107 protein-coding genes, 5 tRNA genes and 2 pseudogenes (2 of these 114 only partly in view) are annotated in these 113,305 nt (G+C 71.8%); 56 read left to right on the top strand and 58 right to left on the bottom strand.

Annotated features, from left to right (window positions below; translation table 11 throughout):
* On the bottom strand, positions 1–643 hold the start of the coding sequence (locus PT931_RS30420; RefSeq protein WP_456249155.1) for a pyridoxal-phosphate dependent enzyme. 1,922 nt of this gene lie to the left of the window's left edge; the window shows 643 of its 2,565 coding nt (coding positions 1–643); its start codon is at positions 641–643; its stop codon lies beyond the left edge, outside the window.
* Positions 644–804: 161 nt separating this feature from the next.
* Here PT931_RS30420 and PT931_RS30415 point away from each other — a divergent pair, with 161 nt between their 5' ends.
* Entirely contained in the window at positions 805–2,100 is a 1,296-nt protein-coding gene (locus PT931_RS30415; protein WP_456249154.1) for a condensation domain-containing protein, read from the top strand.
* Here the strand turns inward: PT931_RS30415 and PT931_RS30410 are convergent.
* The gene (locus PT931_RS30410) at positions 2,097–3,956 is read right to left on the bottom strand and encodes a hypothetical protein (protein ID WP_456249153.1); all 1,860 of its coding nucleotides are present in this window, start codon (positions 3,954–3,956) and stop codon (positions 2,097–2,099) included. The two genes, PT931_RS30415 and PT931_RS30410, sit on opposite strands and share 4 nt — an antisense overlap.
* A gap of 137 nt (positions 3,957–4,093) precedes the next feature.
* Here PT931_RS30410 and PT931_RS30405 point away from each other — a divergent pair, with 137 nt between their 5' ends.
* Positions 4,094–4,885: a class I SAM-dependent DNA methyltransferase gene (locus tag PT931_RS30405; RefSeq protein WP_456249152.1), complete on the top strand. Its 792-nt coding sequence runs from the start codon at positions 4,094–4,096 to the stop codon at positions 4,883–4,885.
* Positions 4,886–4,973: 88 nt separating this feature from the next.
* Here PT931_RS30405 and lysX read toward each other — a convergent pair whose 3' ends face one another.
* Both lysX and PT931_RS30395 read right to left on the bottom strand, forming a co-directional pair.
* Complete coding sequence (gene lysX, locus PT931_RS30400; RefSeq protein WP_456249151.1) at positions 4,974–8,330, bottom strand: bifunctional lysylphosphatidylglycerol synthetase/lysine--tRNA ligase LysX; 3,357 nt, start codon at positions 8,328–8,330, stop codon at positions 4,974–4,976.
* A gap of 215 nt (positions 8,331–8,545) precedes the next feature.
* Positions 8,546–8,692, bottom strand: a complete 147-nt coding sequence (locus PT931_RS30395) for a hypothetical protein (RefSeq protein ID WP_456249150.1) — start codon at positions 8,690–8,692, stop codon at positions 8,546–8,548.
* On the opposite strand from PT931_RS30395, the gene PT931_RS30390 reads away from it, so the two are divergent.
* Together PT931_RS30390 and PT931_RS30385 are read left to right on the top strand one after the other, a co-directional pair.
* The gene (locus PT931_RS30390; RefSeq protein ID WP_456249149.1) at positions 8,682–9,023 is read left to right on the top strand and encodes a hypothetical protein; all 342 of its coding nucleotides are present in this window, start codon (positions 8,682–8,684) and stop codon (positions 9,021–9,023) included. The genes PT931_RS30395 and PT931_RS30390 overlap by 11 nt on opposite strands.
* 3 nt (positions 9,024–9,026) lie before the next feature.
* Positions 9,027–9,767 carry a class F sortase gene (locus tag PT931_RS30385; RefSeq protein WP_456249148.1) on the top strand — a complete coding sequence of 247 codons (741 nt, stop codon included), beginning with the start codon at positions 9,027–9,029 and terminating at the stop codon, positions 9,765–9,767.
* 39 nt (positions 9,768–9,806) lie between these two features.
* On the opposite strand, the gene PT931_RS30380 is transcribed toward PT931_RS30385, so the two are convergent.
* From PT931_RS30380 to PT931_RS30370, 3 genes are all read right to left on the bottom strand, one after another.
* The gene (locus PT931_RS30380) at positions 9,807–10,574 is read right to left on the bottom strand and encodes a TSUP family transporter (RefSeq protein WP_456249147.1); all 768 of its coding nucleotides are present in this window, start codon (positions 10,572–10,574) and stop codon (positions 9,807–9,809) included.
* 97 nt (positions 10,575–10,671) lie between these two features.
* Positions 10,672–11,238, bottom strand: coding sequence for an NAD(P)-dependent oxidoreductase (locus PT931_RS30375; RefSeq protein WP_456249146.1), 567 nt, complete (start codon positions 11,236–11,238; stop codon positions 10,672–10,674).
* Entirely contained in the window at positions 11,235–12,065 is an 831-nt protein-coding gene (locus PT931_RS30370; RefSeq protein WP_456249145.1) for an alpha/beta fold hydrolase, read from the bottom strand. Before PT931_RS30370 ends, PT931_RS30375 begins: the two co-directional genes overlap by 4 nt.
* Before the next feature lie 83 nt (positions 12,066–12,148).
* Here PT931_RS30370 and PT931_RS30365 point away from each other — a divergent pair, with 83 nt between their 5' ends.
* Both PT931_RS30365 and PT931_RS30360 read left to right on the top strand, forming a co-directional pair.
* Positions 12,149–12,706 carry a CGNR zinc finger domain-containing protein gene (locus PT931_RS30365; RefSeq protein ID WP_456249144.1) on the top strand — a complete coding sequence of 186 codons (558 nt, stop codon included), beginning with the start codon at positions 12,149–12,151 and terminating at the stop codon, positions 12,704–12,706.
* A gap of 146 nt (positions 12,707–12,852) precedes the next feature.
* Positions 12,853–14,016, top strand: a complete 1,164-nt coding sequence (locus tag PT931_RS30360; protein WP_456249143.1) for a hypothetical protein — start codon at positions 12,853–12,855, stop codon at positions 14,014–14,016.
* Here the strand turns inward: PT931_RS30360 and PT931_RS30355 are convergent.
* The 8 genes from PT931_RS30355 to grpE all read right to left on the bottom strand — a co-directional run bounded on the left by PT931_RS30355 (position 14,013) and on the right by grpE (position 25,687).
* Complete coding sequence (locus tag PT931_RS30355) at positions 14,013–15,047, bottom strand: ArsR/SmtB family transcription factor (protein ID WP_456249142.1); 1,035 nt, start codon at positions 15,045–15,047, stop codon at positions 14,013–14,015. The genes PT931_RS30360 and PT931_RS30355 overlap by 4 nt on opposite strands.
* 162 nt (positions 15,048–15,209) lie before the next feature.
* Positions 15,210–15,386, bottom strand: coding sequence for a hypothetical protein (locus tag PT931_RS30350; protein ID WP_456249141.1), 177 nt, complete (start codon positions 15,384–15,386; stop codon positions 15,210–15,212).
* Complete coding sequence (locus PT931_RS30345) at positions 15,383–17,026, bottom strand: TRAFAC clade GTPase domain-containing protein (RefSeq protein ID WP_456249140.1); 1,644 nt, start codon at positions 17,024–17,026, stop codon at positions 15,383–15,385. The genes PT931_RS30350 and PT931_RS30345 overlap by 4 nt, the downstream gene beginning before the upstream one ends.
* A gap of 3 nt (positions 17,027–17,029) precedes the next feature.
* Complete coding sequence (locus PT931_RS30340; RefSeq protein ID WP_456249139.1) at positions 17,030–19,444, bottom strand: GTPase-associated protein 1-related protein; 2,415 nt, start codon at positions 19,442–19,444, stop codon at positions 17,030–17,032.
* A complete protein-coding gene (locus PT931_RS30335; protein ID WP_456249138.1) occupies positions 19,444–20,637 on the bottom strand; it encodes a hypothetical protein in 1,194 nt (397 codons plus the stop codon). The genes PT931_RS30340 and PT931_RS30335 overlap by 1 nt, the downstream gene beginning before the upstream one ends.
* Complete coding sequence (locus PT931_RS30330) at positions 20,634–23,309, bottom strand: hypothetical protein (protein WP_456249137.1); 2,676 nt, start codon at positions 23,307–23,309, stop codon at positions 20,634–20,636. The genes PT931_RS30335 and PT931_RS30330 overlap by 4 nt, the downstream gene beginning before the upstream one ends.
* A 3-nt stretch (positions 23,310–23,312) precedes the next feature.
* Positions 23,313–24,968 carry an Hsp70 family protein gene (locus tag PT931_RS30325; protein ID WP_456249136.1) on the bottom strand — a complete coding sequence of 552 codons (1,656 nt, stop codon included), beginning with the start codon at positions 24,966–24,968 and terminating at the stop codon, positions 23,313–23,315.
* Between the two features lie 101 nt (positions 24,969–25,069).
* Positions 25,070–25,687 (bottom strand): nucleotide exchange factor GrpE, encoded by a 618-nt coding sequence (grpE, locus tag PT931_RS30320; RefSeq protein WP_456249135.1) that lies wholly within the window; start codon positions 25,685–25,687, stop codon positions 25,070–25,072.
* A 327-nt stretch (positions 25,688–26,014) separates the two neighbouring features.
* On the opposite strand from grpE, the gene PT931_RS30315 reads away from it, so the two are divergent.
* Genes PT931_RS30315 through PT931_RS30290 form a run of 6 tightly spaced genes read left to right on the top strand, consistent with a single transcriptional unit; the run spans position 26,015 to position 33,216 of the window.
* A complete protein-coding gene (locus PT931_RS30315; RefSeq protein ID WP_456249134.1) occupies positions 26,015–29,251 on the top strand; it encodes an HD domain-containing protein in 3,237 nt (1,078 codons plus the stop codon).
* The gene (locus PT931_RS30310) at positions 29,248–29,847 is read left to right on the top strand and encodes an SLATT domain-containing protein (protein ID WP_456249133.1); all 600 of its coding nucleotides are present in this window, start codon (positions 29,248–29,250) and stop codon (positions 29,845–29,847) included. Before PT931_RS30315 ends, PT931_RS30310 begins: the two co-directional genes overlap by 4 nt.
* Before the next feature lie 45 nt (positions 29,848–29,892).
* Positions 29,893–31,023 (top strand): ABC transporter ATP-binding protein, encoded by a 1,131-nt coding sequence (locus PT931_RS30305; RefSeq protein WP_456249132.1) that lies wholly within the window; start codon positions 29,893–29,895, stop codon positions 31,021–31,023.
* A complete protein-coding gene (locus tag PT931_RS30300) occupies positions 31,020–31,649 on the top strand; it encodes an ABC transporter permease (RefSeq protein ID WP_456249131.1) in 630 nt (209 codons plus the stop codon). The genes PT931_RS30305 and PT931_RS30300 overlap by 4 nt, the downstream gene beginning before the upstream one ends.
* Complete coding sequence (locus PT931_RS30295; protein ID WP_456249130.1) at positions 31,646–32,308, top strand: ABC transporter permease; 663 nt, start codon at positions 31,646–31,648, stop codon at positions 32,306–32,308. The genes PT931_RS30300 and PT931_RS30295 overlap by 4 nt, the downstream gene beginning before the upstream one ends.
* Positions 32,309–32,319: 11 nt before the next feature.
* Entirely contained in the window at positions 32,320–33,216 is an 897-nt protein-coding gene (locus tag PT931_RS30290) for an ABC transporter substrate-binding protein (RefSeq protein ID WP_456249129.1), read from the top strand.
* A gap of 67 nt (positions 33,217–33,283) precedes the next feature.
* Here PT931_RS30290 and PT931_RS30285 read toward each other — a convergent pair whose 3' ends face one another.
* Positions 33,284–34,723: a GTP-binding protein gene (locus PT931_RS30285; protein ID WP_456249128.1), complete on the bottom strand. Its 1,440-nt coding sequence runs from the start codon at positions 34,721–34,723 to the stop codon at positions 33,284–33,286.
* Positions 34,724–34,786: 63 nt separating this feature from the next.
* Positions 34,787–34,990 carry a hypothetical protein gene (locus PT931_RS30280; protein ID WP_456249127.1) on the bottom strand — a complete coding sequence of 68 codons (204 nt, stop codon included), beginning with the start codon at positions 34,988–34,990 and terminating at the stop codon, positions 34,787–34,789.
* Positions 34,991–35,266: 276 nt separating this feature from the next.
* Between PT931_RS30280 and PT931_RS30275 the strand changes: the two genes are divergently transcribed.
* Both PT931_RS30275 and PT931_RS30270 read left to right on the top strand, forming a co-directional pair.
* The gene (locus PT931_RS30275; protein WP_456249126.1) at positions 35,267–36,163 is read left to right on the top strand and encodes an ATP-grasp domain-containing protein; all 897 of its coding nucleotides are present in this window, start codon (positions 35,267–35,269) and stop codon (positions 36,161–36,163) included.
* Complete coding sequence (locus PT931_RS30270; protein ID WP_456249125.1) at positions 36,160–36,657, top strand: hypothetical protein; 498 nt, start codon at positions 36,160–36,162, stop codon at positions 36,655–36,657. The genes PT931_RS30275 and PT931_RS30270 overlap by 4 nt, the downstream gene beginning before the upstream one ends.
* Here PT931_RS30270 and PT931_RS30265 read toward each other — a convergent pair.
* Positions 36,654–37,094, bottom strand: a complete 441-nt coding sequence (locus PT931_RS30265) for a hypothetical protein (RefSeq protein WP_456249124.1) — start codon at positions 37,092–37,094, stop codon at positions 36,654–36,656. The genes PT931_RS30270 and PT931_RS30265 overlap by 4 nt on opposite strands.
* An 87-nt stretch (positions 37,095–37,181) precedes the next feature.
* Here PT931_RS30265 and PT931_RS30260 point away from each other — a divergent pair, with 87 nt between their 5' ends.
* The gene (locus PT931_RS30260; protein ID WP_456249123.1) at positions 37,182–40,184 is read left to right on the top strand and encodes a BTAD domain-containing putative transcriptional regulator; all 3,003 of its coding nucleotides are present in this window, start codon (positions 37,182–37,184) and stop codon (positions 40,182–40,184) included.
* Positions 40,185–40,220: 36 nt separating this feature from the next.
* Here PT931_RS30260 and PT931_RS30255 read toward each other — a convergent pair whose 3' ends face one another.
* Together PT931_RS30255 and PT931_RS30250 are read right to left on the bottom strand one after the other, a co-directional pair.
* Positions 40,221–41,126: a bile acid:sodium symporter family protein gene (locus PT931_RS30255; RefSeq protein WP_456249122.1), complete on the bottom strand. Its 906-nt coding sequence runs from the start codon at positions 41,124–41,126 to the stop codon at positions 40,221–40,223.
* Between the two features lie 212 nt (positions 41,127–41,338).
* Positions 41,339–41,530 (bottom strand): hypothetical protein, encoded by a 192-nt coding sequence (locus PT931_RS30250; RefSeq protein ID WP_456249121.1) that lies wholly within the window; start codon positions 41,528–41,530, stop codon positions 41,339–41,341.
* A 102-nt stretch (positions 41,531–41,632) separates the two neighbouring features.
* Between PT931_RS30250 and PT931_RS30245 the strand changes: the two genes are divergently transcribed.
* A complete protein-coding gene (locus tag PT931_RS30245) occupies positions 41,633–42,103 on the top strand; it encodes a YdeI/OmpD-associated family protein (RefSeq protein ID WP_456249120.1) in 471 nt (156 codons plus the stop codon).
* Positions 42,104–42,143: 40 nt separating this feature from the next.
* On the opposite strand, the gene aroA is transcribed toward PT931_RS30245, so the two are convergent.
* Together aroA and PT931_RS30235 are read right to left on the bottom strand one after the other, a co-directional pair.
* Positions 42,144–43,550 (bottom strand): 3-phosphoshikimate 1-carboxyvinyltransferase, encoded by a 1,407-nt coding sequence (gene aroA / locus PT931_RS30240; protein WP_456249119.1) that lies wholly within the window; start codon positions 43,548–43,550, stop codon positions 42,144–42,146.
* Positions 43,543–44,667 carry a 3-deoxy-7-phosphoheptulonate synthase gene (locus PT931_RS30235; RefSeq protein ID WP_456249118.1) on the bottom strand — a complete coding sequence of 375 codons (1,125 nt, stop codon included), beginning with the start codon at positions 44,665–44,667 and terminating at the stop codon, positions 43,543–43,545. The genes aroA and PT931_RS30235 overlap by 8 nt, the downstream gene beginning before the upstream one ends.
* Positions 44,668–45,061: 394 nt before the next feature.
* Between PT931_RS30235 and PT931_RS30230 the strand changes: the two genes are divergently transcribed.
* Both PT931_RS30230 and PT931_RS30225 read left to right on the top strand, forming a co-directional pair.
* A complete protein-coding gene (locus PT931_RS30230) occupies positions 45,062–46,159 on the top strand; it encodes an epoxide hydrolase family protein (RefSeq protein ID WP_456249117.1) in 1,098 nt (365 codons plus the stop codon).
* Between the two features lie 94 nt (positions 46,160–46,253).
* Positions 46,254–46,604, top strand: coding sequence for a hypothetical protein (locus tag PT931_RS30225; RefSeq protein ID WP_456249116.1), 351 nt, complete (start codon positions 46,254–46,256; stop codon positions 46,602–46,604).
* Positions 46,605–46,718: 114 nt separating this feature from the next.
* On the opposite strand, the gene PT931_RS30220 is transcribed toward PT931_RS30225, so the two are convergent.
* The 3 genes from PT931_RS30220 to PT931_RS30210 all read right to left on the bottom strand — a co-directional run bounded on the left by PT931_RS30220 (position 46,719) and on the right by PT931_RS30210 (position 46,964).
* A tRNA-Val gene (locus PT931_RS30220) sits at positions 46,719–46,793 on the bottom strand.
* Between the two features lie 10 nt (positions 46,794–46,803).
* Positions 46,804–46,874: transfer RNA gene (locus PT931_RS30215), tRNA-Cys, on the bottom strand.
* Positions 46,875–46,891: 17 nt separating this feature from the next.
* Positions 46,892–46,964 (bottom strand) — tRNA-Gly (locus tag PT931_RS30210).
* Between the two features lie 269 nt (positions 46,965–47,233).
* On the opposite strand from PT931_RS30210, the gene PT931_RS30205 reads away from it, so the two are divergent.
* The gene (locus tag PT931_RS30205; RefSeq protein WP_456249115.1) at positions 47,234–47,923 is read left to right on the top strand and encodes a DUF6882 domain-containing protein; all 690 of its coding nucleotides are present in this window, start codon (positions 47,234–47,236) and stop codon (positions 47,921–47,923) included.
* Between the two features lie 137 nt (positions 47,924–48,060).
* Here the strand turns inward: PT931_RS30205 and PT931_RS30200 are convergent, their stop codons facing one another.
* Positions 48,061–48,492, bottom strand: a complete 432-nt coding sequence (locus PT931_RS30200; RefSeq protein ID WP_363727413.1) for an SsgA family sporulation/cell division regulator — start codon at positions 48,490–48,492, stop codon at positions 48,061–48,063.
* 198 nt (positions 48,493–48,690) lie between these two features.
* On the opposite strand from PT931_RS30200, the gene PT931_RS30195 reads away from it, so the two are divergent.
* On the top strand, positions 48,691–49,083 hold the full coding sequence (locus PT931_RS30195; RefSeq protein WP_456249114.1) for a TIGR02611 family protein: 393 nt from the start codon (positions 48,691–48,693) through the stop codon (positions 49,081–49,083).
* Between the two features lie 51 nt (positions 49,084–49,134).
* A tRNA-Val gene (locus PT931_RS30190) sits at positions 49,135–49,206 on the top strand.
* Between the two features lie 70 nt (positions 49,207–49,276).
* Here the strand turns inward: PT931_RS30190 and PT931_RS30185 are convergent.
* A pseudogene (locus tag PT931_RS30185) lies at positions 49,277–50,291 on the bottom strand (site-specific integrase); the annotation flags it as partial.
* Between PT931_RS30185 and PT931_RS30180 the strand changes: the two are divergent.
* Both PT931_RS30180 and PT931_RS30175 read left to right on the top strand, forming a co-directional pair.
* Positions 50,292–50,504, top strand: a pseudogene (locus PT931_RS30180) (GntR family transcriptional regulator); the annotation flags it as partial.
* Positions 50,501–51,205: an HAD family hydrolase gene (locus PT931_RS30175; protein ID WP_456249113.1), complete on the top strand. Its 705-nt coding sequence runs from the start codon at positions 50,501–50,503 to the stop codon at positions 51,203–51,205. The pseudogene PT931_RS30180 and the gene PT931_RS30175, both read left to right, overlap by 4 nt.
* Positions 51,206–51,293: 88 nt before the next feature.
* Here PT931_RS30175 and PT931_RS30170 read toward each other — a convergent pair whose 3' ends face one another.
* Entirely contained in the window at positions 51,294–51,785 is a 492-nt protein-coding gene (locus tag PT931_RS30170; protein WP_456249112.1) for a TIR domain-containing protein, read from the bottom strand.
* A gap of 173 nt (positions 51,786–51,958) precedes the next feature.
* On the opposite strand from PT931_RS30170, the gene PT931_RS30165 reads away from it, so the two are divergent.
* Positions 51,959–52,438 (top strand): HIT family protein, encoded by a 480-nt coding sequence (locus PT931_RS30165; protein WP_456249111.1) that lies wholly within the window; start codon positions 51,959–51,961, stop codon positions 52,436–52,438.
* Here PT931_RS30165 and PT931_RS30160 read toward each other — a convergent pair.
* Together PT931_RS30160 and PT931_RS30155 are read right to left on the bottom strand one after the other, a co-directional pair.
* A complete protein-coding gene (locus PT931_RS30160; RefSeq protein WP_456249110.1) occupies positions 52,392–52,823 on the bottom strand; it encodes a hypothetical protein in 432 nt (143 codons plus the stop codon). The two genes, PT931_RS30165 and PT931_RS30160, sit on opposite strands and share 47 nt — an antisense overlap.
* Positions 52,824–52,908: 85 nt before the next feature.
* Positions 52,909–53,829: an HNH endonuclease gene (locus tag PT931_RS30155; protein ID WP_456249109.1), complete on the bottom strand. Its 921-nt coding sequence runs from the start codon at positions 53,827–53,829 to the stop codon at positions 52,909–52,911.
* Between the two features lie 613 nt (positions 53,830–54,442).
* Between PT931_RS30155 and PT931_RS30150 the strand changes: the two genes are divergently transcribed.
* Positions 54,443–54,655, top strand: a complete 213-nt coding sequence (locus PT931_RS30150) for a hypothetical protein (RefSeq protein WP_456249108.1) — start codon at positions 54,443–54,445, stop codon at positions 54,653–54,655.
* An 83-nt stretch (positions 54,656–54,738) separates the two neighbouring features.
* Here the strand turns inward: PT931_RS30150 and PT931_RS30145 are convergent, their stop codons facing one another.
* Positions 54,739–55,434 carry a hypothetical protein gene (locus tag PT931_RS30145; RefSeq protein WP_456249107.1) on the bottom strand — a complete coding sequence of 232 codons (696 nt, stop codon included), beginning with the start codon at positions 55,432–55,434 and terminating at the stop codon, positions 54,739–54,741.
* A 183-nt stretch (positions 55,435–55,617) separates the two neighbouring features.
* Entirely contained in the window at positions 55,618–56,586 is a 969-nt protein-coding gene (locus tag PT931_RS30140; protein ID WP_456249106.1) for an NAD(P)-dependent alcohol dehydrogenase, read from the bottom strand.
* 189 nt (positions 56,587–56,775) lie between these two features.
* Here PT931_RS30140 and PT931_RS30135 point away from each other — a divergent pair, with 189 nt between their 5' ends.
* The 3 genes from PT931_RS30135 to PT931_RS30125 all read left to right on the top strand — a co-directional run bounded on the left by PT931_RS30135 (position 56,776) and on the right by PT931_RS30125 (position 59,882).
* Positions 56,776–57,450: a TetR/AcrR family transcriptional regulator gene (locus PT931_RS30135; RefSeq protein ID WP_456249105.1), complete on the top strand. Its 675-nt coding sequence runs from the start codon at positions 56,776–56,778 to the stop codon at positions 57,448–57,450.
* 150 nt (positions 57,451–57,600) lie between these two features.
* Positions 57,601–58,221, top strand: a complete 621-nt coding sequence (locus PT931_RS30130; RefSeq protein WP_456249104.1) for a DUF6518 family protein — start codon at positions 57,601–57,603, stop codon at positions 58,219–58,221.
* Between the two features lie 341 nt (positions 58,222–58,562).
* Positions 58,563–59,882 carry a M28 family peptidase gene (locus tag PT931_RS30125; protein WP_456249103.1) on the top strand — a complete coding sequence of 440 codons (1,320 nt, stop codon included), beginning with the start codon at positions 58,563–58,565 and terminating at the stop codon, positions 59,880–59,882.
* 100 nt (positions 59,883–59,982) lie between these two features.
* Here PT931_RS30125 and PT931_RS30120 read toward each other — a convergent pair whose 3' ends face one another.
* On the bottom strand, positions 59,983–60,600 hold the full coding sequence (locus PT931_RS30120; RefSeq protein ID WP_456249102.1) for a TetR/AcrR family transcriptional regulator: 618 nt from the start codon (positions 60,598–60,600) through the stop codon (positions 59,983–59,985).
* A 36-nt stretch (positions 60,601–60,636) separates the two neighbouring features.
* Here PT931_RS30120 and PT931_RS30115 point away from each other — a divergent pair, with 36 nt between their 5' ends.
* Positions 60,637–60,957, top strand: coding sequence for a rhodanese-like domain-containing protein (locus tag PT931_RS30115; protein ID WP_456249101.1), 321 nt, complete (start codon positions 60,637–60,639; stop codon positions 60,955–60,957).
* Positions 60,958–60,964: 7 nt separating this feature from the next.
* Here the strand turns inward: PT931_RS30115 and PT931_RS30110 are convergent, their stop codons facing one another.
* On the bottom strand, positions 60,965–61,375 hold the full coding sequence (locus tag PT931_RS30110; RefSeq protein WP_456249100.1) for a hypothetical protein: 411 nt from the start codon (positions 61,373–61,375) through the stop codon (positions 60,965–60,967).
* A gap of 97 nt (positions 61,376–61,472) precedes the next feature.
* Here PT931_RS30110 and PT931_RS30105 point away from each other — a divergent pair, with 97 nt between their 5' ends.
* Entirely contained in the window at positions 61,473–62,114 is a 642-nt protein-coding gene (locus PT931_RS30105; protein ID WP_456249099.1) for a nitroreductase family protein, read from the top strand.
* A gap of 200 nt (positions 62,115–62,314) precedes the next feature.
* Positions 62,315–62,854 carry a dihydrofolate reductase family protein gene (locus PT931_RS30100; RefSeq protein ID WP_456249098.1) on the top strand — a complete coding sequence of 180 codons (540 nt, stop codon included), beginning with the start codon at positions 62,315–62,317 and terminating at the stop codon, positions 62,852–62,854.
* A gap of 157 nt (positions 62,855–63,011) precedes the next feature.
* Here PT931_RS30100 and PT931_RS30095 read toward each other — a convergent pair whose 3' ends face one another.
* Positions 63,012–63,782, bottom strand: coding sequence for a DUF7662 domain-containing protein (locus tag PT931_RS30095; protein ID WP_456249097.1), 771 nt, complete (start codon positions 63,780–63,782; stop codon positions 63,012–63,014).
* A gap of 349 nt (positions 63,783–64,131) precedes the next feature.
* Here PT931_RS30095 and PT931_RS30090 point away from each other — a divergent pair, with 349 nt between their 5' ends.
* Both PT931_RS30090 and PT931_RS30085 read left to right on the top strand, forming a co-directional pair.
* Complete coding sequence (locus PT931_RS30090) at positions 64,132–64,962, top strand: hypothetical protein (protein ID WP_456249096.1); 831 nt, start codon at positions 64,132–64,134, stop codon at positions 64,960–64,962.
* Between the two features lie 173 nt (positions 64,963–65,135).
* Positions 65,136–66,029, top strand: coding sequence for a hypothetical protein (locus tag PT931_RS30085; RefSeq protein ID WP_456249095.1), 894 nt, complete (start codon positions 65,136–65,138; stop codon positions 66,027–66,029).
* On the opposite strand, the gene PT931_RS30080 is transcribed toward PT931_RS30085, so the two are convergent.
* Positions 66,020–69,085, bottom strand: coding sequence for a BTAD domain-containing putative transcriptional regulator (locus tag PT931_RS30080; RefSeq protein WP_456249094.1), 3,066 nt, complete (start codon positions 69,083–69,085; stop codon positions 66,020–66,022). The genes PT931_RS30085 and PT931_RS30080 overlap by 10 nt on opposite strands.
* A 159-nt stretch (positions 69,086–69,244) precedes the next feature.
* On the opposite strand from PT931_RS30080, the gene PT931_RS30075 reads away from it, so the two are divergent.
* Both PT931_RS30075 and PT931_RS30070 read left to right on the top strand, forming a co-directional pair.
* On the top strand, positions 69,245–70,078 hold the full coding sequence (locus PT931_RS30075; protein ID WP_456249093.1) for a hypothetical protein: 834 nt from the start codon (positions 69,245–69,247) through the stop codon (positions 70,076–70,078).
* A gap of 143 nt (positions 70,079–70,221) precedes the next feature.
* Positions 70,222–70,968, top strand: coding sequence for a YqjF family protein (locus PT931_RS30070; protein ID WP_456249092.1), 747 nt, complete (start codon positions 70,222–70,224; stop codon positions 70,966–70,968).
* A gap of 130 nt (positions 70,969–71,098) precedes the next feature.
* Here the strand turns inward: PT931_RS30070 and PT931_RS30065 are convergent, their stop codons facing one another.
* A complete protein-coding gene (locus tag PT931_RS30065) occupies positions 71,099–71,704 on the bottom strand; it encodes a TetR/AcrR family transcriptional regulator (RefSeq protein WP_456249091.1) in 606 nt (201 codons plus the stop codon).
* 65 nt (positions 71,705–71,769) lie between these two features.
* Between PT931_RS30065 and PT931_RS30060 the strand changes: the two genes are divergently transcribed.
* Complete coding sequence (locus PT931_RS30060) at positions 71,770–72,186, top strand: VOC family protein (protein WP_456249090.1); 417 nt, start codon at positions 71,770–71,772, stop codon at positions 72,184–72,186.
* Between the two features lie 171 nt (positions 72,187–72,357).
* Here PT931_RS30060 and PT931_RS30055 read toward each other — a convergent pair whose 3' ends face one another.
* Entirely contained in the window at positions 72,358–73,089 is a 732-nt protein-coding gene (locus PT931_RS30055; RefSeq protein ID WP_456249089.1) for an ABC transporter permease, read from the bottom strand.
* Entirely contained in the window at positions 73,086–74,000 is a 915-nt protein-coding gene (locus PT931_RS30050) for an ABC transporter ATP-binding protein (RefSeq protein ID WP_456249088.1), read from the bottom strand. Before PT931_RS30050 ends, PT931_RS30055 begins: the two co-directional genes overlap by 4 nt.
* 138 nt (positions 74,001–74,138) lie before the next feature.
* Between PT931_RS30050 and PT931_RS30045 the strand changes: the two genes are divergently transcribed.
* On the top strand, positions 74,139–74,603 hold the full coding sequence (locus PT931_RS30045; protein ID WP_456249087.1) for a DUF4442 domain-containing protein: 465 nt from the start codon (positions 74,139–74,141) through the stop codon (positions 74,601–74,603).
* 38 nt (positions 74,604–74,641) lie between these two features.
* Here the strand turns inward: PT931_RS30045 and PT931_RS30040 are convergent, their stop codons facing one another.
* The gene (locus PT931_RS30040) at positions 74,642–77,884 is read right to left on the bottom strand and encodes a S41 family peptidase (protein ID WP_456249086.1); all 3,243 of its coding nucleotides are present in this window, start codon (positions 77,882–77,884) and stop codon (positions 74,642–74,644) included.
* Between the two features lie 4 nt (positions 77,885–77,888).
* Positions 77,889–78,551 (bottom strand): SanA/YdcF family protein, encoded by a 663-nt coding sequence (locus PT931_RS30035; protein ID WP_456249085.1) that lies wholly within the window; start codon positions 78,549–78,551, stop codon positions 77,889–77,891.
* Positions 78,552–78,673: 122 nt separating this feature from the next.
* Here PT931_RS30035 and PT931_RS30030 point away from each other — a divergent pair, with 122 nt between their 5' ends.
* Positions 78,674–78,895 carry a hypothetical protein gene (locus PT931_RS30030; RefSeq protein ID WP_197007996.1) on the top strand — a complete coding sequence of 74 codons (222 nt, stop codon included), beginning with the start codon at positions 78,674–78,676 and terminating at the stop codon, positions 78,893–78,895.
* A 66-nt stretch (positions 78,896–78,961) separates the two neighbouring features.
* Here the strand turns inward: PT931_RS30030 and mshC are convergent, their stop codons facing one another.
* The 5 genes from mshC to PT931_RS30005 form a co-directional block, all read right to left on the bottom strand.
* Positions 78,962–80,200 (bottom strand): cysteine--1-D-myo-inosityl 2-amino-2-deoxy-alpha-D-glucopyranoside ligase, encoded by a 1,239-nt coding sequence (gene mshC / locus PT931_RS30025; protein WP_456249084.1) that lies wholly within the window; start codon positions 80,198–80,200, stop codon positions 78,962–78,964.
* Between the two features lie 123 nt (positions 80,201–80,323).
* On the bottom strand, positions 80,324–81,094 hold the full coding sequence (locus tag PT931_RS30020) for an SCO1664 family protein (protein WP_456249083.1): 771 nt from the start codon (positions 81,092–81,094) through the stop codon (positions 80,324–80,326).
* Complete coding sequence (locus tag PT931_RS30015) at positions 81,091–81,639, bottom strand: DUF3090 domain-containing protein (protein ID WP_456249082.1); 549 nt, start codon at positions 81,637–81,639, stop codon at positions 81,091–81,093. The genes PT931_RS30020 and PT931_RS30015 overlap by 4 nt, the downstream gene beginning before the upstream one ends.
* A 31-nt stretch (positions 81,640–81,670) precedes the next feature.
* On the bottom strand, positions 81,671–82,375 hold the full coding sequence (locus tag PT931_RS30010) for an MSMEG_4193 family putative phosphomutase (protein WP_363727366.1): 705 nt from the start codon (positions 82,373–82,375) through the stop codon (positions 81,671–81,673).
* 233 nt (positions 82,376–82,608) lie between these two features.
* On the bottom strand, positions 82,609–83,433 hold the full coding sequence (locus PT931_RS30005) for an undecaprenyl-diphosphate phosphatase (protein ID WP_456249081.1): 825 nt from the start codon (positions 83,431–83,433) through the stop codon (positions 82,609–82,611).
* A 248-nt stretch (positions 83,434–83,681) separates the two neighbouring features.
* On the opposite strand from PT931_RS30005, the gene PT931_RS30000 reads away from it, so the two are divergent.
* Entirely contained in the window at positions 83,682–84,140 is a 459-nt protein-coding gene (locus tag PT931_RS30000; protein WP_456249080.1) for an RICIN domain-containing protein, read from the top strand.
* Here the strand turns inward: PT931_RS30000 and PT931_RS29995 are convergent, their stop codons facing one another.
* On the bottom strand, positions 84,141–85,124 hold the full coding sequence (locus tag PT931_RS29995; protein WP_456249079.1) for a helix-turn-helix transcriptional regulator: 984 nt from the start codon (positions 85,122–85,124) through the stop codon (positions 84,141–84,143).
* A gap of 242 nt (positions 85,125–85,366) precedes the next feature.
* Entirely contained in the window at positions 85,367–86,419 is a 1,053-nt protein-coding gene (locus PT931_RS29990) for an LLM class F420-dependent oxidoreductase (RefSeq protein ID WP_456249078.1), read from the bottom strand.
* Between the two features lie 121 nt (positions 86,420–86,540).
* On the opposite strand from PT931_RS29990, the gene PT931_RS29985 reads away from it, so the two are divergent.
* Both PT931_RS29985 and PT931_RS29980 read left to right on the top strand, forming a co-directional pair.
* Complete coding sequence (locus PT931_RS29985; protein WP_456249077.1) at positions 86,541–87,497, top strand: aldo/keto reductase; 957 nt, start codon at positions 86,541–86,543, stop codon at positions 87,495–87,497.
* Positions 87,498–87,538: 41 nt separating this feature from the next.
* Positions 87,539–87,733 (top strand): DUF5703 family protein, encoded by a 195-nt coding sequence (locus PT931_RS29980; protein ID WP_456249076.1) that lies wholly within the window; start codon positions 87,539–87,541, stop codon positions 87,731–87,733.
* Between the two features lie 13 nt (positions 87,734–87,746).
* Here the strand turns inward: PT931_RS29980 and PT931_RS29975 are convergent, their stop codons facing one another.
* The 3 genes from PT931_RS29975 to PT931_RS29965 all read right to left on the bottom strand — a co-directional run bounded on the left by PT931_RS29975 (position 87,747) and on the right by PT931_RS29965 (position 90,704).
* Entirely contained in the window at positions 87,747–88,376 is a 630-nt protein-coding gene (locus tag PT931_RS29975; RefSeq protein ID WP_456249075.1) for a hypothetical protein, read from the bottom strand.
* Between the two features lie 154 nt (positions 88,377–88,530).
* On the bottom strand, positions 88,531–89,844 hold the full coding sequence (locus tag PT931_RS29970) for a M20/M25/M40 family metallo-hydrolase (protein ID WP_456249074.1): 1,314 nt from the start codon (positions 89,842–89,844) through the stop codon (positions 88,531–88,533).
* An 8-nt stretch (positions 89,845–89,852) separates the two neighbouring features.
* On the bottom strand, positions 89,853–90,704 hold the full coding sequence (locus tag PT931_RS29965; protein WP_456249073.1) for a GDSL-type esterase/lipase family protein: 852 nt from the start codon (positions 90,702–90,704) through the stop codon (positions 89,853–89,855).
* A gap of 112 nt (positions 90,705–90,816) precedes the next feature.
* Here PT931_RS29965 and PT931_RS29960 point away from each other — a divergent pair.
* Positions 90,817–90,901 (top strand) — tRNA-Leu (locus PT931_RS29960).
* Positions 90,902–90,926: 25 nt separating this feature from the next.
* Here the strand turns inward: PT931_RS29960 and PT931_RS29955 are convergent.
* The 6 genes from PT931_RS29955 to PT931_RS29930 all read right to left on the bottom strand — a co-directional run bounded on the left by PT931_RS29955 (position 90,927) and on the right by PT931_RS29930 (position 97,723).
* The gene (locus tag PT931_RS29955) at positions 90,927–92,222 is read right to left on the bottom strand and encodes a recombinase family protein (RefSeq protein ID WP_456249072.1); all 1,296 of its coding nucleotides are present in this window, start codon (positions 92,220–92,222) and stop codon (positions 90,927–90,929) included.
* A gap of 433 nt (positions 92,223–92,655) precedes the next feature.
* The gene (locus PT931_RS29950; RefSeq protein WP_456249071.1) at positions 92,656–92,784 is read right to left on the bottom strand and encodes a hypothetical protein; all 129 of its coding nucleotides are present in this window, start codon (positions 92,782–92,784) and stop codon (positions 92,656–92,658) included.
* Between the two features lie 318 nt (positions 92,785–93,102).
* Positions 93,103–94,443, bottom strand: a complete 1,341-nt coding sequence (locus PT931_RS29945; protein ID WP_456249070.1) for an aspartate aminotransferase family protein — start codon at positions 94,441–94,443, stop codon at positions 93,103–93,105.
* On the bottom strand, positions 94,440–94,898 hold the full coding sequence (locus PT931_RS29940) for an Lrp/AsnC family transcriptional regulator (protein ID WP_456249069.1): 459 nt from the start codon (positions 94,896–94,898) through the stop codon (positions 94,440–94,442). The genes PT931_RS29945 and PT931_RS29940 overlap by 4 nt, the downstream gene beginning before the upstream one ends.
* A 133-nt stretch (positions 94,899–95,031) precedes the next feature.
* A complete protein-coding gene (gene gabT / locus PT931_RS29935) occupies positions 95,032–96,309 on the bottom strand; it encodes a 4-aminobutyrate--2-oxoglutarate transaminase (RefSeq protein WP_456249068.1) in 1,278 nt (425 codons plus the stop codon).
* Complete coding sequence (locus PT931_RS29930; protein ID WP_456249067.1) at positions 96,302–97,723, bottom strand: gamma-aminobutyraldehyde dehydrogenase; 1,422 nt, start codon at positions 97,721–97,723, stop codon at positions 96,302–96,304. Before PT931_RS29930 ends, gabT begins: the two co-directional genes overlap by 8 nt.
* A 73-nt stretch (positions 97,724–97,796) precedes the next feature.
* On the opposite strand from PT931_RS29930, the gene PT931_RS29925 reads away from it, so the two are divergent.
* Positions 97,797–99,227 (top strand): aldehyde dehydrogenase family protein, encoded by a 1,431-nt coding sequence (locus PT931_RS29925; RefSeq protein ID WP_456249066.1) that lies wholly within the window; start codon positions 97,797–97,799, stop codon positions 99,225–99,227.
* Between the two features lie 148 nt (positions 99,228–99,375).
* Here the strand turns inward: PT931_RS29925 and PT931_RS29920 are convergent, their stop codons facing one another.
* Complete coding sequence (locus PT931_RS29920) at positions 99,376–99,942, bottom strand: TetR/AcrR family transcriptional regulator (protein WP_456249065.1); 567 nt, start codon at positions 99,940–99,942, stop codon at positions 99,376–99,378.
* A 111-nt stretch (positions 99,943–100,053) separates the two neighbouring features.
* On the opposite strand from PT931_RS29920, the gene PT931_RS29915 reads away from it, so the two are divergent.
* The 13 genes from PT931_RS29915 to PT931_RS29855 all read left to right on the top strand — a co-directional run.
* Positions 100,054–101,058 (top strand): agmatine deiminase family protein, encoded by a 1,005-nt coding sequence (locus PT931_RS29915; RefSeq protein WP_456249064.1) that lies wholly within the window; start codon positions 100,054–100,056, stop codon positions 101,056–101,058.
* Positions 101,055–101,999, top strand: a complete 945-nt coding sequence (locus tag PT931_RS29910) for a nitrilase-related carbon-nitrogen hydrolase (protein WP_456249063.1) — start codon at positions 101,055–101,057, stop codon at positions 101,997–101,999. The genes PT931_RS29915 and PT931_RS29910 overlap by 4 nt, the downstream gene beginning before the upstream one ends.
* A complete protein-coding gene (locus PT931_RS29905; protein WP_456249062.1) occupies positions 101,996–103,603 on the top strand; it encodes an ABC transporter substrate-binding protein in 1,608 nt (535 codons plus the stop codon). The genes PT931_RS29910 and PT931_RS29905 overlap by 4 nt, the downstream gene beginning before the upstream one ends.
* Positions 103,600–104,553 (top strand): ABC transporter permease, encoded by a 954-nt coding sequence (locus PT931_RS29900; protein ID WP_456249061.1) that lies wholly within the window; start codon positions 103,600–103,602, stop codon positions 104,551–104,553. Before PT931_RS29905 ends, PT931_RS29900 begins: the two co-directional genes overlap by 4 nt.
* Positions 104,550–105,404 (top strand): ABC transporter permease, encoded by an 855-nt coding sequence (locus PT931_RS29895; protein ID WP_456249060.1) that lies wholly within the window; start codon positions 104,550–104,552, stop codon positions 105,402–105,404. The genes PT931_RS29900 and PT931_RS29895 overlap by 4 nt, the downstream gene beginning before the upstream one ends.
* Positions 105,401–106,375: an ABC transporter ATP-binding protein gene (locus PT931_RS29890; RefSeq protein ID WP_456249059.1), complete on the top strand. Its 975-nt coding sequence runs from the start codon at positions 105,401–105,403 to the stop codon at positions 106,373–106,375. Before PT931_RS29895 ends, PT931_RS29890 begins: the two co-directional genes overlap by 4 nt.
* Positions 106,368–107,168, top strand: a complete 801-nt coding sequence (locus PT931_RS29885; protein ID WP_456249058.1) for an ABC transporter ATP-binding protein — start codon at positions 106,368–106,370, stop codon at positions 107,166–107,168. Before PT931_RS29890 ends, PT931_RS29885 begins: the two co-directional genes overlap by 8 nt.
* A 100-nt stretch (positions 107,169–107,268) precedes the next feature.
* Positions 107,269–108,831: a sensor histidine kinase gene (locus PT931_RS29880; protein ID WP_456249057.1), complete on the top strand. Its 1,563-nt coding sequence runs from the start codon at positions 107,269–107,271 to the stop codon at positions 108,829–108,831.
* 7 nt (positions 108,832–108,838) lie between these two features.
* Positions 108,839–109,495 carry a response regulator gene (locus PT931_RS29875; protein WP_456249056.1) on the top strand — a complete coding sequence of 219 codons (657 nt, stop codon included), beginning with the start codon at positions 108,839–108,841 and terminating at the stop codon, positions 109,493–109,495.
* Between the two features lie 204 nt (positions 109,496–109,699).
* A complete protein-coding gene (locus tag PT931_RS29870; protein WP_456249055.1) occupies positions 109,700–110,881 on the top strand; it encodes an agmatine deiminase family protein in 1,182 nt (393 codons plus the stop codon).
* Positions 110,882–110,954: 73 nt separating this feature from the next.
* Positions 110,955–112,112, top strand: coding sequence for an agmatine deiminase family protein (locus PT931_RS29865; RefSeq protein ID WP_456249054.1), 1,158 nt, complete (start codon positions 110,955–110,957; stop codon positions 112,110–112,112).
* 90 nt (positions 112,113–112,202) lie between these two features.
* A complete protein-coding gene (locus PT931_RS29860; protein ID WP_456249053.1) occupies positions 112,203–113,078 on the top strand; it encodes a DUF4436 family protein in 876 nt (291 codons plus the stop codon).
* A gap of 107 nt (positions 113,079–113,185) precedes the next feature.
* Positions 113,186–113,305 carry the 5' portion of a serine/threonine-protein kinase gene (locus tag PT931_RS29855; RefSeq protein WP_456249052.1) on the top strand. It continues 1,557 nt past the right edge of the window, so only the first 120 of its 1,677 coding nucleotides appear in the window; the start codon lies at positions 113,186–113,188; its stop codon lies off the right edge, out of view.

Raw genomic sequence — 113,305 nt, 5'->3', positions numbered from 1 at the left:
GCTCCGGCTCGCATCCGAACAGGCGGACCGGGGCTCCGGCAGCGGCCGCGCCCAGGGCCAGTCCCGAGACCAGGCCCCCGCCACCCATCGGCGCGACGAGGGTGGCCAGGTCGCCCACCTCGTCGAGGAACTCCAGGGCGATGGTGGACGCACCGGCGATCACGTCGGCGTTGTTGTACGGGGAGATGAAATGCAGGTCGTGCGCCTCCGCGAGGCCCCGGGCGTGCGCCGTCGCCTCGTCCAGGGCGTTGCCGTACTCGACGAGTCCCGCTCCGGTCGCCAGGATCCGCTCGCGCTTGAGCCGGCTCGACGTCACCGGCACGCAGATGTTCACCTCCCTGCCGAGCAGCCGGGCCACCTCGGCGACCGCCAGGCCGTGGTTGCCGGCGGAGGCGGCGATCACCGGGCGCTGTGGTCCACGTAGGACGGCGAGGTAGGCGCCCCGGTACTTGAACGAACCCGTGTGCTGCTGCGACTCGAGTTTCGCCCAGACGGGGACTCCCACAATCCGCTCCAACCAGGACAGTCGGCGGACCGGCGTGCGCACCGCGTGACCGAGCAGGTCGTCGGCCGCGGCGAAGACGTCGATGCCGTGTGCCGGAAGCGTTGGATCGTGCAAGGCGGCGGCGCGGACCTGGGTCAACTGTTCCTCCGACTGACGTACTGGCGCAGCAATCGGGCATCCGGGAATGGACCCTGATGGTGGCGACTATAGTGCGCCGGGCGCGCGTCGGTGGTCCCGTTCGCGCCGCCGGACTGTGCGAGACTGTCCGTCCACATCAGATTCGACGCCGGGGGGCCGTGGTGCACGAGGAATCGGTTTCCGCACGGGGCGGGCCGCTCTCGCACGCGCAGGAGCGCCTGTTCCTGTCGCACCAGTTCGATCCGGACCTCGACGACAACACCGTGATCTCCGTATCGCTGCTGACCGGCGCGCTGCGGCCGGATGTGCTCGCGTCGGCCGTGGCGGACGTCGTGGACCGGCACGCGGTACTGCGGACCATCTACACGTTCGACGACGCGATGGCGCCGGTCCAGGTCGAGCTGTCCGCGGCCGGGGCCGGCGTCGTGACGGAGTTGTCGACCTTCGACGGCGTGACGCCCCCGGAGGGGGTGCAGGCGGTGGCCGAGGCCCTCTGCGCCGACTGGTGGGACGCCCCCTTCGACCTGGAGAACGGTCCACCGGCACGGGTCCGCCTGGTCGACCTCGGCGCGGACCGCCATCTGCTGTGCATCGCGGTGCACCACATCTCGATCGACGGCTGGTCCTCGGCACTGATCCTCAACGACCTCGGGATCGCCTACCGGGCACGACTGACCCGGACGGCTCCGGAGTGGGAGCCCGTACCGTCCTATCAGGACTACATCGCCTGGGAGCGGGACCAGCTCGACCGCTGGGTCGAACGCGACGTGCCGTTCTGGCGGGAGGCGCTCAGCGTCCAGCCGGAGCGGCTCCTGCCGGCGACCTCCGCACTCAGCCAGGTGGAGTCCGTGGAGTACTCGACGGTCGTGCCCGCCGACGTGGTGCGGGACGCGGTGGCCTACGGCCGGCGGGCCGGGGCGCTGTCGTTGCCCCTGCTGCTGTACGGCACGGCGGCGGTCCTCGGCGCGAGGTTCGGCCAGAGCCGGTTGTGCCTCGGCACCGTCGTCAGCGGCCGTTTCGACGCCGAGTTCCACCCGGTGGTCGGCTGCTTCGTCAACCAGCTGCCGGTGCCGGTCGACATCGTCCCGGGGGCCGACCGGTTGACGGAGCTGAAGAGGACCGCGCGTTCGGTGCTCGACTGCCTCCGGCACTCCCGGACCCCGACCGACGAGGTGTCCCGGATCCTCGGCTGGTCGCAGCGCCAGCGGCCCTGGTTCCAGGTCGTCGTCGTGCTCCACGAGTTCCCCGGCCTGGTCGACTTCGGCTCCGGCGTGACCCTGACGACGGTGCAGCTGCGGACGCCGCGGATCCAGTCCGACCTGATCATCGAGGCCATTCCGCAGGCCGACCACTCCTGGCTGCTGCGGGCCCGGTGGCGCCGCGACGGCGTCAATGAGGAGGCCGGACGGGGAATCGTCCGCGACCTGGCCGGATGGTTCACCGACCTGGCCGCCTAGCCGAGTCGGAGCATCACCATCGACGCCGCGTAGATCCCGTCGGCGATGGCGACGACCGGTGTCGTGTGGGTGTCCGGCTGCGGACTGTACGAGACCAGGTCCACGTCGTGCCGGAAGAGGTGGCGTCCGCCGGGCTTCAGGAGGAGCGGCTCCGACCAGCCGGGCGGCAGGCCGAGGTAGCGCCGGCTGCGGAACGCGTACCCGATCGCGCCGCGGACCACGCGGTCGGAGTCGTTGACGAGCGTGCGCTCCACGGCCACGGGCTCCTCGGGCACGGCGGTCACGTCCACCGGCCCCTCCCACCGCAGAGCCGTGTCGACCGGTCCCGTGCTCCACCAGATGTCGCCGCACCGCCGGCACTGCAGGGTACTCACCCTCAGCTCCGGCTCGATCCGGTGGCGCAGCTCGATCAGCGTCGCCCTGGCCGTACCGCAGTTCGGGCAGTCGGTCGGGGACTCCGAGTGCTGCCGCAGAGTGGCGAACGCGGAGCCGCCGAAGTTCCACCCGGTGGTGTAGATGTGCTCCGTGAGCGATGCGACCATCTGCCGCTGGAGTTCCGCCAGGTCGGTCTCGATCTCGCCGGCCCGCTCGCCCGCGCGCGGGTCGTTCGGTTCGGCACAGGTCGCGCGGAGACGCTCGCGCAGGCCGAGCAGTTCCTGTTCGGGCAGGGCGATGTCGAGCCAGCGCAGCCTCTCCAACCGGGCCATGACCTGCTCGATCGCCGCCAACCGGTCGAGGTCGCGGTGGTCCGGGGGCTCCAGGCGGGCCCGCGCACCGAGCGCGGTGATCGCCGTCCGGTCGCGCCACGGCATGGTGAGGCCGGGATCGCCCAGGAGGCCGAACCGGACCAGCGCGCCGCCGAGCGGTTGGCTGCGTACCGCCAGCTGGCGGGTGATCTCGCCGAGTGGCAGGTCCGCGTCGATCGCCGCCACGAAGTCCGAGGCGGTGCCCAGCTGCGCGACGTGCACGCCGAGCGCGCCGACCACCGCCACCGCCGTGCCCTCGAGCAGGCCCAGGGCCAGGGCGATCCGGTGCGGGTAGGCGTTCGCGCCCACCGCGATCGACGAGCAGCTGTGGGCGAGGACGAGGGTGGCCCGCAGATCCGCGGCCGGCACGAGTTCGTCCTGGGTCAGGTCGGTGCGGAAGCAGCCCCTGCCCGACATGCACGGCGTGGCCCGCTGGTCCGGGTCCGCCGGCAGGACGGGCAGGTACATCGAATCCTCGCGGCCACACACCATGCTGTCCATCAGGCCGAAGCAGCATTCCCGCCCCTGACCGCGCAGCACCAGCACCTTGACGTGCTCCCGGCGGACGGTCTCCAGCTCGGCGAGGCTGGCCGCGTCGGCGCGGTCCGCGCCCTCCATCAGCGGGTGCGAGACCGTGAACACCTGATCCGACGGGATCGCGTCGACGGTGACGGTCCGGAACACCAGACAGCTCAGCGCGGCCTCGCTGCGGCCGGTCAGGACACCCACCAGGTCGGCCCGCGCCCCCGGCCAGTCTCCGGCCGCGGTCAACGCCTCGACCGTGCCGACGACGGCGACCAAGCCGCCCCGGGCCCGGTCGAGGGCCTCGGACAACTCGCTGGGCGGAACGTGGCTGTGCGGGCGGGCGGTCGCCAGGGCCAGCAGCCGACCCGCCGCGGCGCTGACCGGGGGCCCGACGGAGAGAACCACACCCGGGCGGGGGGTGACGGCGACCCGCGGCAGTCCACCGGCCGGGAACACCGATCGATACCGGTCGAGCTGCGGTCCGTCGAGGACCGGAAACGGCGACCCGGGCCGCCAGACCCCGGCCCGCGCGATGTACTCGTCGATGTCGCGACACACGTCGACGACCGCTCCCACTTCGGACATGTCGATCCCCCGTATTGGATCCGTTCGCGGTGCGGCGTGGGCGGCCGGGTACGCGGTCGACCTTTCGGGCACCACAGAGGACGGATGTCCGGTTAGTCTACCGGCACGCGATCACCACAACCGAGAGAGCAGGGACCATGCTAACCGAGGATTCGAGGTACGCGCCCTCCGCCGACGCGGTGCACTACAGCGACGGCTTCTCGGCCTTCTACCGCCGGTACTACACCCGTTGGGTGCGGGCGCTGTCCCCGCTGCTCGCCGACTACCTGCGCGAGCTCGATCCACATGCGACCCGCCTGCTCGACCTGTGCTGCGGCACCGGGGAGTCCATCGCCGTCTTCGCGCGGGCCGGCTGGGAGGTCGCCGGGGTCGACCTGTCGACGGGGATGCTCGCCCAGGCCCGGTCGCACCTGGCGGACCCGATCGCGGCGGGCCGGGTGTCCCTCACGCACGCGGACGCGGTCGGGTTCACGCTGCCGAGTCCGACCGACGCGGCGATCTGCCTGGACGGCGCGCTCAACCACCTGCTCTCGGTCGAGCAGTTGCGGGGCGCCTTCGCCGCCGTGCACGCCGCGCTGCGTCCGGGCGCGTCCTTCGTCTTCGATCTGTACGAGCCGCCGCACTTCCGGCACTGGCACCACATCGGCGTGATGGACGAACCTGATGCGATCATCGTCAAGCGCGGCATCTGGGACGAGGACGGCGGGTTCGGCATGCTGCGGGTGAGCGGCGCGTTCGGCGCCGGGGACACGATGCGGCGGGTGGACCAGAACCTGCGCAGCCGCGTCTTCGCGCCCGAGCTGGTCGAGGCGTTGCTCGACAGCACAGGGTTCTCCCGGGCGGGTTGCGACGTCCTCGTCCCCGCCTGCCCGTGCGGGCACGGTGTCGACGGCGAGTGCCGCACGACGTACCGCGCGGTCCGGCGCTAGTGGTCGCTGCCGACGACCGGGGTGGGCGGGGGCCCAGGCCGGGCCGGGTCGCGGAGCGGGCCGGCCCGGCCGCCACCGGGGCGGGGGCTCAGCGGGGCCTGACCAGCGGGAACGGCAGCGTCTCCCGGATCGTCCCCCCGGTCAGGAGCATCACCACCCGGTCCACCCCGATCCCCAGCCCCCCGGTCGGCGGCATCGCGTACTCCAGCGCGGTCAGGAAGTCCTCGTCGAGTTCCATCGCCTCCGGGTCGCCCCCGGCCGCCAGCAGCGACTGTTCGGTCAGCCGTCGGCGCTGCTCCACGGGGTCGATCAGCTCGGAGTACGCGGTGCCCAACTCGGTGCCGAAGGCGACGAGGTCCCAGCGCTCGGCGAGGCGCGGGTCGTCGCGGTGCTGGCGGGTCAGCGGGGACACGTCGGTCGGGAAGTCCTTGTAGAAGGTGGGCGCGAGGGTGTGGTGCTCGACGAGGCGCTCGTACAGTTCGAGGATCAGCTGGCCGTGGCCCCACTTGGGGTCGTAGGGGATCTCCCGGGACTCGCACAGTTCCCGCAGCCGCTCGACGGTCGTGTCCGGGCCGACCGGCTCCCCCAGGGCCGCCGAGATGGCGTCGTTGATGGCGATCACGGGCCAGTCGCCGGCCAGGTCGTAGGCGGTGCCCTCGTGGGTGATCACGGTCGTGCCGAGCGCCGCGCGGGCCGCCGACTGGATCAGGGTGCGGGTGAGGTCGAGCATGACCATGTAGTCGGCGTACGCCTGGTAGGCCTCCAGCATCGTGAACTCGGGGTTGTGCTTGAAGGACACGCCCTCGTTGCGGAAGGTGCGGCCGAGTTCGAAGACGCGTTCCACGCCGCCGACGGCGAGCCGCTTGAGGTACAGCTCGGGGGCGATCCGCAGGTACAGCCGCATGTCGTAGGCGTTGATGTGCGTGACGAACGGGCGCGCGTTGGCCCCGCCGTGGATGGCCTGGAGCATGGGCGTCTCGACCTCGATGAAGCCGTGGTCGTCGAGGGTGTTGCGCAGGGAACGGACCACGGCGCTGCGTGCCTTCAGGGTCGCGCGCGCCTCCGGGTTGACGATCAGGTCGACGTAGCGCTGCCGGACCTTGGCCTCGTTGTCGGCGAGCCCGAGGTGCTTGTCGGGCAGCGGGTGCAGGCACTTGGCGGTCAGGGTCCACTCGTCGACGAACACGGACAGTTCGCCGCGCTTGGACATGCCGACCTCGCCGGTGACGCCGACGTGGTCGCCGAGGTCCACATCGGACTTGAAACTGGCCAGGGGTTCGCCGCGCAGGAACAGTTGCAGGTCGCCGGTCCAGTCCCGGATCGTGGCGAACCCGATCCTCCCGTGGTCGCGGACCAGGACGACCCTGCCGGCGAGGGACACCCGCTGGCCGGTCATGGTGCCGGGTTCGAGGTGGCCGTGCTCGGCGGCCACGGCCGCGCAGGAGGTCGTGACGGGGAAGCCGATCGGGTACGGGTCGCCGCCCGCCGCCCGGATCGCGTCGAGCTTGGCCAGCCGGACCCGCATCTGTTCCGACCCGACCCGGGCCCCGGGTTCGGCGCGGCTGACCAGGGGCGTGAACCGGGCGACCTCGGCGGTCAGGCCCTCGGGGCTGGTGGTGTGCAGGGTGGAGGAGTGCGCGCCGGCCACGGGCAGGAAGCCCTCGGCGATGGCGGCGGCGATCCCGATCTTCGCGAGTTCGCGGCGCTCGCCGTAGCACAGGAACCGCGGTACCCATTCGGGATGGTATTTCGCGTTGGACCGGTAGAGGGTCTCCAGCTGCCACCAGCGGGAGAAGAAGACCAGGATCCGCCGCCACAGCCGCAGGATCGGGCCGGCGCCGATCCGCGCGCCCTCCTCGAACACGGCGCGGAACACGGCGAAGTTCAGCGACACCCGGTCCACGCCGAGCCGGCCGCACTCGCGCATCAGGGTCGCGACCATGAACTCCATCAGCCCGTTGTCGGCCGTGCGGTCCCGGCGCATCAGGTCCAGGGAGATGCCGTGCGAACCCCAGGGCGAGAACGACAGCAGCGACACGGTACGACCCTCCGCGTCCACCGCCTCGACCAGCACGCAGTCCCCGTCGGCGGTGTCGCCGAGCCGGCCGAGGGCCATGGAGAAGCCCCGCTCGGCGTCGGTGTCCCGCCAGGCGACCGCGAGCTCGGCGGCCCGGGTCAGCTCGTCGGCGGGGATGTCGCGGTGCCGGCGGACCCGGCAGGTGTACCCGGCGCGCTCGATCCGGTTCACGGCCTGCCGGACGGGGCGCATGTCGCGGCCCTCCAGGGCGAACTCGCGCGGCCTCAGGATCGCCTCGTCGCCGAGCTGCATGACCTTGAGCCCGCACCGGTCGTACGCGGTGGCGCCCTCCTCCGAGGCGCCCATCACGGCCGGCACCCAGCCGAAGGAGCGCGACCGGTCCAGCCACGCCTGGATGGCCGCGTCGTGCGCCGCCGGGTCCCCGACCGGGTCGGCGCTGGCCAGCGACACGCCGAACTCGACCCGGTAGGTGACGGCGGCCCGGCCGTTGGGCGCGAACACGGCGGCCTTGTCGCGCCGGGTGGCGAAGTAGCCGAGCGAGTCGGCGTCCCCGTACTCAGCGAGCAGGCCCCGGATCCGCGCCTCGTCCTCGACGGGCAGCGCCGACCGGGCCCGCTGTGAACGGAACAGCAGCACGACGGCCACGACGAGGGAGATGGCGCCCATCAGGCCGAGGACCAGGTTGACCCAGCCGGGGGCCCGGCCCGCGCGGCGCAGGTCGAACACGCCGCCGAGCAGTACCCGTCCGACGGTGTAGCCGAGTTTGGGCACCGTGCCGACCAGGTCGCCGGGGAACGCCGAGACCAGCGAGAACCCGATCCCGATGAAGACGGCCTGCAGGGCGAGGAACGCGCCGACCGCCCGGGCCAGGCTCGCGGGCCGGGCGCGGGCGTAGAACTCGCGGCGGGCCAGCAGCAGCGCGACGATCATGATCAGGGTGAGGACGGAGCTGATGCCCAGCGTCCAGACCTCCCACGTCCGGATCGGCGCGTCGGCCTCGATCTCGGCCCGGATGTCGGCGTCGGTGAAGTACAGGAGGACGAGCAGCCCGACCAGCAGCAGGGCGAGCAGCTGCACCACGAGCAGGATCAGCAGCCCCCACCACGCGACCCGTTTGCGGCGGGCGATGGCGGCGGCGAGGATCGCGACCAGGACCGCGTAGCCGAGGTTGGCCGGGGCCGGCAGCAGCAGGTTGTCCACGAACCAGCGGACCGGGTGCACGCCCCGGCCGAGCCCCGAGCTGATCGCGGACAGCGCGGAGAGCACCGCCACCAGGGTGAGCAGGGCGGCGAACACCTTCGGCACGTACCGCCGCCAGCTCCGGGGCGGGGCGGTCCAGTGCGGGACCGGTTCCGGCGGGGCGGGCGCGGTGGCTGTGACCACGGGCTGATCGAGATCATTCGCCATAGCGAATGATGCTAGACCGGACAAAGCCCGCCGCGCAGGTCGTTAGCGGGTGCGGGCCGTCGCGGCCCCGGATCTATTGCGCAAAAGGAGCATAGGGCGTAATTAACTACTTAGGCCACGAGAGCTCACTCCCCGCCGAAGGAGCCGCGACCATGCAGCACACCGGACAGCCCACCGCCGGTGCCCGTGCCGACGCCACAGCCACCCGGCCCGCCCTAGTCGCCGCCGCCCGGATCGCCGCCACCCTCGGCCTCGGCACCGCCGCCCTGCTCCTCGCCACACCCGGCACAGCCCCTGGCCGCCACGGTGACGGTCTCCCCCGGCACGGTCCCGCCCGGCGGCACGATCACCGTGACCGTCACCGGCGGCTGCCGCGAGGGCAGCGACATCAACATCGCCGGCCCCGGCTCCACCACCCGCCCCGACGTGGTCAGCAAGCTCGGGCCGGGCGGCCGGGGCGCGGTCACCGTGCCGCGCACCGGGCGGTCGGGCACCTGGTCGGTGTGGGTGTTCTGCGAGGACGACCTGACGCCGAGGACCGCGTTCGTGGTCAGCCCGGCGGGGCGGCCGGCCACCGGGGACGGCGCGACGGCCGGCGGACCCGACCCGGGGCTGGTCACGGCCGGGGGCGGCGCGCTGGCCCTCGCGGCGGCCGGCGGCCTCCTCCTGCTCCGCCGCCGCCGGACCGCCTGACCCGTGGCGAGCCGTTGGCCGTGGCTGGTGGTCGTGGCGCTCACGGTCGCGGGCGGCGGCCTGGTCGGGGCCGGCTTCGCCGCCGCACCCGAACCACCCCCGCAACCCTCCGACGGGTACGTGCCGGAGCCGCGCCCCTTCGACCCGACCGCGCCCCGGATGACCCCGTCCGAGCCGGTCCGGGTGGACGCGGCGCCGATCGACCTGCGCGCCCCGGTGCGCCCGGTGGGGCTCCGCCCGGACGGCGAGGTGGAGACGCCGGCGCTGGACCAGGCACACCTGGCCGGCTGGTACCGCGAGGGCGTCACCCCGGGCGAACGCGGCAGCGCCGTGCTCCTCGGCCACGTGGACAGCCGGCGGACCGGACCGGCCGTGTTCCACCGGCTCGGCGCGCTCCGCCCCGGCGAGCAGGTCGAGGTGACCCGCCGGGACGGGACGGTCGCGGTGTTCGGCGTCGACGGGGTGGCCTCGTACCCGGGCGACCGGTTCCCCGCGGCGGAGGTGTACGGCCGCGACGACGGGGCGTACCTGCGCCTGGTCACGTGCGGGGGCGCGTTCGACGCGGGGCGGGGGCACTACACGGGCAACGTGGTGGTGTTCGCGAGCCTGCGCGGGTACCGCGATGTCTCGGACGCCGACCGGGTCCGTCCACTGCGGACCTGGATCCCAGACCGGGAGGATCCGGCCGCTCCGAGCCGACCACCCGGGCAGCACCTTCGGACACCGGACCAGGCGCCCCCGTAACCCTCTGATGCCCTTGATCTGGATTTGCGCGCCGTGCGGTCAGGAGAACTGGTCGTAGCCCAGTTTGAGGACGAGCGCGACCACGACGACCAGCAGCACGATCCGCACGAACCCGGCGCCCCGCTTCAGTGCCGTGCCGGCCCCGAGCCGGGCCCCGACGATGTTGCACGCGGCCATGCCCAGCCCGAGCCCCCACAGCACGTGGCCCCGGGGCACGAACACCGCGAGCGCCCCGAGGTTGGTGCCCACGTTCACGATCTTCGCCATCGCCGAGGCGTGCACGAAGTCGGAGCCGAGCACCGTCGCGAACGAGATGATCAGGAACGTGCCGGTGCCGGGGCCGATCAGGCCGTCGTAGGTGGCGATGCCGACGCCCGCGAGCGCGACGGCGGTCAGGCGGCGCGGGCGGGTGTCGCGTTCGGCGACGACGACGAGGCCGACGCTGGGCCGGAACGTGATGAACAGGGCCACGCCGACCAGGATCGCCAGGATCACCGGCTTGAGCACGTCCGAGGACAGCGAACCGGCCAGCAGCGCCCCGCCGGCCGAGCCGAGGACGGCCAGGCCGGCGGCGGGCCAGATCACCCGCCGGTCGAGCTTGGTGCGCCGGGCGTAGGTGATCGCGGCCGTGGTGGTGCCGAAGACCGAGGACAGTTTGTTGGTACCGAGCAGGGTGGCCACCGGCGTGCCCGGGGCGGCGAGCAGCAGGGCCGGGAGCTGGAGGAGTCCGCCGCCGCCGACCACCGCGTCCACCCAGCCGGCGGCCAGCGCGGCGGCGAGCAGCAGGAGGATCGCGGCGGTGTCCATATGGCCGCGATCCTTCCGGCCCCGGGTCCCCGACACCACCCTCTGTCGGGGACATCACTACCCGGGGCGCTCCGGGCGCCGGCCGGCGCCGCGACCGTCAGTAGGCGGCGGAGAAGCGCTGCTGGTGGAACGAGCCCTGCTCCACCGCGTCCACGATCGCCGAGGCCAGGTCCCCGGTCGTGATCCGGCTGTCCCCGTCCGCACCGACGAGCGGGGTGTCGGTGGCCTCGGCCCGGTACACGCCGGTCTTGTCGCCGGGGACCAGGTGCGCGGGCGGCGGGCTGACGAACGACCAGTGCACCGTGGTGTCGGCGGCGCGGAACACGTCGAGCGCCTCCGCGGCGTCGAGCGCCTCCTTCCGGTACTGCTCCGGGAAGCCCGGCAGGTCCACCAGCCGGGTGCCGTCCGGGGTGGTCAGGCTGCCGCCGCCCCCGACGAACACGAGCCGCTCCGGCGCGGCGGCGAGCAGGGCGTGGGCGGCGGCGGTCGCGTCGCCCTTGACGGCCGCGATCACGGCGTCGTGGCCGGCGAGCTGGTCGCCCGGGTCCGTGGCGTCGAACCCGCCGGACCGGGTGAGCGCGGTCAGCTGGTGGCCGCGCGCGGCGACCTCGTGGGCGATGGCCTTGCCGATGAAACCGGTGGCTCCGATGACGGCGATCCTCATGACGTGGTCCTCTCGATGAAGCGGGTGATCAGGGCGGAGATCTCGGACAGGCACTCAACGAGTGCGAAATGTCCGGTGGGCAGCAGGTGCAGTTCGGCGTCGGGGAGGTCGCGGAGGTAGGCCCGCGCGCCCGGTACCAGGAAGAAGGGGTCCCCGGTGCCCCACACGACGAGCGTGGGCGGCTGGTGGGCGCGGAGCCAGGCCTGCCAGGTGGGGTACAGCGCGACGTTGCTCGGGTAGTCCAGGGCCAGTTCGACCTGGATGTCCTTGCGGCCGGGCAGGTCGAGGTAGTGCTGGTCGAGCAGCCAGCTGTCCGGGTCGATCCGGTCGGGGTCGGCGGCCCCGGCGAGGTACTGCCCCCGGGTGCCTTCGGGTTCCAGTACCGGCCGGATCTGGTCGGGGGTGGCGGTGAGCAGGCCGTGCGCCATCTCACTGAGGCCCTCGGCGTAGGCGTTGCCGTTCTGGGCGATCAGGCCGGCGATCCGCTCGGGCAGCCGGCCGGCGAGCCGGAGCGCGGTGGGCAGGCCGTAGTCGAAGCCGTAGACGAAGAACCGCTCCAGGCCGAGTTCCTTGACGAAGCCCTCGGTGATGTCGGCGAGCCGCTCGAAGGTGAACGCGAAGCCCTCGGGGGTCTCGGTGCGCCCGAAACCCGGCAGATCAGGGGCGATCATCCGGTACCGGTCCCCCAGCGCTCCGAGCAGCCCCCGGAACTGGTGCGACGCGGACGGGAACCCGTGCAGGAGCAGGAGCACCGGGGCGTCGGCGGGGCCGGTCTCCCGGTAGAACACGCGGACCCCGTCGACCTCGACGAAGCGGTGAGCGATCATCACATGCCTCCAGAACTTGTTGACCCATTAGTTTCTAGTCGATCATGACTAACGTGTCAACCCCGTGCTGTAGCATTAGTGAGATGGATCGCCCCGCGCCGTTGACCGGCGAGCACCTCGCCCTCGACCTGGTGAACACCCGGCCCGCCGGCTATGACGTGTTCGCCGACGCCGAGGACACCCGGGCCTGGCTGGCCGCCCAGGCCGACCGCCTGCCCCAGCCCACCGGGCCGCTGTCGGACACGGACCTGGCCAGCCTCAAGGCCGTCCGGGCCTACGTGGACAGGGTGCTGCTCACGGCCCATGCGGGCGAGCAGCCCGCGCGGTCCGCGCTCGCCTCGCTGACGCTGATCCAGCAGGACTCCCCGGAGTACGGCGAGCTGGGCTGGGACGGCACCCGGGTGACGGTCACGCCCCGCCGCTCCGGGCCGTACATCGCCCAGGTGATGGCGATCCTCGCCGCGGCGGCCGGCGAGCTGCTGTCCAGCCCGGCGCTGAGCCGGCTGCACCGGTGCGAGGGGCCCGACTGCACCCTGTTGTTCATCCCCGCGAACCCGCGGCGACGGTGGTGCTCCCCGGCCGTCTGCGGCAACCGGGTGCGGGTCGCGCGGTACTACCAGCGCCACAAGCTGCCCTCCTGACGCCGGATGATCGACCGTCCGCCATGTCCGGATCCGGTTCCCGATCGTCCACATAAGATTCTTCACAGCTTGCGAGCTAGGCCTGCACGTTCACACCAGCTGATACTAAGTGCGTCACCGACCACCTACTGGGGGTACGCACAAACATGCGCAAGCTCATCACCGGGTTCGCCGCGGCACTGACCGTGACCGCGGCCGCCCTGGCCCAGTCCTCCGTGGCCACCGCCGCGCCCGCCTGGACCAACCCGACCTGCGCCACGGTCACCGGCGCGTCCGGCGTCACCTACACCAAGAACGCCGGCGCGACCCTGACGCCCACCGCCGCCACCTCGATCCCGATCACCTACACGTTCGGGCTCGCGGCCCTGGACACGGCGAACACGCTGATCGCGACCCGGGAGTACACCGACCCGGCCACCCTGGCGCAGACCAACACCGTGCTGCGGTCCACCAACGCCGGCTGCTCCTGGTCCACGATCGCCACCCTGCCGACCGGCTGGTTCCTCCGGGCCACCGCCGCGAAGGGCGGCCGGGCGTACCTGTGGTCGGACTCCGGCACCCACGGCATCTACCGGGTCACCGGCACCACGGTCACCGCGATCACCGACCCGACCACCGACGGCATCACCGGCCTCAACGTCGACCCGTTCGACGGGCTGCACGTCGAGCTCGCCGACAACGCCGGCCAGCTGTTCGAGTCGTACAACGGCGGCTCGACCTGGACCACCACGGGCAGCACCCCGCCCGGCGTGAACGCCTACGACGTGTACGACACCGCGATCGACCCGAAGAACCCCACCCACGCCGTCGTCGGCACCTCGGGCAAGGGCAGCTTCGTCACCTTCGACGGCGGCGGCAGCTGGACCGCGTCCACCGGCCTCGACCTGACCCCGGGCGGCCTCGGCGCCAACGTGTTCACCCTCGCGGTCTCCCCCGCCAACAGCAGCGTCGTGTACGCCATGGGCCTCGACATCGACGAGGCCGACGCGCACGTCCCCGGCAACGGCCGGCACCTGTACCGGTCCACCGACGGCGGCCTGACCTTCGCGCCGATCGTGACCGGCAGCTCCGCCATCGTGCTGACCAACGGCGTGTCCCTGTGGCCCAGCCCGGTCAACGCCAACGAGCTGTGGTTCGAGTACGGCTCGAACTTCCAGAACTACGGCACCGACCTGTTCAAGTACTCGGCCACCACCGGACTGGTGACCAAGACGCACAACGCCGAGCACGGGATCACGTCGCTCGCGTTCAACCCGACCTACCCGGGCACGATGTACCTGGGCCTGGCCAAGGAGCCTTCGGGCAGCTAGTCCGCACGCCCCAGCGGCCCCGTTCCCCCTGCCGGGGGGCGGGGCCGTTCGGTTCCGTCGCCGAGCAGGCTCCGGCCCCGGTCGGTGACCGCGTAGACCACCTCGCGGCCCTGCCTGCGGCTCTCCACCAGGCCGGCGTCGCGCAGGACGGCCAGGTGCTGCGACACCGTCCCCGGGCTCAGCCCGCTCAGCGCGGCCAGTGCCTTCGTGGTGGCCGGCGCCACCACCAGTGCCAGCAGACCCGCGCGACTGTGGCCGAGCAGCCGGCCCAGTGCCCCGGGGGCACCGGCGGGGGGCTCCCACAGCGTGCCTACCCCTCGCGCCGGGTACACCGCTGACGGCTCGGACCCGGGTGACACGCTCAGCGCGATCGTGTCCTGGAAGAACAGACTCGGAATGAGTGGGAAGCCCGCACCCGCCACCTCGATGTCGATGCCCGCCCCGTGATCGACCACGAGCCGGTCGCCCTCCCACCGGGTCGCCGGGCTCAGCGTGTCGAACAGCAGCCGCGCGCCGCCGACGGTGAACTGCCGGGCCCGGTAGGCGATGTCCGCCTCCAGCAGCGCCCGCATCCGGGGCCAGTGCGGCAGGAGCGCCACCCGCCACCACACCTCCACCGCGTCGGCCACCTTCGGCAACATCCGCGCCGGATCGTCGGCCACCTCGCGGACCAGCGGATGCGCCGGAGCCCGGGGCCGGTCGATGTCGGCGATGTCCTGCCGCACCCGGTCCGCGGGTGTCGCCCGCAGTTGGCGGAGGTCCTCCTCGATCGTGTCGAACGGGCCACGGGGCACCGGGGTGAGGAAGTCCGGGAGCCAGACCCGCGGGCGGACGAACGCCCGGAGCAGGTCCGCGTGCGGGGCGACGTCACGGCGGGCGACCGCGGAGCGGGCCAGCCCGATCCAGGGCAGGTGGTGCGCGTACCGGCCGGGGTCCGCCAGTGCCCACAGGCTGGTGACGGTCTCCCAGATCGGGGAGACGCAGAACCGGATCGCGGCGACGTCGCGGGCTCCGAATCTGATCTGGGACACGCCCGCACCCTAGTCGAGGATTTGACGGTCGCCGAATCTGTGGAGGGATGGCGGTTCTTGCCGTTGGCTGGAGCCCGGGCACGGGCACGGACCCCTGCTCCACGGGGGAACAGGGGTCCGGAGACCGGCGTCCCCACGGCCGGGCCGCCGCCCCGGGGTCGGTCAGTTCAGGTCCGACGTCCCCGTCTCGACCTCGGACCACACCACGCGCCACCCGTCGAGCAGCGCGCCCGGGACGCCCGCGTGCACCGCCCACGCGACGAGCACGGCGCACGCCCCCAGCAGGACGGCCAGGAGCAGCCACCGGCTGCGGACGTGTCCGGGCGGCAGGGCGGTCACGGGGCGGCTCCGGTGGGGACCGGCTCGGCGGACAGCAGCCAGTCGAGCGGGGCGGTGGCGGCCACGTCCCCGTTCGGGTCGGCGGCCATCGAGGAGACGAGGAAGTAGCGGACCTCGGCGAAGTCGCGGCCGGCGGCGAGGAGGAGGTTGTCCAGGCCGGCGTCGTCGAGCCAGGACCGGATGGCGTCGGAGGCCGCGCTGGCGGCGCGCGACCGGCCCCGGGGGTCGGGCGCCGGAGCCCCCTCCCGCGACCGTTCCGGCGCGGGGTCCGGGCCCGGCGGCGTGGAATCCGGGAGCGCCAGGTCCGCACCGGCCGGCCCCGCCAGCAGCAGGTCCGCCTTGGACACCACGAACGCGAGCCGCTGCCGCCGCAGGTCCACCCCGTAGTCCCGCAGCCGGCGCACCGTGACCTGGTAGGACTCGTCGGGGTCGTACAGGGCCGCGCCGACGGGGACCCCGCCCGGGCCGGCCAGTCCGCGCAACCGGGCCCGGACCTCCGGGATCGAGAACGGGTCGAGGACGAACACCAGCCCCCGGGCGTGGTCGAGGTACGCGAGCTCCTCGTTCTGGGACCGCTCGGTGAACCGCTCCCCCGCCGCGTCGAACACGTGCAGCAACGCGGTCCGCCGGCCGCCCGCGACCCGGAGCGTCACGGCGGAGGGCAGCGCCTTCCCCGTCTGGGCCGTCGAGTCGCCGCCGCCGATCGTGGCCTCGTACTCCGCGAAGGCCCTGCCGCTCTCCGGGTCGGCCGGGGCGATCCGGATCCCGGGTCGCGCGCTGAGCCCGACGAGGCCGGCCATGATGAACCGGGTCTTGCCGGCCATCGGCGCGCCGAACACGGGGATCCGCACGTCGGTGGCCAGGGCCGCGTCGGAGTGCAGGGGCGATTCGCACCTCTGGCAGACCGTCTCCAGTGCGCGGCCCGCCCGGAGCACCGTGGTGGGCAGGGTCGCCCCGCAGCCGCAGTGCCGCCACAGGACGCCGAGCCGGCCGGGGCGCAGGTCGCGGTGCAGCCGGTCGCAGCCGGGGCAGCGGTACGCGGGCAGCCGGGTCACGTGGTAGCAGCCGGGGCGCGGGCAGCTGGCCGCCGCGTGGAACACCCGCTGCCAGAGCCGGTCCGCGGCGCGCAGGACGACGGCCGTGGCCAGGCCGCCGCCGACCGCGAGCACGGTGACCAGGGCGGTGAGGGCCGTCGCGAGCAGGACACCGGCGGTCGCGCCGGCCGTGACCGCGAACAGGAGGACGAGCAGCGGCAGGAGCAGCGGCCAGGCCCACAGGGTGTGCGCGCCGAACCGGCCGAAGCTGTGGTCGATGGCCCAGGCCCAGGCCCGGTACACGACGCGGGCGGTCCAGGCGGCGGACGCCCGGAGGTCGCGGTACACCTGGGCCGTGAAGTAGCCGGGCCAGGCCGGGTCGCCAGTCGACGCCGGGCCGACGACGGCCGGGGAGCCGGGGCGTGGCCCGTGGCCGAGGAGCACCCGGCCGGCGAGCGCGACGGCGAGCCCGGCCCCGAGGAGCAGCCCGGCGACCCCGAGCAGGTACGACCCGGGGAACGCGACCCAGACCAGCGCCAGGAGGCAGGCCCAGGCGTAGGCCACGAGGGCGAGTCCCCCGATGACGATCACGACGATGGCGGGCACGCGTCACCTCCTCCGGGGCAGGAACCGCTTGATGCCGCGGCTCCGGCGGGTCCCGGCGGCCCAGGTCGCCCAGTCGGCCGCGCGGTGCTGGTCGCCGAGGTCGGCCAGTTCCCCGGCGACGGCGGACACGGCGGACTCGTCGGCGCGGGCCAGCCAGTGCGCCAGCGCCTGGTCGAGGACGGTGGGCCGGCCGCCGCGCAGCAGGGCCGCCATCAGCACGTCCCCCGGGGAACCGTCGGCGGTGACCCGGGCGGCGAGTTCCTGGTAGTAGTGCGCGCGGACGCCGGTCGGCACGTCGAGCAGCAGGTGGGTGACCAGCGCCGGCCGGCCACAGTCGAGCATCGCGGCGACCAGTTCGCTCCCGTGCGCGGCGACGACGTCGACGGCCACGGACCGCAGCCGGCCGAGGATGTCGTCGGTGCGCAGTTCCGGGGCGGCCATCCCGTCGGTGACGCCGCGCAGGGTGGCCTCGTCGGCGAGGAGTCCGTCGAGGTCCTGGCCCGGTTCGGGGACCAGGGACCGGTCGACGAGCGCGTGGCCGAGGACGATGGCGGCCCGCAGTCCGGCGGGGGTGACCCGGGCCGCGCGGATGTGCCGGTCGACGGCGGACGGACCGATCCGGGTACCGACGGGGGCCCGGTCGCGGACGAGTTCCAGTTCGGCGGCGGTGGGCGTGACCCGCCGCCACAGGGCCGCGCACGCCGCCCCCGCCGCGTCCCGGTCGCCCCGGGCCTTGTCCAGGTCGAAACCGAGCAGTTCCAGCCGGTACCGCTCGGAGCCGCCCGCCATCGCCGCGCCCATCACGGCCCGGTCCAGCGGGCTCGCGGGATCCACGACCCGGCCGATCAGCCGCCGCCACCACCGGTCGCCCAGGGCGTCGGCGCGGTCCGGGGCGCGGTCGAGGACGGCGAGCAGCCGGTCGCACAGCAGGTCGGTGAGGTGCGCGCCGTCGGGCCACCGCCCCGGGTCGTACACGTCGCCGGCCTGGTCCCAGTGGGTCACGAACCGGGCCACGTCGGCGGGTACCCGGTCGATCGGCGCGGGTAGTCCGAACCGGCTCGCGACCCGGAGCACCGCGTCGAACGCGGGGCCGTGGGCTCCGGCGAGGGCACGGGCGAGGACGTCGGCGGCGCGGCCGTCGTCGCGGGGGGTCCACTCGTGGCGGGCCAGCGGGGCCAGCGGGTCCGCGTCCCCGGACGCGGGCGGCGGGGCAGCGCCGGGTCCCGGGGAGCCATCGGCCAGCGAACCGCTGCCGGCGCCCGGCCGCCCGGCGGGCCCGTCGGACACCGTGGCCGCCGCCTCCCGCGCCTCGGCCTCCAGCAGCGCGATCCGCACATCCGCCGCCCGCCCCGGGAACCGCCCGTCCCGGGTGACCCGGTCCAGATCCCGGAGCACGGCGACGGCCCACCCGGTCACATCGGCGGCGACGGTGTCCACGACCGCCGCCCCGTACGCCTCCACCAGCGCGGGCGCGCCGTCCGTCAGCCACCGCACCACGGCCGGCAGGTGCTCCCCGGCGGGACGCGCCCCGAGCACCGCCGCCGCCCCCAGCGCCAGCGCCGCCCCGTCCGCGAGCCCCGACCCGGCGGCGATCTCCACCGCGTCGGTCACGTCGTACGGGTCCCCGGCCGCGAACAGCCCCGCCCAGTCCAGGGCGACCGGGTCGACGGGCCCGTCGGCCCACGCGTCGCGGACCAGGTCGAACACGAGGTAGTCGTCGGCGGGCACCGGGCCGGCGTCGGGGTGCACGGCGAGGACGGGCTGTTCGGCGTACGCCGGGTTGGTGGTGAACACCTTGAACCCGATCCCGAGGGCGACCCGTTGGGGCAGCAGCAGGGTGCCGGCGGCGAGCCAGGTGAGCACCGGGCCGGGCCGGTCGGCGACGAACAGCACCCGGCGCGCGCCCGGCGTACCGAGCGCGCGCAGGGCCGCGAGCAGGGTGCCGAGCCGGCGTACCCCGTCGGACTGGCTCTGGACGAAGTCCCGCACCGTCTCGGCGTCCAGCGGCCCCGGCCCGGCTTCGACGACGGGGCTGGCGGTGCCGTCCATCGGCGAGGTGCGCCAGAACGGGGCGCCGAACAGCTGCGCGGGGCGGACCGGCCCGTAGTCGGCGGGGTCGCGGGTGACGATCGCGTGGGTGAGCTGGTTGCCCTCGCGGGTGCCGTTGGCCTCGCGGCCCAGGTAGACGCCGCTGGCGGTGGCCAGGATGCCGTCGGAGACGTGCGCGAGGGAGGTCGGGTAGTCGGCGACGGGACGGCGTTCGCGCATCCAGGCGGGCGGGGGCTCGTAGAGCAGGGCGCGTTGGACGAGGGCCATCGCCTCGGAGTCCGCGCCGGGCGACTTCGCCTGGAACTGGAGCCCGGCGGTGCCGCGCAGCCCCTGACCTGGCCGGCAGTCGGTGTAGACGAGGGTGTCCATCACTTCCTCCCGACCGGGACGACCCCGAACCCGCCGAGCAGCCAGACCAGCGGCTCGTCGACCCGGTGCGGCCGGACCCCGCCCGGGTCGACGACGCCGGCCTCGTAGTCGGGGGGCGCGCCGAGGGCCGAGACCCCGAAGTACCGGAAGTTGTCGTAGTTGAGGCGCAGGTGCGCGTCGACGTTGTCCGCGCCGAGTTCGTCGAGCAGGGCGCGGATCCGTTCGTGGGTGTCCTGGCCGGCGGGCTCGTCGTAGTAGGGCACGGGCGGCGGGGTGGCCAGCAGCGGGTGGTCGGGGCCGAGCAGGTCGAACAGCCCGTCGATCTTCGCGAACGCCACGGACACCGGGATCGGGATCCGTTTGCGGGGCTTGACGCCGTGGCTGACCCGCAGCGCGTCGGTCACCCGGCCGACGACGTCGAGGGTGGCCTCCTCCGAGGTCATCGCGGCCCGCGGCAGGCCGAGGCGTTGGCGGGCCTGGGGCAGCATGAACGGGTCGAGCAGCAGGATCAGCGCGTCGGCGGCCCCGAGGTAGGCCAGCTCCACGGCGTTGCTCTGGGTGGTCAGGTCCTCGCCGGCCGTGTCGTAGAAGGACAGATAGGACGTTCGCAGACTGGTACGGCCGAGCCGGCGGTGTTCCTGCCGCCACTCGAACACGAGGGGCTCGCGCCGGCCCGCCTGGGCCTGGGCGGTCTGGGCGAACAGCCGGCGGTCGTCGTACACGGCGTCGACGTTCTGTTGCAGCCACACCAGCGGGGAGGCCGCGTCGCCCTGCCGGTCGCCCGACAGCCGCACGTCGGCCCCGAACCGGCGGCGCAGGCCGGCCCGCAGCTCGTGGGCGAGCACGGTCAGGTACACGGTTTTGCCGGTGCCCTTCGCGCCGACCATAGCGATCAGCGGGCTGCGCGAGCCGGCGAAGTTGGGCGACAGCGGGGTGTGGCAGCACGGACAGACCCGGATCCCCGACTCGCCCCCGCACGCGGGGCACGGGGCCTTCGCGGGGGCCGGCCCGACGGGCAGCGACGGGCCGTACGCCGGCCGGGTGCGGCCCTGGAACCCGGTCTCGGCCTGTCGGGCTGTGTCCACATCGGAGGCACAGCCCTGCCGGCCGGGGACCCCGCGACCCGTGCACTGGTACCAGAGGCGGTGCGAGGCGATCCGGTGGTAGCAGTACGGGCAGGCGGTGCGGCTCATCGAGTCACCTTGAGTTCTGCGAGCGGCGGGTCGACGGCCAGGACGTCGGCGGGCCGGGTGACGAAGCACCGCAGCCAGTACGGGGCCCGGGCCGACGCCGGCAGCTCGAACGCGAACTCCGCCGTCCCGCCCGGGGCCAGCTCGCCGGTCCAGTGCGCCAGCGGCATGCCCTGCTCGGGGGTCGACGGCAGCACGATGCCCGGGGCGAGCACGACGACGAGTTCCAGCCCTGCGCAGGCCCGGTCCGCGCGGACCGTGACGATCCGCTCCCGGGACAGCCTGTGCCGCAGGCCGGGCCGGCGCGCGATCGTGTACGACAGTCGGGCCGGTAGTCCGGACACGGCCACGGCGACCGGCAGGGACACCGCCTGCCCGTGCGGCCCGACCGCGATGCCCCGCACCTCGGCGGTGCCGCCCCCGGCCCCGACGGGCAGCACGCACCCGTCCGCGTACTGCGCCCGGCTGACCTGCCGGGTCGTCGTACCCTCCGGGGTCGTCCAGGTGACCTCGGCGAGCCCGACGTCCTCCGGCCACTCCCAGGACACCACCACCCTGTCCCCGGACCGGCGGGCGCTCAGGCCCCGGACCGGCGTGCTCAGGCCCACCGCCACCGGCCGGCCGACGACCGCGCCCGTGCCGCCCACCGCGAACGGCACGTAGAAGTGGTGGCCGTTGGGCGCCTCGGTGTCCAGGACCGATCGGCCCCCGTCGTGCCGGCGGTGGCCGGTGACCGGCTGCCCGTACCCCCGCATGGTGGTGATCTCGACGGTCTCGCCGACCGGCCAGCCGGGGGCGGCCCCGGACCGCCGGAGCACCACCTCCCCGTCGCCGGACCACGACAGCCGGAGCACGACCCGGCCGGCGACCGTCACGGGAACGGCGTCCAGGTCCGCCACGGCGGTCGCCGCGCCCCGGGGCACCGCGGACTCCACCACGGTCGGGGCGGGGCGTTCGGTGCCGTCGGCGGCCCGGTACACGGCGGTGAGGCCGTAGAAGTGTTCCACGCCCTCGGTGACGTCCGGGTCCACGAAGGACGAGCCGGTGACCGGGACGGGGGTGCCGTCCGCGGGCCCGGCGGGCGGGCGGCCGACGGTGCGGGTGACCGCGATCCGGACCGCGCCGGGATGCGCCTGCCAGGAGCCGACCACGTGGTCGGCGTGCGCGAGGAGCCGCACGTCCACGACCGGGGGCAGCAGCTCCAGCTCCGCGGAGCCGGCCGGCCGGGACCAGGCGCGGTCGGGCGCGGCCACGAACACCGCGTAACGGAACCGGCGGGCCACCGGCGGCACGTCCTCGGCGCGGGCGGCGGCCGTGTCCGCGACCACCACCCCGTCGCGTTCGTGCTCCGGCGGCCGGCCCTCGGCGCGCAGCACCCGGTACCGCAGGTCCGTGGACCCCGACAGCGGCGCGCGCCAGGCGAGCCGGACGACACCGCCGGCCGGGATCGCGGTGACGTCGAGCGCGGCGGCGACCGGCAGCCGGCGGAGCTGGAGCGCCAGGGCACTGTCGGCCGCGTCGATGGCGGCCGCCTCGCGGAGCAGCCGTTCGGCCTCGCCCTCCCTGCCGGCCGTCGCCGCCGCCGCGGCCTCGTGCAGCAGGGCGACCAGCCGGTCGGTGGCGGCCCGGACCTGGGCGGTGACCGCCTCGTGGTCCGGGTCGGTGGTCGCCAGCGCGGCGAGCGCGGACCGGGCGGCGGCGAGTTCACCGGCGGCCAGGAGTTCGCGGACCCGGTCGGCGGGGCGGGCCGGCGCGCCCCGGCCCGGGGGCAGGCTGGCCACGAGCAGGCCGGCGTCGTCCTTGGTGAGGCCCAGGCCGGCGGCCTCGGTGACCAGCAGCGCCTCCGGCATGCCCTCGTCGCGCATCGACCGGACGACCTCGACCACGTGGTACAGCGCGAGGGTCCGCAGGTCCAGGCCCCGGTCCACTGCGGTGCGCAGGATCGCCAGCGCCGCCTTGGCCGCCCGGACCGCCGGGGAGTCGGCGGTGCGCTCGGAGTCCTGGGCCCGCCGCCGCAGGGTCGCCTCGTCCAGCCGCAGACTCGGCTGGCCGGGCACCTCGAACCGGCGGACCAGCGCGAACGGCCTGGTCAGCCCCGGGTGCAGCAGGTGCACCACGGTCCGGGCGTGCGCGGTGCGCAGCTGTTCGCGCAGGTCGGCCCATGCCGTGCGGTCCAGGCCGGGCTCCGCCGGCAGGTCCACCCCGTCGACCACGGTCAGGCCCGCGTCGACGGCGGCCCGGCGCACCCGGTCGACGCCCAGCTCGGCGCGGGTGCCGGCGATCATGTCGAGCTGGGTGCGGGTGATCCGGCCGGAGCCGCCGTACGAGGCGCGCATGTCGGTCACCAGCTGGTCGTGCTGCGGCTTGAGCCGGCCCTCGTAGTCGCGGGCCTGCTCGCGCCACCACGCCGGGTCGGTCATCCGCGCGCCGGCCGTCCGCTTCAGCTCCTCGTCGGCGCTGATCATCTGCTGGCAGACCCGGCCCAGGCTGGTCTGCCCGTTGGCCTGCTTGCGGTTCCACAGGGCCCGGACGGCGCGCAGGTGCTTCTCCAGCTGCGCGGAGTCCATGCCGGGCTCCACCGCGTACCGGGTGACCAGGTCGCCGGGGAGCGCCCCGAGCAGCTTGCGCAGCGGCCGGAGCACCTCCCTCTCGTAGCCGACCGGATCGAACGGCACGGGTCAGCCCCGGACCGAGATCGCCGCGACCGTCCGCTTGGCCTGGTCGACCTCCTCCTCGCTGAGCACGCTGACCCGGACCTCGATGGTCAGGTCCTTGCCGGAGCTCGGCTCGACGGCGGTGACCGTGAGCAGGCCCTCGTCGTCCACGGTCATCGCGATGTCCAGCGGCGAGCCGACCGGCATCGGCGGCAGGCCCGAGATCAGGCCGGAGCCGTGGTCGACCGGCTTGTTGGCGGCCAGGTCGCGGCTCTCCTCGGAGCCGGCCTGCTCGTACAGCTCGACCAGGACCTCGGTCTGGTTCGGCACGATGGTGGACGAGTCCAGCCGGGCGGTCCGGGGCAGCGCCTCGTCGGCGTGCACCATGTGGTTGATGTAGGAGGCGCCCTCGATGTCGTCCTCCCAGCGCGGCACCCCGGTGTCCACGAGCTTCACGCCGAACGCCTTGGGCAGCACGTTCGTGATCCGCTTCGCCGCGACGGACGCGATGGCCTCCGCCGACAGGCCGGTGCGCCGGGCCAGGTCCGCGATCCGCTCCTCGCGCTGGGCGGGGGTCTGGGCTCCCTTCGTGGTGTCCCACTCCCACACCGAGCGGTTCAGCGCGAACCGGGCCGCGCCCTTGGCCACCGCCAGGTCCGGGTCGTGCAGCCGGGGCTCCCAGCCGAACTCGGCGCGCAGCCGCTCGGCGACGGCCGGCATCTTCGTCGAGCCGCCGACCAGCAGCACCTCGTCCACCGTGACGCCGGGGGCCTTCTCCGCGAGCTTCACGAGCGTCCTCTTCGTGTACTCGATGGTCCGGTCCAGCAGGTCCCGGGTCTGCTCCTCGAAGATCTCCCGGGTCAGCTCGACGGTCACCGGCACCCCGCCGGCCCGCAGCGGGATCGGCGCGGACCTCGACTGCGACAGCCGCTTCTTGGCGTTCTCGGCGGTGTTGACCAGCTCCTGCATGAACTGGTCGTCCTCCGCCAGGTCCTCGTCCACCCCGGCCCGGGCGGTGAACTCGCCCAGCAGGTACCGGACCAGGCGGGCGTCCCAGTCCGCGCCGCCGAGCTGCTGGTCGCCGTCCGTGCAGAGCACCTCGATCGCGTCGGAGGTGATCCGGATGACCGTGGTGTCGAAGGTGCCGCCGCCCAGGTCGTAGACGAGCACGGTGCGCTCGGCACCCGTCGCCACCTCGTACTGGAGCGCGGCGGCCACCGGCTCGGGGACGATGCCGATCACGTCCAGCCCCGCGATCTCGCCGGCCTTGCGGGTCGCGTCGCGCTCCAGCATGCCGAAGTACGCCGGGACGGTGATGACCACCTTGCGGACCTCGCGGCCGGTGTGCGCGCGGGCGTCCTGGACCAGCTGCTTGAGGATCAGCGCCGAGATCGACTCCGGGGTGTGCTCGACGTCGTCGATGATCCAGTGCCGCTCCTGGCCCATCGAGCGCTTGACCAGGGAGACCACCCGGTCCGGGTACACCCGGGCGTACTCCTTCGCGGTGCGGCCGACCACGACGTCGCTACCGCTCTCGAAGTACACGACGGAGGGGGTGGTCTCCTCGCTCTCCATCAGGCTGCGCACCATGGTCGGGCGCGCCGTCTCGTCGACGTAGGCGATGGCGGAGTACGTGGTGCCGAGGTCGATGCCGCAGTACACGTCGGTCTCGTCGGTCATGGTCCTTCTCCTTGCCGGTCAGGGGCTCGTCTGGGCCGGTCGGCGGCGGTCGGGGTCCGGTCGGGCTACGCCCGCGGGTCGGGTTACGCCCACGGGTCGGGCTACGCCTGCGGGGTCGGTTCCGGCTCGGCCGGCGGGGTCCAGCGGGCGACCCGCACGGCGGCCGGCGCGACGACCCGGTCGGACACCGCGTCGTGGTACCCGTCGCCGAGCACCTCCGCGACCAGCCCGTCCCCCTCGGGCCCCGCGGCCGGCACGGTCCCGACGGCCCGGTGCCGGTACGGGTCGTACGGGTCCCCCGGCGCCACCGTCAGCACCCGCACCCCGCACCGCTCCAGGGTCTGCTCGACGCTCACCACATAGGAGGCCAGCAGCGCGGCGGTCTGCTCCCGGGTGATCTCCCCGGGCAGGGCGCCGGCCTGGCGGAGCAGGTCGTCGCGGAGCCGGTGCAGGTCGGTGACCAGGGGGCGGAGCAGCAGTTGGCGCTCGCCGACCCGGAGCCGCTGGTTCTCCTCGTGCAGGCGGTCGATGGTGCGCTCCCGGGCGGCGGCGACGTCACCGAGGGCGGCCTCGATCCGGCCCAGGCGGAGGTCGAGCGGGTCCGGGGCGGCGACCGGCTCGGCGACCCGGCCGTCGGAAGCCGGCCGCACGGTCGCGGACTCCGGGGCCCGCCCCTCGTCGGAGACCGGCTCCACTGCGGACTCGTTCAACTCAGGCACGCTCTCTCCAGGGGTCGTGGTCCGGTCGATCACGGAAAGCGGTCGGAGACAGCTAACTTACCCAAGGATCGACCCGTTCGGCACGCCCGGGAGGAATCCCCCCGAAAGCCGAGCGCCGTCCATCCATGGCGGACCGGAGCCGAACGATGCGGCCTGCGAAAACGCCAGGGGCCAGCCCTTTTCACTCACGAAGACCCGGGTCCGTCCACGGCGGACCGGAGCGTGCCGGACCCGCCCCCCTGGCGCCGACCTGTGATCCGCTCCGGTCACCGGGGCCGGTCAGATACATGACTGGGCGGAACCGGGGAGGTGACTACAGTCCGTAGGGTGAAACTGCGGGACATCGTGGCCAGGAGTTCGACGGAGAACCAGGCCAATGTGGAGTACCTGATCGAGCACGCGGCGGGGCTGCTCAAACTGGTGGTGCAGACGTTCCCCACCTACACCCTGCACGACCGCCAGCACTCCGAGAACGTACTCACCCTGATGGAGAAACTCCTCGGCCCGCAGCTCGACCGGGTGTCCCCGCTGGAAGCCGCGCTCCTGATCCTGTCGGCGTACATGCACGACTTGGGCATGGTCTACACGGCTGACGAACTGGCGGGCATCGCCGACGAGGACGAGTTCCAGGACTTCCTCACGGCGCACCCGGCGGCCTACGTCGAGTTCCGCGAAAAGGGCGTCACCCCCAACCTCCGCGAGTGGTACTGCCGATGGCGCCACGCCGACCGGATCCGCGAACACCTCGACCTGATCCCGGACGAGAAGCTGCGCTGGCACGGCTTCAGCCTGCGCGACCCGTTGATCGTGCTCTGCCGCAGCCACAACCAGGACGCGGCGGCGCTACGCTCCGGCGAGTTCGAGGACGTTCCAATCAACGACCGTTGCGACCTGCGGTTCTGTGCGGTGCTGCTGCGACTCGCGGACATCCTGGACTTCGATGCCACCCGCACACCGCGCGGCATCTACCAGCACCTCGGACTGGCCTCTCGAGACACGCCGGCGCGAACCGTGAGCGACGACGAGTGGCGGAAGCACCTGTCCTCAGGCGGGTTCTCATTCCCCGAGCCTCGCACCCCCAACTACCTGCTCGGCTTCACCGCACGGCCGACCAGCCCGGCCATCGAACACGCGGTCCGCGCCTTCCTTGATGTGATCGAGGAAGAGATCAAGCAGTGCCGGGCTCTGCTGACGTTCTGTCCCGACTGGCAGGATCTCGGACTGCCCGCCGGGATCGAACGCACCAAGATCCGGGGCGAGGGCTATGTCTACGGCGAATTCCGGTTCGACCTGGACCGGCAGAACGTGCTCGAACTGTTCATGGGCAAGAACCTCTACCAGAACCCCTACGCGTTCCTCCGCGAGCTGTTACAGAACGGCATCGACGCCGTCCGGCTACGCACCGAACTCGGCCTGCCCGGCGAGGAACCGGCCGTGGACGTCACCTACTGGGAGGACGAGGCGGGCTACCTGTGGATCCGCTTCGACGACTCGGGCATCGGCATGGACGAGGACTCCGTGCGGCGGTTCTTCCTCAAGGTCGGCCGGTCCTACTACCGCTCGCCGGAGTTCCGGGCGGAACTGCTGCGCGCTGACCGTACCGGCCTGGATTTCACGCCAATCAGCAGATTCGGGATCGGGGTGCTGTCGTGCTTCCTCGCCGGGGACACCGTCGAGATGACCACCCGCCGAGTGCTGGGTGACGGAACCCTCGCCGAGCCGGTCCGGTTGTCGATCGGACGGAGCGAGGAGTTTTTCGTCCTCCAGAAGGGCGACATGAAGCCGGCGAAGATGCCATCCAAGAAAGGACCTGAACACGGGTACCGGAGGAAGCCTGGCACGAGCATCGCCGTCCGAGTGGACCCCGGACGCGTTGAAGTTCAGCCCATTGACATCGCAGCGGAGATCGACAGTCTCCTACTGGCCTCGCCTGTGATGGTCCGGGTCAACGCGACGATTCTTCGTGGATCGTCGGTAGATCCCATAGCGGTCCCCTGGCTCGGCGAACCCCAGATGCCCTGGACAGCCATCGCTGATTCTCCGGATGAAAGGTCCCTGTGCTACCTCGGCCCCATCGAGATCCTTGTCCTCCCCTTGGACCTCACCAGCGCGAGCGCAGCCCCTCAGCTGCAGGGGCAACTTGTGGCGGTCGTGCCCCGAGTGCCAGTGGAGCGCGGTTCGTCAGACTGGAGTGATCTTTTGCTCGGCTGGCCGTCCGACCTGATCAACGAAATCGATCCGGCCGTGCGGGCGATTCTGGGACGATGCGTCGTTGACTACTCCTGCGCAGTTTCCCTGTCTCTGCATTGGCAGGTAGAACAGGAAAGCGAGGAAAGACGTCTCCGCATATCGGTCGCCCGACGGTTGGACCCAGAAATGGTCCGGGCGGCGATCGAATTGGTCGACGAGAAGTGCAGCCAAGACGACCGCGATGTCGTCGTCACTTGGCTGTCCACCAAGGAGACTAGCGAACCAAAAATTCAGCGAACCCCGTGGCAGCGGTACTGGCTCTTTACGCTCCGCGAGCGCCTGTTGAACACAGACGACGAATGGCGTTTGTACGTCGGATCCCATACTGTCAAAGATGAATTCACTAAGCTCTTCTCATGGGGCGAACTCACGGCTTGGTCGCACAACGGGATCATCATTCCCACCCCAGAAACGTCTTCGGGACCACGCTCGGCCATGAGTCATAACAACAGGTCACCATGGATTCTGCTCGGCGCCATCCGGTTCAGCGACCAACTGCGTCCAGACCTCGACGTTGCTCGGGATCAGATCCTAGGCACCCCTTTCACCGTGCGATCGGCTGTCCAACTCGCGGTGCGTCGAGCGGTCGGCCGCTGGGAGTCTGTGCTCGGAGCCGCAGTCGTCCATTCCCTTGGCTCGCGGGAGGTGTTCGCCTCGTGGGGCGAGCCTGGAACGCTGAAAGATATTCTGGAAGATCCACTTGTAGTCGATCGGGCTTGGCACGCCGAGCCGGTGCTGTTGACTTCCTTCGGGCCGGCTTGCGTGGACGAAGTGCGGCATCACTTCCAGATCCACAACGACGTGGAGCTCAGGCTCACAGAAATACGCAACTCCAGCTATGAGGCATCCGGTGAATCACTTCCTCCGATCTTCAACGGCGTGCATGACTTGCTCAACCGCGCGTTGATCCAAACGGAGTTCGAGGTCGAGGCGCTCAAGCCGCTAGCGGGAGACCCCAATCCTCGTCTGCGTGTCACCTCCGCCACCCCGCCTCCCGTGCGACCGGAATTGCTCCACTATCCGCCGCTGTTTTTTGTGCCTTATGCCGGGCCGGTGGAGCTATTGAACAGGCCGGACCATCCGACGAATCTATGCAATCCCCTAGCAACCTGGCTGATCGACTCGACAGTGTGGTTGATCGAGACTCTTCCTGCGATCTTTCAACAACTGCTGTCGCTCCTGATCGCAGAGAGTCCTCCCGAGGAGATCAACGCAGTTCTCGACCGGGTCGCGCGTATCCACCCCGACCTGGAACCACCTCCGAACGCCTACGTCAGGGAATTCAAGAAGAACGGTGAGAGGTGGACCCGGTGAACAAGGATCTCGGGCTCAGTGATTTTCCCGTGCTGACCTGGGAGGACGGGAGCTCGCGGGCCAACCTCGACCTCCTCTACTCCTGGGGCGAACGCACCGCCCTCGACGCCATCGGCTGGTACATGCACCGCAAGCCGAGGAAGGCCCGCACCTCCCGCATCCTTCGCGCCTCCGCCATCACACTCGCCACGATGGGCGGCGCGATCCCGGTCACCGCCCTCGCCGCGAACCGCCCCGACCTCGCCAACTGGGGCTTCGTCGCCCTGGCGCTGGCGGCGGGCTGCATGGGCTTCGACCGCTTCTTCGGGTACTCGGCCGCGTGGGTCCGGCACCTCACCGCCGCCACCAGCCTCCGGGGCCTCCTGGCCGACTACCAGCTCAGCTGGGCCGAGGAGATGGTCGGTCTCGCCGGTCGCGAGCCCGGCCACGAGGACACGGTTCGCCTGATCGGGGTGGTCCGGGGCTTCGTCGCCGGGGTGAACGACACGATGCGGGCCGAGACCGAGAACTGGCTGACGGAGTTCCACAGCCGGCTCTCCGAGCTGGAGACCCGCGTCGAACAGGCGCAAAACCGGACACCGCACGCGCATACCTGATCTACATACGGAACCTGCTTGGTCTTGTCACACCCTCCGAATACGATGAATCGTCTTGTTCACGGTCCCGGGGGGCGGGTCTTGATCCGATTCGAGCAGGTCACGAAGCGTTTCCCCGACGGTACGGTCGCCGTGTCCAACCTCGACCTCGATATCGACACCGGCCGGATCACCGTGCTGGTCGGCGCGTCCGGCTGTGGCAAGACCACCACCCTGCGCATGATCAACCGGATGATCGAGCCGACCGGCGGCCGGATCCTGATCGACGGCAAGGACGTGCAGGACTCGGACCCGCCGACCCTGCGCCGCCAGATCGGGTATGTGATCCAGCAGGCCGGCCTGTTCCCGCACCGCACGGTGGCCCGCAACATCGCGACGGTCCCGCTGCTGCTGGGCTGGTCGCGGAAGAAGGCGAAGGCCCGGGCGCTGGAGCTGTTGGAGCTGGTCGGGCTGCCGGCCGGGCACGCCGACCGGTATCCGCACCAGCTTTCCGGCGGGCAGCAGCAGCGGGTCGGGGTGGCCCGGGCGCTGGCCGCCGACCCGCCGGTGCTGCTGATGGACGAGCCGTTCAGCGCCGTGGACCCGGTGGTGCGCGCGGCCCTGCAGGACGAGCTGCTGGCCCTGCAGACGCACCTGCGCAAGACGATCGTGTTCGTCACGCACGACATCGACGAGGCGATCCGGCTGGGCGACAAGGTGGGGGTGTTCCGGCCGGGCGGCGGCCTCGTGCAGTACGACACGCCGGAGCGCCTGCTCGCCGCTCCCAAGGACGCGTACGTGGACGACTTCCTCGGCACCGACCGGGGCCTGCGCCGGCTGTCCACGGTGTCCGCGGCCGGGTTGACCCCCTCCGACGGCCCGGCTGTGACGGAACACACCCCGGTGGACCGGGCCCGGCAGCTCGCCGCCCAACACGACTCGGCGTGGCTGCTCGTCTGCGACCCGCACACCCACCCGCTCGGCTGGGCGAGGGCGGCGGACCTGCCGGAGACCGGTGACGTGTCGGGGGCGGCGGTGACGCCGGTCGGCCGGGTGTTCCGGCTGGACGGGGACTCGATGCGCGGCGCCCTGGACAGCGCCGTCATGTCCCCGGCGGGCCTCGCGGTCGCCGTGGACGCCGACGGCCGGCTGGTGGGGACGGTCCCGCTGGCGACGATCCACGCGAGTACCCCGTGAACTGGCCCTGGGTCGGCGACCACCTCGGCTACTTCCGCGACCTGCTCCTCGAGCACCTCTCGATGGCCGTCCCTCCCGTGCTCTACGGCCTGCTGATCGCGCTGCCGCTGGGCGTGGCGTGCGCCCGCTGGCCCCGGTTGTACGGGGTGGTCCTCGCCGCCACCAGCGCGCTGTACGCGCTGCCGTCCCTGGCGCTGTTCATCTTCATGCTCGACTTCACCGGCCTCAACATCGCCACGGTGATCGCCCCCCTGACCGTGTACACGCTGTCGGTGCTGGTCCGCAACGTGGTTGACGGCCTGCGCGGCGTGCCCGAGTCGGTGCGCCAGTCGGCGGTGGCGATGGGCTTCGGCGCGGTGCGCCGGCTGCTCCAGATCGAGCTGCCGATCGCGCTCCCGGTCGTGTTCGCCGGCCTGCGGGTGGCGACGGTGTCCAACATCAGCCTGGTGTCGGTGGGCGCGCTGATCGGGTTCGGCGGGCTGGGCAAGCTGTTCACCGACGGCCTGCAACGCGACTTCCTCACCCCGATCGTCGTCGGCATCGTGCTGACCGTCGTGCTGGCGCTGGTCGCGGACTCGCTGCTGGTCCTGACCCAGCGGTTGCTGACCCCGTGGAGCCGTCGATGAGGATCTTCAGTGTCGCCTGGCACTGGTTCCAGCAGCCCGAGCAGTGGACCGGCTCGGACGGCATCCCGAACCGGCTCCTCGAACACCTCTACTACACGTCGCTGTCCCTGCTGATCGCCGCCGCCGTGGCCATCCCCCTCGGCCTGCTGATCGGGCACACCCAACGGGGCGCCTTCCTCGTGGTGAACCTGTCGAACGCGGCCCGCGCGCTGCCCACCGCCGGGGTCCTGGCGCTCGTCGTGACGATGAGCGGGATCGGCCTGTTCCCGGTGCTGGTTGCCCTGGTGGCGCTGGCGATCCCGTCGATCCTGGTGAACACGTACGCGGGGGTGCGCCAGGTGCCCCGCGAGACCGTCGACGCGGCCCGGGGCATGGGCATGCGCGGCGGCCAGGTGTTGTGGCAGGTGGAGACGCCGCTGGCGATGCCCCTGATCGTGACCGGCCTGCGCACCGCGGCCATCCAGATCGTGTCCACGGCCACCGTCGCCGCCTACGTGGGGCTCGGCGGGCTCGGCCGCTTCATCTTCGACGGTCTCGCGCGCCGCGACTTCCCCGCCCTGGTCGGCGGCGCCGTGATCGTCGTGGGGCTCGCCCTCGGTACCGAGGCGGCCTTCGTCGGGATGAGAAGTCTCATCGCGAAAAGAACACTAGGAGAGTAATGGTCCGCAACATGCGCGGCGCCGTCCTGACGCTGCTCGCACTCTTCGCGCTCGCCGCCTGCGGCGGGAACACCGAGAATCCGGTCGACAGCGGCAAGCCGGCTGACAACGGCACCGTGATCGTCGGCTCGGCGAACTTCACGGAGAACGTCCTGCTCGCAGAGATCTACGCGGCCGCGCTGGAGGCCAAGGGCGTCAAGGTCGAGCGCAAGCTCAACATCGGCAGCCGCGAGGTCATCTACAAGCAGCTCGAGTCCGGTGGGCTGTCGGTGCTGCCGGAGTATAACGGGGCGCTGCTGTCCTACCTCGACAAGACCAACGCGGCGGCCACCACCGCCGAGGTGAACACGGCGCTGAAGGCCAAGCTCCCGGCGGCCGTCGAGCTCCTCGACTCGGCCAAGGCCGAGGACAAGGACTCGGTGACGGTCACGAAGGAGACGGCCACCAAGTACAACCTGAAGTCGATCGCGGACCTGGGCCCGGTGGCCAAGGACCTCGTGATCGGCGGCCCGCCGGAGTTCAAGACCCGCCGGCAGGGCATCGTCGGCCTCAAGGAGGTCTACGGCCTGGAGTTCAAGGACTTCCGGTCGCTCGACGTCGCCGGCCCGATCACCGTCTCCGCCCTGAAGAAGGGCGACATCCAGGCGGCGAACCTGTTCAGCACCGACCCGGCGCTCGAGGTCAACGACTTCGTCGCGCTGGACGACCCGAAGGCGCTGTTCGGCGCGCAGAACGTCACGCCGATCGTGAACAAGGCCGTGGGCGAGAAGGCCCGCACCACCCTGAACGCGATCGCGCCGAAGCTCGACACCACGACCCTCACCCAGCTGATGCGCAAGGTGTCGGTCGACAAGCAGGACCCGGACAAGGTCGCCAAGGAGTGGCTGAAGTCCGTCGGCCTGGCGTAGGTCCCGACGCGGAGGGCCCCTCTCCGGAGGGGCCCTCCGCCATGTCCGGCCGCGGGGTTCGAACCCCTCAGGACTCGTCGGGTACCGCGTACTCGAAGCACTCCGCGAACGGGTCCACGAGTACCCGCCAGCCGTCCTCCCCCTCGGAGAGTTCCGCGTCGGTGAGCAGGCACGACGCGAGCGTGCGGTGCAGGGCGGCGACGTCGAGCCCGAGGCCGACGAAGGCGAGTTCGGTGCGCCGGTCGCCGTAGTACGGGTTCCAGTCGGCGGCGGCGAGCGCTCGGCGCTGCGGGCTGACCCGGGACCACCGGTCGTCGGGCAGCGCGTCGAGCCACGGGCCGTGCGCGCCGATCGACAGCCCGCCGCCCGCCGACTCCCAGACCAGGGCCAGGTCGGGCCGGGTGGCGATCCAGCAGTGCCCCCGGGTCCGCAGCGCCTGGTCGGTCACCGGCCCGAGCGCGTCGTTGAGCCGGTCGGGATGGAACGGCCGCCGGGTACGAAACACGGTGCCCGTCACCCCGTGTTCGGTGTAGTCGGCCCCGACCGGCAGTCCCTCCAGCCCGCGTGCGGCGGTGCCCGGGGCGGACCGGTCGTGCCGGCCGGTCCCGAGCAGGCCCGCTCCTGTGGGTTCCTGGAGGAGGCGGGCCCACGGGGCGAGCCCGCGCAGGACGGCGGCGGCGGTGAGGACCAGGTCGTCGGGGGCGTCCGGGGCGGCGCAGAGGACGACGGTGTCCGCGTACTCGACCTGGCGGGAGATCACCTCCGCGAGGGTGCGGTGGTCGCCCGGGCCGGCGGCGAGGCCGTGGTCGGCGAGGTCGTCGGTGGTGCCGAGGTCGGCGAGCAGCAGCTCGGGGTCGACGGCGGTGATGACGGAGCGGACGGTGACGGCGGGAGGCTCGGGCGCGCCCGGGTCGGAGCCGGCCGTCGGAGCCGCGGGCCCGGAGTCGGGGCGCGGCGGTGCGGTGCCGGAGGGCGGCTCGGACGCGATCGCGTGCAGCACGGGCCCGGCGCGGTCCGGTGACGTGGCCGCGGCCCCGTCGGCCGGTGGCGTGCCGGGTGCCTGCGGGGTACCGGGCGCGGACCGCGTCCCCGCCGGGGGCGGTATCGCGGGCGCGGCCGGCGGCACGGGCATGGCCGACGGCGCGGGGCGCCAGCGGGCGATGGCCTCGGCGACCGGTTCCGGTTCGACGGCCTCCGGGAGGGCGAGGAGCAGCGGCCGGCCCGGGTACGCGCCCGCGAGTCGGACCAGCGCGGCCGGGGTGGCGTCCCGCACGGTGCACGCGGAGCACCCGTACCGCAGCGGCACGGACTCGACCTCCACGATCCCGGCGGCGTCGTACACGATCCGGCGCACGACGCCCGCCTCGACATCCGTGAGGTCGTGGGCGACGACGAGCAGCGTCGGGTCCGCGTCGGTGAGCAGCGCGGACACGGCGACGGTGGCACGGGAGCGCAGGCCGGCCAGCAGCGTGACCGGGGCGCGATGGCTGTCGGTTTCAGGCGTCACCCGGCCCACGCTATATGGAAACGATTTTCATTTCAACTAGTACGCCGAACCGGGCGGCGCGCCTCACATCGGCCGGTGCGGGAACAGCGTCGCCGCCCGGGTCTCCGCGTCCACCCGGACGTCCTCCGCGCTCACCTCGGCCCCGTACCCGTCGTCCATCCCGTCGATCGCGTCGTCGCCGGGGTGGCGCAGGCGCGCGTCGTCCTCGGCGGGTATCGAACCGTCGACCAGCGGCTCGTTCTTGTCACCCTGCTGACGGTGTGACATGACCTGCCCCTTCCCTGGAACCGGACGGATGGCCGGCTCCCCCGCCGCCTACCCGGAAAGCCCGTTCCCGAACCACCCGTCCGCCGCCCCTGCGCAGGCTCGGGGGAGGACGACGGCGACCGGCACCGCCGGGGCTCGGGCACCGCCCCTGCACAGGCGCCGGACGACGAGGTCGAGGCCCCGGCGGGTGACGCGACGTCCGCCCGGCCAACCCGCACTGAGCACCGCCCGAAAACTACCCCGCCGAGCCGTGTCGCCCTGTCTAGGCTGGGTCGCATGCCCGCCGCCCTGCTGTACTGCGCCGACCCCCTCCACCCGCGCCGCGTCGACCCGCACTTCGCCGCCGAGGCGGACACCGTCCGCGCACTGGGCGGCACCGTCGCGCTCATCGACCATGACGCGCTGCTCGCGGGCGACCCCGGGGCGGCGACCCGCCGGGTACCCCGCGACCTGGGCCCCGCCTGGTACCGGGGCTGGATGGTCCCCACCCGGCACTACCCGGCGTGGGAGACCGCGCTCGCGGCCCGGGGCACGGTTCTGCTCACCGGCGCGGACCGCTATCGGTCGGCCCATGAACTCCCCGGCTGGTTCGACGCGTTCGCCGCGGTCACGCCCGCCAGCGCCTGGCGGCCCCTCGCCCCGGGCGCGGCGGTCACCGTCGAGGACGTCGCGGCGCTCGCGGCCCGGCTGCCCGCCGGTCCCGGCCTGGTCAAGGACTACGTGAAGTCCCGCAAGCACGAGTGGGCGACGGCCTGCCACATCCCCGACCTCGCGGACACGGCCGCGGCGCACCGGGTGGTGGCGCGGTTCGTGGAGCTCCAGGAGGCGGACCTGGCGGGCGGCATCGTGCTGCGCGCGTTCGAGGACCTGCGCGGCCCCAAAGACCACGGTCCCGGCGGGCGGGCGGCGGAGGCCCGGGTGTGGTGGCTCGACGGCGGGCCCGTCCTGTGCGGGCCGCATCCCGACACCCCGGACCAAGCGGTCAGCCCCGACCTGGGCGCGATCGCCCCGCTGGTCGCGGGGTTCGGGGCCCGGTTCGTCACGACCGACCTGGCCCAGCGGGCCGACGGCGGGTGGCGGCTGATCGAGGTGGGCGACGGTCAGGTCAGTGACCTGCCGGCGGGAGTGGACCCGGCCCGCCTGGTGGCGCCGCTGCTCCAGGCCCCGACGTGACCGGCTGGGAGGCGTGGCGGCAGGACGACAACGGGAACCGGTACCGGATCGGGGCGTTCGACGACCGGGTCGCCGCGCTCGCCCGGACCCTGGAGCTGGAGTCCGGCACGCCGCACAAGCAGCTCTACTGGGTGTTCGGCCCGCCCGGGCCCACCGTCCGCGACCGGGCGGCCGCGCGGGACCGGGGCGTGGCGGCGGCGCGGGTGGCGGGGTGCGCGGTGTCGCGGTACCGGTCAGCGTTGGTTGTTGTCGGGGAGACCGTGACCGGCCTTCCCGAGCTCGACCTGGACACGGTCGCGGCGGTGTTCGTCGCGGCGGCGCGGGTCGCCGCCAGCGCGCGCGAGGGCGGGGCCGCGGCCCGGATCGCCGCCGGGGAAGGCGACAGCGACGCGGCGGAATGGCTGGCTGGGGCGACCGCCGGCTGGTCAGGGGCCGAACCGGTGAGCCGGGGCGAGTTCGCCCGGCTCACCGGTTCGGATCAGCGCCGGCTCTAGAGGACGTACGCCGTCGTCCAGTGCTCCGCGACGATGTACTGCTTCTGCTGCTCCGACCAGTAGTGGATCTTTCCCCAGGTGAACCGGTTCGACGGCAGCGTCGGGTACACCGCGAAGGCCGTGCAGAACCGCGACGCGCCCACCGGGATCCACGCGTTGATGAAGCAGGAGTTGAACGCGCCCAGGTCGTTGGACACCTCCAGCCGCTGGACGAACTGGGGGTCCTTCGCGGACTTGTTCGTGACCCACACCGTGCTGTCCAGGGTGTCCTGGCCACCCGTGGCGCACACCTTCAGGCTCAGGTTCGTGTTGGAGGGCAGAGCCCAGTAGGTGCAGTTGTTCAGGGAGGTGGCCTGGGCGGGGGCGGCGGGCAGGACGGTCGCGGTGAGGCCGGCGGCGGCGAGGGCGAGGCCGGCGAAGACCTTGGAGATTCTCATGGGTACGAGCCTCCTCGGCGACCTCACAGTGGACTCACGGTCCGGTCACAGTGGGCTGTCGGGCCCCGGACATGGTGCAATGCGGGCATGAACGCATTCGGGACCGCGCCCACCGCGCCGGTGACAGTGCTCGTGGCCGCCGCCGGATACGGGAAGTCGACCCTGGTCGCCCGCTGGGGCCGCACACTGCCCGTCCGGCCGGTCGCGGTCGGGGACCTGGCGGACCTCGCGGACGACCGGGTGCTGTACGTGCTGGAGGACGCGCCGGCCGGGCTCCGGCTGCCCGAACCGGTGCTCGCCCGGGCGGAGCTGTGGACGGCCGCGCGCCTGGTCCTGACGGGCCGGCACCGGATCGCCGTGCCGGCCCGGTGGCGCGGGCGGGGCGTGGTCGGCGAGATCGGCCCCGCGCACCTCGCCCTGAACGGACCCCGGGCCGAGCGGCTGCTCCGCGAACGGCACGGGGTCGCCCCCGACGACCTGGTCGGGTACACCGGGGGCTGGCCGGCGCTGCTGCACCTGGCGGGGACGGCGCGCGCCACCGGGGACGACCCACGGCGGGCGGTGACCGAGTACCTCGTGGCGGAGGTGCTGGCGGCGCTGCCGGGTACGGTCCGGCGGCTGCTGCGGACCGCCGCGTACCTGCCGACCCTCGACGGGATGCCCGCCGGCTTCGTGGAGCAGCTCACCGCGCTCGGCCTGGTCCGGGGCGAGGAGCTCGTGCCCGCCGTCGCCGGGGCCGTGCGCGCGTGGCGGCCCCTGGCCGGCCCGGTGCTGCGGGAGACCCTGGTGGCCGCCGCGGCCGGCTACGAGGCCGCCGGGGACCACCGGGCGGCCGTGCGCTGCCTGCTCGACGCGGGTGCGGCCGGCGACGCGGGCCGGCTGCTCGCGGCCCACGGCGAAGGACTGATAGCAGCGGGGTACGCGGACCTGGTCGTCGAGGCACTCCGCGCGCTGCCCGCGACCGGGAACGGGCCGGCCGCGCCGGGGGACGGGCTGGACACTCCCGGGGACGCGGCGGAGGCGCGTTCCGCCCCGGGCGGCGGGTCCGGCGTACCCGACGGCGGGTTGTCGCTCCTGCTCGGGGAGGCGCTGCAGGTCACCGGGGACAGCGACGCCGCCTCGGCCGTCTACCGGACGCTCGCCGGCTCCGCGGAGACGCTGCCGGCCCGGCTGGCCTGGCGGGCCGGGGTCGTCGAGTACCTGCGGGGCAAGCCGCGCGCGGCCCTCGACTACTTCGAACGCGGCACCCCGGGACCGGACTCCGACGGCGCCGTCCTGCTGGGCTGGACCGCCGCGGCCCGCTGGATGCTCGGCGACCCGGCCGGCTGCGGGCGGCTCGCCGACGAGGCCATGGCCACCGCGACGGCCCTCGGCGACGACGCCGCGCTGGCCGCCGCGCACATCGCCCAGGCGCTGCACTGCACGCTCACCGGGGACCGGACGGCCCGGCAGCGGCACTACGACCGGGCGCTGCGGCACGCCGAGGCGGCCGGCGACGTGGTGCAGGTGACCCGGGTCCGGGCCAACATCGCGGGCTCGCTGCACCAGGAGGGCCGGTACGCCGACGCGCTGGCCGAGGTGCGCCCGGCCGTCCGGCTCGCCGAGCGGACCGGGTACGCGGCGATGCTGGCCCTCGCGCTGTGCAACCGGGGCGAGATCCTGGTGCGCCTCGGCTACCTGGACGAGGCGGACGGCGACTACACCCGCGCGGCGGCCCTGTACCAGCGGATGGGCTCCCGCAAGGTCGCCTACGCGTTGACGGGTACCGCGAACCTGCACCGGCTCCGGGGCCGCACGGCGGTGGCCCGGGCCGCGTACGAGGAGGCCGCCCGGATCGCCGGCGCCGACGCGGACCTCCAGGGGCTGCTCCCGGCCCTCGTGGGGCTGGCCCGCACGGCGGCGGCGGACGACCCGGCGGGGGCCTCGGCGGCGGCCCGGCGCGCGCTGGAGGAGGCGGGCGCGGGGCCCGGGGCGGCGATGGCGTACCTGGCGGTCGGCGAGGTGGCCCTGGCCGCCGGGGACCGGACGGCGGCGGCCGAGGCGGCCCGGACCGCCGCCGAGCACGCCCGCCGGCACAGCGACATCGCCGCGCTGGCCGAGGCGCTCGAACTGGCCGGCGACGCGGGCGCCACCCCGGCCGCCGCGCGCCGGTCCTACGGCGAGGCGCAGCGCACCTGGCGCGACGCCGGAGCCAGCATGGACACCGACCGGGTCACCGCCGTCCTGGGCCAGCTCCCCGGCGTGGACGCCACGGCCCGCACCGAGGGCCGGGTCGCCGCGGGCCGGCTGGCCGCCCTCGGGGTGTCGGCGGCCCGCTGGTCGGGCGGGCGCGGCGACGACCCGGTGGCGGTGCGGACCCTCGGCTACTTCGAGGTCCTGGTCGACGGCGAACCCGTACCCGTCTCCGGTTGGCAGTCCCGCAAGGCCCGGGACCTGCTCCGGCTGCTCGTGGCCCGCCGGGGCCGCGCGGTCCCCCGCGACGAGCTCGCCGAACTCCTCTGGCCCGGCGCGGACGACGGGGACAGGCGGGCCCACCGGCTCACCGTGGCCCTGTCCATCCTGCGCACCGTCCTGGACCCGCGCAAACGGGTCGGCCCCGACTGGTACGTGCGGGGCGACTCCGGCGGCGTCGCGCTCGACCTGTCGCACCTCGACATCGACGTGGAGGGCTTCGTGGACACCGCCGAGCACGGCCTGCGCCTGACCACCCGCGACCCCGCCGACCCGGCCGGTCTGGAACTGCTGGCCAACGCCGAGCGGTCCTACCCCGGGGACTTCCTCGCCGACGAGCCCTACGACGACTGGTCGGCCCCGCTGCGCGACTACGCCCGCTCCCTGTTCATCCAGGTCGAACGGGCACTGGCCGGGGCGGCGCGGACCAGCGGGGACACCGACGGCGCGGTCCGGGCCCTGCTGCGCCTCCTGGAGGCCGATCCGTACGACTCCGCCGCCCACGAGCTGCACATCGGACTGCTGACCGGCGTGGGGCGCTACGGCGAGGCGGGCCGGGCGTTCAGCCGGTACGCGACGGCGATGACGGCGCTCGGCCTGCCCGCCGACGGGGTACTGGCCCCGCCGGTGGCGCGCTGACGGCGGGGCCAGTACCCCTCTGATGGTCTTCGGGGGTCAGGCCCGGTTGGCGGCGACCGTCCGCCCGGCGGGCTCTGACGCCGCCCGCACCCTGCGGGAGACGAGGAGACCGAACACGGCGGCGGTGAAGAACATGACGAAGCCGTAGGTCACCGACGGGATCGCCATCTTCGGGTTGTTCAGCAGCGCCGGGCTCATCGCGATGGCGATGGTCAGCGAGGCGTTGTGCAGCCCGATCTCGAACGCCGACGCGATCGACTCCCGCTCGCCGATCCGCAGCAGGCGCGGGCCGAAGTACCCGATCAGCATGCTGAACAGGTTGAACGCCACCACCACGACGATGATCTCGGGCAGCATGTCGATGATCTCCTTGCCGAGGCCGCTGATCACGCTGCCGATCAGCAGGAGCAGCACCACCACCGACAGGATCTTGACCGGCCGCTCCATCCGGGTGGCGAACCCGGTGAACCGCGCACGGATCGCCATCCCGATCGCGATCGGGATCAGCACGACGGCGAACACCTGGATCACCTTGTCGAACTGGAGCCCGAGCGAGCTGTCCGAGCCCAGGAAACCGGCCACCGCCAGGTTGACGATCACCGGCAGCGTGAACAGCGCCAGCACCGAGTTCACCGCGGTCAACGAGATGTTGAGCGCCAGGTCGCCCTTGAACAGGTGGCTGTACAGACTGGCCGTGCTACCGCCCGGCGAGGCCGCGAGCAGCATCATGCCGATCGCCAGCTCGGGGCGCAGGTTGAAGACGACCACCAGCCCCAGGCAGATCGCGGGCAGGATCAGCATCTGGGACACGAGGCAGACGACCATCGCCTTGGGGTACCGCACGACGCGGCGGAAGTCCTCGAGGGTCAGGGTCAGGCCCAGTCCGAGCATGATGATGGCGACCGCTATCGGGAAAAGTACAACTAATGCACCGTTACTCATGGCCACTCGTTCCGTCGAGTCGATAGAAGTTCATGGATTGTCACATCGGTGAACTCCCAGTTCTTCTCGGGAATTGCTCAGTCGCCGGGCCGGCCATGGTCCCGCACGCTCCCCGCGTCAGGCCGGACTCCCCCTGGGGAATCCGGCCTGCGGCACGCCTCTTCGGCGCCTCTCTCCCGACGGATCACCTCACGCCGGGCGGTGCGGGGACCTCACTCCGGGCGGTGCGGGTACAGCGTCGCCGCCCGGGCCTCCGCGTCCAGCCGCGCGTCCTCGGCGCTCACCTCGGCGCCGCCACTCTGCTCCTCGTCGGCACGGCGCAGGCGCGCGTCGTCCTCGGCGGGTACCGAACCGTCGGCCAACGGCGTGTTCTCGTCACCCTGCTGGCGGTGTGCCCCGGTCATGATCTTCCCCTTCCCGCACGCCGACCCCGACGACCGGCTCTCCCCCGCGTACCCGGAAAGACCCGCTCCGAATCCCCACGCCGGTGATGGGAGGATGCGGGAATGCGGGCGCAGCGGTTCACCGGGGTCCTGTCGGGCCGGGGGCCCGGCGGTGGCTTCGTCGCCGTCCCCTTCGATCCGGATGCCGTGTGGGGCGCCAAACCCCGCCATCCGGTGACCGGCACCGTCAACGGGTACGGGTTTCGCGGCGTGATCGCCACCGATGCCGAAGGCGTCCGCGGGTTCCCCGTCGGAGCGGCGTGGCTGCGCGACCGCGCGGTCGGCGTCGGGGATGAGGTCGACGTCGAGCTGACACCCGAAGGGCCGCAGCGGACCGACCTCGACGCCGATGTCGCCGCCGCACTGGTCGCCTGCCCGCGTGCCGGTGCCTTCTTCGACGGGCTGGCCCAGTTCTACCGCAAGGCCTATCTGCGCTGGATCGACGGCACCCGGCGGCGCCCCGAGGAGCGGGCACGGCGGATCGCCGACATGGTCTCGCTGTTGGAGAACGGGCACAAACAGCGTCCCCACTAGCGTCTGCACACCGGGTCAGTCGGCGCTGGGCCGCCGGTCCTCAGCGCCACAGCCCCCCGAACACCTCGTGGAACTCCGGGAACGTCTTGCGCACGGCTCCCGGCTCGTCGAGCGTCAGGTCCGGCGTGCGCAGACCGGTGACCGCGAAGCTCATCGCGATCCGGTGGTCACCGTGGCAGTCGATCTCGGCCCCGACGGGTACGCCCGGCCAGATCCCGATCCAGTCCCGCCCGGTCTCCACCCGCACCCCCAGCCGGCGCAGGTTCACGGCGCACGCCTCGATCCGGTCGCACTCCTTGACCCGGGTGTTGTACACGTCCGTGATCCGCACCGGCCCCTCGGCGAACGGCGCGATCGCCGCCAGGGTGGGCATCGTGTCGGAGATGTCACGCATGTTGGCCGTGACCCCGGACAGCCGGCCCGTGCCGGTGACGGTCGTGGCGCCGGCGGCGATCCGCACGCTGGCGCCCATCCGCTCCAGGATCTCCACGAACCGCAGATCACCCTGCAGCGCGCCGGAGCCCAGCCCCGGAACGGTGACCTGGCGGCCGGTGAGCGCGGCGGCGGCGAAGAAGTAGCTGGCGGTCGAGGCGTCGGGTTCGATGGCGTAGTCGGTGGCCCGGTAGCCCCCGGCGGGCACGAGGTAGGCGTCGCCGTCGCGGACGACCTCCACGCCGAAGGACCGCATCATCGCGATCGTGATCTCGACGTACGGCGCGGACACCAGGTCGGTCACCTCCACCCGCAGTCCCTCCGCCATCAGCGGCCCGGCCAGCAGCAACGCGCTGAGGAACTGCGAGGACACGCTCGCGTCGAGGCGGACGGTCCCGCCCCGGACGCCCCGACCGACGACGGTGAGCGGGTGGTGCCCGTCGCGCTCCCCGTGCCGCAGCTCGACCCCGAGGTCGCGCATCGCCGTGGTCAGGGGGCCGAGCGGCCGGCGGCGCATCTGCGGGGAGGCGTCGAACCGGTACGTGCCGTGGCCGGTCGCGGCCAGCATCGGCAGGAAGCGGGCGACGGTGGCGCCGTCGCGGCAGTAGACGTCGGCGTCGGTGGCGGACGGGCCCGACGGGCGGCCGGTGACCCGCCAGGCGTCGTGGGTGCGGTCGACGTCGTAGCCCAGGTGGCGCAGGCCGTCGACGAACGCGTCGGTGTCGTCGGAGCGGAGGGCGCCGCGCAGGGTGGTGGTGCCGTCGGCGGCGGCGGCGAGGAACAGCGCGCGGTTGGTCACCGACTTCGAACCGGGCACGACGACAACGGCACCGCCCGGCGCCCCACTCCCGCCGCCGGACCCGTCAGACATCCGGCTACCACCGCCGGAGGAGCCGTCGGGCATCCGGCTACGGCCGGAGGCGCCCTCGGGCCGCTGGCTCCCGCTGCCGGGGTGGTCGGGGATCCGGGCTACAGGCATGCCGCCGAGGTGGTCCGGGATCCTGGGTTCAGGCATGACGGGCCTCCGGGACCGCGCGCCCCGCGCCGACCGGCCGGGCCCCGCGCCGACGCCGGGCCGCCAGCGCGAGCCTGTCCAGGGTCGCGACCGTGGACTCCCAGCCCAGGCACGCGTCCGTGACCGACTGGCCGTACGTCAACGGCCTGCCGGGCAGCAGGTCCTGGCGACCGGCCACGAGGAAGGACTCCACCATCAGTCCGACGATGCCGCGCTGCCCGGACTCGACCTGCTGGGCCACCTCCTCGACGACCCCGGCCTGGCGGTGGTGGTCCTTGCCGCTGTTGGCGTGGCTGACGTCGACGACGACCCGTTCCGGCAGCCCCGCGGCGCGCAGTTGTCGCAGGGCGTCCCCGACGGCCACCGGTCCGAAGTTCGGCCCGCTGTGGCTGCCGCCGCGGAGTACCAGATGACAGTCGGTGTTGCCCTTGGTGTGGGTGACCGCCGGCCTGCCGGTGGCGTCGGTGCCGGCGTAGACGTGCGGTGCGCCCGCGGCGAGGACGGCCTCCACCGCCGTGGTCACGCTGCCGTCCGGGCGGTTCTTCATCCCGATCGGCATGGGCAGGCCCGAGGCGAGCTGCCGGTGGGTCTGGCTCTCCACCGTCCGGGCCCCGATCGCGCCCCAGGACACGGTGTCGGCGGTGTACCGGGCCAGGACCGGATCGAGGAACTCGCAGGCCACCGGCAGCCCCAGGTCGAGCACCCGCAGGAGGAGCGCGCGGGCCGTGCGCAGGCCGAGGTCGATGTCCCCGGACCCGTCGAGGCCCGGATCGTTGATCAGGCCCTTCCAGCCCACGACGGTCCGCGGCTTTTCGAAGTACACCCGCATCAGCACGAGGAGGTCGTCGCCGAGCGTGGCGGCCAGTCCCGCGAGCCGGCCCGCGTAGTCCACGGCGGCCAGGGGGTCGTGCACCGAACACGGCCCGACCACCACGAGCAGCCGGTCGTCGCGGCCGTCGAGCACGGCGGCCACCGACGCCCTGGCGTCAGCGACCGCTTGGCGTCGGGCCTCGTCGAGCGGTAGTTCGCGGTGCAGCAGCTCCGGTGGTGCCAGGGGCGTCATCCGGTCGACGCGCGGGTCGTTCATGCCCGTGTTGAGTGTGGTGGCCGTGGCCATGGTGGTACCTCCGCCGGCGGAACGGGGCCGGCGTCCCCGCGACCGAGCCGGCATGCTCTGCGCATACAAAAAGGCAGGGACATCGTGTCCCTGCCTCTGCCGGCTCGCGTGATGGTGACGTCAGGTCATGACCGAGTCGCCGAGCCCGCAGGCCGGCCAACCAAACCATCGACTCTCACGACGCATCACGGGCCGACGCTAACACGCCCCGGTCGGCGGACGCCAGGGACCCGTCGGCTCCTCCCACGGAGTGGACGGGGCGGCCGAGGGGCCCCGGTCGAGAGCCTTCTCGACCCCGATGAGGGCGAGTTGGCGGGGGCGGCCGTGCGGGAAATGTGGGGCCACACCGCTGTGGGGCTCCCGTTTCCGTCCCGGACCGGCGATCATGATGATCATGCAGCCCTTCCGGATCGATGTGCCCGAGCCCGTGCTCGCCGACCTGCGGGAGCGCCTGGCGCGTACCCGGTTCACCGTGGCCTCGGACCGCACACCGTGGAACGCCGGGACCGACCCGACGGATCTGCGCGCGTTGGTGGAGCACTGGGCGGACGGCTTCGACTGGCGGCGGGTCGAGGCCGGCCTGAACGGCTACCCGCAGTACGTCGCCGACGTCGACGGGCAGCAGGTGCACCTCGTCCACGTGCGGTCGACCCGGCCCGGCGCGTTGCCCCTGGTGCTGACGCACGGGTGGCCGAGCTGCTTCGTGGAGATGCTGGCCGTCGCCGACCGGCTGGCCGCCGACTTCGACGTCATCATCCCCTCACTGCCCGGATTCGGGTACTCCGAGGCGCCGGACCGGCCCTTCACCGGGCGGCAGGTCGCCGGAACCTGGCACCACCTGATGACCACGACCCTCGGGTACCGCCGCTACGGCGCGTTCGGCGGGGACATCGGCGGCAGCGTCACCCAGTGGCTCGGCGCCCTGTACCCGGAGAGTGTGGTCGGGGTGCACATGACCTCCGGCAGCCTCACCGCCGGCATCGACCCGGCGGCGCTCGACCCGGCCGAGCGGGCCTACCTGGACGCCGAACGGGCCTACGACGCCCAGGACGGCGGGTACTCCGAGATCATACGCACCCGCCCGGACACCATCGCCGCCGCGCTGACGGACTCACCGGCCGGACTCCTGGCCTGGATCGCCGACAAGTACCGCGACTGGAGCGACTGCGCCGGCGACCTCGCGACCCGGTGGAGCCCCGACGACCTCCTGACCGTGGCCACCCTGTACTGGGTCACCGGCAGCATCGGCTCCTCGTTCCGCCCGTACTACGACCACCCGCACGCCGACCCCCGACCACCGGTCACGGTGCCGACCGCGATCACCCTGAGCCACGAACCCCTGATGGCGGGCTTCCCCCGGAGCCTGGCCGAACGCGCCTTCCCGAACCTGCGGCACTTCGCGCGTCCCGACAGCGGCGGACACTTCATGTCCCATGAGGAACCCGACTACCTGGCGGCTCAGCTCCGGGCCTTCTTCGAACCGCTGATCTGAACCACCGCGACCGCGGGCCCCGGAGCCAGCTGCGCCCGTGTACGCCCGCAGCGTCCTTTCCCTCCTGCGACCAGACGCCGCCCGGGCCCGGTGTGTGGAGATCTACCGCACCGATCCGGTCAATGGCCGGCGGGCCACGGCGGTCGAACTGCTACGCGTTCTCGCCACCGGCGATGACATGCCACTGGTCACCGAATTCCTCACCGACCCCGATCCAGGCGTCCAACTATGGGGTATCGGCGTACTCGACCAACTCCTGTTCTGGGAACGCGTCGAGCCTGACGACGCCGAGCCGTACCTGCACGCCGCAGAACGCCACGCCAACCCCAAGGTTCGGGAGCGGTGCGCCTTCATCCGGGGAGTGCTCCAGTCGCGTCAATCTCAAAACGGTGATCACTCCACCGACCAGCCCGCGGCCGGATCAGCCGACGCGGACTCAGGGTGAGGAGGAATGCGCGAAAGTACGCCTGGAACCGCCGATTCCTGCGGGCCGACACGGGCGGACGAACTTGAGGCCAGTTTCCGATTCCCGGAAACTGGCCTCAGACGTGCGTCGTGCTGGTGGGCGTAACAGGGATTGAACCTGTGACCCCTTCCGTGTCAGGGAAGTGCTCTCCCGCTGAGCTATACGCCCTTGCTAACAGAGGTGGAGACGGGATTTGAACCCGTGTACACGGCTTTGCAGGCCGTTGCCTCGCCTCTCGGCCACTCCACCGAGTGATACCTCTGTCGAGCGGATGACGAGATTCGAACTCGCGACCCTCACCTTGGCAAGGTGATGCGCTACCAGCTGCGCTACATCCGCACTTTGTTGCTTTTGTTGTTTCTGTCCGCTTGTCCGCCTTGCGGCGTTCCTCGCTGACTGGAGAAACTTTAGCCGAGGGACCTCGGACCCGCAAACCGGGGGTACCCATCGTGTCCGCGCCCCCTCCCGCCGAGCGGCCACGCCCACCGCGCCGTCCGGCCACCTCCGCCTCGCCGGATCAGCCGGAACCGCGCCGACGCGCCGGCCGCCCGGGGCCCGCCGCGTCGACCCCACCGTGTCGGATGCCGAAGTACACCGTTAAGCCCATCATGGAACTTTTCAGCCCCGAGCTCGAACGGTTGGCCGCGGCCCGCTCCGCGATCATGATGGAGCAGTTGGAGACCCTGAACGCGTACCTGCCCGGGGGCGACTGGACCGTCGACCTGGAGACGTGCACGTTCACGATGGGGGCCGCCGAGCTGCGGTGCAGCCTCCTGGCCAGCTACGCGACCCACAACGGCACCTTCCTGTGGTCCTGGGGCAACCCGGGCTACGGACTGGACCACGTCGCCACCCAGGCGGTGCTGCGACTCACCGACATCGGTCGGATCTGGGAGATCCCGGAGATCATGCAGAACACCCTGGACCTCAGCCGGCGCAAGGACCCGGTGATGTCCGCCGAGCGCCTGGTGATGGCGGCCACGGCGCTGCTGGAGTGCCGCGGCTATCTGGGGCTGCCGTACGAGGGCGGCAAGTTCTTCGTGGTGTTCGACGACGCCCGGATCCCGATGGGCCGGTTCGACCCGATCAGCGCCGCGCGCCGCCTGGTGTCCGCCGTCGGGGTGTTCCCGGGCGACCACCGGCTGACCGTGACCCGGTACCTGGAGCACCACGGGATCCCGTACACCGACACGTACAACGGGTTGCGGGTGGACCTGGGCGACGGGAGCAGCGCGAAGGTGGACTTCAGCCCCGAGGGCAAGTTCCTGATGTGGCAGTCGAGCGTCACCGCGTCCTAGAGAGCACGGGCAACACCAGGCGACGGGTACCCACGGGGCCGCCCGACGGCGTGAGTCCACGCTCCCCCGATGTGTCCCACCCAGAGCGCGCGAAAGGGGCCCCTCCAGACTCGGAGGGGCCCCCATTCGGCTGTTACTCAGCGTGCCGACAGCAACCGGACGACGGCGGCGTCCACATCCAGATGGTCGCTCTCCTTACCCCTCGGCACCACCACGTACGTCCGGCGCAGGAACCGGACGAGCACGCTGCGCGGTACCTCGAAAAGGGCGTTCCCGTCCGGGGACGACAGCGCCAGGGCGACGAACTCGCCCCTCGGTGTCGACCACGGCCAGACGCGCACATCTCCGATGCCCGCCGGCTCGTCCAACCCCTTGACCAACAGGTCGCGGGCGAAGGACCAGCTCACAGGCTCACCGCCCACCGTCTCCGCGTGGAACAGGACATGGACCGCGTACGGATCGAGCGGGTCGTAGCGCAAACTCGCGCGGACCGGCAGCGCGGTCGCGTCAGGCGCGACCAGCCGCAGAGACGTCTCGACCTCCACGGTCGCGGGACGTAGTACCCCCATCGACCTCACCCCCAGGCAACGGCGACGAGACGCCCCGCGCGTCCCGCATTCTCACACTCGGGTGATACCCCCCGTCACGCCCCGTCATACGCTGGTCTCGACCCGTAGTGGAGTCCGGTTCTGAAAGTAGCGCCTCCGGAGCCCCAGCGGGGCCTCAAAGACCAAAACTTATGAGGTACGTTCCGGGGTGTGACAGGCGTGAAAGATCAGACAAGCGAACGACACTGGCTCGACCGGATCCGGGAGAAGCCGGGCGGCAGACTGGCCGTCAAGATCACGGTCACGGTCCTCGGCGTCGCGGTGATCATCCTGGGCGCTTTCCTCATCCCGCTCCCCGGCCCCGGCTGGCTCATCGTCCTCGCGGGCCTGGCCATCCTGGCACTGGAATTCCACTGGGCGCGCCGCCTCCTGGCCTTCGCCCGCCACCAGCTCGACCGCTGGACGGGCTGGATCAAACGCCAGAGTCTCCTGGTACGCGCCGTGATCGGCGTCCTCGGCCTCGTCTTCGTGGCCGCGGTCGTCTGGGCGTCGGTGAAGTACAGCCTCGGGGTGGATCTGTGGCAGGAGGCGCGGGATCTGACGGGGTGGTGACCCCGGATTCGCCGGGCGGGGTGGGCGTCGGGTAATGTAACCACTCGTTGCGGGCGTATAGCTCAGTGGGAGAGCACTTCGTTCACACCGAAGGGGTCGCAGGTTCAAACCCTGCTACGCCCACCGCAGCTCAGAGGCCCTTTCCGGGAACGGAAAGGGCCTCTCTGCATGCGCTGAGTACCTAATTGAGTGTCTACGCCTCCGAATCTGCGGGCGTCGGGTCAAAGATCTCGTCCATCGCGACCGCCCCGTTGAGCAGCACCGGCCGGAGCTGATGGCGGTAGACCTTCTCTGTGACGGTCGTCCCGGCGTGGCCGCACAGCTCCGCGATGTCCTCGATCCGTACCCCGGAGCTGGACAGCAGGGACACGAAGCTGTGCCGCAGTTCGCGCGGCGTCCACTCCCCCTTGTCCAGCCCAGCCAGCTTGGTCACGCGGCGGAAGGCGCGGCGCACGTTCGCGGCGTCGAGGGGCGTGCCTAGCTTCGTCGCGAACACGAATCGGCCCTCCTTCCAGTTCTTGCCGGCGTCGGCCCGGTCCTGGGCCTGCCGCTCCGCGTGCGACCGGAGCGCAGCGACGCAGCGCAGGGGCAGGGCCAGGGTGCGCCGTGACTTCTTGGTCTTGGTGTCTCCCCCGGCGCGCACCGAGTGCCACACCTGGAGAGATGCCGGTAGCGGCGGGTCAGCCGTGGGCTGGCCGTCGAGGTCGACGTGATCCCATGTGAGGGCGCGCAGCTCCTCGGTACGTGCTCCGGTGAGCAGTGAGCTGCCCCTTGGGGATGCTGCACAGCCCGACAACGTTGCGCTTGACCTGGTCCCGGGCCATCGCTCGGTTGACCGACCGGTTGAGACAGGAGTAGAGATCCCCGAGCGTGCGGGTACTCAGCGTCTTGGCCTTGTCCGTGAGCCACCGGTCAACGTCGGTGGCGCTGAGGTCCCGGAGCTTGCGCGCACCGAGCGCCGGGATCACGTGCCCCTCACACAGGTAGGTGCACTTTTCGACGGTGCTCTGAGCCCGACCGTTGAGGCCAAAGTTGAGCCAGTCCGTGACGGCGTCGGCGACGGTCAGGTTGTGCGAGGCGATCGCGAGTCCGTCTTCGTAGTCGCGGAGGATCTCTTTGAGCTTGTCGCGCGCCTCGGTCTTGGTCTTGCCGCTCCCCCGGCGCATGATGCGCTTCCCTGCCGGGGTGTACCCGACCGTCACGGAGGCGAAGCCTGGTTCGGGTTCTACCCAGTCATTGAGCGCACCGTGTCGATCAAGGGTGAGCCGACCGCGATCTATGACCTACTGGGCAAGGACGTCCCGCTGTTCCACTACACGGTCAGCGACGACAGCGCCTCGCACGGCACCCAGTTCGTCGAGGGCGCGGCGCAGTGGTTTGACTCGGTATGGGACACGATCACCCGCGAGTACGAGGCATGACCGACGCGCCCGCACTCGCCGCACTACTGGCCGGACACGGCCCGCTGCTCCTCGACTTCGACGGACCAGTGTGCAGCATCTTCGCCGGGTACTCCGCGCCCAATGTGGCCGAGGCTCTGAGGCAGGTGCTGCGGTCTGAGCGCCTCGACCTGGCGGAGATCGAAGATGAATCGGACCCGCTGGAGGTATTGCGGTGGACCGACCGTCAGGGGCTGCCAAAGCTCACCCGCGCAGTTGAGGACGCGCTGTGCGCCGCGGAACTGGTGGCCGCGCGGTCGGCGGAGCCTACTCCGTACGGACGTGAGGTTATCGTTGCGGCCCGCCAGGCTGGTCGACCGGTCGCGGTTGTCAGCAACAACTCGGAGGCAGCGGTGTCTGCTTACCTCACGGCCCACAGGCTTGCGAGGCACTTCGCCACGGTTGTCGGACGCGCCTACGCAGATCCCAGCAGAATGAAACCGAACCCGGAGCCATTGCTTCGCGCGGTAGCCGCTCTGCGTGCCGACCCGGCAACGTGCACGTTGATCGGCGACACGGTAACCGATGTCGCGGCGGGCATCTCGGCCGGCCTACCAGTAGTCGGGTACGCAAACATGTCCCGCAAGGTGGCCGAGCTTCGCCGTGCCGGAGCTGCTTCGGTAGTAACTACGATGCGAGATGTTGCGACCGCACTTCTTGCGGAGGCCGAAGTCAATAAATAGCGTGCCGGAGCACGCCGCCCGTGGCCCCCTCGTGCCGCTGAACCGCGGAAAAATGGATCATTTGGGGGCCACGACCAGCAGACCGTAGCTAGTGCGCGGCCCGGATGGAGATCGCTTCTTCAACCCAGCCCGCGAGGTTGGTCTTGATGTGGTCATAGACAAATGAGCTCGTCACGAAAGGAGGGTCGTAAACCTTGAGCACGCTGGAGAGCGCTTGGCCTCCGACTCTGAGGCCCCCGAAAGGGTTCGCACCTTTCGAAGACTGCTTCAACTCCTTGTCTAGCAGGTTGTGGATATTTACGCCAACGACCCCTTTGCCCAGCGCCCAACCCTGCTCGATCTCGTAGTTGATCCACTTCCTGCCCGCGGTTTGACTCCCGACGAGCACAATCACACACGACTTCCCTGCGAGCTGGCCATCAATCCAGGACTTGATGGCCGAATCGCCCGCCTTTTTTACGGACTCCCAATCATTGTCAGATACGGGAGCATTTCCCTCGAGCACGTGCGAGTTACGAACTTTTGCGGCACGCCAATTGTCGGGCACGTAGTGAAAGCTGTAGAAGGCTTTGCGAGCCATGTCACCACCCTAACTTAACACCAAGAGGCCATCACTCTAGACCTTGAATCCCTAGATCACAATCGACACCCGATATTGATCTTCCACATTCGCGATCTTCCATGTTAGGGTTGAAGGGCTACTCGCACGCATATCCTAGATTGAAATCGAACCATGATCACTCAGGAGGCTTCATGACCGCGCTCAACAAAACGGCAATCAGTGACTGCGAATTTTGCAGGATAGTCTCCAGGGTAGAAAAAGCCGACATTGTGCTCGACACTCCCAAGATCATGGCGTTTTTGCCACTCAATCCAGCAACCTTAGGCCACACACTTGTCATTCCCAAGAGGCACGTTTCCGATCTCTGGCAACTGGACCCTAGGCTTGCAGGCCCCCTCCTTGAGGCTGTTATTCGGGTTGGCAAAGGGATCCAGAAGTTCCTTACACCCGACGGCATGAACCTAATTAGCTCCGCAGGTGAAGCTGCAACCCAGTCCATATTTCACCTGCACCTGCATGTCGTCCCCAGGTGGGACAACGATCGACTCGGTCGCATTTGGCCCCCAGATCGGCCATTGGGTGAAGAGCTAAGATCTGATTTGGCTGAAGGAATTCGGGAGGCGCTTAGTAAACTGCATGAAGAATTGCCCCAGCAAGAAATGCAAGGTTAACCAAAACGAGCGCCCCGTAGAAATATCTTAAGGTGAGAGAGAAAATTACCTTGTGGGCACGGACCCGCTTTAGGTATGGGCCAATGTCCATTGAAAATGGCTTTACTCCACCGTCAGGCACGCAAACGTCATTGTAGAGCAACCTGAAGAGTCGTTCTTGGCGCAAGTAGTACGCATCCAGCAGCCAAAACGCCACCAGAGGAATGAAGCCAGTGGCAGCAATCTTCCAACTCAACCTCGAGGCCAGTACTGCAAAGAAGGCGGCCGAGACGGTCAGAGCCCATCCCTTGATCAAAAAAGAGCTATTCCCCAGGCGCGCGACAATAGCCTGAATAAACTCAAGGTGCTTCACCTTGTCTGAACCTAGCGAATCCCCTTCAGACATCTATCCACCTTGTCCACTTGATCAGAAAATCTACAGATGCGACCTATGACTCAATCTAGCCTGAGCGCGTATGCTACTAGTTCTATCAGTTGCCCAGTCGGTGTTGGGAAACAAGCTCCGATAGCTGCTCTATCGTCAGCCATGCGTTAGCCCGGCGGTGGATCATGCGGTGGCAGTTAGAGCAGATTAGGGCTAGGTCGGCGAGTCTGGCGGTGGTCTGCCCTGTGACGAACAGCGGCGTGCGGTGGTGGCACTCGATGTAGTCCTTGCCGTGGACACCGTAGGTGCGGTGGAAGTCGAAGTCGCACACCTCGCAGGTGATGGCCTGTCCGCGGCGCTTGGCATCGGCGATCTTTGAGCGCTTGAGCTTAGGGTCTCGCTCGCGGCGCAGATGCTGACGCAGGAGTAGCCGGCCTTCCTCCGCGGAGTGGTCTTCCAGGTCCGGGTCGGTGATGGGTGGCAGCTCCGCGGCTTCGCCAGACTTCAGAAGGATTCGGACCGCGGCGGCGTGTGCTCGCATCTCCTCCGGGTGGTCCCGAAACTCGTCCAGGATCACTTTGTCGAGTCGGTTGCCGTTGGTCGCCTTACCGGGGTACTCGGGGTGGCGGGTGGCGATGTCCGCGGTCTTGCGGGCAACTCCAGCTGGGTTGCGGAACTTCTCGCTGCGCCCGTCGATCGGGTGGAACACCGGTGACTGCAACAGCGCAGGCAGCGTTACGACCCGCGGGTCGGTGTCTCCGAGCTGCCGCCAACCGAGGTCGCGCAGCAGCTTCGCGACGGTCTTGTCTCCGCCAGAGAAGTCCTTCGGGCCCAGTGGGACACCGTGCGCAACCTGGTGCGCGTAGCCGACGATGGCTTTGGAGTCATACCGCTCGCCACCATGGACGATGAAGTACTCCCGGGCCGTCCCGAACCCAGTCGAGGCGAGGAACTCTGCCCGCCCGAGCCGATCGAACTCGGAGATGGCTTCCAACACGTCGGGCGCAGTCACATCGGCAAACGTCACGCAGACGAGCGTAGGCCGACCGGCCGACAATTTCTGTCCCTCTCCAACACCCCGACCCCGTGCTTGTCCTGTCGCGACAGGCGCTACGGTCCTCGCGTGCACGAGGTGAGTATCCAACTGAGTGCCGATCGGGCCGTACAACCACCGACACCCACGGACATCTGCGGACTACGCCCATAGGCCCCGCTGCACGTTACGGGAGATCAGCTAGCGCCGGTCTGTCGTTCACACCGAAGGGGTCGCAGGTTCAAACCCTGCTACGCCCACCGCACATCGGAGGCCGTTTCCGCTCGTCGGAGACGGCCTTTCCGCTGCCCCCGTGTGCCACAGGTGGGGACAGCCGCGGCCCGGCTCCCCCCAGCACCGTTCGAGGCGCCCTTGGCCGTCCGTGTTCGGGGTCGGCCGCGCCACACGCCGCTCTGTCGACACCGAGAATGCTGCCGATCGGCAGTGCGGTGGCGTAGCGGCCCGGACCGGGCCACGGGGACGACCGGCGGGCGGCGGGGCCAGCGCCCACGCGGGGCGCGCCAGATGTAGGCGGCGGTCGGGGCGGCCCGGACGGTCTGCGGCCGCCGTGCTGGGGAAGGCCCCCCACCGGAGGTACCCTCTGTGGATGAACCTCGATCCCGTCACGGCCGACCGCGCGGTCCTCGTGTCCGACATCGAGTCCGACGGAAACTGCCGATTGAGCCTCGCGCTCCAGCAGGCAGTACTGATCAGGGCCGGCGACACCTGGGGTGTTCGCGACAACCAGCTCTACGTCCAGCGGCCAGACGGGTCCACTCTCACGCGCAGCGGCAGCGAGGAGATGCGCTGCTACCGGTAGCTGGAGTACAGCAGCGAGGTAGCAACGCACCCGGCCGGACGCGGTCCGCAGTCAACCGCATCTTGGCGCCGCCCCCAACTCGGCTACGACCGGATGAGGCGCACGCCGGTCGTGAGCAGCCAGACGAGCCAGGCGACGAACCCCAGCAGCCCGACGAAGATCAGCGGCGAGCCGTCGGCGATCGCAAGGTTGCCCAGCCCCGCGGCGAGCAGCAGGATCCCGCCCACCAGGCCCAGCACGCGCTGCCACGCCGGGGTCAGCCCGCTCGCGTGCGCGGCGAGGACCGAGCCGAGGCAGGTGGTGCCGAGCATCGGCAGTACCAGCGCGAACGCCGCCGCGTGCATCTGCCAGACGAGCCCGAACGCGGGTGTCGGCTCGGCGAGCCCGCCGGCGGCGAGCACGAGCCCGATCTGCAGGACGTTGACGAGTACGAAGACTGCCGACAGCGTCGCGCCGGCCGCCACCGCGAGGCGCGACCAGTCGGCGCCCGCTCCGCCGCGCCGCTCCACGAGGCCGTGCAGGCCCGTCCCGAACACGAGCAGCAGCGGCAGGTACAGCGCCACCAGGCCGGACACGATCGTGACCGCGTCGCGGTTGGCCGCGTAGTAGGCGAGCACGTCCCCGATCGGAGAGTCGTAGCCCGGCGCGCCCGTCGCCGCGAACAGGACGTTCTCGATCAGCACCAACACCGCGAACGCGATCGCCGCGGCACCGACGAACCGGCCCCGGACGGACCGACCTCGGGCTGGCGTGGTGGCGGTGTCCTTCGGTGAACTCATCTCTTGCTCCTTCGTTGCGGTCGGACGACCGGCGGGTTGTCGAGCAGGCTCGGGGACGGTCGTCGGTTCCTCTTTCGAGGGGGCGCGGTTCGCCCCCCGAACTGGCGGCAGGGCTGGGCGTGTACCCGCACGGGTCGGGTCAGCCCGGGGCCGCCCCGGGGCCGCGACGGGGGCCGCGGGTCGTCAGACGGTGATCACGACCTTTCCCCGGGTGTGGCCGGCCGCGATGTAGCGGAGGGCGTCGGCTGCTTCGTCGAGGGGGTAGGTGCGGTCGATGACGGGCGTGACCTGCCCGGTCGCGAGCAGGTCGGCCAGGGTGAGCAGGTCCTGGCGCTTCCCGGTCGACGTGAAGGGCCTCAGGCGCTGACGGGTGAACCCGGACAGCACGCGCGCCCTGACGACCCGGCCGATGGGGCCGAGCCAGCGGCCGCCGCGTCCGCTGTTGGGGATGAGCGTGCCGGTGGGGGTCAGCGCCCGGCGGACGGCCGCCAGGGGCTGGGCCTCCACGTTGTCGAGGATGACGTCGTAGCGCTTCCCGGCGCTGGTGAAGTCGGTCCTCGTGTAGTCGACGACGTGGTCGGCACCGAGCGAACGGACCAGGTCGACGTTGCGGGTGCCGCACACGCCCGTCACCTCGGCGCCGAACGCCTTGGCGATCTGTACGGCGAAGGAGCCCACGCCGCCCGACGCGCCCGTGATCAGCACCGTCTGGCCCGGTCCCACGTTCGCGATCGTGCGCAGGGCCTGCAACGCCGTCATGGCCGACGTGGGGACCGTTGCCGCGTCGGCGACCGACAGGTTGGCGGGCACGGGCACGAGGTTGTCCGCCGGGACGCGGGCGTACTCCGCGAGCGTTCCCGTGGTGCTCCAGCCGAACACCTCGTCGCCGGGGCGGAGCGCGGTGACATCCTTTCCGACCGCCGCCACCACGCCGGCGAGGTCCCTGCCGGGGATGCCGTGGCGCGGCCGGCGGAGCCCGAACACCAGGCGCACCACGTACGGCTCACCGGTCAGGACGAAGTAGTCGCCGGGATGTACCGAGGCCGCGCCCACCCGGACGAGCACCTCGCCTCGACCGGGCACCGGTAGCCCGACCTCGCGCGACTCGAGCACCGAGGGCGGGCCGTAGCGGTGCTGGACGGCGGCCCGCATCGTCGCAGCCCCGGCCGGACCGGCCCCCGGCACCGGGCGTGCTCCCGTATTCGACCGCTGTTCGGTTCCCACAGAGTCCTCCTCACGTCCGAGCTACGACCCTCGCTTGTTCGTACACCGTACGTCGTACACCGTACTATGACCGTACGCTGTACGATCGTCAAGCCGTTCGAGGGAGCGAGGAGACCCGTGTCTGCGAGGAAGCAACGCCAGGTCGCGTCAGACGCGGGACTGAGCAAGGAGCGGCTGGTGGTCGAGGCGATCCGGCTCGCCGACCGCGAGGGGGTCACCGGGCTGAGCATGCGACGGCTGGCGGGCGCGCTCGACGCGGGCGCGATGTCGCTCTACCACTACGTGGCGAACAAGGAGGAGTTGCTCGACGCCATGATCGACGTCGTGTTCGCAGAGATCGAGCTCCCGCCCGAGGGGACCGACTGGCAGTCGGCGATGCGACGGCGGACGGCATCCGCCCGACAGGTTCTCGCCCGCCACCCGTGGGCGATCGGCCTGATGGAGTCGCGGACCTCGCCGGGGCCCGCGCACCTCCGCCACCGCGAAGCGGTCACCGCCTGCCTGCGGAGGGCTGGCTTCTCGGTCCTGATGGCGACGCACGCCAACTGGTTGCTCGACGTCTACCTCTACGGGTTCGCCCTGCAGGAGACGAGCCTGCCGTTCGACACCGCCGACGAGTTCGCGGACATGGCCGAGGACGTCTTCCTGCCCCAGCTTCCTCCGGACGAGTTCCCCTACCTCAACGAGTCCGCCGCGGCGCTCGTCGCCGCCGGCTACGACCCGGCGGAGGAGTTCCTCTTCGGCCTCGATCTCATCCTGGCCGCCCTCGAACCCCTGAGGACCTCCGCGTAGCGACGCGCACAGACCATCGCGCGGCCCCGCACCGCGGCTCCGCCCCACTCCTCGGAGTCCAGGTCACGGCTGCGGATGACCTTTCCGGTGTCCGGGCCGTTCCCGGCCTGACTCCGAGTCAAGATCGTTGACGGGCTAGGCTCGTCTGCCATGCGACCTGCGAACCGTTGGGTGCTGCTGGCCGGCGCGGTCGGTGGGCTCGTGCTGGGTGCCGTGGACTTCCTGTGGATCCGGTTCGTGCCCTTCCCGCTGGCCGAGCTGGGGAACTCGACGGCGACCTGGGCGGCGGCGGCGTTCTTTTTCGGCTGGTGGGTGCGGTCCGGCTGGTCGCGGGCCGCGATCGGGGCCAGTGTCCTGCTGGTTCTCGCGGTGCCCGCCTACTACGTGACGGCGACGCTGGTCAACGGGGACGACGTGTCGGTGCTGTGGGCGCCGACGTCGCTGGTCTGGATGCTGATGGGCGTGCTGGCCGGTGTCGTGTTCGGCGGGGCCGGGGTGTGGGCGCGCGGCGCGGGCTGGCCGGCGGTGGTCGGTCCGGCGCTGCCAGCCGCGGCGTTCCTGGAGGAGGCCGCCCGGTTCGCCCTGCGGCTCGGTGACCCGGACTACTCCCGCGCGGTGGCCTGGAACGTCGCCATCGACGTGGCCCTGGCGGCGCTGATCGTCTGGCTGGCCGGCCGCAGCGCCCGGGGACGGCTGCTCGCGCTGGCCTGCGCGCTGCCGCTGGCGGCCCTGGGGTTCGCCGCGTTCCTCCTCCTCGGCGCGGCCACGTAGCGTCGCGGCCCGCCGGAGCCCCGGACACCCGGACACCCGGACACCCAAGGCACCCCGGCACCTGTCCGCGCGCCCACGCCGGTCGCGCCCGTGCGGCTGGTGTCCGGCCGGGCCCGGCCGTACCCCTCTGCGCGTTGGTTCTGGTTGGGTCGCGTTAACAGGTCGCGTTATTTAAGGAGGGCTTATTGCCCCCTTGAGTTCCCCCTCATCCATTGATGTCCATACTCCGGCATACCGCTACAGCGGTAGTCAACCTTCCGGAGATGCTCATGACACCCCTCGTTCCACAACGTGTCACCCACAGGACCCGCGCCGCGATCGCCGTCGGCGTCGGTGCCGCGGTGGCCGTAGCAGTGCTCGCCTCGGCGCAACCCACCATGGCGACCCCCACGCCGACGTCGGCCACCGCCGCCGCGGCGCCGGACGTCAGCGTCGCCAACATCAAGACCCACCTGCAGAAACTCTCCGATGTGGCGGCCGCGAACGGTGGTAACCGCGCGCACGGCACCACCGGCTACCAGGCCTCCATCGACTACGTGAAGGGCAAGCTGGACGCGGCCGGGTTCACGACGTCGACGCAGAGCTTCACGCACAACGGCAAGACCGGGTACAACCTGATCGCGAACCTCCCGGGTCGCGGGGACGCCAACCAGGTCGTCATGCTCGGCGCGCACCTCGACTCCGTCACCAGCGGCGCGGGCATCAACGACAACGGCTCCGGCTCGGCGACGATCCTGGAGATCGCGCTGCGGTACGCCGCCAGTGGCGACGCCGGGGCCAAGTCGATGCGGTTCGGGTGGTGGGGCGCGGAGGAGCTGGGGCTGATCGGCTCCAAGTACTACGTGGCGAACCTGCCGACCGCCGAGCGTACGAAGATCAAGTCGTACCTGAACTTCGACATGGTCGGCTCCCCCAACGGCGGGTACTTCGTCTACAGCGAGGACCCGACCCGGGGCGCGACGATCAAGTCCACGATCGAGTCGGGCTTCACCGCGAAGAACATCGACCCCGACGACGCGAACCTGAACAGCCGTTCGGACCACGCCGCGTTCATCAGCGCGTCCATCCCGAGCGGGGGCATCGCGTCGCTGAGCCTCGACCCCTCGAAGAGCGCCGCGCAGGCCGCGAAGTGGGGCGGCACGGCGGGCGCCGCCTACGACCCGTGCTACCACCAGTCGTGCGACACGCTGTCGAACCTCAACGACTCGGTGCTCGACAACATCGCCGACGTCGCCGCGTACGCCGCGTGGCAGCTGGCCGGCATCGGCGGCACCACGCCCACGCCGACCCCGACCGCGTCGCCGACCGGCTCGCCGAGCGGGAACGTCTACACCAACGCCAACGACGTCGCGATCAAGGACCTCCAGACGTCGGACTCGCCGCTCGCGGTGAACCGGGCGGGCAACGCGCCGTCGACCCTGAAGGTGGCCGTGGACATCGTGCACAGCTACCGGGGTGACCTGGTGGTCTCGCTGGTGGCGCCGGACGGCACCGTCTACCTGTTGGAGGACTTCGCCAACAACGACAGTGTGGCCAACGTGAAGAAGACGTACACCGTGAACGCGTCCTCCGAGGCGGCCAGCGGTACCTGGAAGTTGCGGGTCAAGGATGTCGCGAACGCCGACACCGGGTACATCAACTCCTGGTCGTTGACCTTCTAGTTTCCCCTCCGTGGTGGCCCGTCCCGGGGTTCCGGGGCGGGCCACCGTGCGTCGCGGGGACGGCCGACGCCCACGGGGAGGCCGGCACCACCGCCGAGGGTCAACGGCGGGCGCGGGCCGCCTCCGCGAGCACCCCGGCGCGCAGCCGGTCCTCCCCGAGCACCGGCAGCACCGCCGTCACGTGTTCCGCGCCGAGGCCCGCCAGCAGCGCGTGCGCCGCGTACTCCGGATCCTCGGCGGCACCGGTCAGCAGCAGCGCGACGTGCCGGTGCCAGAACCGGTAGGCCCCGATCCGGTACCGGGCCCCGGGCGCGGCCGTCTCCGACATCCGGACCAGGTCGAGGTGCCCGAGCAGGTAGTCGAGGTACGCGGCCACGAACGCCACGAGCCGCTCGCCGGGTGCGCCGTCCGGCCCGAGCGGCGCCGGTCCGCTGAGGATCTGCTGCTGGAGCTCGCGTTCGCGCGCGTCGAGGAGGGCGGCGGCGAGCCCGGCCCGGTCCCCGAACCGGCGGAACAGGGTGCCCTTGCCGACCCCGGCCGCCGCCGCCACGGCGTCCATCGAGACGTTGTCGGCCCCGTGTTCGGCGAAGAGGCGGGCGGCCGCGTCGAGGACCGTGGCGCGGTTGCGGGCGGCGTCGGCGCGTTCGGTCGGGGGTGACGTGCGCAACTGGAGCAGCTCTTGATAACCGGACTGCGGTCCGTTAACGTCGGAGGCCATAACCGGACTGTAGTCCATATCTGTCGGAGGTTCACCATGACCACCCTGATCACCCGCCACGACCTCGCCGCCGCCATCGAGGCCCGCACGGTCACGGTGCTCGACGCGCTCGGCGCCGAGTACCACGCGCGACGCCACCTGCCCGGCGCGCTGCCGCTCGCCCCCGGCGACGTGGCGACCCGCGCCGCCGACCTGCTCCCCGACCTCGACGCCGCGATCGTCACCTACTGCTCCAACCCGTCCTGCCCGAACAGCGGCCAGGTCGCCGACCGGCTGACGGCGCTCGGCTACACCAACGTCCGCAAGTACCGGGAGGGCATCGAGGACTGGGCCGAGGCGGGCCTGCCGCTCGAGTAGCGGGGCATCACTCCCCGGGCCAGGGCAGGCCGTGGAACGCGAACACGGCCTTGCCCTGGGCCAGCACACCCACCACGAACTCCGCCGGAGCCGGCGCGAAGATGTCCACCATCTCCAACTCCTCGCCGCGTCGCTCGGGATCGAGAACATAGGCCCGTCGACCGTTCTCGAACTGGCGCAGCATCCCCGACGGCCACACGTCCGGCCGCGCGCCCTGACAACACAGCAACAGCCCCCGCGCTTCCAGTACCTCCCGGAGCGCGACCAGGCAGCTCAGGTAGTCGTCGTCGACCGTTCCGAACACGACCCCTTGGTCCACCCACTCGACGCGCGCGACGGACGGCTCACCCAGGCGCAGCACGACCGGACAGAGCGCACCCGCGGCGTCGACCGCGGTCAGGTTCACCACTTCGGACATCCAACCCCCATCCTCGCCGGGGGATCCTACCCACGGCGACGCCCGACCCTGGTCGGCGAGGGCAGCGGGATCGGGCGGTGGCTGGAAGAATTCAGCGATGGAGTTCATTGAGCTGATCCGTCGACGTCGCATGGTCCGCCGGTTCGACGACCGCCCGCTGGAACCCGCGGTCGTCGAGCGGATCGTGGCCAGCGCGCTGCGGGCGCCGTCCGCCGGTTTCGCGCAGGGCTGGGCGTTCCTGGTACTCACCGAGGAGGCGGACAGGGAGCGGTTCTGGCCGTTCGTGCCGAACCAGGTGAACCACACCCCCGAGCTGCGCAACGCACCTCTGGTGGTGGTGCCCCTGGCTCGCAAGGAGGCCTACCTGGAGCGCTACAGCGAACCGGACAAGGCCGGGCGGTACGGCGTCGAGGGCAACTGGCCCGTGCCGTACTGGTACATCGACACCGGCATGGCCGCGCTGATGATGCTGCTGTCGGCGGTGGACGAGGGACTCGACGGGCTGCTCTGCTGGTTGGTCCCGGCGGTCGGGGAGGGCGAGGACCTGCCCGTGGGCGCCGCGGTGGCAGCGCACCTTCAGGGGTTCCGGGACGAGTTCGGGGTGCCGGCGGAGTACACACCGATCGGCGCCGTCGCGATCGGCTACCGCGCCACGGACCTGCCGCCCCAGAGCCCCGAGTTGACCGCCCGGCGGCGGGGTCTCCAGGACGTCGTGCACAGGGGTGGGTGGGGCAAGTAGGCGGCGTGACGTCGTGCCGGCCGCCCCGGCGTCGCGGACTCGGGCCCGGGGCGGCGGGCGGCGGGCGGCGGGCGGCGGGCGGCGGGCGGCAAAGATTTTTTGGCGGCTTGTCGATTCCCGGTGCGGCCGTTCGACCTAGGTTCGAAGGTGCCGGAGACAGGCGCCGGGCCGCAGGGGCCCACCAGACCTAGGAGACGACCATGGGATCGATCAAGTCCGGACTCTTCATCTCGCTCGACGGCGTCATCGAGGCCCCGGAGACCTGGCACTTCGACTACTTCGACGACGAGATGGGCGCGGCGGTCGGCGCGCTGATGAGCGGGAACGACGCGACGCTCCTCGGCCGGCAGACGTACGACGAGTTCGCCGCCTTCTGGCCGAACGCCGACCCGGCCGACCCGTTCACGGCCCAGATGAACGGGGCCCGCAAGTACGTCGTGTCGCACACGCTCACCGAGGCGGGCTGGGAGAACTCGAGCGTGATCGGCGGGGACGTCGAGGCGGAGCTGACGGAGCTCAAGAAGGACACCCATCTGGGTACGACCGGGAGCGCCACCCTGGTCCGGTGGATGCTGGAGAAGGGGCTGGTCGACGAGCTGCACCTGCTCGTGCACCCCGTGGTGGTCGGGGGCGGGAAGAAGTTGTTCGCCGACGGGGCGAAGGTGCCGCTGAGCCTCGTCCGGTCCACCACGTTCAAGTCGGGTGTCCTGCACCTGGTCTACGCCCCGGCCGCCCGCTGACCCCACGGGCCCGCGGCAGGGCGACGGGTCGGGCCGTACGTGACGCGCTCCTCGTCGAAGAGGGGCCGGTGGCCGCTTCACTTCGCGACCTCCGGAGGCGGGATCTGGGCGTGTCTGCTCTCGCTCCGGCACGGTGAGGTGCCGGGGCGGCCCGGTGCTACGCGTCCTCCGCGCGCAAGGGGTCGAAGGTGAGCACGTCGCCGTCGTCCGCGACGAGGAGTACCGCGACGTCCAGGCTGGCGAGACTCCCCCAGGTCCTGGACACGAGCGAGACGTACGTGGGCCGGTGGGGCAGGGCGATCGCCAGTTCGTGGTCCGGGTGTTTCGCCCGGTTCAGCATCGTGGAGAGGAGCACCTCGGCGTACCAGTGCCTGGCCTGGGTCGACGGTGTGCTCGCTTTGACCTTGTCGGCGCGCGCCGCGTCCGCGTAGCGCCGGCCCGGGTAGCCCTTCACCTCCACGGCCAGACGCCGTCCGTCCTGACGGGCCACGACGTCGACGCCGTGCTCCCGGGTCGCGGGGTTCGCCGTCCGCTCGATCAGCCAACCCTGGCGCCGGAGAAAGGCGACGAGGCGATTCTGGGTGACCTCCTCGGACACGCCCTGGTCGGCCGTGACCAGCCTGGTCGCGGGAGACCTGAGCGTCTGGGGCCGGCCCGCGGTCCGGGCCTCCCGATAGGTACCGCCACGGGTGCCCCGGGCGAAGACGACGCGGCCCGCGCGCTGGTCGACCGACCGCACGTGCCAACCGGCCGCCCGCCACGCCTGGGCCTCGACCTTCGAGTCGTTGGCCCACCACGCCGGGTGCTGCCACGCGGACGGCGGCAGCCGACCGACCAGTTTCTCGATCTCCGCGAAGGTCATCAGCAGCTCGTCGGCGGCCACCCGGGAGCCCGCGAGGTGGTCCCGCAACGGATCGTATTTCGCCACGGTTCTCCTGTGTCGTCGGCATCCCCGCCGGCGGCCGGGGCACGCGGAACGGATCGCTGCTCACCATCGTGGACCCGTGAGGAGCGCCCGGGCATCGGCCTACCGTCCGAGACGGGCGGTGCGCACCGGTTCCGGCCCGGAGACACCGCACCGGCGGGTGCGGGCCAGGGACCGGGCGGACACCGATGACGGGTACTCCGGGGAAGCCGCTCCGCTCCGGTACCCGTCGAGGGGTTGTCGTGGGTTGTGGGCTGGGCACATCCGGCGCACAACCGCGGCACAACAGGGGGTGTCGAGAGTTGTCGGCAGCGACGGGGACGTCGCCGACAACGACAAGTGGAGGTTCGACATGACTACTCCGATGCGGCGGATGGCCCGGCTCCTCGTCGCGGCCGCCGCCGGTGTGGCCCTGATGATGGGGATGGCGGGGACGGCCCACGCGTACCCGGGTTCGGCCGACGACCGGATGACGTCCGCGCCGACCGGGTGGTGGACCTATCAGAACGTGGACGCCACGCAGGTCGGCAACCTCGTCAACGCCAACGGGGCGCGGATCACCGACCTGCGGGTGGTCGACGCGTCGCCGCTGCGGTTCTCGGTGACGATGGTCAAGAACACGGGCAGCTACGCCAGCGGCTGGTGGTGGTACTACGGGGTGTCGATGGCGCAGGTCAACTCCTATCTGGGTACGAACAACGCGCGGCTGATCAGCGCCGTGCGGTACGGGAACTCCTACGCCGTCGTCATGGTGCCCAACACCGGGGCGAACGCCAAGGCCTGGGGCTGGTGCGACACGACCTACGCCGGGATCAGCTCGTGCCTGGGGACCACCAGCCGGCTGACGAACATCGAGACGTACGGGGCGAACAAGTTCGTCGTCATCTTCGTGAACAACAGCGAGGGCCTGGGCTGGTGCTGGTACGCCGGGATCAGCCGGGCGGCGCTCAACAACGTGTGCGGCGGGCAGTCCGTGCTCGACGTGAGCCAGAACCCGGACGGCACGTTCAACGTGGCCTCCGTGGCGCAGAGCACGCCGGACGGCCGGGTGAAGGACTTCGCGACGCCGACCGACCTGGTGAACTACGCGCAGCTGTCGCCGCCGGACCGGGCGCTGTTCGTGACGCCGTACGTCACCGGGGGGACCACGCGCTGGCTGACCTCGTTCCGGCACAACTCGTAGCTCTCCGTTCCGGGCTCCCGGGGCAACCGCCCCAGGGAGCCCGGAACTGTCGGGTATCGGCGTCGCGCGGTCGGATTCCCGCGCCACAACGCCGCCACAACATCCACCGCCCATCCTGGACCCCGGGCGGCACCCGCATCGCCGCCCACCGTCCGGCAGTTTGGGGGAAGACAGTGATCAAGAAGCTCGTGCGGCGGCTCGTCCTGGTGGGCGTCGTCTGCCTGGGGGTGGCGGCGACGCTGGTGGCCACGCCGGCCGTCGCGACCGCGCAGTGCACGTTCGTGACGAACTCGATGGGGGCCGGCTGTTGGCCGGGCGGCTCGCTGCCGACGGCGAACCTGGTCGACGACCGGGAGATCTCGAACCCGACCGGCTGGTGGACCTATCTGAACGTGGACGCCGCGCAGGTGTCGAGCCTGTTGAACGCGAACGACGCCCGGCCGACCGACCTGCGGGTGCTCAGCACGTCGCCGCTGCGGTTCTCGGTCACGATGGTGCGCAACAGCGGGGCGTCGTACTCCAGTGCCTGGTGGTGGTACTACGGCGTGTCCAAGGCCCAGGTGAACACGTTCGCGGCGCAGAACAACGCGCGGCTGACCAGCGCGGTGCGGTACGGCAACGTGTACGCGGTCGTCATGGTCCCCAACTACGGGGCCAACTACAAGGCCTGGGACTGGTGCGACACCGACTTCGCCGGGGTGGGCACGTGCCTGGGGAGCACGTACCGGCTGACGAACATCGAGGCGTACGGCGCGAACAAGTTCGTGGTGATCGTCGTGAAGAACGTCGAGGGGTACGGCTGGTGCTGGTTCGCCGGGGTGAGCCGGGCCGCGCTGAACAACGTGTGCTCGGGGCAGTCCGTGCTCGACGTGAGCCAGAATCCCGACGGCACGTTCAACGTGGCGTCCGTGGCGCAGAGCACGCCCGACGGCCGGGTGAAGGACTTCGCGACACCGACCGACCTGGTCAACTACGCCGTCAACGCGCCCGCGGACCGGCCGCTGTTCGTGACGCCGTACGTCACCGGGGGGACGACGCGCTGGCTGACGTCGTTCCGCTACAACTGACGGGTGGGGGGCGGCGCGACCTGACCCTCGCCGCCCCGGCCTCCGTCGAGCACCGCGGTCAACGCCGCCGCCTCGGCCGTCGCATTCGCCTTCTCGTACAACCGCACCGCCGTCTCCCCGTGCGTCCGGGCCGCGACCGGATCCCCCCGGAACCGCGCCAGGTCCCCGAGATGCCGGTGCAGCTCCGCCTCCTCGAACACGGCCGGCACCCGCCCGCGCACGGCCAGGGCCCGCAGGTACCACCCCTCGGCCGCCTCCACCGCCCCCGCCCGGAAGTCCGCCAGCCCCAGCCCGGTCATCGCCACGGCCTCCAGGTGCGGGTCCGCCAGCGCGCGGCTCAGCCGGCGGGCCTGGTCGAACAGCTCCGAGGCCACCTCCGGCTCGCCGAGCCCCAGCCGGGCCAGACCGGTGTCGTGCAGGGTGTCCACCTCGGCGCGGCGGTCCCCGATCCGGTCCTGGATCGCCCGGGCCCGGTCGAACAGGTCCATCGCCTGGCGGTGGCGGCCCTCGCCCAGGTGCGCGGCGCCCGTGCCGTGCAGGACCACCGCTTCGAGGCGCTCGTCGCCGAGCGTGCGGACCAGGGCGAGCGCCCGGTCGAGGTAGTCGAGGGCCACGTCCGTCTGGCCCATCCGGGTGTGCGCGTCGCCGAGGTTGTTCAGCGCGTAGGCGACGTCGCGGGACAGGCCGTTGGCGGTGTGCATGGCCAGGGCGGCCTCGTACTCCCCCACGGCCTCGTCGAACCGGCGGAGCGCGGCGAGGGCCACGGCCGTGTTGTTGCGGACGCTGCCCTCGCCCCAGGCGTCGCCGGCCGCGCGCATCAGCGGCAGGGCGTGCCGGAGCGCTTCGAGGGCCTCGTCGAACCGTTGCAGCTGGATGCAGGCGACCCCGACCTGGCCGCGCATCAGGCCCTCGGTGCCCCGGTCGGCCAGCCGGCGGGCCGCCGCGAGCCCGGTGCGGCAGATCTCCAGCATCGGGGCCCAGTGCCCGCGGGAGTAGTAGAAGCCCATCAGCAGGTACGCGAGCTGCCAGGCGGCCGTGTCCTCCCCGCGCTCGACGGCGTGCCGGGACACGGCGGACAGGTTGGCGCGTTCGCCGTCCAGGAAGGACAGCGTCTCGGCGTGCCGGGCCGGGAACGGCGGCCCGGGCACCGGGTGCCGCGCCGTGACCTGGGCCCGGTCGCGGCCCGGGGTGAGGGTGCGGTTCGCGGCGTCGGCGACCGCCAGGTACCAGTCGAGAAGTCGCTCTTCGCTCTGCTCCCGCACCGGAAGAGGCTCCTCGGCGAGGGCGCACTCGCGGGCGTACCACCGGATCAGGTCGTGGAAGCGGAACCGGCCGCTGGCGATCTCCGTGACCAGGTGCGCCGCCGCGAGTTCCTCGGTGGCCCGGCGGGCGGCGGCGACCGGGGACCCGGTGACGGCCGCGACCAGCCCGACGGCGAAGTTCGGCCCGGGGTGCAGCCCGAGCAGCCGGAACGCGGCGGCGGCCCCCGGGGTCAGGGCGTGGTAGGCGCTGGCGAACACGGTGCGGATGCTGCGGGAGTCGCCGGGCACGGACAGCGCGTCGAGCCGGTTCTCCGTGGCCAGCTCGGCGACCAGGTCCGCGACGGCGAGCCGGGGGCGGGCGTTGAGCTTGGCCGCCGCGATCCGCAGCGCCAGCGGCATCCGGTCGCAGGCCTCGACGAGCTCGCCGGCCGACTCCGGCTCGGCGCTGATCCGGGCGGGCCCGAGGACCCGTTCGAGCAGGGTCAGGGACTCCCGGGGGCTGAGGGCGTCGAGTTCGACCCGGCGGACGGCGGCGTGCACGTCGAGGGTGGGCAGCTGGTGCCGGCTGGTGGCGACGAGCAGGCTGCCGGCGGTCGGCGGCACCAGCGGCAGGATCTGTTCGGCCGAGCCGACGTTGTCGCAGACCAGCAGGACGCGGCGGTCGTGCAGCAGGGACCGGTACAGGCCGAGCTGGTCGCCGGGCCCGGTCGGCACCCGGCCGGCGGGCACCCCGAGCCCGCGCAAAGCGTGGCCGAGCACCTCGTCGGCGGTGAGCGCCGTGGCCTCGTCGTGCCCGAGCAGGTCGCAGAAGATCTGGCCGTGTGCGAACCGGTCGGTGACCCGCTGGGTCCACTCGACGACGAGCGCGGTCTTGCCCATGCCCGCCGGCCCGGACACCAGCACGAGGGGGACGTCCCCGCCGGCCGCCAGGGCCTCGTCGAGGGCGGCGAGTTCGGCGGGCCGGCCGGTGAAGTGCCCGGGGCGCGACGGCAGCTGGGCCGGCACCTGGCCGGGGGCGTCGGGCAGTTCCAGGGCCGGGTCGCGGCGCAGGATCGCGGTGTGCAGGCGTTGCAGCTCGGGGCCCGGGTCCACGCCCAGCGTGTCGGACAGGTGCTCGCGGAGCCGCTGGTAGCAGGTCAACCCCTCGGAATGCCGCCCTGACCGGTACTGGGCCAGCATCAGCAGCCCGACGAGCCGCTCCTCCCCCGGATCGGCCACCAGCAGCCGCTCCAGCGCCGGCACCGCGTCGGCGTGGCCGCCCAGCTGGAGTTCGCCGTCCCACAGGTCGCCGAGCGCGGCCAGCCGGACGTTGTGCAGCCGGGCCACCTCGGCGGCGCCCCAGCCGTACAGCTCGGCGTCCGCGAGGGCCCCGCCCCGCCACAGGTCCAGGGCGGTGCGCAGGCCGGCCACGGACTCGGCGACCCGGCCGGCGGCGGACCCGGCCCGGGCGGCGGCGACCAGGGACTCGAACCGGCAGGCGTCGACGGACTCGGGGCCGGCGGCCAGCGCGTAGCCGACCCGGCCGCTGGTCAGCAGGCCCGGGAGCCCGCAGGCGGCGAGGGCCTGGCGGGCCCGGGTCAGGTGGCTCTGGAGGGTCCGGACGGCGGTGCGCGGCGCGTCCTGGCCCCACAGCGCCTGGACGAGCCGGGGCGCGGGGACCGGGGTGCCGGGGTTCAGCGCCAGCAGGCCGACGAGGGCGCGTTGCCGGGCGCTGCTCAGGACCGCGGGACCGGCCGGGCCGACGGCCTCGATCGGGCCGAGCAACCGCAGCTCCACGCCCATCGCACCACCCATCCGCTGGAATCGATCGACAGCGTAGCGGCGGGTACCGGCCCCAACAAGCCGGAACTCGACAGCGGGTACCGACAAGTCGGCCGGCCGATGCCCCAATGCTTGGCCGTTCGTGCCTTATGGACGGCGGCGACGAGAGGTCCCCTGGAAGGGGAGGTGCACATGTCCGTCACCCGAGCGGAGATCCTCAGCAGAGCCGCCCGCCTCTGGCCCACGGGCACCGTCCCCTACGCGCAGGACCGGATCCACGGCCCGACCGGCTACCGGCAGGACTGCTCCGGGTTCGTGTCGATGTGCTGGGCGATCCCCGTCGACTCCCACGGCAGCTTCGGCGGCATGAACACGGTCAGCCTGGTCACGGCGGGCTGGATGCGCGAGATCCCCGCCGCCGACCTGCTGCCGGGCGACGCGGTCGGCATCTGCGGGCCCGGCACCGGCGGCGACGACGGGCACATCGTCCTCTTCGAACGGTGGCTCAACGACATCGACACCGACGACCGCTATTTCGGGTACGAGCAGGCCGGCGGCTCCGACGGCCCCCTGCACCGCGTCATCCGCTGGCCGTACGACGGCTCGGGCGGCCCCTGGAAGGCGTACCGCTTCCGCGACATCTCCGAAGGTTTCGGCCCCGCACCCAGCCCGGGAGGTACCACCATGTCCGACTACACGCCGTTGGGGCGGCCCGCCGCCGTGGGTGACCGGGGGGACTCCGTGCTGCTCGCGGACCTCTGGTTCCAGGAGCTGCGCGACGACAGCCCGTTCATCGCGGGCAACCCGAGCCCGCGCGTGCTCCGCGAGCGCCGGATCGAGGCGAAGTGCGACCAGGCCCTCGCCGAGCTGAAGGCCGCCCGGGCGGAGATCGCCGCGCTGCGGACCGGGGGGATCGACATCGCCGCCCTGGCCGCCGCGATCGCGCCCCGGTTGCCGGCCGTGCCGTCGCTGGCGGAGATCGCGAAGGCCGTGGCGGACGAACACGCCCGCCGGGCCCGGGACTAGGGCACAGAACCCCGGGCGGTCACCGGAGAAACCCCGCCATCCGGGTACGCGTCGGAGCGCGCCGGGTCGGCTCCCCTGCGCCGGGGTGGTCCGATCCGCGCCGGGGCGGGGTCGGCGCGCGCTGCCCGGGATAGCGTGGGGGCATGGTCGAGCCCGTCACGCGTCTCGCGCCCCGCCCCCTGCGCGGCACGATCCTCGCCCAGGGCTGGCGGGACCTCACCCTGCTGCACTGGCCGGTCGACCCCGCGCTCGTCGCGCCGCTGCTCCCCCGGGGCACCGTGCCCGACACCCTCGACGGGGTGACGTACGTCGGTCTGGTGCCGTTCCGGATGGTCGGGGTGAGCCTGGGCCCGTGGCCGCCGCTGCCCTACCTGGGCACGTTCGCGGAGACCAACGTCCGGCTGTACTCGGTGGACACCGCCGGCCGGCGCGGCGTCGTCTTCCGCTCCCTGGAGGCGGCCCGGCTGGCCCCGGTGCTGGCGGCCCGCTGGCTGTTCCGGCTGCCGTACATGTGGGCGCGGATGCGGATCACGAGGGCCGGGGACACGGTGGCGTACGAGACCCGGCGGCGGTGGCCCGGGCCGGTGGGGGCCGGTGGCCGGGTCCGGGTGCGGATCGGGGCCCGGATCGCGGAGCCGAGCGCGGTGGAGGAGTTCCTGACGGCGCGCTGGGGGCTGCACGTGGACTGGCACGGCCGGACCCTGTACCTGCCGAACGCGCACGAGGAGTGGCCGCTGCACCGGGCGGAGCTGCTGGAACTCGACGACGGGCTGGTGGCGGCGGCCGGGTTGCCCGGGCCGTCGGGGCCGCCGGTGAGTGTGTTGTGGTCGCCGGGCGTCCGGGCAAAATTCGGCCGCCCACTGCCGGGGTCGGAGTCAGGCCGGACCTGACGCTCCCAGCCGGCATGCGTGAGTCGGGCCGGGACCATCGGTGCGGAGCGGGCCGGCCCGACCATCCGCGCTGCTCCGACCAGGGCACGGACCGCCTCCAGTGCCGGCGCCAGACGTGAAGGCCACCCGGTCAGCCGGTGCGCAGTGCCTGGAGCAGACGCCCCAGCGCGGCCCTGGTGTCCGCCAGGTCCCCGGGACCGGCGGAGGACGCCAGCCACAGCGCCGCCTCGTTCATCGCCCCCGACAGCAGGTGGACCAGCGGCGCGACCGGCTGCGGCGCGATGACCCCCGCGTCGACGAGCCCGGTCAGCGCGTCGGCGAGGTGCCGGGCCGAGGCGGCCTCGTCCATCGCCCGCCATTCGGCCCAGCCCAGCACGGCGGGCCCGTCGACCAGCATGACCCGTTGGATGTCCGGATCGGTGGTCGCGGTGAGGAACTCCTCGCAGCCGGCGGTCAGCTGGGCCCAGGGATCCTCGTGCGCGTCGGCGGCCGCGGCGACCCGTCGGCCCACCTCCTGCTGCACCTCCTCCAGGACGGCGCGGAAGAGGTCCGCCTTGCCGCTGAAGTGGTGGTAGAGCGCCCCCTTGGTCACCCCGGCCGCCTGGACGATCTCCGCCAGGCCCACGGCGGCGTAGCCGCTGCCGGAGAACAGCCGCCGGCCCTCCCGGAGCAGCGCCTGCCGGGTCTGGTCCCGCTGTTGCGCCCGGATGCCGTCCTGCCGCATCGCACTCCTCATTGACATACCGACGGTACGCGAATAGCGTCACTCACATACTGATGGTATGCGAAAGGAGCGCCGGCATGAAGCTGACCGACTTCTATCCCGTGATCGGCACGGCGAGACTGCGGGAGTCCCGCGACTTCTACACCCGGCTGCTGGGGTTCGGGACGACCTTCGAATCCGACTGGTACGTCAGCCTGCGCCGCCCCGGCGACCCGGGGTACGAGCTCGCCCTCCTCGACCACACCCACCCGACCGTCCCGGAGGGCTACCGGGTCCCCGCCCGGGGCCTGCTGCTCAACGTGGAGGTGGAGGACGTGGACGCGGAGTGGGACCGGCTCGTCACCGACGAGGGGCTGCACCCCGTGCTCACCCTGCGCAGCGAGGACTTCGGCCAGCGGCACTTCATCGTGGCCGACCCGAACGGCGTCCTGATCGACGTGATCACGCCCATCGCCCCCACCGCGGAATTCGCGGGGCAGTACGTCACCGGCTGAACCAGTACACGCAGAAGCCCGGCTCTTAGATTTCGCAGAAATCGCGATCTCTCAGGGTCGAGCTTCACCTATCAGAATAATCCGACTCGCGGCTTTCGTCAAGAGTGCGTTACCTCCGGTGGGGCGCCCGGAACCGGACACCCCACCCGGATCAGGCGTCCCGGCCCCGGATCAGGCGTCGCGGCGCGAGAAGAACAGCCACGCCGCCGTCAGCACCGCCGCCGTGCCGACCGCGAACACCCCGTACCCGACCCACGGCGACAGGGAACCCTGCTGCGCGGAGACCTGCATGATGCTCTGGCCGGCCTGGCTCGGCCACCACTTGCGGAAGGTGACCCCGTTCTCGCCGAGCGCGTAGGTGGCGATCGGCAGGATCATGATCGCGCCGATCGCGGTCGTGATCGCGGCGGCGGAGTGCCGCACGATCATGCCGATCCCGAACACGAACAGGCCGAGCATGCCCAGGTAGAGGCCGCCGCCGAGGACGGCGCGCAGCACGCCCGGCTCGCCGAGCCCGGCCGGCGCCTGACTGACGGCCTGGCCGGCGCCGTAGGACAGGAAGCTGATCACCATGCCGGCGACCAGGCCCACGGCCGTGACCACGATGGCCTTGGCCGTCATCATCCGGCCCCGGACCGGCAGCACCGACAGGGAGGTGCGGATCATCCCGGTGGCGTACTCCGAGGTGGCGGCCAGCGCGCCGAACACGCAGATCGCGAGCTGGCCCAGGATGATGCCTGCCAGGTTGTCGGACACGACGACGTCGACCGGCGTGCCCGGCATGGTGCCCGAGGAGGCCAGCATGCCGACCCCGACCGTGAGCACGGCGGCGGCCAGCAGCGCCCAGAACGTCGAGCGGATGGTGCGGATCTTCAGCCATTCGCTGGCGATCGCGTCGGTCATGCCGTGCCTCCAACAGTCGCGCGGTACTCCACCGCGTCGTGGGTCAGTTCCATGAACGCCTGCTCCAGGGAGGCCGACCGGGGGGCCAGTTCGTGCAGGGTGACGCCGTGCCGGGCGGCCAGTTCGCCGATGATCTCGATGGGCAGCTGGGTGACCGCGAGCGCCTCGCCGTCGGGCTCCACGGTCGCGCCGGTGTTCTGCAGCACCTGGGCGAACCGCACGTACTCGGGGGTACGCACCCGGATGTGGTTTCGCGAGCTGCGCTCGATGAACTCGGCCATCGAACAGTCCGCGACGAGCTTGCCCCGGCCGATGACGATCAGGTGGTCGGCGGTGTCCTGCATCTCGCTCATCAGGTGGCTGGACACGAACACGGCGCGGCCCTCGGCGGCCCGGGCCCGCAGGAAGTCCCGGATCCACCGGATGCCCTCCGGGTCCAGGCCGTTGACCGGCTCGTCGAACATCAGGGTGCGCGGGTCGCCGAGCAGCGCCGCCGCGATCCCGAGCCGCTGGCCCATCCCCAGCGAGAAGCCCTTGACCCGCTTCTTCGCCGTGTCGGCCATGCCGACCATGTCGAGCACCTCCTCGACCCGCGACCGGGGGATGCCGTTGGCCCGGGCCAGGATCCGCAGGTGGTTGCGGGCGGTGCGCCCGCCGTGCACGGCCTTGGCGTCGAGCAGCGCGCCGACCGTGTTCAGCGGGACGGCGGCCTCCGCGAAGGGCTTGCCCTCGACGGTGACCCGCCCGCCGGTGGGCCGGTCGAGGCCGAGGACCATGCGCATGGTGGTGGACTTGCCCGCCCCGTTCGGGCCGAGGAAGCCGGTGACCCGGCCCGGCTCGACGGTGAACGACAGGTCGTCCACCACGACTTTCGGGCCGTACCGCTTGGTGAGGTGCTCTGCGACGATCATGCCTCCGACGCTACGGAGCATCCTCCGCCGTCGCGTCTGTCCACGGGCTGGTCACCGGGTCATCCGCAGGTCGCAGGACGGCCGATCGTGATCATCCTCGCGTGGCGGCGGCATGTTACCGGGTGGTAACTTGAGGGTATGCGAGCCAACACCCTGCGCCGGGGCATGAACCTGTGGCCCCCGTTCCTCTTCGCCGGCATCCGGGTCCTCCGGCTGTCCGACGACTACCGGCACGTCGAGGTCCGGCTCCGCCAGCGGAAATGGAACAGCAACTACGTGGGTACGCACTTCGGCGGCAGCCTGTTCGCCATGACCGACCCGTTCTGGATGCTGCTCCTGCTCCGCCGGCTCGGCCCCGGCCACGTGGTGTGGGACCGGGCCGGGGAGATCGAGTTCGTCTCCCCCGGGCGGGGCGACGTGTTCGCCCGGTTCGAGCTGACCGACGAGCGGGTCGCGGAGATCCGGGCGGCGGCCGAGGACGGGTCGAAGGTGCTGCCGTGGTTCGACACCGAGGTGGTGGCGGCCGACGGGACCGTGGTGGCGCGGGTGCGCAAGCAGGTGTACGTGCGGCGGAAGCCGGCGAAGGTGCCGGCTTCCGCCTGAGCGGGTTCCCCCGGGGACCCGCGCGGGTCCCCGGCGCGCTACTTCTTCTTCGGCGCGGCCTTCGACGCGGACCCGGAGCCGGCCTCCGGCTTCGGCAGCGGCCCCCGGGGCGGCAGCGGCGGCCGGCCCAGCCGCGGCAGGTCCACCGGCTTCGGGCTGTGCGGCGGCCGCTTCTCCAACTCGGCCAGGGCCACCTCGATCGCCTTGTCCAGCTGCGGGTCCACCCCGCGCGCGAAGTCCTGCGGCGCGATGTCCACGTCGATGTCGGGGTCGGTGCCGTAGTTCTCCACCCGCCAGCCGACGTCGTCGAAGCCGAACGAGTACTCCGGCTGGGTGGTGACCGTGCCGTCGGCCAGTTCGTGGTTGAGGGTGATGCCGACGACCCCGCCCCAGGTGCGGCGGCCGACGAGCGGGCCCAGGCCGTACACCTTGAAGGCGTGGCTGAAGATGTCGCCGTCGGAGCCCGCGTGCTCGTTGGTGAGCGCCACCATCGGGCCGCGCGGGGACTGGATCGGGTACGGCTCCGGGGCCGCCCACCGCGGGAAGTCGTACGCGATCCGGCGGCGGACCAGGCGCCCGATGACGAGCGCCGACACGTGCCCGCCGCCGTTGAACCGGACGTCGATGATCAGCCCGTCGCGGTCGTACTCGGTCAGGTAGCCGCGCTGGAACTCCGCGTACCCGTCGGGTCCCATGTCGGGGATGTGCAGGTAACCGAGCCGGCCGTCCGAGCGCTCCCGGACCACGGCGCGGTTGGCCGCCACCCAGTCCCGGTAGCGACCCGGCCGCTCGTCGGCCACGGTGCGCACCGACACCGTGCGCGGCTCGCCGTTGGGCCGGTGCACGGTCAGCTCGACCTCGGTCTCGGCGAGGTTGACCAGCAGCTCCGCCGGGGTGGCGGTGCCGAACTTCCGCCCGTTGACCGCGACCAGCACGTCGCCGGGCGCCACGTTGACGCCGGGCCGGTTCAGCGGGGACGTCGCGTCCGGGTCCCACGGGTCGCCGGCCACGATCCGGTCGATCCGGTACCCGCCGTCGACAGCCGTGAAGTCCGCGCCCAGGTGGCCCTGCCGGTAGTAGGGCCGGGACCGGTACTCGCCGCCGAACTCGTACGCGTGCGACGTGCCCAGCTCGCCCTGCACCTCCTGGAGCAGGTCGGACAGCTCGGAGCGGGTGGTGACCCGGTCGACCAGGGGCGCGTACCGCTCGTAGGTGGCCGGCCAGTCGATGCCGGCCATGTCCGCGATCCAGAAGTGCTCGCGCTGCAACCGCCACGCCTCGCGGAACATCTGCCGCCACTCGGCCTCCGGGCGCACCGACACCTTCACCCGGTCGAGGTCGATCCAGCCGCCCGCGCGGTCCTCGCCGTCCTCGTCGGGGGCCTTGTCGCCGGCCTTGATGACCCGGAGCCGGCTGGCGGACCGGTACAGCAGGGTCCTGCCGTCCGGGCCGACCTGGAAGTCGGTGACCGCGTCGGCGACCCGTTCGGTCTTGCCGGTCTCGAACTCGTAGGACTCCAGGATGCCGGTCGCCTCGCCGTCGGCCTCGAACCAGCGGTGCTTGCGGCTGCCGTGCACCGGCTCGGACAGCATCAGGAGCTTGCCGGCCACGGCGGCCACCGAGCGGTACCGGGCCTCGGGCACCGGGAACGCCAGTACCCGGCGCTCGATGCCCTCGAAGTCGATCACCTCGTCCTTCGGCTCGTCCCCGGCGGCGTCGTCCTTCTTGTCCTTGTCCCCCTCGACCAGCGGCTTCGGGGTGAGCACGAACGGGGACGGCAGGTCCGCGCGCAGGGCCACCGCGTACGGCCGGCCGCCGAACGGGAAGCCCAGGTCGAACTGGAGCTCGTCGTACACCGGGTTGAACTCGCGCTGACCGAGGAAGTACAGGTACTCCCCCTTGGGGTCGAACACCGGGGACGAGTCGTGCAGCACCGGGCGGGTCACGGCCCGGGTCTCGCCGGTCTCGCGGCGGCAGACCCGGATCTCGCTCGACTCGGCGCTGACCGCCAGCGTGTACGCCAGCCAGCCGCCGCCCGCCGACCACGCCAGGTCGGAGACCTTGCCGTGCCCGCTGCGGTCCACCTGCCGGGCCGAGCCGCTCTCCGTGTCGACGAGCCACAGCTCGCACCGGTGGTTGGCGACCGCGACCGTGGTGCCCTTCGGGGCCGGGGCGAGGGCCACGATCCGGCCCAGGTCCTCCGCGATCGTGGTGGTCGGACCGCCGTCGGCGGCGAGAACCACCAGGTCCTCCCGGTCGCTGTCCCCCGCCGCCGCGGCGACGAGCCGGTGCCCGTCGGCCAGCCAGGTCAGCTCCCGGTACCGGACGCCGTCGGGCTCGCCGTGCTGGCGGACCGGCCCCTCCCAGTGCCCCAGGGAGAACGCCTTCCCCCGGACCGTCACCGCCAGGCCCGAACCGTCGGGGTGCAGGGTGGCGCTGTGCAGGTGCCGGGTCGTGCTGACGAACTTCCGGGACCGCTGCGTCCGCGAGCTGCCCAGCTCGATGTCGACCTTCCGGGTGTCCTCGCCGTCGAGGACGTAGAGATCGCCGCCCAGGTGGTACGTGAGCCGGCGGCCGTCGCCCGTCAGGTTGCGGGCGTAGAAGTCCTCGTGGTCGGTGTGCCGGCGCAGGTCCTCGCCCGACGCGGCGCACGAGTAGACGTTGCCGACCCCCTCGTGGTCGGACAGGAAGAACACCCGGTCGCCGATCCAGCACGGGGCGGCCAGGTTGCCGTCCAGCGTGACCAGCCCGTGGAACTCGCCGCCGCCGTCGGGGTCGATCCACAGTGTGCCGGCGGTGCCGCCCCGGTACCGCTTCCAGATGGCCGGGTCGTGGGTGTTGCGGCCGAGGACGACCGCGCCGCCGGGCCCGTACGCCACGCTGCGGGCCAGGCCGCCGTACGGCACCACCTCGGACAGTCCGCCGGTCGCGGCCACGGTGCGCAGCTGGCGGCGGTTGTGCGGCAGGTCGGCGTTGGAGGCGTAGACGATCCGGCCGTCCGGGGCCCAGCCGGCGATCCCGACCAGCAGGCCGTGGTGGGTCAGCCGGCGCAGCTCACCGCCGGCCGCCGGCATCACGCACACCTCGCCGGGGCCCTCGTCGCTGCCGGCGAACGCGATCAGCGTCCCGTCCGGGGACAGCCGGGGCTGGCTGGCCTCCGCCACGCCCGCCGTGAGCCGGGCGGCTCTGCCACCACCGGCGGGGACCGTCCACAGGTCGTCCTCGCAGACGAAGATGAGGGTGTCGTCGTGCAGCGTCGGGAATCTCAGGTAGCCAGCCATCCGGTCAATCTAGCCGGAGGGAGTCCTCCACCGCTGTCTCGTGCTTGCCGAGGAAACGCGGATCGGGCCGGCCGACGATCTCCAGCACGGCCTTCACGCAGGCCACCTTGTCGCGGGCCGCGCCCGTGTACCAGGGCTTCGGCCACTTGCGCATCGAGTCGTCGCCGACCCCGACCGCGTCGATGCCCTGCTGGCGGCACAGCGCCACCGCGCGGGTCACGTGGAAGCCCTGGGTGACCACGGTCGCCGACGTCACCCCGAAGACCTTTCTGGCCCGGACACACGACTGGTACGTGTCGAAGCCGGCGTGGTCGCCGTTCACCTTGGCCTGCGGCACCCCGTGCTCGATGAGCCAGGCGCGCATCGGGTCGACCTCGTTGTACTCGGGCTGCCCGTCGTCGCCGGACACCAGGATCGCGCGCACCTTGCCGGCCCGGAACAGGTCGAGGGCCAGCTGGAGCCGGGCCCGGAGGAAGTCGGAGGGCTGGCCGTCCGGGTTGACCTGCGCGCCGAGCACGATCGCGACCGGCCGGACCGGCACCGCCGCCGCGTCGTAGACCTGGCCGCCGGCCGCCAGCGACACCACGGCGACCGCGCCGCCGACCGTCGCACCGCCGCCGACCAGCCCCGCGAGCGCCAGCACGAGCAGCCGCTTCGGGGTCACCACACGTCTCAGGTTCCGCCACATGTCCGCAACAATGCCGGAGCGGATCCCCGATCCGCCACCAGACTTTCCGGGCGTCGCGGGTGTAACGGACGGACGGCCGATCGGGGGTAGGCTCCAGAACCATGGGCGCCCTCCAGGATGATCACGACATCACCCGACCGCCGAACGGCTGCCAGCCCGTGCGCTGCACCGCCGGTTGCGACGACGGCCTGGTCGACATCCCCCGGGCGATCGTCGGGCCCGTGCTGGGCACGCCCCTGGCCCCCGGCGAGCTGACCACGGTGCTCCGTCCGGCCCGCTGCCGGGCCTGCAACGGGCGCGGCTGGCTGTGGGGCGTGGAGTAGCCCGGCGTACACAGAAAATGCGTCTGACCTTGAACTTCCAAGATCAAACGCATCTTCCGGGGGTACCTACAGCTCGATGCCCAGCAGCGCGTCGACGGCGGCCTTGACCAGGGCCGGGGCCGCCGGGTCGTTGCCCTCGCCCGCCAGGGTCGCCTCCGCCCACGCGTCCACCGCCGCCAGCGCGCCCGGGGTGTCCAGGTCGTCGGTCAGCCGGTCGCGGAGCGTCGCCACCAGGGCCTGGCCGGACAGCGCCGCCGGGCGGGCCGCTGCCTCGCGCCACCGGTCGAGCCGGAGCTGGCCGGCCTTGCCGACCTCGTCGGTCCACTGCCGGTCGGTGCGGTAGTGCTCGGCGAGCAGCGCCAGGCGGATCGCCATCGGGTCGACGCCGGTGCCGCGCAGCTTGGACACGAACACCAGGTTGCCCTTGCTCTTGCTCATCTTCTCGCCGTCGAGGCCGATCATGCCCGCGTGCGTGTAGTGCCCGGCGAACGGGTGCGCGCCGGTCAGACACTCGGCGTGCGCGCTGGACATCTCGTGGTGCGGGAACAGCAGGTCGTTGCCGCCGCCCTGCACGTCGATCCGCTCGCCCAGCAGGCCGAGGGCGATCACGGCGCACTCGATGTGCCAGCCGGGGCGGCCGGCGCCAAGGGAGTGCCCGTCCCAGGACGGCTCGCCCTCGCGCGCGCCGCGCCACAGCAGCGCGTCGAGGGCGTCCCGCTTGCCGGCCCGGTCCGGGTCGCCGCCGCGCTCGGCGAAGAAGCCGAGCATGGCCTCGCGGTCCAGCCGGGACTCGTAGCCGAAGGCGGGGGCCTTGGTGATGTCGAAGTACACGTCGCCGGTGCCGTCGTCGAGCACGTAGCCGGCGCCCGAGGCGACCAGGCGCTCGATGTGGCTGACGATCTCGGGGATCGACTCGACCGCGCCGACGTAGTGGTCGGGCGGGAGGATCCGCAGCGCTTCCATGTCCTCGCGGAACAGGGCCGTCTCCAGCATGCCGAGCACGATCCAGTCCTGCTGGTCGCGGGTGGCCCGCTCCAGGAGGGGATCGTCGATGTCGGTCACGTTCGAGACGTAGTGCACCTCGTGACCGGCGTCGCGCCACAGCCGGTTGATCAGGTCGAAACTGATCATGGTGGCGGCGTGGCCGAGGTGGGCCGCGTCGTACGGGGTGATGCCGCACACGTACATCTTCGCCGCCCCGGTCGGGGAGGTGGGACGTACGGCGCCCGTCGACGAGTCGTACAGCGCGACGGGGCGGCCCGAGCCGGGAAGCGTGGGCAGGGAGGGTGCCAACCAGGATTCCATCCCGCCAGCCTATCCAGCCGGGGTCGGGTCGCGGTGATCGACGGAGGGGACGGCGGGGTCGGGTGGATCACAGGTCAGGGGGCTGGCGCTGGGAACATCTCGCCGGGCAGCTGGCCCGCAGCGCTACAGCGCCGGGAACGGCAGCGGCGGCCACCGGTCACTCGGTTCCGGGAACGCCCCGGTCGCCAGCAGCCGGTCGATCCGGAACCCGACCGCCTCCACCTCGGCCCGGGTCAGGTGCCCGGCGAGCGCCGCCCCCAGCTCCCGGTCGAGGGCCACCTTCAGGTGCCCGAGCACCCCGGTCACCTCGCCCGGCAGGTCCTGGCCGGCCCAGCCCCACAGCACGGTGCGCAGCTTGTCCTCGGCGTGGAAGCACACCCCGTGGTCGATGCCGTAGACGTGCTGGTCGGCGTCGCGGAGCAGGTGGCTGCCCTTGCGGTCGGCGTTGTTGACGATCCCGTCGTACGCGGCGATCCGGGCCAGCCCCGCCTCGTCGGCGTGCCCGAGGAGCCCGCCCTCGGCGGCGGCGATCGCGTGCCAGCCCTCGGGGAGCTCGCGGGCGAAGTCGACGAGGGGCGGTTCGACGGCGTCGATCCACAGCTGGCAGGAACCGGCCCCGTACGGCCCGTCGCGCAGCACCGTGGGCGGCACGCTGCCCCAGCCGGTGGCCTCGCTGACCAGGTACGCCGCGACCTCGCGCCCGGCCAGGGTGCCGTCGGGGAAGTCCCACAGCGGCCGCTCGCCCTTCACCGGCTTGTACACGCACCGCGCGGTCACCCCGGCGTGCGTGACGAACGCGCGCAGGGTGGCGTTGGAGGCGTCGACGAGGCGGCCCTCGAGTTCCAGTTCCCCGTGGGTGAGGAGCTCGAGGGCGGCGTCGGGGTCGAGGCTCAAGAGGTGCGGTGGTAGCCGTTGTGCCGGGGGCACAGGTGGCCGGCGGGGTCGAGGGGCTGGCCGCACAGCGGGCACGGCGGCCGGCCGGCGGCGACGAGCCTGCGGGCCCGGTCGATGAACTGCCGGGTGGCGGCCGGGCTGATCCGGACCCGGAGCCGGTCGAGGGTCGCGTCGGGCTCGCCCTCCTCGGTCTCCTCCGTCTCCGCCTCGCTGGCCTCCACGGCCTCGATGACCACTGTGGTCGAGTCGGTGTCCCAGGCCAGGCCGAGGGTGCCGACCCGGAACTCCTCGTCCACGGGGGTGTCGAGCGGGCCGTTGTCGGTGGGCTGGCCGGTGGGGGCCTCCACGCCGAACCGCAGCCGGACCTCGTCGAGCAGCTCCTCGAGCTTGTCGGCGAGCAGGGAGACCTGCATCTTCTCCAGCGCGACGCTGACGAGGCGTCCGCCGCCGCGGGCCTGGAGGAAGAACGTCCGGTCGCCGGGGACCCCGACCGTGCCGGCGACGAACCGGTCCGGGGGTTCGAAGGCGTACACCTGGTGGGTCACGGCGCCACCTCACCGCGGTCGTTGCGCTCGCTCATGTAGTGACCCTACCCGCGCCGCCGCCCACGACGGCGTCTGAGGTTGTCGCCTCGGCCGGGTCGGTCGGCACCAATCCGGACAGGTCGCCCCCGACGTCGTTCACCCTCAGCAGAAAGGGCCGGGTCTCCGTGTACCGGATGACCGTCAGCGACGCCGGCTCGACCACGATCCGCTGGAACTGGTCGAGGTGCAGGCCCAGCGCGTCCGCCGTCACCGCCTTGATCACGTCGGCGTGGCTGCACGCGACCCACACCGCGTCGGGGCCGTGCTCCGCGCCGATCTTGGCGTCCCAGTCCCGGGTGGCGGCCACGCACCGGGCGGCCATGGCGGCCATGGACTCCCCTCCGGGGAACACCGCCGCGCTCGGGTGCCGCTGCACCACCCGCCACATCGGGTCCTCGGCGAGTTCGCTGATGGGCCGGCCGGTCCAGTCGCCGTAGCCGGCCTCGGCGAACCGGGCGTCGATCAGCGGTTTCTCGCCCTCGGCGTCGCGCGCGGCGAGCACCGCCTCGGCGGTCTGCCGGCAGCGCCGGACGGGACTGGTGACGACCGCGGCGAGGGGCACGGCGGCGAGCCGGGCGGCGACGGCCGCGACCTGCCGCTCGCCGAGCTCGTCGAGCGGCACCGGCAGGTCACCCGCGAGGATGCCAGCGGTGTTGGCGGTGCTCCGCCCGTGGCGGAGAAGCAGGACTGTGGGCACGAAACGGAATTCTAACGCGGGCGGGTGTGACGGCCGGACGAGCCGTCACACCCCCGCCGTCACCCACCCGCGCCTGACAACGCAGCGGCCGGCGCACTTTGGGGACCACGCCGGGCACACTGACCCCGGCCCAGTGTGGCTCGGGGCCCCGTGCCGGAGGGAGTGTTTTCCACCATCCCTCACAAACGACAAACCACCCGATGGGTACGCGAAGCGGACAGCCCCGCGCCCGGTCAGGTCGCCGTGATCGTGCCCGCGACCAGCAGACCGATGATGCCGAGGCCGAGCAGCACCCGGTACCCGACGAAGGTGGTGATCGAGTGCTTGGCCACGAACTTGAGCAGCCAGGCGATCGACGCGTACCCGACGATGAAGCTGACCACGGTGCCCACGATCAGCGGCACCGCCCCGATGCTGCCGTCGAGGGCGTCCTTGAGTTCGTAGAGCCCGGCGGCGGTGAGGGCCGGGATGCCCAGGAAGAACGACAGCCGGGTGGCCGTGACCCGGTCGAGGTCGCGCAGCAGGCCGGCGGAGATCGTGGCCCCCGACCGCGACACCCCGGGCACCAGGGCGATGCACTGCATGAACCCGATCACCAGCACGTCCTTGAGGGTGACCTCCCGCTCGCCGCGCTGCTGCGGCCCGACCCGTTCGGCGAACCACATCACCGCGCTCCACACGATCAGCGCGCCGGCCACGAACCACAGGCTGCGCAGCGGGCCCTTGATCAGCGGCTTGCCGAGCAGTCCGACGACGGCGATCGGCAGCGAGCCGGCGATGACGTACCAGCCGAAGCGGTAGTCGAAGCCGCGCTCGTCCTTGTTCGCGATCCCCTTGGCCAGCCCGACGACGATCCGCGCAATGTCCTTGCGGAAGTACAGGATCGCGGCCGCGATCGCGCCGATCTGGATGACCGCCGTGTACGCCGTGACCGCCGGGTCGTCGACCTGCATGCCCATCAGCTTCTCGGCGATGGTGAGGTGCCCCGTGGAGGACACCGGCAGGAACTCCGTGAACCCCTCGATGATCCCGAGGACAATGGCCTGCCAGATCTCCACTAACTACTCCCCAACTCCCGATCGTTCCCACGCGCCGGCCGGCCCGCGCGGGCGGCCACGCTGTCCTCGATGTCCGAGTCGAGCACGCTGACGGACAGCGTAGTCACCCCGGCCTGGGCGCCAACTGAGAGGCACTGTGCGGGGCGTACCCCCCAAATGTTTGGGGCTATTGGCATTTCCGCCGATTCGGGATGGTGATCGAGGGCTTCCGCGCGACGGGGCGCGGGGCCGGAGAAGGGAGCTGTCAGATGCGAGCTCACACAGCGGTACTGTCGGTGCTGGTCGGGGCGGCACTGCTCGTGCCCGGCGGTGCGGCCGGCGCGGCGCCGGTCAACGCGGGGCCGGCCGGCACGATCAGCAACGCCGGCAACGGGTTCTGCCTGGACATGAAGACCAACAACGTCGGCGAGCCGATCATCCTGTGGCCGTGCCACGGCGGGACGAGCCAGCAGTGGTCGGCCAAGGGCGACGGCACGGTCCGCAACGCGGGCAACGGGTTCTGTCTGGACATGACGACGAACAACGTGGGCGAGCGGCTCATCCAGTGGCCCTGCCACGGCGGCACGAGCCAGAAGTGGCGGTTCCACGGCGACCTGGTCAAGAACGACGGGAACGGGTTCTGCATGGACATCAAGACCTACAACGTCGGCGAACAGGTGATCCAGTGGCCGTGCCACGGCGGCACCAGCCAGCGGTGGAGCCACTAGTCAGCAGGACAGGGCGGTGACCAGCTCCTCGCGGCTGGTCACCGCCATCTTGCGGTAGAGGGCCCGGAAGTGGTCGTTGACGGTGTACGGGGACAGGTCCAACCGCCGGGCGATCTGCCTGACCGGCAGGCCGAGCAGCGCCTGTTCGACGACGGCGCGCTCCCGGGCGGTGATCCGGTACCAGCCCGCCAGCGCCGGCAGCAGCAGCGAGCCGCCGGCGGGTCCGATCGTGACCGCGACCTCCCCGGTGCCGTCGACGACCTCGGCGCTCATGGCCAGCCAGCCGGCCGACGTGGGCACCCGGCTGACGGCCCCCCGGCCCCGGGCGTGCAGCGCGACGTTGAGCACCGCGCTGTCGAGTTCGTCCTCGCCGAGCGCCAGTTCCCGTCGCAGCAGCCCGAGCCAGTCCCGGCCGGCCGGGGTGGCCGCGCTGATCCGGTGCCCCGGGCCGACGAGGACCACCCCCGGCGGGCCCGCGGGTCCGGTCGGGCGCAGCAGCCTGCGGGTGACGAAGCGGCGCAGCGCGGCGGCGAGCCCGCTGGAGAGCCGCACCGCGAGGTCGGCGTCCCGCTCGGAGAACGGCGGCCGGCCGCGCTCGCGGAGCAGCAGCAGCGCGCCGCGCGGCACCCCGCGTTCCACCAGCGCCAGCCGCAGCTCCGCGCCGAAGCCCTCGGCCGCCATCAGCCCGTGCAGGTAGCCGTCCCGCCGCTCGTCGACGAAGCCCGAGCCGGTCACCGCGACCGGGCGGCGGCCGTCGAACAGCTCGCCGATCCGGTGCGGGTCGGCGACCTCGATCCGGTGCCGGGTGTCGGGGGCGTAGCAGTCGCGCCGGGCCAGCAGGCAGCCCGCCCCGGAGACCGGATCGAAACCGACGAGCAGAAACCCGTCGTGGGGTACGAGGTCCCGCAGCGCCCCGGACAGTGCCGCGCCGAGCTCCGGCATCGTCGCGGCCTCGGCGGCCACGCCCTCCAGATGCGCGCCCATACCACCGCACACTACCCGGCGGAACGGGTCGAACTCCCTGGTCGCGGTCGTGCGCTGGCCACTGTCAGAAGTCGGGAAGGCCCCGCTTCGAGCGCTCCGCCCGGTACAGCCGGTCGTGGAGGCCGTAGAGCAGATCGCAACGTCCGGCTCGGTGAGCTCCGCACGGCTGCGCGCCGCGACGGGCACCCCGGCGTCGGCGGGCAACCGGAACGGCAGCGTCGTCGGGGGCGGCCCGCGCCCACCTACTCCGCGAGCCCCGCCAGTTCGAGCGCCTTGGCGGCCGAGCGCAGCGTCCGGACGCCGTCCTCGATGTCGGAGTCGAAGACGCTGAGCGAGAGGGTGGTCACGCCCGCCCCGGCGTACGCCTTCATCCGTTCGGCGACGCGTTCCACCGGGCCGAGGAGGGAGGTGCGGTCGACGAACTCGTACGGCACGGCGGCCATCGCCTCGCGGTAGCGCCTGTTCAGGAAGTGGTCCTGGATCGCGTCGGCGGCCTCGCCGTAGCCCATCCGGGTGGCGAGCCGGTTGTAGAAGTTCTGCTCCTTGCTGCCCATCCCTCCGATGTAGAGGGACGCGTAGCCGCGGACGAGTTCGGCGCACGTCTCCGGGTCCTCGCCGATCACCAGGGGCACGGTCGGCGCGACGTCGAAGCCGTCGAGGGTCCTGCCGACCTTCGCCCTGCCCTTCGCGATCAGGTCGAGGTGCTCGTGCGCGCTCTCCGGCTCCAGGAAGATGGCCAGCCAGCCGTCGGCGAGTTCGCCGGTCAGCTCCAGGTTCTTCGGGCCGATCGAGGCGAGGTAGATCGGGATGTCGGTGCGGTACGGGTGCAGGGACAGCTTCAGCGCCTTGCCGGGGCCGCCGGGCAGCGGGAGCTGGTACGTGGGGCCGGAGTGCTCGACCGTCTTGCGGGACAGCACCTTGCGCACCACGTCGACGTACTCGCGGGTCCGGGCGAGCGGCTTGTCGAACGCGACGCCGTACCAGCCCTCGGAGACCTGGGGGCCCGAGACGCCCAGCCCGAGCCGGAACCGGCCCTCCGACAGGGTGTCCAGGGTGGCCGCCGTCATCGCGGTCATGGCCGGCTGGCGGGCCGGGATCTGCATGATGGCGCTGCCGAGCTCGATCGTGCTGGTCTGCGCGGCGAGCCACGCCAGGGTCGTCGGATTGTCCGACCCGTACGCCTCGGCGGCCCAGGCGACCGAGAAGCCGAGCCGCTCGGCCTCCTGGACGAGCGCCAGGTTGCGCTTCGCCTGGTCGGCGTTCGCCCAGTAGCCGAGGTTGAGTCCGAGCCGCATCGAAGCCTCCGCATATTACTCATGAGTAGGTACGAATATCGTAGCGTGTGTTGGGTAGCCGACGGCGGATGGACCGGACTGGGATTCCACTCGGCGTGGCGAGCCGGTACCGTCGCGAGACATGCAGCAACGACCCCTCGGCCGAAGCGGGCTCCACGTGTCCCGCCTCGGTCTCGGCACCATGACCTGGGGCCGGGACACCGACGCCGACGAGGCCGCCGACCAGCTCCGCACCTACCTGGACGCCGGGGGCAACCTGCTCGACACCGCCGACGTGTTCGGCGACGGGGACAGCGAGGCCGTGATCGGAGCGCTGCTCGACGGGGTCGTCGAACGCGACGAGCTGGTCATCTCCACCAAGGCCGGCCTGCGCCCCGGTACGCCGCGCCGGCACGACAACTCCCGGCTGCACCTGCTGCGCGCCCTGGACGCCTCCCTGCGTCGGCTCGGCACCGACTACGTGGACGTCTGGCACGTGCACGGCCACGACCACGCCACCCCGATCGCGGAGACCCTCGCGGCCCTCGACACGGCGGTGTCCACCGGCAGGGTCCGGTACGCGGGGGTGTCCAACTTCAACGGCTGGCAGACCGCCCAGGCCGCCGCGCTGAGCCCGACGCCGGTCATCTCCGCCCAGGTGGAGTACTCGCTGCTGGAACGCGGGGTCGAACGCGAGGTGCTCGGCGCGTGCTCCGCCCTCGGGCTCGGCCTGCTCGCCTGGTCCCCGCTCGGCCGGGGCGTCCTGACCGGCAAGTACCGGCACGGGGTGCCCTCGGACTCGCGCGGCGCCTCGGAGCACCTCGAACGGTTCGTGGCCCCGTACCTGGACAAGCGCGGCGCCGGGATCGTCGAGGCCGTGGCCACCGCCGCCGACGGGCTGGGCTGCTCGCCGCTCGTCGTGGCGCTTGCCTGGATCCGGGACCGGCCCGGCGTGACCGCCCCGCTGATCGGGGCCCGGACCACCGCCCAGCTGCTCGGCGCGCTCGCCGTGGAGAAGGTCACCCTGCCCGCGCAGATCCGCCGGGCGCTCGACGACGTGTCCGCCGTGCGGTTCGGGTACCCGGAAAGGCAGTCCTGACTACCCTGGAAATGTCACCGACCGTTAGGCAGAATGTAACGATGTCCGACTACGAATATGTGCCGCTCCGGATCCCACCGGGCACGGACCGGAAAGCGGCACAGGCCCAGTTGACCATCCAGGCCGAGTACGGCGGCTGGGAACTCGCCCGGGTCCTGCTGTTCGGCGACGGTACCCGGCAGGTCGTGCTGCGGCGCCGGATCACCGGCGCCGCGCTGCCCGCACTGTCCAGCTGACTCTCTTCGGCGACTACGCGTCTTCCGCGTCGTCATCTTCGAAGGGGTGCTCGTCGAACCGACCGACGAGCTTCTCCCCCACGCCCACGGCGAACACGGCGTTCACGTCGTCCTCCGCCGCCGCGTCCGGGTCGAGGGAACTCTCCACCTCGCTGACCGTCACCACCCCGTCGAGCGGCTCCAGCTCCGGGATGTCCAGCGGCGCCAGCGAACCGTCACCGGCCTGCAGCAGCTCCAGCACCGCCTCGCCCACGTTCGCGACCACGGTGTCGTCGTCGGCCTCCGCGCGCAACCGCTGGGCCACCCGCAGCAGGGCCGCCGCGTTCGGCACCAGGTAGTCCCGGCGCTGGCGGACCGCGATCAGCAGCGGCTCCGCGTCGCGCTCCGTGGCCACCGACGCGAACTCCACGTCCGCGGCGTCCGGGTCGATCGGCTGCACGTCCCACGGCGTGACCTCGCCGAAGCTGGACAGCATCTCGTCGTCGTAGGCGACCGCGGCGTTGTTCAGCGCCACGTACGCCGCCCACACCGCGTCGTCGTCGGGCCGGCCGTCGGCGGCCTTGACCGCGTCCAGGTGCACGCGGGCCGCCGCGATCACGGACTCCAGGGCGGCTTCGAGCTCGGTGTGCCGGTCGTCGGTCATCGGAGTTCCTTCAGGTCAGCGGTTCGGGTAGCCGGTCCCGGGCGGCAACCCCGAAGAGACGAGACTCGACGGGTACCCGGAGAAGCGGTGCTCTTAGATTGTGAGGCCCGCGCCCGGGGGGCTGTGTCCCGGGTGCGGGCCAACGACGGGCGCGTCAGCTGGCGCGCAGGAACCGGTCCAGGACGTCCACGCCGAACTTCAGGCCGTCGACCGGGACCCGCTCGTCGATGCCGTGGAACAGCGCCGTGAAGTCCAGGTCGGCCGGGAGCCGCAGCGGCGCGAAGCCGAAGCACCGGATCCCGAGCCGTGCGAAGGCCTTGGCGTCCGTGCCGCCCGACAGCATGTACGGCACCGGCCGCGCCCCCGGGTCCACCGCGCGCAGCGCCGCACCCATGGCCTCCACCAGATCCCCGTCGAAGGAGGTCTCCAGCCCCGGCTGCCGGTGGATGTACTCGATCTCGATGTCCGGCCCCACGATCGTGCGCAGCTGGGCCTCCAGCTCCTCCGAGCGGCCCGGCAGGCTGCGGCAGTCGATCGTCGCGGTCGCCTTCCCCGGGATCACGTTGTCCTTGTAGCCGGCCTCCAGCCGGGTCGGGTTGGCCGTGTTGCGCAGCGTCGCGCCGATCAGCCGGGCGACGGGCCCGAGCTTGGCGACCGCCGCCTCCGGGTCCTCCGGGTCGAAGTCGAACCCGAGCACCTCGCTGGACCGCTCCAGGAAGTCCCGCACGGTCGGGGTCAGCGTGACCGGGAACTCGTGCCGCCCGATCCGCGACACGGCCTCCGTGAGGGCCGTCACGGCGTTGTCGTGGTGGATCATCGAGCCGTGCCCGGGCCGCCCCGACGCCGTGATCTTCAGCCAGTCGAGCCCCTTCTCGGCGGTCTCGATCAGGTACAGCCGCAGGTCGTTGCCCGCGTCCACCGAGAAGCCGCCGACCTCGCCGACCGCCTCCGTGCACCCCTCGAACAGGTCCGCGTGGTTGTCCACGAGGAACTGCGACCCGTACATCGAGCCGGCCTCCTCGTCGGCGAGGAACGCGAGCACCAGGTCCCGGGGCGGCACCACGCCCTCGCGCTTCCACTGCCGCACCACGGCCAGCAGCATCGCGTTGAAGTCCTTCATGTCCACGGCGCCGCGGCCCCAGACGTACCCGTCCTTGATCTCGCCGCTGAACGGGTGCACCGACCACTCGCTGGCGTCGGCGGGCACCACGTCCAGGTGCGCGTGCACCAGCAGCGCCGGCCGTGACCTGTCGGAGCCCTCGTAGCGGGCCACGACGCTCGCCCGGCCCGGCGCGCTCTCGATGATCCGGGGTTCGAGGCCCACCTCGGCCAGCAGCCCGGCGACGTACTCCGCCGCCGCCCGCTCCCCCGCGCTCGTGTCGTTGTCACCCGTGTTGGTGGTGTCGATCCGGATCAGGTCACGGCAGATGTCGACGACCTCGTCGACCGCGAGGGGATGGGAGCTCATACCACTTTCTACCACCTGTACGCGGCCTCGTTGGTGACGCGTGCGAGCTCCGCCTGCCCCAGGGCGCTCGGGTGGAAGAAGTCGATCGCGCTGACGTGCTCGGCCCGGAACTGGAACCGGAACACCGCCCCGCCGTCCGTCCTGCAGTTCGGCCCGTAGTCCGCGCACGCCCGACTGATCACGTCGTTGTACGCGACCACCCGGTTGCGGACACTCTGCCGGCGCTGCTCGTCCGCGGCGGCCGTCGACGCCGGGTTGGCCAGCATCGAGGGGCAGATCCCCAGGTCCCAGCGTCCGGTGGCCTTCGGGTCGGAGTGACCGACGTTCCACAGCTGGTAGAGGTCGGGGACGCTGGCGAGGAGGAGCTTGGCGTCCGGTACCCCCTGCTTGATGGTCTTCAGCGCCCTGGTCAGGTCGGCGCGGAAGGCGGAGACCGTGGTCATCCGGTCGACACTCTGCCGGCAGGCGTCGTTGGCGCCGACGAGCACGGTGACATAGGCGGGGCGGGCGGCCACGGCGCTCTCGGCCTGGCCTGGGAGATCGCTCACCCTGGCGCCGGAGTTCGCCAGATTCGTCCCCGTCTGGCCAACTTTGTGCGCGTGGCTGTCGAGGGTGGTACCCGTGGACCAGGACGCCTCCGGGCAGTCGCCGAACCTGTCGGCGCACGCGTTGACGCCGCGGGTGATCGAGTCACCCAGGGCCACGACGGGGCCGGGGATCTTCGGCGGGACGGTGGGGAGGGGTGCGGCCGTCGCGGTGGCCTCGCGGGTCGGTTCCGAGGTGGCCGGAGAGGTGGTGCAGGAGGTGGTGAAACCGGCCAGGAGCAGGGGCAGGAGGGTTGCCAGAAGGGGGCGGCGCATGCAGCGACGGTAGCCGATTACGTGTGCGGGAAGGTTCCGTGTACAGTTACTGCCCGTACGGTGATCACGGCGGGGGGAACCTCCAGGGATCGCCGGATAACTACATGTGCAAGTCCGAGTGGCGGAATGGCAGACGCGCTAGCTTGAGGTGCTAGTGTCCTTTATCGGACGTGGGGGTTCAAGTCCCCCCTCGGACACACAAAAACCCCAAAATGATCTTCGTTAGAGGCCGGGCAGGGTAACCTGTTCGGCTTCTTCGTTATCCGAGCTGGATGGCGCGGTCAGGGCGACGGCCCCGCGGTCGCAGGTGATGGTCCTGGCATGGCGGCGCAGGTACGAGGCCACTTCGTCGGGCCGATGCTTCACCAGGCCCGGAAGAATGACCCGGACCGTGTCAACGATCACATCCTTGCGGACGTATAAATTGCGCTGATGGTCAGGGCCGGATCTCTGGGCGCTGTTGTGTCCATGCCGGCACCGATAGGCGGGCCGGTTGCCTCCCCAGTGCGCCGTCATTCGCCGTCCGCACAGGGCGCAGATCACCAGCCCCGACAGGAGATACGTCCTCGCGTTGCGCCCTGTCTGGTTCGGGACCACGCGGACGGCCTGGACCGCGATGAAGTCGGCTTCGGAGACCAGAGGCGGATGTGCGATCCGCTGGGAGACGATCCAGGATTCCGACGGGTTCCAGCAGCGCGTGTCAGCGCCATCGGCTGATTCGCCGCCCGTCTCGGTCCGGGCGGCGGCCTGCCTGTTCCAGACCTGCCTGCCGGTGTAGCGGGGGTTCGCCAGGATCAACGCGACTGTCCGCAGGATCCATTTGGTGCCAGCGCGGTGGGCGTTGCGGTCAGGGTCAGCGGCGGCGGGACTAGGCACACCGGCGTCGTTGAGCGCTCGCGTGACGGCGGCCAGGCTCCATCCGGCGAGCCGGTGCTGGAACATCCACGTCACGTGTGGCGCGGTCAGCGGGTCGGGGTCGAGTTGCTGGAGGCGGCGACCCCAGCGGGCGTGCGCGGTATTCGGGTGCGGGCCGGCGTCCACCAGCCGGTAGCCGTAGGGTGGCCGGCCGCCGAGGTACCGCCCTTGGGTGCGGACCTGGGCACTCATCGCGGCGGTGGTACGGAACCGGGAGCGTTCGACCTCGCGGCGAGACTGGCCGCCGAGTTGGGTGATGACCGCGAGGTGGACGGGGTTGTCGAAGTCGACGGGGCCGAAGGTGTCCGGGAGCCACATCCCGATGCCGTGCTGCCGTAGAAGGGGGATCAGGTCGATCAGTTGGTCACGGTAGAAGGCGCGTTCGGCCTCTCCCACGACGATGGCGTCGAAAGCACGGTTCGGGTCAGCGATCGCTTCCAGCAGGGCGGCGGATCGTGGTCGCCGGCTCCATCCGAGGCGGCGGGTGTACCCGACGTCGAAGTACTCCAACACGATCTCGCCGCGGCCTGCGATCAACGCCTCGGCGCTGTGGCGCTGCCAGCCCAGCGAGGACGCCGGATCCTGATATTCGCGGGTCGACACCCGGCCATAGAAAGCGAACCGTAGCCTCGGCTCGGGTTTCGACTTCGAGCGTCGGGAGAACGTGGGCTGACGCTGGCGCCCGATCCAACCCGCCAACGCATCGATATCGCCTGTCGCAGTCATGCACACCAGCACCAATCATCGTCGGACACGAATAGGTCAGCCGTGTGGCACAACCGGCGGTTCCGTCGATGGGTGACGCGCCGGATGGGGTGGTCATACTCACGCCCGTTGGCGGTCCCGGGTCGGCGGGCGCGTACGTCATGGGACGTTGAGGTCCGGCCACCGCCGTAGCCGGCGGTCTAGTTGATCGCGAACGCGGCGATTTGTGGTCGGTGTGGTCTGGCCGCCGTACCCGTGGGCGGGGCCGGCGGCCAGTGTGGGGACTTTCTTGTTGGGAAACCAGATCGACGTCAATTCACTATCGCGGATGTCACCTCACGGTGAGCCCGCCGGCGACGGCCGCGCCGAGGAAAACGGTCACCGCCGGGAGCACCGCGAACGCGTCGGGCATGCAGGCTTCGGCGTCCGGATGGGCGTCGTCGTTTGCCGGACCGGTCATCACGGCCCCAGTGGCCGGTCCGGGCCGGACCGGACCTGGGCCACGTCTCTCACAGGCAGGGCCGAAGGCAGGATCGGGGTCCACGGACGGCCCGACGTCCACGTCCCCGTCGACGAGGACGAGGACCCAATTCCCGGCTGAGCCGATCCGTGGCGGTTCCCCCGGCACGAGTGGTCCGGGTCCCGGTGCGGTCGCCTGACTCGACGCATGCCCGGCATCCGGCACCCGGGCCTCGTTCCACCACTTCCGCTTCGAGCACCCCGCTGCCCGCCGTCCCCACCCCCAACCGTCACCGCCGGTCAAGCGTTGGGCGCTGGGTCAGATCATGTTGCCGGCTTCGGTCAGGACGGACCTCAGGATGCCTTCGATCTCATCGAAGTGGGTCTGGTCGCAGATCAGCGGCGGGGACAGCTGGATCACCGGGTCGCCCCGGTCGTCGGCACGGCAGTAGAGCCCCGCGTCGAACAGCGCCTTGGACAGGAAGCCGCGCAGCAGCCGCTCGGACTCGTCGTCGTCGAAGGTCTCTCGGGTGACCTTGTCCTTGACTAGTTCGATGCCGTAGAAGTAGCCGTCGCCGCGGACCTCGCCGACGATCGGCAGGTCGTTGAGCTTCTCCAGTGTGGACCGGAACGCACCCTCGTTGCGGCGGACGTGCCCGAGGACGTCCTCGCGTTCGAAAATCTCCAGGTTGGCCAGTGCGACCGCCGAGGACACGGGGTGCCCGCCGAAGGTGATGCCGTGGTAGAAGGTCGCGTCGCCCTTCAGGAACGGCTCGGCCAGCCGGTCCGAGGCGATCATCGCGCCGAGCGGGGAGTACCCGGAGGTCATGCCCTTGGCGCACGTGATGATGTCGGGCTGGTACCCGTAGCGCGTGGCGCCGAAGTACTCCCCCAGCCGGCCGAATGCGCAGATCACCTCGTCGGACACGAGCAGCACGTCGTGTTCGTCGCAGATCTCGCGGAGCCGGGCGAAGTAGCCGGGCGGCGGCGGGTAGCAGCCGCCGGAGTTCTGCACCGGCTCGACGAACACCGCCGCGACCGTGTCGGCGCCCTCGCGTTCGATGGCCCGGCCGATCTCCTCGGCGGCCCACCGGCCGAACGCGACCGGGTCGTCGCCGTGCACGGGCGCGCGGTAGTAGTTGGCGTTGGGGGCCTTGATCGCGCCGGGTACCAACGGCTCGAAGTCGCTCTTGATCCCGGGCAGGCCAGTGATGGACAGCGCGCCCATCGAGGTGCCGTGGTAGGCGATGTAGCGGCTGACGACCTTGTGCTTGTTGGGCCGGCCGGTCTTCTTGTAGTAGGCGCGGGCCAGCTTCCACGCGGACTCCACGGCCTCGGAGCCGCTGGTGGTGAAGAAGACCTGGTTCAGGTCGCCGGGCGCCAGGGACGCGATCTTCTCCGCGAGCCGCAGGGCCATCGGGTGCGCGTAGGACCAGATCGGGAAGTACGCCAGCTCAGCCATCTGTTTGGCGGCGGCGTCGACGAGTTCCTGTCGGCCGTGGCCGAGCTGGACGGTGAACAGGCCGGCGAGGCCGTCGAGGTAGCGCCGGCCCTTGTCGTCGAAGACGTAGGCGCCCTCGCCGCGCACCATCGTGGGCACGGGCGAGTCGACGTACGACGATCGGCGGGTGAAGTGCATCCAGAGGTTGTCAGCGGTCATCGGGTACCCCACGCATAGGTCTGTTTGGTCAACTTGAGATAGACGAACGTTTCGGTGGCGGTGACGCCCGGCACAGTGCGGATCGCGTCGTTGAGCAGCGTCAACAGGTGCTCGTCGTCGGCGCAGACGAGTTCGACCAGCAGGTCGTAGCCGCCGGCACAGATGACGACGTAGTCCACTTCGGGGATCAGCGCGATGGTGTCGGCGGCGGCCTTCAGGTCGCCGGTGACCTTGATGCCGATCATCACCTGGCGGGCGAAGCCCAGGGTCAGCGGATCGGTGACGGCGACGATCTGCATGACGTTGGTGTCGAGCATCCGCTGCACACGTTGGCGGACCGCCGCCTCGGACAGGCCGACCAGTTTGGCGAGCGCCGCGTACGACGTGCGGCCGTCCTGCTGGAGGAGCTCGACGAGGCGCTTGTTCACATCGTCGAGTACGAGGTTCTCGGTCACAACTGAATCCTATTCAATACTGCGGTTATGGCAAGGGATTCCGTAGCTCATCTTCGAATCTACTGCGGAAAACTGATCCCTTGAGGGTCGCGATGACGGACCCCGCGAGCAGTCTCGCACCCCGCCCCACGCGTCAGGCCGCAGGTTCCGCCGTCGCCCTCAGCGCGTCCTCCAGGACTCCCAGCCCCCGGTCGAGCAGCTCGTCGGAGATCACCAGCGGCGGCAGCAGCCGCAGGACATTGCCGTAGGTGCCGCACGTCAGGACCAGCAGCCCCTCCCGCAGGCACGCGCGCGCGACGGCCTGTGTGCGGCCGGGGTCCGGCACGAGCGAGCCGGGCAGCACCAGCTCCACCGCGACCATCGCCCCGCGACCCCGGACCTCCCCGGGCAGCCCGAGCGCCCCGAGCCGGGAAGTCAGCACCTCCCCGATCCGGCGCGCCGCGGCCGGCAAGTCCAGGGCGCGCATCGTCTCCAGGGTGGCCAGCGCCGCGGCACAGGCGACCGGGTTGCCACCGTACGTGCCGCCGAGCCCGCCCGGGTGCACGGCGTCCATGTACTCGGCGCGGCCGGTCACCGCCGCCAGCGGCATCCCGCCGGCGATGCCCTTGGCTGTGGTGACCAGGTCCGGTTCGACGCCCTCGTCGTGGCAGGCGAACCAGTCACCGGTACGGCAGAAGCCGGTCTGGATCTCGTCGGCGACGAACAACGCTCCGTTGCCCCGGCACCAGTCCGCGACGGCCGGCAGGAACCCGGGGGCGGGCACGATGAACCCGCCCTCGCCCTGGACCGGTTCGATCAGGACCGCCGCGACATTGTCGGCGCCGACCTGCTTACAGATCACGTCGATGGCCCTGGCCGCTGCCGCCGGGCCGTCGAGGCCGTCGCGGAAGGGGTAGGACATCGGGATCCGGTACACCTCCGGGGCGAACGGGCCGAAGCGGTGCTTGTACGGCATCGCCTTCGAGGTGAGCGCCATGGTCAGGTTCGTCCGGCCGTGGTAGGCGTGGTCGAACACCACGACGGCCGGCCGTCCGGTCACGTGCCGGGCGATCTTCACCGCGTTCTCCACCGCCTCGGCGCCGGAGTTGAACAGGGCCGACCGCTTCTCGAAGGTGCCCGGGGTCAGCGCGTTGAGCTGCTCGCAGACGGCCACGTAGGACTCGTAGGGCGCGACCATGAAGCAGGTGTGCGCGAACCGGGCGATCTGCTCCTGGACCACCGTCACCACCCTCGGGTCGGCGTGCCCGACGGAGGTGACGGCGATCCCGGAGGCGAAGTCGATCCACTCCCGGCCGTCGACGTCGACCACGGTGGCGCCCCGCCCGTGCGAGACGTAGGAACTGGTGACGCTGCCGACGCCCTGGGCGACGGCGCGCATCCGGCGCGCGTGGAGCTTGGCGGACTCAGACATCGTTGTTGCTCATCACGTGCTTGATCCTCGTGTAGTCCTCGAAGCCGTAGCCGGACAGGTCCTTGCCGTAGCCCGAGTGTTTGAACCCGCCGTGCGGCATCTCGGCCACGAGCGGGATGTGCGTGTTGATCCAGACGCAGCCGAAGTCCAGTTCCCGCGCGGTGCGCATCGCCCGGCCGTGGTCGGCGGTCCAGACGCTGGAGGCCAGGGCGTAACGCACCTCGTTGGCCGCCCGCAGCGCCTCGTCCTCGTCGGCTACCCGCTGCACGGTGATGACCGGGCCGAAGATCTCCCGCTGGGACAGTTCGTCGTCCTGGCGCAGGCCGGCGATGACGGTGGGGGCGTAGAAGTAGCCCCGGTCGCCGACCCGGTGGCCTCCGGCGACGAGGGTGGCGTGCGCCGGGCGACGGTCAACCATGCCCTCGACGTGCGCGAGCTGGGCGGCGTTGTTGAGCGGCCCGTAGAGCGCGTCGGGGCCGGTACCCGTCTCGGTCGCCTTCGCCTGGTCCGCCAGCGCGGCGACCAAGGCGTCGTGGATGCCGGGGGTGACCAGGACCCGGGTGGCGGCCGTGCAGTCCTGGCCGGCGTTGAAGTAGCCGGCCAGCGCGATGCCGGCGGCGGCTGCCGTGACATCGGCGTCGTCGAAGACCAGGACAGGGGCCTTACCCCCGAGTTCGAGGTGTACGCGCTTGAGGTCGCCGGCCGCCGCCCCCGCCACCTCCATACCCGCGCGCACCGAGCCGGTGATCGACACCAGCTGCGGGGTGGGGTGCGCGACGAGCGCCTGGCCGGTGGCCCTGTCGCCGCAGACGACGTTGAGGACGCCCGGCGGCAGGAACTCCGCCGCGATCTCCGCGAGTAGCAGCGTGGACACCGGGGTGGTGTCGGACGGCTTGAGCACGACCGTGTTGCCCGCCGCGATGGCCGGGGCGAGCTTCCACACCGCCATCATCATCGGGTAGTTCCACGGGGTGACCTGGGCGCAGACGCCGATCGGCTCCCGGCGGACGAAGGACGTGTGTCCGGCCAGGTACTCCCCCGCCGACCGGCCCTCCAGCATCCGGGCCGCGCCGGCGAAGAACCGGAGCTGGTCGACCATGGCCGGCAGCTCCTCCGCGGCGGTCACCGCGCGCGGCTTGCCCGTGTTGGCGCACTCGGCGTCGATCAGCTCGTCGGCGCGGGCCTCGACGGCGTCGGCGATCCGCAGCAGCGCGCGCTGGCGGTCGGCGGGCGTCGTGTCCCGCCAGGTGGCGAAGGCGCGGGCGGCGGCGGCCATGGCCAGGTCGACGTCGGCGGCCCCGGACACCGGAGCGCTGGCGTACACCTTCCCAGTGGTGGGGTCGGTCAGGTCCGCGTACGTGCCGTCGACGGGGTCCACGTACCCGCCGTCGATGTGGTTGCGTAGGGCAGGCATGCAGGCTCTCCTCGTATACCGTAGCTAGACCTCATCTTGTCAACTGATTCCGTTGCTGGCAAGCTCTTCAGATATGGAAACAACAGATTTCTGGGTCGCCGGCACCCGATCGACCAGTGCTGAGACCTTCGACGTCCACCACCCCTACGGCGGGGCGCTGGTCGCGACCGTCGCCGTGGCCGGCCCCGAACACGTCGAGGCCGCCGTGGCCGCAGCCGCCGCCGCGGCCCCCGAGGCGGCGGCGCTCCCCGCCCACGCGCGGGCCGCCGCCCTCGACCACCTGTCCCGCCGGCTGGCCGAGCGCGCCGAGGAGGTCGCCCGGCTCATCACCGCCGAGAACGGCAAACCGATCCGGTGGGCACGCGCCGAGGTCGGTCGGGCGGTGTCGACGTTCCGGTGGGCCGCCGAGGAGGCGCGCCGGTACTCCGGGGACCTGCAACGCCTCGACACCGACCCGGCCGCCACCGGACGGCTGGGCCTGGTCCGCCGGTTCCCGCGCGGGCCGGTGCTGGGAATCGCCCCGTTCAACTTCCCGCTGAACCTCGTCGCGCACAAACTCGCGCCCGCCCTCGCCGTCGGAGCCCCGGTCCTCGTCAAGCCCGCGCCGGCCACCCCGCTGTCGGCCCTGCTGCTCGGCGAACTGCTGGCCGAGACCGACCTGCCCGCCGGCATGTGGTCGGTGCTGACGGTCCCCAACGACCGGATGCCCGCGCTGGTCGCCGACCCCCGGCTGCCCGTGGTGTCGTTCACCGGCTCCGTGCCGGTCGGCTGGGCGATCAGGGAGGCGGTGCCGCGCAAGCACGTCACCCTCGAACTCGGCGGCAACGCGGCGGCCGTGGTCTGCGCCGACTGGGAGGACCTCGACCGGGCGGCCGGCCGGATCGCCACCTTCGCCACGTACCAGGCGGGGCAGAGCTGCATCAAGGTGCAGCGGGTCTACGCCGAGACTCCGGTCTACGAGGCCCTCTCCCGCCGGATCGTCGACGCCGTCGGCGCGCTGTGCGACGGGGACCCGAACGACGAGGCCACCGAGGTCGGGCCACTGATCAGCGAGGACGCGGCCCGGCGGGTCGAGTCCTGGGTGGCCGAGGCCGTCGCCGCCGGGGCCCGGGTGCTGTGCGGCGGCACCCGGTCCGGCTCCTCCTACGCCCCCACGGTCCTCGTCGACGTGCCCACCGACGCGAAGGTCAACCGCGAGGAGATCTTCGGCCCGGTACTCGTCCTGGCGGCGGTCGACTCGGTCGACGAGGCGTTCGCGGCCGTCAACGACTCGGCGTTCGGCCTCCAGGCGGGGGTGTTCACCCGGCGGCTGGATCTCGCGTTTCGGGCGCACCGGGAGCTCGTCGTGGGCGGGGTGATCATCGGGGACGTGCCGTCGTACCGCGCCGACCAGATGCCGTACGGGGGCACGAAGGACTCCGGGGTCGGGCGGGAGGGGCTGCGCTCGGCGATGGACGACTACACCGAACCCCGGGTGCTGGTACTGACGGATCTGCCGCTCTGAGGCGGCGCCCCGGCCGGGTGCGGCGACCTATCCAGGGGTTGCGGCCCGGCGTAGGGCGGTGGCCGACCTGAGGTGGCGGCCCCGACGGGGCCGTGGCCCGGGGCGCGCGGCGGCCCGGACCAGGTGCGGGCCGCCGCGCGCCCCTCCATCAGGCGCTGGTCCGCGCGCCCAGTTCCGCGCTGATCGCCCCGCACAGCAGCCGCCGGGCCCGCTCCAGCGTCACCGACCCGCTCAGCCAGCGCTCGCTCAACCCCTCGACCAGCGCGGTGAGCCGTTCGGCGACCTCCTCGGCGTCGACGTCGGCCGGGACCCGCCGGACCAGCTCGGCGGTGTCGCGCACCCAGCTGGCAGTCGCCTCGGTCAGGGGCGCGCGCAGGTCGGGTTCGAAGATGGCGCTGGCCCGCAGTTCGCCCCACGCGGTGCTGTTCTCCCGGACGGACGGGTCGTCCTGCAACTCCGAGAGCAGGCGTTGTTCCAGCTCCGCTCGGGGGTCGACCTCGCCGGCCACCCCGTCGGCGGTGTAGCGGTCGGCGCGTTCGCTGATGAACTCCAGGGTCCGGCGCAGCAGGCCGGCCCGGTCCTTGAAGTGGTAGTAGATCAACGCGGTCGAGACGCCGGCCTCGGCCGCCAACTCCTCGACGCGCAGTCCTCGCACACCGTTGCGCGCGATGACACGGGCGGCGGCTTCGAGCACCTGGACCTGTCGGCTGGACACGGCACCTCGCACATTCTCGATATTGATCCGGTTCAAGGGTTGACTGAAAATTCAGTCAGGAGCACGATAGGCCATCACGTCCACCGCTTGCGCAGCAGGAGGAAAGGTTCCATGACCATGCGGATGCCGGCGCCGTGGGCCCACCATGAGGGTTGCCTCATGGCCTGGCCCACCCGACCGGAGATGTGGGGCAGCGTGTTCGCCCGGGCCAGGGCGGAGTACGCCGCCGTGGCCACCGCGATCTCGGCCTTCGAACCGGTGACGATGATCGCCGCCCCCGGCCAGAGCGCCGGCGCCCGGGAGGCGTGCGGCGAGGACGTGGACGTCATCGAACTGCCGATCGACGACTCCTGGCTGCGCGACTCCGGCCCGGTCTTCGTCCTCGGCCCCGACGGCGAACGCGCCGGGGTGGACTTCCGGTTCAACGGCTGGGGCGGCAAGTTCCCCCCGTTCGACGCGGACGACCGGATCAGCGGGGTACTGCTGGAGCGGCTCGGCGTCACGGCGGTCCACTCGCCGATGGTACTGGAGGGCGGCGCCATCACCGTCGACGGCGAGGGCACGCTGATCACCACCGAGCAGTGCCTGCTGCACCCGACCCGCAACCCGCTGCTGACCCGCGCCCAGATGGAAGCCGAACTGCGCGCCAAGCTCGGCGTGACCACGGTGATCTGGCTGCCCTACGGCCGGATTGAGGACACCATCACCGACGGGCACGTCGACGGGGTGTGCGTGTTCGTGGCCCCCGGCACGGTGCTGCTCCGGATGCCGGCAGACCCCGACCACCCCGACCACGACCGGATGCGCGCCAACCGCGCCCACCTGGAGGCGAGCGTCGACGCCCGGGGCCGCCGGCTCCGGATCCTCGAACTGCCGCAGAGCGCGTTCGTGGAGGTCGACGGGCACCGGACCGAGCTCGGTTACCTGAACTTCTACATCGCCAACGGCGGCGTCGTCGTACCCGTCGCGGGGTTGCCCTCCGACGAGGACGCGTTGGCCGTCATCGCCGCCGCGCTGCCCGACCACAAGGTCGTCGGGGTACCCGCGACGACGATCGCGTACGGCGGCGGCGGCGTGCACTGCGTCACCCAGCAGATCCCGGAGGTAACGGCATGACCTATACACTGTTGACCGCGTTCGGCTCCCCCCTGGGCTCCCCCGGCCGGCTCGACCAGGAGACCGGGTCGATGCTGCGCGTCGGACTGGTCCAGATGCGCTGGTACGACGGCGAGCGCACCCACGACGAGAAGCTGCGCGAGGGTGTCCGGCTCGCCGCCGCCCAGGGCGCACAGGTCGTGTGCCTGCCCGAACTGACCCGCAGCCCGTACTTCGCCGCCGACCACGCGCTCGCCGCCGGGGCCGACCGGTACCTGGAGGACCTGCCCGACGGGCCCACGACCCGGCTGGCAACCGAGCTGGCCCGCGAACTCGGGATCATCGTGCACGCGTCGCTGTACGAGCGGGCGACCGACGGCGGTCTCGGGTACAACACCGCGATCTGCGTGGGACCGGTCGGCGAACTGCTCGCCCGTACCCGGAAACTGCACATCCCCGAGTTTCCCGGCTACCACGAGGACCTGTGTTTCCGCCCCGGGGACACCGGCTTCCCGGTCGTCGAGGCGGCCGGTGCCCGGTTCGGCTTCCCGACCTGCTGGGACGAGTGGTTCCCCGAGGTCGCCCGGGTCTACAGCCTGCACGGCGCCCAGATCCTGGTGCATCCGACCGCGATCGGCTCGGAACCGGAGCTTCCGGACTTCGACACCCGGCCGATGTGGGAGCATGCGATCAGTGCGAACGGCCTGGCCAACGCCCTGTTCATGGTGGTACCGAACCGCGTCGGCACGGAGGGTCCGATCACCTTCTACGGCTCGTCGTTCATCTCCGACCCCTACGGCCGGATCGTGGTGCGCGCCCCGCGCGACCGGCCTGCCGTGCTGGTCGCCGACCTTGATCTCGCCCAGCGCGAGGACTGGTTGGGCTTCGGGCTGCTGCGCACCCGCCGTCCCGAGCTGTACACCCCTCTGACCCTGCCCGTCGCCCAGGGAGTGACCCGATGAGAACCCGATTGCTGGCCGGCATCGCGGTCGCCGCCACCGTGCTGGCCACCGCCGCGTGCACGAGCCCGTCGTCCAAGGCCTTCGAGTACCGGCTGTCGGCCGTGACCCCGGAGGCCAAGGGCGAGCTCGCGTCGTTCAGCTGGTCGCTGTACGCCGAGCCGCCGACCCTGGACTACGTCTACGCGTTCGACTACGCGCCGAACATGATCCTGTCCAACGTGTGCGAGAGCCTGATGCGCTGGACCCCCGCGCTCACCCTGGAGCCTGGGCTCGCGTCCGCCGTGGCCAACCCGGACCCGCTGACCTGGGTGTACACGATTCGGCCGGGGGTGAAGTTCCACGACGGTGGCACGATGACCGCCACCGACGTCGCCTACAGCCTCAACCGGCACCTGGACCCGGACGTCGGATCGTTCTGGTCGTCGGATTTCACCAACGTCGCCTCGATCACCGAGACCGGCCCCCTGCAGGTGACGGTCAAGCTCAGGCAGGCCGACTCGCAGTTCCCGCTGGCGATGGCCAGCGTCGCCGGCAAGGTCACGCACGCCACGGCCGTGCGGGGCCAGGGCAAGGACTACGGGACGGGTACCGGGCTGGGCTGCACAGGACCGTTCGCCCTCGGCACGTGGACCAAAGGCCAGTCCATCCAGCTCGACCGCTTCGACAACTACTGGGGCGCCCGCGCCCAGTCGAAGACCGTGGTCTTCAAGTTCCTCACCGACCCGGCCGCCCGGGCCAACGCGATGCTCGCCGGCGAGGTCGACGGCGGCTACCTGGTCTCCCCCGAGAGCTACGAGAAGCTGTCGACCAGCGGCAAGGGCACGCTGTACTTCGGCAAGTCCCTGACCACCATCAACCTGACCGTCACCAACCTGAAGGGCACCCTCGGCGACGTCCGGGTCCGCAGGGCCCTGATGCTGGCCCTGGACCGGGAGGGGTTCATCAAGACGGGCCTGCGAGGGGTCGGTTCGGTCACCTCCGCACCGGCAGCCCGCGACGCCTGGTCAGGGCTCCCGCAACCGGTCGTCGACGGGGCCTACGCCGGCCTGCCCGGGACCGGCCGGAACCTGACCCAGGCCAAACAGCTGGTCGAGGAGGCGGGCGCCACCGGCAAGAAGGTCGTCATCGCCACCAGCGCGATCGGGGCCGACGTGTCGCTGCTGGCCACCGCGGCCCAGTCGGCGGGCGCGGCGATCGGGCTGGACGTCGAACTGAAGACCATCGCCCCGGATGCCTTCACCACGCTGTTCTCCGACCCCCAGGCGCGCGAGGGCATCGACGCGTTCCCCAACACCTACTACCTGTCCAAGACCGACCCGCTGGCCATGTACAAGATGTTCCAGACCGGGGACTTCGAGAACTACGGCGGGTACTCCGACCCCGCCTACGACACGCTGCTCAACCAGGCGGTGGCGGAGTACGACCCGGTGAAGCGGGCCGCCCTGTCCGCACAGCTGCAGAAGAAGGCCACCGACGAACTGCTGTGGATCCCCGTCGCCGAGTGGCCGACGTCGGTGTTCCTGAACAAGCGGATCACGGGCGCCCCGACCAGCATCTGCTACATGTACTACCCGTGGGCGGCCCAAGTGGGCGCGTCGGGATGATCCTCCGGTTCCTGATCCGTCGACTTCTCGAGTTGACCGGGACGCTGGTGGCCGCGTCGTTCCTCGTGTTCGGCGCGGTCTACCTGGCCCCCGGCAAGCCGGAGAGCTTCCTGCTGGGCGGGCGCTCGGCCACCCCCGAGGCGCGGGCCGCAATCCGGGCCCAGTACCACCTCGACGACCCGTTCCCCGTCCAGTACTACAAGTGGCTGGGTCAGGTGCTCACCGGGGACCTCGGCCGCTCGGTGCAGTACCGCAGCCCAGTACTGGGGCTCATCGAGGCCCGGCTGCCCAGCACTCTCCTGCTGATCTCCATGGCGCTGGTACTCGTCGTGGTGTTCGGCATCGGACTCGGCTGGATCAGCGCCCTGCGCGGCGGGGCCACCGACTCCGCGATCCTGGTCGGCACGTCCGTCGCCGTGGGCACGCCGTCGTTCGTCGCCGCGATCGCACTGATCTGGCTGTTCTCGGTGACCCTCGGCTGGTTCCCGACCACGGGCAGCGGGGAGGGATTCTTCGACATGGTCTACCACCTGGCACTGCCGTCCACAGCGCTGGCGCTGTACTGGGTCGGCGTCCTGGCTCGGGTCACCCGCACCACCATGCTCGACGAGATGGGCCGCGACCACGTCACCGTCGCGCGCAGCCGGGGCCTCGCCGAGAGCACCGTGATCCGCCGGCACGTGTTCCGCAACGCCCTCGGCGGCATCGCGACCCTGAGCGGGCTGACCGTCTCCGGGCTGGTGGTCAGCACGGTGCTGGTGGAGGCCGCGTTCGGACTCGGCGGGATCGGCGACCTCCTGCAGTCCTCCGTGGCGGTGAAGGACTTCCCCGTCGTACAGGCCATCTCGTTGTTGATCGTCGCGTTGTTCGTGCTGGTGAACCTGGTCGTGGACCTCGCGTTCCCGTTGATCGACCCGAGAGTGCGACTCGGCACGAGGAGGACCCTGTGACCGCGGCCGTGACCCGCCGCCCCGGTTTCGGCCGGGTGCGCACCCGCCGACCGTGGCTGTACCTGACCTGCCTCGCCTTCACCGGCCTGGCGTTCGCGGTCGCGGTGGCCGCGCCCTGGCTGCCCCTGGCCGACCCCAACGCGGCCGACCTCGGCGCGGCGCTCGCCGGACCGTCCGTCGACCACCTGCTCGGCGCGGACGAGGCGGGCCGCGACGTGCTGTCCCGCCTCCTGCTCGGCAGCACCACCGCCCTGTTCGGACCGCTGGGCGTCGTCGTCTTCTCCACGGTCCTCGGCGTCGTCGTCGGCGTCACCGCCGGGTGGCGCGGTGGTTGGCTGGACTCCGTGCTGTCCCGCGGCAGCGAACTGCTGCTCGCGTTCCCCGGCCTGCTGCTGGCGATCCTGTTCGTCGCGCTGTACGGCGACGGCCTCCTCGCCCCCGTGCTCGCCCTGTCCCTGGCCTACCTGCCCTACGTCAGCAGGCTGGCGCGCAGCCTCACCATCGTCGAACGCGAACGCCCGTACCTGGCCGCCTACCAGGTGCAGGGCTTCTCCGGGCTGGCCATCTGCCTGCGGCACCTCGTCCCCAACATCGCGCCCGTGGTCCTGGCCCAGTGCACCCTCAACTTCGGGTACGCCCTGCTGGACCTCGCCGCACTGTCCTACCTCGGCCTGGGCGTCGCCCCCCTGACCCCCGACTGGGGCGTGATGGTCAACACCGGGCAGAGCGCCGTACTCCAGGGACAACCGTTGTCCGCCATCATCCCGTGCCTCGCGATCGTCGGGACGGTCGTCGCCGTCAACGTCGTCGGCGAACACTGGGCCGACAAGGTCGCCCGGAGGCAGCGTTGAACACTCTGGAGATAGAGGATCTGCGGGTCACCCTCCCCGGCACGGCCCGGCCCGTCCTGGACGGGGTCACCCTGGCGGTCGGGGCCGGCGAGACGGTCGCCCTCGTCGGGGAGTCCGGATCGGGCAAGACCCTGACGTCACGGGCCGCCCTCGGGTTCCTGCCTCGCGACGCCGAGGTCACCGGAGCCGTCCGGGTCGCAGGGAAGGACCTCCTCACGATGGGTTCCCAGGAACTGCGCGGCGTGCGGGCCCTCACCGTGTCGATGATCTTCCAGGACCCGCGCACCGCCCTCAACCCGCTGCGCCGGATCGGCGACTTCCTGACCGAGGGCCTGCGGACGAACCTGCGGTGGAGCGCCCAGCGGGCCGGCGACCGGGCGAGGGAACTCCTCGAAGCCGTCGGGCTCGACGAGCGGGTCCTGCTCCAGTACCCGCACGAGCTGTCCGGGGGCATGCTGCAACGGGTCACCATCGCGGCGGCTCTGATGTCCGACCCGGCGCTGCTGCTCGCCGACGAACCGACCACCGCCCTGGACGTCACCACCCAGGCGGAGATCGTCACTCTGCTGGCCGACCTGCGCGCCCGGTTCGGCACCGCGCTGCTGTTCGTCACCCACGACCTGCACCTCGCCGCCGCGATCAGCGACCGGGTGTGCGTGATGTACGCCGGCCGGATCGTCGAGTCCGGCCCCGCGGACGCGCTGTTCGACAAGCCCCGGCACCCGTACACGGCGGCGCTGCTCGCCTCGATCCCGCAGCTCGACCAGCCGCGCAGACGGCTCGACGCGATCTCCGGCCAGCCACCGGACCTGCGCACCGCCCTGGCCGGCTGCCCGTTCGCGGCCCGCTGCCTGCACGCCACCGACCTGTGCCGTACGGACGCGCCGGTCAGTACGCCGGTCGACGGCGGGACCGTGGCCTGTCACCACCACACGCTGCTGGCCCTGGAAGGGATCACGCACCATGGCTGAGTCCGTGCTCGCGGTGTCGGGCCTGCGCAAGACGTACGGGGCGGCAGCCGCCGTCGACGACGTGTCGTTCACCCTCCCCGCAGGCGGCTCGCTGGGCGTGGTGGGCGAGTCCGGGTCGGGCAAGACCACGACGGCCCGCATCATCGTCGGCCTGGAACGCGCCGACGCGGGCACGGTGACCGTCGGCGGCCACGAACGCGCCGGCCGCCCGGTCGGCCGCCGGGCCCGGCTGCGGTGGGCCCGCGAGGTCCAGATGGTCTTCCAGGACCCGTACCTGTCCCTGGACCCCAGGATCAGCGTCGGCGACGCGCTCGGCGAGACGCTGCGCCTGCACTTTCCCGGTACCGACCGCCGGGCCCGGACCACCGAACTCCTCGACCAGGTGGGCCTCGGCCGGCGCGAGGCCGACGCGCTGCCGCACCAGCTCTCCGGCGGGCAGCGCCAGCGGGTCACGATCGCCCGCGCCCTGGCCGTGCGGCCCGCCGTCCTGGTCCTCGACGAGGCGGTGGCGGCGCTGGACGTGTCCGTCCAGGCCCAGATCCTCAACCTCCTCGGCGACCTGCGCGCCCAGCTCGGAGTCGGCTACGTGTTCATCACCCACGACCTCGGCGTGGTACGCACCGTGACCGACGATGTGGTGGTGATGCGCCAGGGCCGGATCGTCGAGGCCGGGCCGACCGAACGGGTCCTCGCCGAGCCGGAGCACCCCTACACCCGGCTGTTGCTGAAGTCCGTCCCCCGGCCCGGGTGGGATCCGCGCCGGATCGCCGAGGCCCGGCGCGCTCTCGGCTAGGCCGTCCCAACCGGTGACGGCACGTGCATGCTTGGGGTGGGCGCACGAGGGGAGGATAGATGTGACGAATAGTGATATTCGTACACATATATCTCAAGGTTTGATCGACCTGGGTCTGCTCGCCGTGGCCACCGGGGCGGTGGCGGTGCTGTTCGGCTGGGCCGACGACTGGCTGGTCGACAGCCTGCTGAGCGACCAGCCCGCCGCACGGTGGGCCGTCGCCGGTGGCGCGGTGCTGGCGGTGCTGATCCGCCGTCGTCTGCCGGCCACCGCGCTCGTGGTCACGGCCGGACTGGCGGCGGCGGACCCGCTGACCGGCGCCGCGTGGGCGATCGTGGCCTACACGGCCGGCCTGCGGCCCATGTCCGCGCTCCGCCGTTCCGCCCTGCTCGTGGCGGGTGTCGCGCTCCCCGCGGCGGTCACCGCCCTCGCCGTGATCGGAGAGAGGGCGCCGTTGGTCCAGTACCGGATCAACGCCCTGGTCGTGACGATGGTCGTCTGCGGACTGGTGCCGGGGTTGGTCGGCATCGTTGTCGGTCAGCGGGAACGACTGCTCACCGCGCTGCGGGAACGCAACGCGTCCCTGCGACGGGCGCACGGGGCCACCGAGGAGCGGTCCCGGCTGCTGGAACGATCCCGGATCGCGCGCGAGATGCACGACCTCCTCGGCCACCGGCTCAGTCTCGTAGCCCTGCACGCCGGCGGCCTCGAACTGGCCAGCCGCCCGACCGGCGGCGAGCTGCTGTCCACCTCGGTCCTCGTGCACTCCACGGCACGGCAGGCGATGCACGAACTCCGGGGCGTCCTCGGCATCCTCGGCGAGGGCGACCCGGCGGCGCGCTCCGAACCGTTGACGGAGACGACCGGCACGAAGGCCGACGTCACCGACCTGGTCGCCGGGTCGAGGGCCGCGGGCGTCTCCGTGGATCTGGAATGGACCGGTGGGGACCTGGGACACGCGGACCCCGCCGTCCGGCGCGCGGTGCACCGCGTCGTCCGTGAGGCCCTGACGAACGTGCACAAGCACGCCGCCTCCGCCCCGGTGACCGTCACGGTCCGGCGTGCCGACCAGGACGTGCGGATCGAGGTGCGCAACGGGCGGAGCGAGCGGCAGACCCGCGACCTGCCCGGCAGCGCGCGTGGCCTGGTCGGGCTCGGGGAGCGGGTCCGGCTGCTCGGCGGGACACTGAGCGCCGGACCGACCGGCGACGGGGGTTTCGGCGTCGACGCGACCATTCCCCTGGCCGGGCACGTCGAGGCCGTCACGGTTCCCGACGAGGATCCGCCGGCCGAAACGCGGTCCCGGCCCGCCTGGGACCACGCCGTCACGGCCATGACGATCGCGCTCGGGGTCGTCGGGGTCGTCGCGTTGCAGTACCTGGCGCTCGCGTTCGTCCCGTACCCGGGCGACGACGACCGGGCGGAGATGGCCGCGTACGGGATGTCCCACGACGAGTTCGCCGACCGGTTCGGGCTCGGCAGCCCGCGCGCGGAGGCCACGGCACGCGGGCACGAACCGGCCCGGCCAGCGGGAGCACGCTGCGACTACCACTACAGCGCCGACCGGTCGACGGCCGCGACCGCCGTGGTGCACCGGTACTGTTTCGTCGACGGCGCGCTCGTGGAGATCCAGGAACTCGCCGTCGCCCTGCCCGCCGAGTGAGGTACCCATGATCCGTGTCCTGCTCGCCGACGACCAGGAACTGGTCCGCGCCGGCATCCGGCTCGTGCTCCGGCACGCCGAAGACATCGAGGTCGTGGCCGAAACCTCCGGCGGGGCCGACGTCGTCGCGCTCGCCCTGCGGCACAAGGTCGACGTCGCCCTGCTCGACATCCAGATGGCCGCCGTCGACGGGCTCACCGCCGCCGAACGGATGGCGGCCCGGGCCCCGTCCGTCCGGGTGGTCATGCTCACCACGTTCGGCGAGGACGAGTACGTGCGCCGGGCGCTGCGGGCCGGGGCCGTGGGCTTCCTGCTCAAGGACAGCACGCCGGACGAGCTCATCGGGGCCGTGCGGTTGGCCGCGGCCGGGAAGCACGTGGTGTCGCCGGAGATCACCGGGAAGCTGATCGACGGGTACCTGGGAAGTGGCACCCCGCAGGCCGACCCGCACCGCGAGCGGCTCTCGGTCCTCACCCAGCGGGAACTCGACATCCTCATCCTGCTCGGCACCGGGGCGTCCAACGCCGAGATCGGCCAGCGGATGTTCCTGGGCGAGGGCACGGTCAAGGCGCACGTGAGCCGGATCCTCACCAAGCTCGGCTGCGCCAACCGGGTCCAGGCCGCCGTCCTCGCCCACGAGGCGGGGCTGCTGTCCGACTCCTAGGACAGCCTGGCGGCACCTGTTGAAGGTGCCGGTCGTCCCACCGCCCGGGGTGCCGGTCGTTTGGTGGATCAGTGCCGATCGGCCACGATCCGTAGACGAAAGACAGCTTCCCCGACCGGTCCGGTCCCCCACGATGAACAGGTAATCCCTGCTCAACGCCGTGCTCCCCTACCAGGGAGACGCGCCACCTGACCTGGAGACGCCATGACCGGACCCCACAACCCGCCCAGCCCGCTCGACGGTCCCGGGGCGCCGCCCACCCGCCGGGCCGTGCTCGGCGCGGCGGGCGTCGGCGCGGCCGGACTCGCCGGCGGAGCACTGACCGCGGCCTCCCCGGCGGACGCGGCGCGCGCGGTGGCCTCCGCGGCAGGTCCGACCGGACGGCGCTGGCGGGTGGCCCCCGACGACGTCCGGCACGCGCGCACCTGGATGTCGTGGCCAGCCAGCAGGTCGATCTGGGGCCGGCAACTGGACGGCATCCAGGACGACATCGCCCTGATCGCCAGCACGATCGCGGCGTACGAGCCGGTGGTGATGTGCGCCGTGGACGACTACGCCGCCGCCGACGCCCGGGCCCTGTGCGGCGGCGGGGTCACCGTGACCCGTGAGATCCCCACCGACGACCTGTGGATGCGCGACTCGTGCGCGGTGTTCCGCACCGACGGCGCGGGCGGGCGCGATGCCCTCGGCCTGCACTTCAACGGCTGGGGCCGCAAACAGAGGCACACCAACGACGCCCGGGTCGCCCGGTATGTCGCGGAGTACGCGGAGCTGGCGTTCGGCACGGCGTCGTTCGTCGGTGAGGGCGGCGCGATCGAGACCGACGGCGACGGCACCGTGATGGCGACCGAGAGCAGCCTCGTCAACGGCAACCGCAACCCGGGCATGAGCCGGGCGGAGGTCGAGAAGGCGGTGTTGGCGGCCTATGGCGCGGACAAGATGATCTGGGTGCCCGGCATCAAGGGCAAGGACATCACCGATGACCACATCGACGTCACGTCCCGGTTCATCCGGCCGGGTGTGGTCATGGTGCAGCTGCCCGCGCCCGACCGGACCGACATCTGGGCGAAGGACGCGCGCGAGCAGTTCGCGATCCTGTCCGCCGCCACCGACGCCCGGGGCCGCCGACTGCGTGTTCTCACGGTGGAGGGGCCGGACAAGGTGCGGTCGCGGAGCAAGGACTTCGTCGACTCCTACCTCAACTTCCACGTCGTCAACGGGGCCGTGATCACCGCCCAGTTCGGGGACCGGGCGAAGGACGCGGCGGCGAGGGTGGCGCTGGCCTCGGCGTACCCCGGGCGGGAGGTCGTCCAGCTCGACGTGGACCGCCTGATGACCGGGGGCGGCGGTATCCACTGCTCGACGATGCAGGAGCCGCTGGCCTAGCGCGATCGGCCACGACCACGAGAACTCTTCCGTACGGTAAACGATAGACAAACCTTTTCCTGGAGTACCCCATATGTCAGGTTTTTCGGTGTCCCGCCGGACGGTGCTGCGCTCACTGGCCGGAGCCGGCGCGGTGGCCCTCGGAGTGGCGGCGTGCTCGTCGCCGGACGACGAATCCCCTGAGCCCGACCCTGCGCGGTCCCCGGGACCGAACCCGTCCGGGCGGCGGTTCGGCGCCGAATGGGAACCCCACGCGCGCACGTTCATGGCGTGGCCGGCGTCCACCGGCATCTGGGGCGGACAGCTCGGGGCCGTGCGCCAGGACATCGCCGGGATCGCCCGCGCGGTCGCCGGCTACGAGCCGGTGGTCCTCCTCGCCCGCCCCGGACAGGAGGACGAGGCCCGGCGGGCGTGCGGCTCGGACGTGGAGGTCGTCACGATCCCCGTGGACGACCTGTGGACCCGCGACACCGTGCCGGTGTTCGTCGAGGACGCGGGCAAGGTCATGGGCGTGGACTTCAACTTCAGCGGCTGGGGCGGCAAACAGCAACACGCCAACGACGCGAAGGTCGCCCGCAGCGTACTCGCCAAATACGGCATCGGACGGATCGAGACACCCGTCGTGGCCGAAGGCGGCTCCTTCGAGACCGACGGGCAGGGCACGCTCCTGGTCACCGAGAGCTCGGTCGTCAACGACAACCGCAACCGGGGCCGGTCACGCCAGCAGATCGAGGCCGATCTCGTCGCCGCCCTGGGCGTGCGGAAGGTGATCTGGTTCGCGGGCGTGCGCGGCGAGGACATCACCGACGCGCACATCGACACCCTCGTCCGGTACGTCGCCCCCGGCGTCGTGCTCCTGGACAAGCCGGCGCCCGACTCGCCCCCGGACGTGTGGTCCCGCTCCATCGACCAGGCCAGGGGCGTACTGAAGGACGCCACGGACGCCCGGGGCAAGGCCATCGAGGTCATCGACCTGCCGCAGCCGGACCCCGACAGGATCACCGGCCGGGGCGAGGAGTTCGTGTCCTCCTACGTCAACTTCTACGTCGCCAACAAGGCCGTCATCCTGCCCGGATTCGGTGACTCCGCCGCCGATGACCGGGCCAAGCAGATCCTGAAGGACCACTTCCCCGACCGCGCCATCGTGCAACTGAAGATCGACGCCATCGCCTCCGGCGGCGGCGGCATCCACTGCGCGACCCACGACCAGCCGGGCAGCCCGACCGGATGACCGGGAAGCCGCCACATCGCCCACTTCCACGCCCTGATCGCCGTGAGTCCAACCGGATGACCGGGTCGTCACCGATCCGCGGAGGACGTCATGATCCGGTGGAGTGACACCCGGCGAATGTTCGGTCCCGTGCTCGCAGCCCTCGCCCTGGTCACCGTCGCCGGTCTCGGCCTCTGGCTACAGGTCGGTGAACGACTGGCCATCGACACCCGGTACGCCGCCGGGGAAGACACGGCTCCGGACCGGGTGGACATCGACGCCTCCATCCAGCGGGTGGACGCCGCCGGGCGCGAACTCATCCTGCGCGTCCTCGTCACCCCGCGCGGACGGCTCGCCGAGTCCGGCGGGCTGTCCCCCGCGGACGATCTGGTCCTGCAGACCTCCTCCAGCGTGCGCGGCGACCTGACGTATCGGGCCCACACCCGAATCACCACCGTCGACCTGCCCGTAGCGCTGACCGGCGGCGCGATCACCGACTACCCTTTTGACCGGTACCGGACCAGCATCGAGTTCGCGGGCCGGCAGGGCGGGCACGACGTACCCGTCAGGATGACGCTGTCCAACAACGACGCGCTGTTCACCCCCACCGTGCGGACCGGCGAGGAGGGCGGGGTGCCCGAGTTCGTGGTGGACGTCGACAGGTCGGGCAGCGTACTCATCTTCGCGGTCCTGATGATGGCCGCGATGTGGACGCTCGCCGTCGCCGTCGTCATCGGCACCTGGTTCCTCGTCACCCGGCACCGGGGGCTGGTCTGGCCCGCCCTCGGCTGGATGGCCGCGACGCTGTTCGCCCTCGCCGCGTTCCGCAACACCGCCCCTGGCTCGCCGCCCATCGGGTCACTGCTGGACTACCTCGCGTTCCTCTGGGTCGAGACCATCATCGCCGTCTGCGTGCTCGTCACCGTGGTCGCCGGCGCGCGGGCCGAACCCGGCACCACGCCACCCGTGACAGCCGGGCCGTCCTGACCACACCGTGCGCCGGCGGCGCCGTCCGAACCCGGTAGCCCGATGCCGGCGCGTCCTCCCACCCCCGCGTCCGCAGCCTTCCGCCACCTCGCCACAGGAGATCCGCCATGCCCAGCGACCCGACCCGGGCCGTCCACGCCCCCGCACCGGTGTTTCCGCCGTTGCGGCCCGGCGACCCGAGCGAGATCGGCGGCTACCGGCTGCACGCCCTCATCGGCTCGGGCGGC

The sequence above is a fragment of the Longispora urticae genome, from assembly GCF_053902585.1.
This window is presented reverse-complemented; position numbering and strand designations above follow the sequence as displayed.

Coding starts and splice junctions, on each gene's coding strand:
- PT931_RS30410 (WP_456249153.1), bottom strand. CDS start 3,956: ATGTCCGAAGTGGGAGCGGTCGTCGACGTGTGTCGCGACATCGACGAG.
- PT931_RS30405 (WP_456249152.1), top strand. CDS start 4,094: ATGCTAACCGAGGATTCGAGGTACGCGCCCTCCGCCGACGCGGTGCAC.
- lysX (WP_456249151.1), bottom strand. CDS start 8,330: ATGGCGAATGATCTCGATCAGCCCGTGGTCACAGCCACCGCGCCCGCC.
- PT931_RS30380 (WP_456249147.1), bottom strand. CDS start 10,574: ATGGACACCGCCGCGATCCTCCTGCTGCTCGCCGCCGCGCTGGCCGCC.
- PT931_RS30375 (WP_456249146.1), bottom strand. CDS start 11,238: ATGAGGATCGCCGTCATCGGAGCCACCGGTTTCATCGGCAAGGCCATC.
- PT931_RS30370 (WP_456249145.1), bottom strand. CDS start 12,065: ATGATCGCTCACCGCTTCGTCGAGGTCGACGGGGTCCGCGTGTTCTAC.
- PT931_RS30365 (WP_456249144.1), top strand. CDS start 12,149: ATGGATCGCCCCGCGCCGTTGACCGGCGAGCACCTCGCCCTCGACCTG.
- PT931_RS30360 (WP_456249143.1), top strand. CDS start 12,853: ATGCGCAAGCTCATCACCGGGTTCGCCGCGGCACTGACCGTGACCGCG.
- PT931_RS30340 (WP_456249139.1), bottom strand. CDS start 19,444: ATGGACACCCTCGTCTACACCGACTGCCGGCCAGGTCAGGGGCTGCGC.
- PT931_RS30335 (WP_456249138.1), bottom strand. CDS start 20,637: ATGAGCCGCACCGCCTGCCCGTACTGCTACCACCGGATCGCCTCGCAC.
- PT931_RS30325 (WP_456249136.1), bottom strand. CDS start 24,968: ATGACCGACGAGACCGACGTGTACTGCGGCATCGACCTCGGCACCACG.
- PT931_RS30305 (WP_456249132.1), top strand. CDS start 29,893: ATGAATCGTCTTGTTCACGGTCCCGGGGGGCGGGTCTTGATCCGATTC.
- PT931_RS30295 (WP_456249130.1), top strand. CDS start 31,646: ATGAGGATCTTCAGTGTCGCCTGGCACTGGTTCCAGCAGCCCGAGCAG.
- PT931_RS30290 (WP_456249129.1), top strand. CDS start 32,320: ATGCGCGGCGCCGTCCTGACGCTGCTCGCACTCTTCGCGCTCGCCGCC.
- PT931_RS30280 (WP_456249127.1), bottom strand. CDS start 34,990: ATGTCACACCGTCAGCAGGGTGACAAGAACGAGCCGCTGGTCGACGGT.
- PT931_RS30275 (WP_456249126.1), top strand. CDS start 35,267: ATGCCCGCCGCCCTGCTGTACTGCGCCGACCCCCTCCACCCGCGCCGC.
- PT931_RS30265 (WP_456249124.1), bottom strand. CDS start 37,094: ATGAGAATCTCCAAGGTCTTCGCCGGCCTCGCCCTCGCCGCCGCCGGC.
- PT931_RS30260 (WP_456249123.1), top strand. CDS start 37,182: ATGAACGCATTCGGGACCGCGCCCACCGCGCCGGTGACAGTGCTCGTG.
- PT931_RS30255 (WP_456249122.1), bottom strand. CDS start 41,126: ATGAGTAACGGTGCATTAGTTGTACTTTTCCCGATAGCGGTCGCCATC.
- PT931_RS30250 (WP_456249121.1), bottom strand. CDS start 41,530: ATGACCGGGGCACACCGCCAGCAGGGTGACGAGAACACGCCGTTGGCC.
- PT931_RS30245 (WP_456249120.1), top strand. CDS start 41,633: ATGCGGGCGCAGCGGTTCACCGGGGTCCTGTCGGGCCGGGGGCCCGGC.
- aroA (WP_456249119.1), bottom strand. CDS start 43,550: ATGCCTGAACCCAGGATCCCGGACCACCTCGGCGGCATGCCTGTAGCC.
- PT931_RS30235 (WP_456249118.1), bottom strand. CDS start 44,667: ATGGCCACGGCCACCACACTCAACACGGGCATGAACGACCCGCGCGTC.
- PT931_RS30230 (WP_456249117.1), top strand. CDS start 45,062: ATGCAGCCCTTCCGGATCGATGTGCCCGAGCCCGTGCTCGCCGACCTG.
- PT931_RS30205 (WP_456249115.1), top strand. CDS start 47,234: ATGGAACTTTTCAGCCCCGAGCTCGAACGGTTGGCCGCGGCCCGCTCC.
- PT931_RS30200 (WP_363727413.1), bottom strand. CDS start 48,492: ATGGGGGTACTACGTCCCGCGACCGTGGAGGTCGAGACGTCTCTGCGG.
- PT931_RS30175 (WP_456249113.1), top strand. CDS start 50,501: ATGACCGACGCGCCCGCACTCGCCGCACTACTGGCCGGACACGGCCCG.
- PT931_RS30170 (WP_456249112.1), bottom strand. CDS start 51,785: ATGGCTCGCAAAGCCTTCTACAGCTTTCACTACGTGCCCGACAATTGG.
- PT931_RS30165 (WP_456249111.1), top strand. CDS start 51,959: ATGACCGCGCTCAACAAAACGGCAATCAGTGACTGCGAATTTTGCAGG.
- PT931_RS30160 (WP_456249110.1), bottom strand. CDS start 52,823: ATGTCTGAAGGGGATTCGCTAGGTTCAGACAAGGTGAAGCACCTTGAG.
- PT931_RS30150 (WP_456249108.1), top strand. CDS start 54,443: ATGAACCTCGATCCCGTCACGGCCGACCGCGCGGTCCTCGTGTCCGAC.
- PT931_RS30145 (WP_456249107.1), bottom strand. CDS start 55,434: ATGAGTTCACCGAAGGACACCGCCACCACGCCAGCCCGAGGTCGGTCC.
- PT931_RS30140 (WP_456249106.1), bottom strand. CDS start 56,586: ATGCGGGCCGCCGTCCAGCACCGCTACGGCCCGCCCTCGGTGCTCGAG.
- PT931_RS30130 (WP_456249104.1), top strand. CDS start 57,601: ATGCGACCTGCGAACCGTTGGGTGCTGCTGGCCGGCGCGGTCGGTGGG.
- PT931_RS30120 (WP_456249102.1), bottom strand. CDS start 60,600: ATGGCCTCCGACGTTAACGGACCGCAGTCCGGTTATCAAGAGCTGCTC.
- PT931_RS30115 (WP_456249101.1), top strand. CDS start 60,637: ATGACCACCCTGATCACCCGCCACGACCTCGCCGCCGCCATCGAGGCC.
- PT931_RS30110 (WP_456249100.1), bottom strand. CDS start 61,375: ATGTCCGAAGTGGTGAACCTGACCGCGGTCGACGCCGCGGGTGCGCTC.
- PT931_RS30105 (WP_456249099.1), top strand. CDS start 61,473: ATGGAGTTCATTGAGCTGATCCGTCGACGTCGCATGGTCCGCCGGTTC.
- PT931_RS30100 (WP_456249098.1), top strand. CDS start 62,315: ATGGGATCGATCAAGTCCGGACTCTTCATCTCGCTCGACGGCGTCATC.
- PT931_RS30090 (WP_456249096.1), top strand. CDS start 64,132: ATGACTACTCCGATGCGGCGGATGGCCCGGCTCCTCGTCGCGGCCGCC.
- PT931_RS30080 (WP_456249094.1), bottom strand. CDS start 69,085: ATGGGTGGTGCGATGGGCGTGGAGCTGCGGTTGCTCGGCCCGATCGAG.
- PT931_RS30075 (WP_456249093.1), top strand. CDS start 69,245: ATGTCCGTCACCCGAGCGGAGATCCTCAGCAGAGCCGCCCGCCTCTGG.
- PT931_RS30070 (WP_456249092.1), top strand. CDS start 70,222: ATGGTCGAGCCCGTCACGCGTCTCGCGCCCCGCCCCCTGCGCGGCACG.
- PT931_RS30065 (WP_456249091.1), bottom strand. CDS start 71,704: ATGAGGAGTGCGATGCGGCAGGACGGCATCCGGGCGCAACAGCGGGAC.
- PT931_RS30060 (WP_456249090.1), top strand. CDS start 71,770: ATGAAGCTGACCGACTTCTATCCCGTGATCGGCACGGCGAGACTGCGG.
- PT931_RS30055 (WP_456249089.1), bottom strand. CDS start 73,089: ATGACCGACGCGATCGCCAGCGAATGGCTGAAGATCCGCACCATCCGC.
- PT931_RS30050 (WP_456249088.1), bottom strand. CDS start 74,000: ATGATCGTCGCAGAGCACCTCACCAAGCGGTACGGCCCGAAAGTCGTG.
- PT931_RS30045 (WP_456249087.1), top strand. CDS start 74,139: ATGCGAGCCAACACCCTGCGCCGGGGCATGAACCTGTGGCCCCCGTTC.
- PT931_RS30040 (WP_456249086.1), bottom strand. CDS start 77,884: ATGGCTGGCTACCTGAGATTCCCGACGCTGCACGACGACACCCTCATC.
- PT931_RS30030 (WP_197007996.1), top strand. CDS start 78,674: ATGGGCGCCCTCCAGGATGATCACGACATCACCCGACCGCCGAACGGC.
- mshC (WP_456249084.1), bottom strand. CDS start 80,200: ATGGAATCCTGGTTGGCACCCTCCCTGCCCACGCTTCCCGGCTCGGGC.
- PT931_RS30000 (WP_456249080.1), top strand. CDS start 83,682: ATGCGAGCTCACACAGCGGTACTGTCGGTGCTGGTCGGGGCGGCACTG.
- PT931_RS29995 (WP_456249079.1), bottom strand. CDS start 85,124: ATGGGCGCGCATCTGGAGGGCGTGGCCGCCGAGGCCGCGACGATGCCG.
- PT931_RS29990 (WP_456249078.1), bottom strand. CDS start 86,419: ATGCGGCTCGGACTCAACCTCGGCTACTGGGCGAACGCCGACCAGGCG.
- PT931_RS29985 (WP_456249077.1), top strand. CDS start 86,541: ATGCAGCAACGACCCCTCGGCCGAAGCGGGCTCCACGTGTCCCGCCTC.
- PT931_RS29980 (WP_456249076.1), top strand. CDS start 87,539: ATGTCCGACTACGAATATGTGCCGCTCCGGATCCCACCGGGCACGGAC.
- PT931_RS29975 (WP_456249075.1), bottom strand. CDS start 88,376: ATGACCGACGACCGGCACACCGAGCTCGAAGCCGCCCTGGAGTCCGTG.
- PT931_RS29970 (WP_456249074.1), bottom strand. CDS start 89,844: ATGAGCTCCCATCCCCTCGCGGTCGACGAGGTCGTCGACATCTGCCGT.
- PT931_RS29965 (WP_456249073.1), bottom strand. CDS start 90,704: ATGCGCCGCCCCCTTCTGGCAACCCTCCTGCCCCTGCTCCTGGCCGGT.
- PT931_RS29950 (WP_456249071.1), bottom strand. CDS start 92,784: ATGACCGGTCCGGCAAACGACGACGCCCATCCGGACGCCGAAGCCTGC.
- PT931_RS29945 (WP_456249070.1), bottom strand. CDS start 94,443: ATGACCGCTGACAACCTCTGGATGCACTTCACCCGCCGATCGTCGTAC.
- gabT (WP_456249068.1), bottom strand. CDS start 96,309: ATGTCTGAGTCCGCCAAGCTCCACGCGCGCCGGATGCGCGCCGTCGCC.
- PT931_RS29930 (WP_456249067.1), bottom strand. CDS start 97,723: ATGCCTGCCCTACGCAACCACATCGACGGCGGGTACGTGGACCCCGTC.
- PT931_RS29925 (WP_456249066.1), top strand. CDS start 97,797: ATGGAAACAACAGATTTCTGGGTCGCCGGCACCCGATCGACCAGTGCT.
- PT931_RS29915 (WP_456249064.1), top strand. CDS start 100,054: ATGACCATGCGGATGCCGGCGCCGTGGGCCCACCATGAGGGTTGCCTC.
- PT931_RS29910 (WP_456249063.1), top strand. CDS start 101,055: ATGACCTATACACTGTTGACCGCGTTCGGCTCCCCCCTGGGCTCCCCC.
- PT931_RS29905 (WP_456249062.1), top strand. CDS start 101,996: ATGAGAACCCGATTGCTGGCCGGCATCGCGGTCGCCGCCACCGTGCTG.
- PT931_RS29900 (WP_456249061.1), top strand. CDS start 103,600: ATGATCCTCCGGTTCCTGATCCGTCGACTTCTCGAGTTGACCGGGACG.
- PT931_RS29885 (WP_456249058.1), top strand. CDS start 106,368: ATGGCTGAGTCCGTGCTCGCGGTGTCGGGCCTGCGCAAGACGTACGGG.
- PT931_RS29875 (WP_456249056.1), top strand. CDS start 108,839: ATGATCCGTGTCCTGCTCGCCGACGACCAGGAACTGGTCCGCGCCGGC.
- PT931_RS29870 (WP_456249055.1), top strand. CDS start 109,700: ATGACCGGACCCCACAACCCGCCCAGCCCGCTCGACGGTCCCGGGGCG.
- PT931_RS29865 (WP_456249054.1), top strand. CDS start 110,955: ATGTCAGGTTTTTCGGTGTCCCGCCGGACGGTGCTGCGCTCACTGGCC.
- PT931_RS29860 (WP_456249053.1), top strand. CDS start 112,203: ATGATCCGGTGGAGTGACACCCGGCGAATGTTCGGTCCCGTGCTCGCA.